Consider the following 115343-nt stretch of genomic DNA (forward strand, 5'->3'; position numbering starts at 1 on the left):
GCCGAGACCGCTTGCCAGGCCATCGACGGCCTGCTGCACTTCGGCAGCATCACGGGCATCGCGAGCCTGGCGTTCCAGGCGCTCGCGCTCCGACAGTGAACGGTTGGCGTCGGCCTCGTCTTCGAGGCGGGCACGCTCGACCGCATTGGAACGGAAGACGGCGACTGCGGCGGCCATCGAGCCGATCTGGTCGCGGCGATCTTCGCCGGGGATTTCGACGTTGAGATTGCCGGCGGCAAGCTTCTCCATCGCGCCGGTCATGTCGGTGACGGGGCGGATGACAAGGCGGTTGAGGAAGGTTGCGAGGAAGACGAGCATGACGCCGACGGCGAGAATGGTCGCGACGGTTGCGGCAATGCGGAACTGGTCGATCGCGGAATAGGCGACATCGGCGTCGATGACGAAGCCGACATACCATTCGACCGAGGGCAGGCCCTGAACCGGTACGAAGCTGACGATCATCGGCTTGCCATCGAGTTCGGTGTTCATGATGCCGGAGCTGATCGTCGGGGTGTCGATCGGGAAGGCGTCGGCAAGCGTCTTGGTGACGAGCTTGGAATCCGGGTGAACGAGGATCTGGCCGTCCTTGCTGGCGAGGAAGGCGAAGCCTTCGCCGCCGACGTCGATGCCCTTGACCATCGAGACCAGCGTTTCCAGTGAGAAGTCGCTGCCGGTGACGCCGTAAAGCTTGCCGTCGCGCTTGACCGGAACGGCAGCGCTGATGATGAGGTCGCCGGTCGAGGCGTCGACATAGGGCTCGGTGAGAACACGCGCGTCGGCTTTGACGGCCTGCTGATACCACGGGCGCTGGCGCGGATCGTAGCCCGCCGGCATCGGATTGTCCGGCCAGGTGATGAACTTGCCGCTCTCGTTGCCGACATAGGTCGAGATGAACTCGTTGGTCAGCACGTCGTTCTTGAGGATCGGCTGGACGCCGTTGTCATCGGTCGTCCGACCGGCGGCGTCGGCCACCATCGCCGTCAACGTGACGCGACCGTTGAGCCACTTGGCGACGCTCTGTGCGGCCTGGACGCCGGAGGACGAGATGTTTTCTTCGACCGCCTTGGTGGTTGTGTCGTACTGAAGCGTGTCGATATAGACGGAAAAGCCGGCAAAGGCGGTAACAACGACACCGGACGCGGCGACGAGAATGCGCGTCATGAGGTTCGATCGCTTGGACAAGATGGGCTCCTAACAGGGGCCGGCGTGCTTCGCCGGACATGAGCTCTCGATGATTTTCACGCGCAGCATCGCTCAGCCGCCGGAGTGGCGGTTGGTCAAGCCTCGGGAAAACGTTGAACATGCCAAAAAGGCGGGGCCAGCCATGCCTCATGCGGCCGGGGCCACCCTGGTGAGGGTAGGCCTATCGCGCCGCACGCTAGCGATCGCTATTTAAGAAGCGATTAAAATTGTCATATGCAAGTTCGGGATGCCGGCGGCAACGCGATCTTCACACAGGGACGGTTAAAGGACCGCCCCGACTTTGCTTGTCCGGCACCGAAAGGGATGCCGGGAAAACGTCCTAGCGACGCATGAAGGCCTCGAAAGCAGCCCTTGCCTCGGCGCTTTTCAGCTGCGCTGCGAAGTGCTTCGCCTCTTCGTCGATACGCGTGAGCACATCACTGCGGTCACCGCGGACGAGATCACGGGCGATGCGCAGCGCCTCCGGCGGCTTCTTGGCAAGGCGGGCGGCGAGCGAAAGCGTCTCTTCCTCGACGGCATCCTGGCCGACGATCTTCCAGATCAGTCCGGCTTCGAGCGCGTCGCGCGCTTCCAAGGGTTCGCCGGCGGCAAGCAGAGCGAAGGCACGCTGATGCCCCATGATGCGCGGCGCAATCAGGCTCGACGCCGCTTCCGGCACCAGGGCCAGATCGACGAAGGGCGTCTTAAACACCGAGCGGGCGGAAGTGATGGTCAGATCACAATGCAGGTGGATCGTCGTGCCAATGCCGATGGCAAGCCCGTCGACACCGGAGACGACCGGCTTGGCCGCACCCGCGAGCGCCTTCAGAAAATCGATGACCTCGGTGCCCATGCTGCCGCCCATGGCAAACGCCAGAAAGTCGGCCATGTCGTTGCCGGCGGAAAAGCAGCCTTCGGTGCCGAGGAACGCGGTCACGCGAACGGCCGGATCGCTGCCGGCAACCGTCAGCGCATTGGTCATCTTCGCGTACATGTCGCGCGTGATGGCGTTCTTCTTTTCCGGCCGGTTGAAGCGGATGACCTGCACGCCCGGATAGGCTTCCGGACGTTCGACAAGCACCTGGTCGGTCATGATATTTCCCCTCAACCCAAGACGGCGCGCGCGGCAGCAAGGCTGTCGGCACCGGTAACGACACGATCCTTCAAGGCGGAGGTTTCCGCCAGCATGTTTTCCGCGGCGAACCGACTGAGCGCGATGCGTTGCTCGTCCTTACCGTCAGACGCTTCGGCCAGACCGCCCTTGGCGAGGTAGGCGCCGGTCAAGGCGAGACCGAACAGGCGCTGACAGGCCGTGGCTCCTGCCAGTGCCTCGGAGAGTTTACCGGCCGAAACAGCAGCAATCAGCCATTCCGTCGCCTCGGAGAGATCGTCGAGCGCAGCATCTAGTCGCGCCGCAGTTTCGCCGAATCCCTCACGGTTGGAGGCGCGGACCGCGCCACCTATCTCGCGCAATTCGGCAATGAAGCCACGGACGTGTTCGCCGCCCGAAAGCGGCAGTTTGCGCGTGACGAGATCGATCGCCTGAATGCCGTTGGTGCCCTCGTAAATCGGGGCGATGCGGGCATCGCGCAGGTAACGAGCGGCACCGGTCTCCTCGATGAAGCCCATGCCGCCATGAACCTGGATGCCAAGCGAGGCAACGTCGACGCCGGCATCGGTCGCAAACGACTTGGCGATCGGCGTCAGCAGGCTGGAGCGCTCCTGCCAGAACTTCGCCTTGTCGCCGTCTGCCGCATGGCCCATGTCCACCGCATGCGCACAGGCATAGGCGATGGCGCGCGACCCTTGTGTCAGGGCCTTCATCGTCAGCAGCATGCGGGCAACATCCGGGTGCTCGATGATCGGGCTCATGCCCTGGCCGGACCAGCCGGGCGCCTTGCCCTGCGTGCGTTCCTTGGCAAAGGCGATTGCCTTCTGGGTGGCGGCGTCGGCAATCGCGACGCCCTGCATGCCGACGGCAAGACGGGCGTTGTTCATCATCGTGAACATGCAGGCAAGGCCGCGGTTTTCTTCGCCGATGAGGTAGCCGATCGCGCCTTTCTCTGCGCCGAACTTGCCGTCGCCATAGATCATCGTGCAGGTCGGCGAACCGTGGATACCGAGCTTGTGCTCGAGCGAATGGCAGAACAGATCGTTGCGCTCGCCGAGCGAACCGTCGGCGTTCACCAGGAACTTCGGCACGAGGAACAGCGAAATGCCCTTGGTGCCTGCAGGCGCATCCGGCAGCCGCGCCAGGACGAGGTGGACGATGTTGTCGGTGAAATCGTGTTCGCCCCAGGTGATGAAGATCTTCTGGCCGAAAATGCGATAGGTGCCGTCGTCGCGACGTTCGGCCCGGGTCTTGAGAACGCCAAGATCGGAGCCGGCATGCGGCTCCGTCAGGTTCATGGTGCCGGTCCATTCGCCGGATACCATCTTCGGCAGGTAGGTTGCCTTCAGAGCCTCGGAGCCATGCTTCTCCAGCGCGTCGACGGCGCCCATGGTAAGCGTGGGCCCGAGCGCAAATGCCATCGAACCGGCGTTCCACATTTCCATGGCCGCGACATGCAGCATATGCGGCAGGTTCTGGCCGCCGAATTCTTCCGGAGCCGTCAACCCGTTCCAGCCGCCGCCGATCCAGCTGTGATAGAGATCGCGCCAACCGTCAGGCGTCTGAACCTTGCCATCGACGAGACGGGAACCCTGCTTGTCGCCGACGTCGCCGAGCGGCGCCACTTCCTCGGTCGCGAAACGTCCTGCCTCCGACAGGATCGCATCCACGAGATCCTCGCCGAGGTCGCCGAGAGCGCCGCTTTCCAGCGCCCCGGCCATTCCGGCCACGTGCTTCAGCGTGAATGCAATCTCGTCAACGGGTGCCTTGTACATGATGATCCTCCCAGATACCGGGCGCTTTCGCAGCTGCCGGCGCATCTTCGTTTGGCCGAACACTATTGATTTTTACGTAAACGTCAACGTCAATTCAGCCCGCGTTGTGATGGTTGCCGGTGCGGACGGCATCGTAACAAAACTGTCATCAACGGCGCATAGAAGCCAGTAACGATGGCCCTCGCCAAGGCGTTCAAATGAACCTGATTTCCCCCGAGATACCCGGCCTGGTCTGGGCCTACCGCTTCCTGCCTGGCGAAAGCCGATGCCAGCGCATCGCCAACGATGCCTCGATCGACGGTCTCATCAAGGGCGACGGCTGGGTCTGGCTGCATCTGGCGCTTTCGGACGCGCGAACGCCGGCGCTCATCGAGCGGATCGGCAACCTGCCGCCGGCAGCCGTAACGACGCTGACCAGCCACGACACCCAGGCGGCCATCACTGTCTCCGACGATATCGTGCACGGAACGCTGGTCGATTTCGAGCGCACTTTCGATGCGGTGACGAAGACGATCGGCTGGCTGCATTTTGCCGTCAGCGACAGGGTGATCATCACGACGCGGCTGCACCCGCTGCGCAGCATCGACCGGGTAAAGGCCGCAGTCGAAAAGAGCACCAAATGCGCGCGGCCGATCGACCTCTTCGAGATGCTGGTGGTCGAATTCCAGCGCACGCTGATCTCGCTGGTGCTCGAACTGACCGAAGAGCTGAATGTCATCGAAGATCACGTCTATGGCGAAGCCGGTCACCGGCAGCAGCCGGGCCTGGCGCCATTGCGCCGCACCGTGGTTCGCCTTCACCGGCACCTGCGCACGATCCTTGCTCTCCTTCGCCGCGCCGGCGCGTCGGACGAAGACGAGGTGCCGCCCGGTTTCATCGACGTCACCGAGCGCCTCTACGATCGGCTCGAGGCCGTGGATCGCGACGTCTTCGCACTCCAGGAGCGCGCCCGATTGCTGCACGAAGAGATCGACAGCAAGATTTCCTCCGAAACCAACCGGCACCTCTATATTCTGTCGCTGATGACAGCCTTCCTATTGCCGCCGACGCTGGTCACCGGTTTCTTCGGCATGAACACCGGCGCCCTTCCCTTCGCCGATGGCAGCGGCACGCTGTATGCCGCGCTGTTCATCGCGCTTTCCATGGGCCTTGCGTGGTGGATCCTCAGGCGGATCGGCATTCTCTGACCTTGCCGGCATCAGAAAAGGCCGGACAATGCCCGGCCTTTTTGCTGTCTCTTCCTTGCCCTCTTAGCTATTGGGCGAGTAGCACTGCCGGCGCGCCGCGCCGTAGGGCTGGTAGGTGTTGTCGTAGGCCCGGTAGGAGCGGTAGCGGTCGTAGCACCATTGCACATGGCGGCTGCCATAGGCAGGCGCAGGCCGCGTGTAGCGCGGCGGCTGGGCAACGGCTCCGCCGATGATCACGCCGGCGCCGAAGGCCGCCATCGGGTACCACCAGCCATTATAATAACGATAGCCCGGACGGCGATAGTTATAGCCGCGATAGCCATTGTAATAATAATATCCGCCGCGCCGTTCGTAGCCGGGGCGGTGATACTGGACCTCGGTGGCATCACTCTGCCGTTCAACACGCAGCGGAGCCGGCATGAAAGCCTGGGACGGCACAGCCGAAGTCATCAAGACCGCGGCAGCAATCGCTGCGGCGAACCACTTGCCTGTCATTGTTCTCATATAACTCTCCATACGAGCACTTGCGCCGCTTCCGACGCCAGCGAGCCACCTTCACAACCGCCAGTTTGCGCGATTTCAGCCGCGTGTCGATACGTATCCTGATTACGGTCCGATCGAAAACGGTCGCCGGCTAACGTCTAAGTGACGGGTTTTGTTCCATGTTCCGGCATACAAAGTTGACTCGCCTGTCGCCTCGACGGACGGCGAAAGAGACTGGCTTCACGCCTGTGACAGTACACATGGAGCTGCAGATATCGGACCGACAAGGGACAGCGACAGCAATAGAAGCACCCTCTGATATACAGCCATAAGTCTCTATACATTCGCCACCGTCTCAAGCACAGTCGGCTCGGGGACTGGGATTTACGATCAATTAACTGTAGAGTCGGCAATCTCACTGAATGGCAAAGCGGTATATCTCCACCTTACGGATGATTCTGCGCCTCGCGACCCTCCTGGGTCTGGCTTTCGCGGCGGTGAACGCACGCGCCGGCGAACTGGAGCCCTGGAAGTCGAAGTCCAACGCCATCATCGTCGACGCTTATGAAATGAACAGCATCGACTGGGAGACAATGCTTTCCGACAAGCGTATCTCCGGCTTCATCGCCAAGGCCTCCGACGGCCTGCCGGAAAGCTTCTCCTGCACCGGCGATCATGGCGGCGACACTGTCGCCCACTGCAAGACGATGTGGCGCAAATACGCCGTCAGCCGCGAGCTCTACCAGACACGGCGGATGATCGCCCGCTCCCATGGGCTGCTGTGGGGCGCCTATCATCTTGCCCGCCCCGGCAACCCGGTCGATCAGGCCAACCATTTTCTCGATTATGCGAGCCCGCGCGACGACGAGTTGATGGTGCTCGATCTCGAAGGCATCGACCCGGACAAATTCATGTCGCTCGAAGACGCGGCGATCTTTGCCGGACATATCAAGACCCGCACCGGCCGCTACCCGATGCTCTACACCAATCATGTCACGGCCAAATACATCGCGGCCAACCGCGCGAAGCACCGACTGCTGTCGCGACTACCCCTGTGGTATGCCCGCTACAAGCCGGATATCCGCAATGTGTTTCCGATCGGCAACTGGGACAGCTATGCGCTGTGGCAATTCTCGTCAGGGATCAATTGCGGCAAACGCCGCTGTCCCTATCGTGTGCCCGGTACACTTGACGACATCGACGTCAATGTCGCGGCTATGAGCAGCGCCACCTTGCGACCGATCTGGGCCGGCGGCGCCCTGTTGCCGGAAAAGGCACTGCCGCTCGTTCTCATTGCCAGAGCCGACGACGGGGTCGGCGCCGCCAGCGCTGCCCAGGCGACGGCGAAAATCGAAAGCCAGCCGTTGCTTATCAGCCGCGCCGAAGCTGCCAGCGCCGCCGGCGAAGGCGTCGACATGATGGCGACCGGGTCGATCGATTTCGGTCGGCACGACCGCGCCGTGCGGCTGGCGGCCGCGGCCAGCCGCTGACGGGTCGTCGCGGAAAGAACACGCTCCCCGCGACCATCAAGCATTGTCAGGCTTCGATCTGTACATCTCCAAGCGGCCGCGAGCAGCAGGCGAGGATGTAGCCCTCATCGATTTCGTCGTCGAGAATACCTCCGTTGTGGTTCATCTCGACCTCGCCGGCGACTTTCATCACCCGGCACGTACCGCAGATGCCGCCTTCACAGGCCGCACCGATCCTGACGCCGTTGGCCCGCGCCGCCTGCAGGATCGTCTGGCCGGGCTTGGCCTCGATCTCCTTGCCGCTCATGGTGAAGACCACCTTGGCGCCTTGCGCTTCGGCGTCGGCTGCCGCCCCTGCCCTGACTGCTATCTCCTCGGCTGCCGGTGCTGCCGCCGGCTGGAAGCTTTCCTCGTGATAGCGGCTCATGTCGAAACCGGCCGCCTTCAGCAACTCGCGCACGCCGCGCATGAACGGCTCCGGACCGCAGCAAAACACTGTGCGCTCCATGAAGTCGGGTGCAAGCAGCGGCAGCTTGGCGCCGTCGATGCGGCCGCGCAGCCCGTGCCATCCGTGCCTTGACTCATGCCCCTCGACCACGAAGCCGAGGTTTAGCCCGGACATCTGGCGCGCCAGCACTTCCAGTTCCGAGCGGAACAGAAGGTCGTCTGGCCGGCGGGCGCAGGAAATGAAGGTGACGTCGGTCTCGGGAACGCAGTCCGCCATCCAGCGCGTCATCGACATCATCGGCGTGACGCCGGAGCCTGCCGATATGAAGAGATATTTTTCGCCGGGATGGCGCACGAAGCTGAAATCGCCGAGCGGACCGAACGCCTTCAGCCGCATGCCGGGCTTCAGGTGATCGAACATCCAGCGCGTGCCGATGCTATCGGCTTGCGCCTTGACGGTGACGGCGATCGACAACGGCCGGGAGGGCGTCGACGACAGCGTGTAGGTGCGCATGACCGGCTCGTCGGCGACCGGCAGCTCGAGCGTGACGAACTGCCCAGGCAGATAGCGGAACCAGGCCGGCTTTTCCGCCCGGAAGGTAAAGGTCATCACATCGGCGGTCTCGATCACGGCCGATGTGCATTCGAGCATGTTCTGCCTGTCGATCCAGACATGAAGCTCGTCGAAATGATGGAACGAGGATGCCATCTGCATGTCAGGCGACCCGGGAAAGCGGAGCAGCCTCGCCCTGCAGGCGCTGTTCCATGAACTTGCAATACCACTCGACGAACTGCATCACGCCGCCTTCGTGTTCGGGCGAATAGGGGCCTGACTGGTAGGCCGGCGAGCGAATACCAAAGGCGTTCTCCTCGACGATCTGGCGGTCCTGATCGTTGGTCTCGGTCCAGACATGCGTCAGTTGCTCGAGATTGTAGTCGACGCCTTCAACCGCGTCCTTGTTGACCAGCCACTTGGTCGTCACCTGCGTCAGCTCCGGGCCGAGCGGCAGGACGCGGAAGGTGATGGCGTGGTCGGCCAGCACATGGTTCCAGGTCGAGGGATAATGGAAGAGCAGGAGCGTGCCGATATGCTTCTGGCTAACGTCTGCCGACAGTTGCCGCCGCACGGCGCGGGCGCCGGACATGGTGTAGCTCTCGGCGTCGTCGATCAACGGCATGCGCGCCGAGCGGAACTGGCCGGTCTCGGACATCCGGAACTCGCTCGGCAGTCCGGCTGCTTCGCATTTCGCCCAATGCGCGGCAATGACGGGATCATCCTTGGCGCCCTGCACACCGGTCGCCGTCGGCGCTTCGGGATAGGTGCGGCAAAGTTCGGGGTGGTTGGCGGCACAATGGTAGCACTCCCGGTTGTTTTCCCAGACGAGTTTCCAGTTGCCCTTTTCGATGATCGTGCTTTCGAAGGCGACCTTGGTTTCACCCAGGCGGTGCGGCGCAAGATAGGGCGCGACCATGTCGCGGAACGGGCCGAAATCCATCGGCTGCTCGGACAGGTTGATGAAGATGTAACCGCCGACGGTCTCGCAGTGGATCGGCTTCAGGCCGTGGGCCGCCTTGTCGAAATCCTCGCCCATCTGGCGGGCAAAGAGCAGCGCGCCGTCGAGCTCATAGGTCCATTGGTGATAGGGACAGACGAGCTTGGCCGAAGAGCCCTTGTGCTGCGCGCAGACGCGAGAACCGCGATGACGGCAGGAATTGTGCAGGGCGCGGATCGTGCCCTGTCGGTCGCGAACGATAATGACAGGATAATCGCCGACCTGGACGGTGAAATAGTTACCGGCACGCGGGATCTCGCAGTCGTGGCCGATGAACAACCAGTCCTTGTACCAGATGCTTTCGAGATCCTGCCTGTAGTAGTCGGGGTCGATGTAGAAGGCCCGGTCGAGGCTGTAGCCGTCGCGTCGACCCTTCAGCTTGCGGAGCATATCGCCCTTGATGTCCATGTCCTGTCCTCGTTCGCCTTGTTTCGGAGAGGCAGGACTGGAACCCGCACGGGCGCATTGCCTGTGCGATGACGGCTCCGATCCGGCTGCCCGCCGCAACCCGTTACGGTCTGTTCGCGTCAAGGCTGGTTTCCGGGCTCAGGAGCCGTCCGCAAGGACCAGCCCGGCGCCTTCCCGGACGGAACCGTCCAGTGGCTTTGTGCCGTGGCTTTCGCTCCACCACCGTTGCGGGGGCAGCGCCGGGTTTTGACCGGCTTCCCAATTCTCCGCCTTCCCTAAAAGACAGCACCTTGAGTAGGCATATCTAATCGCGGAAGCCATCGTCGTAGCTGCCGATTAACGACATCCGATTCCAGAAAGACGACACAGCACATCAAGCGCACCAAACGCCCTGTGATTGATCATTTTTCATTGTAAACAATAGGATAGCTCAAGGATTGAGCAATTGTCGCTTTTTCCGGCAAGGCTTGCGAGAAAGCGCGGATCCTTCGCCATTTTGCGACATGTCTTCCCGTGACGCGGGGCAAGGCCCACCGACGCGAGTGAAATCTTCCATTAACCATAATGCATTAGCGTCGCCTGACGGAGAAACCGGCCGAACCGGCAAACAGCGCATTGAAGTTCATGGCAAAGCTCAAATACTACGACGCCGCAGCCGAGAAGCTGCCAACGATCGCTCCGAAGACAGCGGTCCACACCGAGTTCCTGCGCACCGGCCGCATAGAAAGGCGTCAATGGTCGCAGCGCGAGCGGCGTTATCTGAGCTATGACGAGGTTGCCGAGCGCACCGCCCACAAGCTGACGACCGCCGGCGAAACGACGCACAAGCGGATGAACGGCTTCCATACCTCGATCCAGTTTCCCAAGATGATCTTCCACCGCACGCTCACCGGTCGGCCGCATCTCGGCTATTGCCATGTCACGGCGGCGAGAACACATCTCGCCCCGTCCAAGGACGTCACCTGGTCGTTCTATTTCGCCAACTTCTTCTGTGACCTCGGCGACGAGAAACACTTCTTCGAACGCATCCAGACCGGCTATTCCCGAATGTACTTCGCCGTTGCCATCGAGCCCGATGCGCCAGAGGGGCAGATGACCATCAATCGCAGCGTTCGCGACAACGGGCTGCTCTTTCGTACCGACGACCCGAAAGTCGCGCTCAAGAACGTGCTGATGCTCGGCGCGCGCGACGAGGCATTGAAGCGCATCATTCGCAGCCTCTGAAGCGCAGACCCGGTTGCCTGAAGAAAATCGTTCTGTTTTCACCGTGGCTCCTTTAAGGAAGCCTCGGAAAGGGAAACGGAAGCGACATGGCCGAAATCATCGATACACGGACCGAGCCGGAACGGGCGATCGAGCGTGCCTGTGCGGTGCTTGCCGAAGGCGAGCCCGTCGCGATTCCGACCGAGACGGTCTACGGCCTGGCAGCGGACGCCACCAATCCCGATGCGATCAGCCGTATTTATGAGATGAAGGGGCGTCCACGCTTCAACCCACTGATATCGCATGTGTCAGACATGGCGATGGCTGAAGCCCATGTGACATTCGATTCGTTGTCGCGGCGCCTGGCCGAAGCGTTCTGGCCCGGCCCGCTGACGTTGATCCTGCCCCAGCGCACAACAAGCACCGTGCACGCGCTTGCCTCGGCCGGCCTCGACACGCTCGGCATCCGCATGCCTGATGGCTTTTCACGTCGGGTGATTGCCCGCTTCGGCCGCCCGCTCGCCGCACCGAGCGCCAATACGTCGGGCAAGATCAGTCCCACAAGCGCTGCCCATGTGGAAGCCGATCTCGGGCCGCGCCTCAAGCTCATTCTCGACGCCGGCTCTGCGGAGATCGGGCTTGAATCGACGATCATCAAGGTCGAGGACGGCGCGCTGCGCCTGCTGCGTCCGGGCGGTCTCGACGTCTTCGAAATCGAAAGGCTGACCGGCCTTACCGTCTCGAGGCCGCAGAGCGCCGGAGCGACTATCGAGGCCCCGGGCATGCTCGCCTCGCACTACGCGCCGGGCGCAGCTGTCCGGCTCGACGCCGCCGACGTGCGTCCGGGAGAAGCGCTGATCCGGTTCGGCAATGCGTCGCTCCCCGGCGAAGAGCACGCCGCGATCGTACTCGACCTCAGCCCGGCAGGCAGCCTGCGCGAGGCAGCTGCCAATCTTTTCGACTATATGAAGAGGGCGGATGCCAGCGGCTCCGCAACCATCGCCTTCGGCCCCATCCCTTCGGAAGGGTTGGGAGAGGCGATCCTCGACCGGCTGCAGCGTGCTGCCGCCCCCAGAGACTGACCGACAGGCACTTTTACAGCGCCGTGCGTCAAATATGACGCGCAAAGGACGCTGTAACGCTCTAAACCCGCTGCATAATTTTGTCCTTAATTCGATTCCGATTTAAGGAATTATGCAGTAGCGCCGTCGGGCGCATTTGCGAAGGCAGGGCCATGACGACGACGCTCCCCTCTCCCGAACTGATCGCCTCCTTCATCGACATCGTCGGCAGCGCCAATGCCTTGACGAACCCGGCGGACCTCGCGCCCTACCTCATCGAATCCCGCGGGCTCTACAAGGGCACCACCCCGATGGTGCTTCGCCCCGGTTCGGTCGAGGAGGTGTCGCGCATCATGAAGCTTGCAAGCGCGACCCGAACGGCAATCGTTCCGCAAGGCGGTAACACCGGCCATGTGGCGGGTCAGATCCCGCGCGAGGGCAAGGCCGATATCGTCCTGTCGCTGCAGAGGCTGAACCGGATTCGCGACATCGACCCCGTCGGCAATGTCATCGTTGCCGACGCCGGCTGCATCCTTGCCGATATCCAGAAGGCGGCCGATGATAACGATCGACTGTTTCCGCTGTCGCTCGGGTCGGAAGGCTCGGCCCGCATCGGCGGCAACCTCTCGACCAATGCCGGCGGCACCGCAGTGTTAGCCTATGGCAACATGCGCCAGCTTTGCCTCGGCCTCGAAGTGGTTCTGCCGACCGGCGAGATCTGGGACGGGCTGCGCCGGCTGAAGAAAGACAATACCGGCTACGACCTGCGCGACCTGTTCATCGGCGCCGAAGGTACGCTCGGCGTGATCACCGGCGCGGTGCTCAGGATGTTTCCGAAGCCCCTTGGCCATCAGGTGGCCTTTGCCGGCGTCGGCAGCGTCGAACATGCGCTGGCCCTCTTCGACAAGGCCTCGAGCCTCTGCGGCACTGCGCTCACCGGCTTCGAACTGATGCCGCGCCTCGGCGTCGAGTTCACGACAAAGCATATTCCAGGCGTGCGCGACCCGATGGAAACCGTTCACCCGTGGTATGTACTCATCGACATTTCCACCTCCGATTCCGCCGAGAGTGCCGAACGCATGGTGCACGAACTGCTGGAGCAGGGCATCGTCGCCGACCTGGTCGAGAACGCAGTGATTGCGACCAGCGAAGAACAGCGCAAGGCGCTGTGGCACATGCGCGAAAGCATGTCGCCAGCGCAGAAGCCGGAAGGCGGCTCGATCAAGCACGACGTTTCCGTCCCCGTATCGAGCATCCCCGCCTTCATGAAGGAGGCCGATACGGCCGTCATGCAGGCGATGCCGGGCGCACGCATCTGCTCATTCGGCCATATGGGCGATGGCAACATTCACTACAACATCTCGCAGCCCCTCGGCGCCGACAAACAGGCATTCCTCGACCGTTGGCGGGAAATGAACGCCATCGTTCATGGCATCGTGCTGAAGTACAACGGCTCGATCTCGGCCGAACACGGCATCGGGCAGTTGAAGCGCGACGAGCTCGCCGAGGTCCGCCCCGAGATCGAAATCGAGTTGATGCGCCGCATCAAGCACGCGTTCGACCCGGCGGGCATCATGAACCCTGACAAGGTGTTGCGGGCAGACTGACGACGCTTTTTACCGGCCGCCGGCTCTCAGCTGTGCAAGCGAGAACAATGCGTCGGCACTGATGCCGCCGCCGCTGCCGCCCGTCAGGATGGCAAGCCCCGGATTGACGTCGGTGTTGTTCTCGACGTCATAAAGCGCGGTAAAACGCTTCAGCAGCTTTTCGAGTTCCTCGGGATCCTGAAGGTCCTTGATATCCATGAGGCGCTCGATGTAAGCGGCCTGCATCTCGATCTTGGCGCTCGCGAGGCCCTCGGGCATGCTGTAGGCGGTCCGAACAACCTGCATCAGTGCGTTGTCGGCGAGCAGGTCGTAGGGTGTGGTGATTTCCGGCGCCTTGCGCTTGAAATAAAGCGCCAGCCGAACACCGGCATTGTCCTCGCCCTCGCTCTCCTCAAGCGTCTGGTTGAGGTAGAGGTCGAACGTCATAGTGAGCCCACGCCGCGTCTGTATCTGCCCGGCTTCGCCTGTAACTATCTTTCCGTCCTTGTCGAAATTGAAGGCGGAAACGATCTCGCGATACTTCAAGCCGTTCGGATCGGTGTTGATGAAGCTCTTGCGATCGTTGAGGTCGGAGGTGAACATCTGCTTGAGGTAGTCGGTTTTGACACCCTCCGGGTCAATGCCGGCGCCGATCAGCACGATATCGACGAGGCGCTTGTCCTTGAGGAAATCGTCAAGCGTCTCGATCTTCTGAATCTGCGTCGTGTAGTACTTGCTTTCCCCTTCCGCCTTCGCCTTGGCGGTCTTCTTTTCGTCCTCCGTGCCGAAGCGCGATTTCTCGACGATGTAGGCCTTGGCAGTATTGACGATGTCGGCCTCGTTCTGCGCCAGCTTGGGTGAGCCAAGCGTACCGTCCGCGTTGAAATTAAACGCTTTCACCAGCTTGATATAGCGTTCATCACGCAAGGAGTTGGCGTAGCTCGTCGGATTGTTGAGATCACTGGTCAGAATCTGCTTCAGCTTGCGCGGTGTCAGGTCTTCGTTTTCGAGGCCAAAGGCGCTGAGTACGAAGGACCGCAATTCGCTGTTGCCAACGAGACTATCGACGTTGCTCATGGTCTTGATCAGCAGCTTGTAGCGGCTGATCTTGCCCTCGTCCTCTGCATCGTCCGCGTCGTTGTAGTGGACCATATAGCCGCTGGTGGTGGTATTGGTCTGTTCGGCGGTCTGTGCCTTGGCGCCTGCCGGCAGCGTCCCGTCGGGCTGGAAATTGAACGCGGCATGCAGGGCCTTGTAGGCCTTGTTGTATTCACCGCCAAACTTGTTGACGTAGCTGTTCGGGTCGTTGATGTCGCTGGTGAGAATGTTCTCGATCGTCGCGCTCACGGTGGTGGTGGGCAAGCCGAAAGCCGTTCTGACGTAGTCCGCGATGCGCGGGTCGGCCACAAGCTCCGCAACGGTCGTGATCGAACCGATCTTCTGCTCGAAATAATCCCGGTTAAGGATGGCTCCCGATGGCGTCAGCCGAGGGCTGCTGAAGATATAGGCCTCATTCAGCATCTTCTTCTTTTCGTCGGTGATCGCCTTGCTGCCCGCGGCCACGCTACCATCGGCTTCGAAGTTGAAGGCGCCGTTCAATTGCCTGTAGGCATCGAGCATGCTGATCTGCCTATTCAGCATGTTCACTTCGGTCGAAAGTTGATTCATCAATGCGGTCGACTCGTTACCGACCGGCGGCAGCTTGGTGTTGAGATCGGCGACGATGGCGTTCTTGGCGTCGATCTGCGCCTGGATCCCAGGCTTGTCCGCCGCTGGCGCCTCTGCAAGCTGTGCCGTCAGCGCCGCGATGTCCTTCATCGCAGTTGCCCGCGTGTCAAAGTCAGTCAGCGTCTTCGTGGCTTCGGTAAGCCGGGTCTGCGCCGTGGTCTGGGAATTGGCAAGATCCGCCGGCTCGGCGGTCAACGCGTATCTGACCTGATCATAGGAGTAGTTGCGCGCATCGATGCCAAAGATGCCGAAGGCATAGGAACGCAAACGTTCATTTCCGAGGAACTGATCGACGTTGGTGACGAGATCCATAGCTGCGTTGAAATAGGCGTTGTCTCCTTTGAGAACAGTGTCGAGATTGGCGACCCGTTCATTATAGAGACCGATCAGTGCATCCTGTTGCGCCGTCGTCTGTGCCGCGGCTGACGATGTGCTGAAGCTGAACGCTTCGGCAAAGTTGCGATAGCGTTCGTCCGTGAGGCGGTTGGCAAAACTGTCCGTATCCTTCAGATCGCTTTCAAGCACCTTGCGCATGAAGGCCTTGGCATAGGTCATGTCTTCGAGACCGTGTGCCTTCATGGCGTAGGAATAGAGCCGGTAATCGTCGAGGAAATCGTCGACCGTTTTCACGTTGCCGATATTTTCCTTGTAGTACTGCGCTTCGCGCGCGACCAGCGGCCGGTCGGCAACACGATCGAGGCTGGTCCTCAAGTCGCTCGTGATCCGGCTGTAATTGAGATAGGTCGAAACCATGCCTGCTGCCCCGTCGCTTAACCCAGGGGCGGGTCACACCAATCCCCCGAAACAGAATTCTGACACGGCATGATTGCACGACAGGCTTGTGTGTGGCTTTTCGCCGGCCGCGACCAGGCCATTGCCAAGAATGCGAGCCACCGCGTTGACGAAACGGAAACCTTGGCTGCTCGGCTTTTGCTAACCATCGAAAAACGCAAAGTTTTCTTAACCGCGATTTTTAAGTCGGCCGGAAGGGGAGCCGCCTATTCTCCAGCCCATAGAGGACGAAAAGTCCCGAAGAGAAGACCGGAAATCGGCTCTCAAGGAAAAACAAGGGCGATTGAAATGCGCAATACACTCTCTCAACCCGCATGGGTCGAAAACACGCTCCGGCTCGATCCGAAGCGCTTTCCTCAGCAGGCAAGCTACGTCCTGCGTGGCCACACAGGCAATGTCACGATCAGCCTGGACGAGCGTGGCGCGGTTCTGCGCAAGGTGCTACCATCAAGCGGCCTGCCGCTTTCGATCGCACTGCCGGCGCGGGCATTCAAAGGGGTCGCGGCACGCGCGATCGACCACGGCGACGGAGACGTTACAGTGACGCTTGAACTTCATCATGACGATCCGGACCTTTGTGTTCCGCTGCTCGTTGCACATGATCTTTCCGACATTGCTGCCGATTGGCGCGCCTGGGCCGAAGCCTATCGCATTCCGATGCTGATGGTCGAAGCCGATGGCGTCGCTCGCGCCCTCGAAGAGCATCTCGGCGAGGTTCGCACCGCACCGCTCAAGCCGCGGCGCCGCCACTCCTTCTTTGCCGACCGCAGGCCGCGCTTCCTCGTGCGCCGCTCCACCGGCCGGCTTGGCGTCAACATGAAGATCGACGGGCGCGAAATCATCGCCCGCAGCTAGGGCTTAACCGAATACCTCCAGTGCAAAAGCCGGCCGTTCCCTGCGGCCGGTTTTTGTATGCAGCAAGTCTGAAGTGCTACAGCGTCCTTAGCGCGTCATACTTGACGCGCGGCGCTGTAACGCCAAAACGTTCACAGCCAAATCGCGGGTGTCCTTCGGAAACAGCCGCCTCGCCTTCTTCGTGCCATATCCGACCCATAGCCAAGGTCACGAAAGAAGGAGATACCCGATGCGCAAGTCTCTTGCCGCCACCATTGACGCAATCGTTGCGATTTTCCGTGCGCGCACCGAGGCGAAGAAGCGCAAGGCTGCCAGCGCAATCAGCTGGGGCTGAGCGATCAGGCTCTCGCAGATCTCTCGGGAAAGTGCCGGCGGACGTGTATCAAACATTTCGGATAGACTGCAGGATCCTCCGCCAAAACGGAGGGTTTTTCATATCAGCCGAACGAAAAGGGCCGCGACCAGCCCGGCGAAAATGATCAATCCCACGACACCATTGAACTTGAACAATGCGAGGCATTGCGAAGGGTCGTGGATGTTCAGCACCAGGATCTGATAGATCAGCAACACGGCCGCGATCAGCAAACCGAGATAGGCAAACAGCCCGGCCCCTGCGGCGAGAAACGCCAGAAGCATCAGCGCGATGGCAAGTCCATAGAGCCCGATCAACCAAGGGCGTGGATTGTCGCCGAAGCGGCGAGCCGTCGACCGCACCCCGATAAGTTCGTCATCTTCCCTATCCTGGTAGGCGTAGATCGTGTCGTAGCCGATCGTCCAGGCGATCGCCGCGCCGTAGAGCAGCACGGGCGCAAACGAAAGCGTCCCGAACTCGGCCGACCAGCCCATGATCGCCCCCCAGGAAAACGCAAGGCCGAGGAAGAACTGCGGCCAGTCGGTAAACCGCTTGGCGAAGGGATAGATTGCGACAAGCCCCAGCGACAGGATACCGAGCCAAATGGTGACGGCATTGAATTGTAGCAGCACCACCAGCCCGACAAGTGCCTGCAGCACCATGAAGGCCTTTGCCTGAAAGCGGGAGACCCGGCCCGATGGCAAGGGGCGCGAGCGCGTTCGCGCCACTTCCATGTCGATGTCATGATCGACGATGTCGTTGAAGGTGCAGCCCGCGCCGCGCATGGCGATGGCGCCGGCGATGAAGAGGAAGCTATGAAAAACGAACCGGCCGAGCGAAAATTGCCCCGCTGCCGCCGCCGTGCCCGAGGCCAGAGCGACCGACCACAGACAGGGCCACATCAGCAATTGCCAGCCGATCGGGCGGTCCCAGCGAGCAAGTTGCGCATAGGGCCACAGCGCACGCGGCAGCACGCGGTAGACCCAGTTGTTCGACGGCGCGTCGTGGACGCGCCCGGAATCGGCGGAGGACGTGTTCATGCCTCCTGTTTGACGCTACGCGCCGGGGCGGTCAAGCGGTTCGATGCCGCACCGTCCCGCCGCTTGGCGCCACCGTTCAGGGAAGCGTGAAGTCGAAGCGATAGGTGGCCGACAGGCCAACGAGGAACTGGTTGCGGCTGCCGCGCTCGCGCACGAGGCTCGAGTCGGCCGCCGGGCCCATCAGGCGGCGATATTCGGCATAGGCACCGGTCTCAAGCTTTTCCGTTGCCTGCCAATTGATCGCCGCACCAACACCGACGGAATCAATGCCGCCATGCGGATTATAGGTGCTGAGGCCTGATGCTGCCGATTCGGCATCGTTCACGCCGTAATAGGCGCTGAAATAGTCGCTGGTGGCGGCCGTCATACGCGGACCGGCAGAAATGCGCACATTGCTGCTGATGTCGGTAAAGGCATCGGCGGTGACATCGGCGACGATACCGTGGTGGCTGCGAATGCCCTGTCGGACTTCCGCGCGCACGCGCAGCCAATCGGTCGGATAGACCTCGGCGAAGCCGCCGAGTTCTCCACCGAACTTGACGGGGGCGAGCCCCCTAAGGTCGCTGGAGGTATTCTCGTCGCGCTCGAAGATCAGCTTGCCGGCGACGCCGGCGCGGAACCCGCCCTGGTCCAGCAGCGCATAGGACATGTTGTCGTTGCGCGACGAGAAGCGAACGGTGCTGCCGGCCTTGCCGAGCGATATCAGCGGCGCGGCCTGGAACATGCGCTTGGAGGCGCCTTCGTATTTCGGGCCGAGAAAGCCGGTGGCGCCGACCTTCAAGTACCAGTCGCCCGACCAGAAATACTGGCCGTCAGCAGCCGAGGCGGTGCCTGCGGACAACAAAAGGGTTCCAGAAAGGAGAAGAAAAGAACGGATACGCAAGGAACAACTCCGGAAGAATCATTCGCCGGGGCGAAGTTTGAACGTGCCCTGCGCGCCGGCCATTGGCGCCATCTGAAAGGACACGGGGGCGACTTATTGCCCCTTGTTCCTACGATTCCGTTAACCAGGTCAATTCAACTCCCGTTTGCCATGCCGGCGACGATGCCTACCGGCCCTGGTACATTTTCAGGTAGTGACTGGGGGCGCTTCCAAGCATGCGGCGAAACATCGTGGTGAAGGCCGCAACGTTCTCGTAGCCGGCATCAAGCGCGACATTGGTGACGGATTCACCGTCCGCAAGGCGCGGCAACGATGCGAAGATGCAGGCCTGTTGGCGCCAGGTGACGAAACTGACCCCTGTCTCGTTGCGGAACATCCGCGTGAATGTCCGTCGGCTGAGACCCAGGCGATCGGCCCACTGGTCGATATTGGCGGTCGCCGACGGTGCCTCCAGGAACTGCCGGCAGAGAAGCGCCAGTTTCTGCTCACGCGGGAAAGGCAGGCCGAGCGGCCGCTCATGCAGAAGAGCGATCTCTTCGAGCAGGAGATCCATGATCAGCTGTTCCCGCCGTTCCGACATGGTCTCGCTCTCGACGCTGACAAGCGCATCGACCAGGCTGCCCGCAAGCGGGGTGATTTCCATTACCATCGGCCGTTCGGCGCGCAGCAGCGATGGGGTGAAATAGATCGAGTGCATGCGCACATCGCTGATCATCTCGGTCGAATGCTCGACCCCCGCGGGGATCAGTAAGGCGTGCCCCGGCGGGACGAGCCAACGTCCGTGGGCGGTACGCACAAGGACAACGCCTTGCCGCGCCCACCACAATTGCGTGCGGGTATGGCTGTGGAGTGGAACGGTCAGGCCCGCGCCATAATCGCGGCCGAGAGCGAGCACGGCGGAGTTTCCGGTCTCGATCCAGTCCAGGTTCCTGAAATGGTCGGCGTCGGGCAGTTCGGGCAAATTTATTCGATGGATCGGCATTGGCCCACTCGCGAAAGAACTCGACCACATCACAAAAGCAGGCCATGGGCAAGATCAGTAGAGATATCCGTCGCCGCACACAACCATCGAGACGGCAAGGAAACATCCATGGCAACGGTTACTTCAACGGGGAGCATAACCCCGGAAAAGACGGCATTCTCCGTCATCCTGGCAGTCAGCTTCTGCCACATGCTGAACGACATCATGCAGTCGCTGCTGACGGCGCTCTATCCCTTGCTCAAGGCGAACTATTCGCTCGATTTCGTGCAGATCGGGCTTCTGACCTTCACCTTCCAGTTGACAGCCTCGATGCTGCAGCCGGCCGTCGGCATCATCACCGACCGCTGGGCACTGCCCTATTCGCTGCCGGTAGCGATGCTTTCCACCTGCTCCGGCCTCATCCTGCTCGCCAACGCGCATGATTTCCCGATGCTGCTTCTGGCTGCAAGCATGATCGGCGTCGGCTCGGCGATCTTCCATCCGGAATCTTCGCGGATCGCTCGCCTCGCTTCGGGCGGGCGGCATGGCCTGGCGCAATCGCTGTTCCAGGTCGGCGGCAATGCCGGTAGCGCCATGGGGCCGCTGCTCGCAGCCTTCATCGTCATCCCCTTCGGCCAGGGCAGCCTCAGCTGGTTCTCGATCGTCGCGGTCATCGGATTCTTCGTGCTCACCTGGGTCAGCACCTGGTATGTGCGCCACCGTCGCTCATCGATGAGCAAGCCGGCGCCGAGCCGCGCCTTGCCGCTGCCGAAGAACCGCGTGATCTGGGCCGTCGCCGTGCTGGTGCTGCTGACCGCCACCAAGAACGTCTACATGGCCAGCATCTCCAGCTATTTCACCTTCTTCGTCATCGAGAAGTTCAGCGTTACCGTTCAGCAAGCACAGCTGATGCTGTTCCTGTTCCTGGGCGCTGCCGCCGCCGGCACTTTCCTCGGCGGTCCGATCGGCGACCGTTACGGCGCGCGCTTCGTCATCTGGTTCTCGATCCTCGGCGTCATCCCCTTCGCGCTGATGCTGCCCTATGCGAACCTCTTCTGGACGGGCGTGCTGTCGATCATCATCGGCTTCATCTTCTCCTCGGCGTTTTCGGCGATCGTCGTTTTCGCGCAGGAACTAGTGCCGGGACGCGTGGGGCTGATTGCCGGTGTCTTCTTTGGTTTCGCCTTCGGCTTCGGCGGCATGGGTGCGGCTCTTCTCGGCATTTTTGCTGACCGGCAGGGCATCGAGTTCGTCTACACGGTCTGCTCGTATCTACCGCTGCTCGGCATTCTGACGATCCTTCTGCCGAGGATGCCCGCGCGGCATTAGGCAGACATCCAGCAGCAGACTTTTCAACGGGCGCCGCCATGCGGCGCCCGTTCTGTTTTTCCGCCCGGCAACGCCTTGCTCCAACCATGCTATTTCCCGCAGCCCTGCGTAATCATTCATCAATTTTTGCGCGCTACGGTCGCTGGATGGGGCTTGGGCAGGGGTAGACAATGCGAGGGCGATCGGCGATTCCCGCCTTTTTGACGACGTTGCTCCTGGCAACGGCGGGGCAAGCCGAAACGCTCAACCTGCTGATCTGGGAATCCTATATCGATCAGGCGATCCTCGACCGCTGGACGGCAATAACCGGCGTAGGAATCCATCAGGTCTACTACGACAACGGCGATACCCGCGACGAGGTGTTGGCCGACCCGAACAGCATCGTCGATCTGGTGGTGACCGGCGAGAACGGCGCCGCGCTCTTTGGGCGCAGAGGCGTGCTCGAGGCTGTCGACGAGACCAATGTCGCCTCGCTCAGGGATTATGACGAAAGCTGGCGCAAGCGCTGCTCGAACCATGGCCTGCCCTATCTCTGGGGCACGATGGGCCTTCTCTACCGATCGGACATGCTGCCTGAAGCGCCCACGTCCTGGCGCGACCTGATGCAGCCGGCTCCGGCGCTGACCAAGCACGTCGCCATGTACGACGACCACAACGAGGCCTTTGTCGCCCCCCTCATGCTGCTCGGCGAGTCGATCAACACCAACGACCAGGCAACGCTCAAGACCGCCTTCAACCTGATGAAGCAACAGGCACCGGCGGTTCTGACCTATGAATACGTCATAAGCTCGATCCAGAACCAGGCCATCGGCAAGGACATCCATCTGGCGCTTGGCTATAGCGGCGATCAGCACGTCCTAAACGAAAAGGCCGGTACACCGGGCATCTGGCGCTATGTCGTGCCCAAGGAAGGCACGCTTTCCTGGCTCGATTGCATGTCGGTCGTCGCCAAGTCGCCGAACAAGGCACGGGCGCTCGCCTTCCTGGACTATATCGGCTCGCCCGGAAGTGCCGCCGCAAACGCACAGGCGCTCAATATGCCGACGCCGAGCAAAGCCGCCTTTGCGTTGTTGCCGGAGGCGATGCGCGCGGACCAGGCGATCTACCCGTCGCCAGACATTCTGGCCAAGAGTCAGTACCAGCAGGAACTGTCAACGACGTCGGTGCAGCTGCGCCGGCGCATCATCAGCACATTGGCGAATTTCCAGTGACCCTCGGCAAGCGCGCACTCATCCTGATCTTTCCCGTGGTGCTGGCCGGCTATCTGCTGGCGGCGATCTCGGTCCATGTCACCCAGAGCCGATCGATCCGGGCGCTGGAACATGCCAAGCTGTCCCAGCGGCTGGAACATGCCGCCGCCGTCTTCCAGAACGAGATCGGCCGCAGCAAGGGCTTTCTCAATGCGCTCCTGAACAGCAATTCGCTGCGCCAGTACATCTCTGAAACCGACAAGAACTACCGGGCCAATGCGCTCGGCGTCCGGCTGCAGGAAAGTGTCAAGTCGCTCTCCGACGACCCGACGGGCTACGTGTCCCTGTCGATCCTGACATCGAACCTGCAATCAGAATACTATTTCGAAAACAGCTGGGATCCCTTCGCCGAAATCGACGAGGCGCAGCTCAATCTGGCACGGCGACTGATACGCGAAGAAAAGCTTGTCGACTGGACCTACCTCTACGACGGCGGGCACAAGGCGCGGATCGTCTATTCCTACTTCCTCGATCCCGTTACCTTCACGCGACCGCTGCCGAGCAAGAAATCGGGCGCGCTGCTTATCCAGGTGGCGATCCAGCCGGATCGTTTCCTCGACATGCAGGAAACACTCAAGCAGGAATACGGCGCCGACGTCGTCCTTCAGCCGTGGCCGCTCGCGATTACCGACGACCTTTCGGCAAGCGTGCATCTCGGGCCATCGCTCTATGCGACGCTGACGGTTTCGAGCAATCATTTCGACCGGCTGATGGCCCAGCAGAAACTGCTGCTGGCATTTGGTGCCGTGGCGATGAGCCTGTTTTCGATCTGGCTGATCATCGTTCTCATCCGTCGGTTCATCACCGACCCGATCGCCAAGCTCGACGCCAACGTTATGGCCGTCATGGTCGGCGCCCATGACGAGATCCGCAACATGGAGGAGAAGGGCGAGATCGGGCGACTGACGGAAAACATCAGAGAGCTGCATCGCCAGTCCGAACAATCGCTCAAGCTGGTGCAGCGCAGCTCCTGGACCGACACGCTGACCGGCATCAGCAATCGCGGTCATTTCAACGCGGTTGCCGCCGGCATCGTGCGCGAGGCCATTGTCTCGGGTGAAAAATGCAGCCTGCTGTTCATCGACATCGACAACTTCAAATTCGTCAATGACAAGCATGGCCACGAGATCGGCGACGAACTCTTAAAGACCCTGGCAACGCGCATCGCCGAGAATGTCGAAGCGATCACCGAGCGACGCGGCCAGAAGCCGGCGATCCTGGCGCGGCTCTCAGGCGACGAATTCGCGGTGCTGGTCCGCTCCCGACCGGGCGACGGCACGGTCCGCGAAGTCGCTGCGGCCATCCTGGCGCTGTTCGAAGATGGCTTCGAAGTCTCCGGCAAGAGCTATCCGGTGACGGCCAGCATCGGCGCTGCCATCTGCCCGGATGACGCGACCAACCTTGCCGAGCTGATTTCAAATGCGGACGCGGCGATGTATCAGGCAAAGACTAGCGGCAAGAACCGCTCTTCCCGGTTCTCGCGCGCCCTGCACGACAAGCGCACCCGTCTGCGCCAGATCCAGGACGAGTTGCGCTCGCTCGATCCGGACGAGCAATTCCATCTGGTCTACATGCCGATCGTCGACACCGACGGTCGCGTGACCGGCTGCGAAGCGCTGCTGCGCTGGTATTCGCCGGTACTCGGTAACGTGACGCCGGACGAATTCGTGCCGATCGCCGAAAGCTCCGGCCTCTTCACCAAGATCGACTGGTGGGTGATCAACCAGGCCATGTCCGACTGCCGGCAGCTAAAGGCACTCTTCGGTCCCGATACGATCCTGGCGATCAACATTTCCTCGGCCGAACTGCATTCGAAGGCGATTGCCGACTATTTCTCCGATTGTATCAACCGCCATGGACTGCAGCCGCAATCGATCGAAATTGAGCTGACCGAGACTTTCGCGGTCAAGTTCAGCGACCAGCTCCGCCGCAACATCGACGAACTGCGCCAAAAGGGCTTCCGCCTGTCGATCGACGATTTCGGCGCCGGCTATACCTCTGTCCAGCAGATCATCGAATACACCGCCGATACGATCAAACTGGACCGGGCGCTCGTTTCTAACCTCACGGCATCGCAATCACTGCCGGTTCTGAGGGCGTTGATCGCGCTGTGCCACGCCAAGGACGTTGCCGTGGTCGGGGAAGGCGTCGACACGCCGGAGAAACTCTCGATGCTGACTGCTGCAGGGTGCGATCTCTTCCAGGGCTACCTTATCAGCAAGCCGCTACCACTTGAGGATCTCGGCATCTGGGCGCTGACGCGCACCGCCCGCTACGGCCAGGAGCAGGATGATCGCAAGAACCAGCAGGCAATCGCCTGAGCGCATGTCGGTCTACTCTCTCCCGTGACGCTCCGGACAAGGTGCACTCCGAGGCGGGAATCGTGCGCCATAGCCCCCTGCCCCCTTGACCTGACAGCCGCCTCGCCTTAACCGCAACGCAACAATTTCGGCATGTCGGGGGCAGGCAATGAAGGTTCTTCTGATCGGATCGGGTGGACGCGAACATGCGCTGGCATGGAAGATCGCGCAGTCGCCGAAATTGACCAAGCTCTATGCCGCGCCCGGCAATCCTGGCATTGCCGAGGAAGCAACGCTCGTTGCGCTCGACACCGACAATCATGCCGCCGTTGCGGACTTCTGCCTGAAAGAGGCGATCGATTTCGTCGTGGTCGGGCCGGAAGGCCCGCTCGTGGCCGGCCTTGCAGACGTGCTGCGCGCTGCCGGTGTCGCCGTCTTCGGCCCTTCCGCTTCCGCGGCCCAGCTTGAAGGTTCCAAGGGCTTCACCAAAGACCTCTGCGCCAGATACGATATCCCGACCGGCGCCTACGGTCGCTTCACCGACGCTGAATCCGCCAAGGCCTATGTGTGCGAGCAGGGCGCGCCGATCGTCATCAAGGCCGATGGACTCGCCGCCGGCAAGGGTGTGACCGTTGCCATGGAACTCGACGAAGCGCTCGCTGCTGTCGATGACTGCTTCGATGGCGCCTTCGGCGCGGCCGGCGCGGAAGTGGTGGTCGAAGCCTATCTCGACGGCGAGGAGGCAAGCTTCTTCTGCCTCAGCGACGGCAAGACCGCGCTCGCGCTTGCCTCGGCACAAGACCACAAGCGCGTCGGCGATGGCGACACCGGCCCGAATACCGGCGGCATGGGCGCCTATTCGCCAGCGCCTGTGATGACATCAGAAATGACCGAGCGCACGATGAAGGAGATCATCGAGCCGACCATGCGCGGCATGGCGGAGAGCGGACATCCCTTTTCCGGCGTGTTCTTCGCCGGGCTGATGATCACCGCCAAGGGGCCGGAGCTGATCGAGTACAATGTGCGTTTCGGCGACCCGGAATGCCAGGTGCTGATGATGCGCATGAAGAGCGACCTCTTGCCACTGCTTTATGCCGCGGCGACGGGCACGCTTGCGGGCATGGAAGCCGAATGGCGCGACGAAACGGCACTGACGGTGGTCATGGCGTCGAAGGGATATCCGGGCAGCTACGACAAGAACTCGCCCATTGCTGCGCTGCCCGAGGCCTCGCCTGAGACCAAGGTGTTTCACGCCGGCACAGCGATGAAGGACGGCAGCCTGGTTGCAACGGGCGGGCGGGTGCTGAACATCACGGCGATCGGCGAAAGCGCAAGCGCTGCCAAGGACCGCGCCTATTCGGCAGTCGACGGCGTTTCCTGGGACAACGGCTTCTATCGCCACGATATCGGCTGGCGCGCGGTTGCCCGCGAGAAGGCCTGACCGCCGCCGGTAAATGCGCCGGATCATTCAATTTTTACCAATTCTCCTGACGGGAAAGTAAGAGAGAACGCATATTCTTGCCGACTGCATGGTTCCTTAAATCGTAGCCGATTTCAGGACAAAACATGCAGCAATTCAAAGTGCTACAGCGACCTTTGCGCGTCTGATAAGACGCGCGGCGCTGTAGAACAAACTCGGAGAGAAGACCGATGCGCCTGTTGCTGATCACCACCGCCGTTGCGCTCGCCGCCGGCAGCGCCTGGGCACAGTCGATCGAAGCTGTCGTTTCCGGGGAGGCCGTCAATTCCAGCGTGGCCTCTGTCTCCTGCGCACAATGCCCGCCGCTGCAGATCAAGAAGAAGGTCACCTATGTGGTGCCTGAGATCGAGAATGGCAGCGAGAAGGTCGAGCTCAAGCAAATCAACGGTGAGATGCGGCTTGTGCGCACCGAAGCCTGGCTCGGCGGCTCGCCGGTTGTTTTCGTCAGCAAGCCTTCTGAGGAGGCTGTCAAAGCAGCCGCGAACGGAGCCGAACAGGCGGATACGGCGACCGCTGCGGCCGATATCGATATCGCGAACCCGGGCAATCATGACTTGGCTGCGTCTGTGATCGACGAGACCGCCAAAACTGCCGCGGTTCAGACCCTTACACAGGCAGAGCCGGCAGTCGCGGCATCTGTGGCCGCCGAAAGCTCACGGCAATTTGATCCGACCGGCCTCGAACTTCGGCTAAACTGAGGGCCTAAACGGGAAAGTTCCCTGCCCCGGCCAGCCTCCCCTGCATTCAAGGGCTGACGGGCAATTCGCTGAAACAGCGAGAGATTGCGCCCCTGAGAGAAGCAGGGGCGCAATCTTTTTATCTGGGCTCGTGTTATCTGGGTTGGCGTGGGCCATCGATCCGCTCGACCAAGGCTTCAATCTCCCTGTCGGAATAAACCTCGATACCGTTCCTTGCGAGCAGCGCGGCCGTAACCCCCTGCCCCGCGTGGCGTGCGCCGGAAAACGTGCCGTCGTAGACGAAACCCGATCCGCAGGACGGGCTGCCGTCGATCAACAGCGCGAAACGACAGTCCGTTTCGCGCGCGAGCGCCAGCGCATTCTCGGCGGCGTCCAGAAACTCACCGGTGATATCGCGGCCGGTATTCTCGACGACGGTTGCCCCGCCGTCGAGCACGTTGGTGCCGGACATGCCGGACGCGATCTCGGCCGGCGGACGCGGCACCGGCATGCCGGCCGACATTTCGGGACAGATGGTGACGAGCCGGCCCTCTAGGCGCCAGCGGTCGATGGCCGGATGGACGAGCGGCTTCGACGCGCCATCGTAGCGCACGGCATGGCCCATGAGGCAGGCGCTGACGAGGATCTTCGCCGTCATGCACACCTCCCCCGTCATCCCGCGATCTTGGAGAAATCGGCAACCGTGCCGGTCGCCGAGCGGATGAGACCGAGCAGTGCCAGGCGGTTTGCCCGAATCGACACGTCATCGTCATTGACGAGAACGTCGTTGAAGAACTGGTCGACCGGTTCGCGCAGCTTCGACAGGGCCTGCATGGCGGAGCGGAAGTCCTCCTTGACGATCGCCTCGCGTGCCTCGCCCGAGCCCAGCTGAACCGCAGCGTGCAGCGCCTTTTCGGCGTCGAGACGGAAGAGATCAGCGTCGACGGCGTCGGCCACGGCCGTACCTTTTTTCTCTTCGGCTGCGAGGATCTGCGTCGCGCGCTTGGTGCCGGCGAGCAGGTTCTTGCCCTCTTCGTCGGTGATGAAGGCGGTCAGCGCCTCGACGCGACGGGCGATCATCAGCAGATCGTCCGCATCCGACGTCAGCACCGCATCGATCAGGTCGTGACGGGCGCCGAGATCGCGCAGATAGACCTTGAGGCGATCGTGGAAGAAGGAGAGCAGGTCCGCCGACACATCGCTCGTCAGCGCCGGCTTCTGCGCCCGCAGGGCGGTCAGCGCGATCTCGAGGAACGGCGTGAGCGGCAGGCGCGCCTTGCCTTCAAGGATGAGGCGGATAACGCCGAGCGCGGCGCGGCGCAGGGCGTATGGATCCTTGGAGCCGGTCGGCTTTTCGTCGATCGCCCAGAAACCGACGAGCGTGTCGAGCTTGTCGGCCAGCGCCACGGTCACGGCGACGGCATCGGTCGGCGCGCGGTCCGAGGGGCCATTCGGCTTCCAATGATCTTCGATTGCCGTTGCGACGGAAGCGTCTTCGCCCTGGAGCAGCGCATATTTGCGACCCATGATGCCCTGAAGTTCGGGGAACTCGCCGACGGCTTCGGTGCGCAGGTCAGCCTTTGCCAGCACCACGGCACGATCGACCAACTTGGCGTCGGCGCCGGTTACCTTGGCAAGCTCGGCGGCAAGCGCACGGATGCGGGCAACACGTTCGCCCTGTGTGCCGAGCTTGGCATGGAAGGTGACGTTCAGCGCATCGAGTTTCGCCATGCGCTGGTCGAGCGGCTTGTGGAGATCGAGGTCGAATTTTTCAGCCGACGGCTTCAATGTTTCCAGGTCCGGCAGGTTGCCCTGGTCGCGGTGCCAGAAGTGGGCGGCGTCCGACAGGCGGGCGCGCACGACCTTGCCGTTGCCGTGAACGATCTCCTTGCCGCCGTCCTTCGCCTCGATGTTGGAAACGAGGATGAACTTGTTGGAGAGCGTTTCCGCACCCGGCGCGCGGGTCACGAAACACTTCTGGTTGGTCTTGATCGTCAGGCGGATGATTTCCGAGGGGATTTCGAGATAGCTCTCTTCAAAGCTTCCCATCAGCACCTGCGGCCATTCGACGAGGCCGGAAACCTCCTCGAGCAGGCCTTCGTCCTCGACGAGTTCGAGGCCGTTGGCAAAGGCGATATTATGTGCGTCAGCCGAGATCATCTGCTTGCGGCGTTCGCCGTCGAGCACGACCTTCGCCCGCTCCAGCTTCTCGGCATAGTCGGCAAAGCGGCGCACGGTGATCGCTTCGGGCGCGTGAAAGCGGTGGCCGTAGGTGACGTTGGAGGCGACGATGCCGTCGACCTCGAAGGGGATCACATGGGTTTCGTCGGTTTCCGAGCCGAAGGTGCAGACGATCGACTGCAGCGGACGGACCCAGCGCAGAGCGCCCGGCTTGGCCGAGGCAGCCCCGGAGCGCATCGGCTTCGGCCAGGGAAAGTTGCGGATGATCTCGGGCATCGCCTCAGCGACGATCTCTTCGGCCGGACGGCCCGGCTTGACGATATGGGCGACGTAAAAATCACCCTTCTTCGGATCGCTATGGACATGGGCCTCGCTGATCGAAGAAAGGCCGGCACCGCGCAGAAAGCCCTCGATCGCCTTTTCGTTGGCGTCGGTACGCGGACCCTTGCGGTCTTCGCGCACATCGGCGGAACGGGCATTGAGGCCGCGGATATCGAGCGTCAGCCGGCGTGGCGTCCAGTATTCACGCGCACCCTCATAGGTCAAACCCGCTTCCACCAGCGCATCGGTCAGCAGCTTCTTGAGGTCGCCGGCCGCCTTGCGCTGCAAGCGGGCAGGAATTTCCTCGGAGCGGAGTTCGATAAGAAGATCGGGCATGGGAGATGACTTTTTCTGTTCCGGACGGTTGGCGCCGACTTAGCAAGCTCTGGCGAAAATGTCACCAAGCCCGACGATGAATTTGATTTAGAGGCAGGAGGGTCGCGGTACGATCACCAGCCGCCGCCGCCGCCACCGCCGCCACCGCCGCCGGAAAAACCGCCGCCCGTGGAAAAGCCCGACGACGAGGATTTCGGCGGGGGCGGCAAGGAGGAGGTCATGGTGTCGGCCATCGAGCCGGCAAAGCCGCCGATCCGATCCCCGAACGAACTCGATCCGAAGCCATCGCCATGGTACCAGGCAGGCTGGTAGGCGGCAGTGGCAGCTGGCCCGGCAGCGGCAGCCAGCAGCCAGTGATCGAAGGTTTGCGTCCACGGCTTTTCCACCCCAAGCGCAACGGCATAGGGCAACAGGGTCTCGAAATGCCGGGGCGACATTTCGGGCGCACCTTGCATATTCATCCGATCCTTCTCGGCAAGCGTCATGTATTGCCTGAGGCCGTCGATGCCATCCATCATCCGGGTACCGAGCGGCGTCGCGCGCCCATCAGGAAGAAGAACAGCACGTTGACAAGTACGATGCCGCCGATCGCAAACAGCAGCGGCAGCTCGTCGGTCTCGGAGGCGGAGTAGAAGACGACCGCAAGGATGCTTGAAAAGATGGTGAAGGCGACGAAGCCGATGAAGGCGATCACCACGATCGACATGATCCGGCTCATCAGGCTCTTTTCGCGCCGCAGGGATTTGCCGAAGGAAACGGCGAAGATGGAAACGAAAAAGGCGATGAAGACGGGGACGATCACCAGCGGGATGCTGTCCTCGCTCAAATCGCCGAACAGGAACACCGCGGCGATCGCAAGAACCGAAAGCAGCACCCCGGCAATGATGTAACCGGTGTTGGCCAGATAGTATTTGCCGCGGTGCTCGCGCTCCATGGCATTGCGGAAGTCGGCACCCGTCGCCTGCACCTTCGTGCCATTGGCCCTGTCGATCTTCAACTTGCCGCCGGCGGCATTGACGGCCTTCATCAGGCTCGCCTCGCCGGTCGGCAGCTTTTCGCTGCTGCCCTTGCCGGTCGCGGCAATGATGATGGCGCTCTTCAGATCTTCAAGGACGACATGGCCCTTCACCGCGAGGCTGAGCGCCGATGCCGACAGAGCCGTCCACCCCTCGCCGGAAAAGCCCCTGTTGTCGATATAGTTGACAAGCGCCGGCGAAATGCCCTCAGGCGCGTCCCAGCGCGGCACCATCACGCCGCGCGCCGGGTCCCGGCCCACCTTCAGCCAGGCGCGGCCATAGTAGAGCGCCACCACCACGAGACCTGCTCCAGCAATGACAAGCGCCATATGATCGCGCAGCCACCAGGTGTTTTCCTGGCTCGTGGTCGGCTGGTCGATGCTGCCCTTCGGCATCTTGACCGCGATCGTCAGACCCTCCTTCGCTCGAGCCGCCGGGTGGTTGCAAAGAAGATTTCGCTGCCTTCCTCCGACGCCAGCGCGTCCTTGCCGGTTGCGCCATAACCGCCGGTGAAAACGTCGAGTGCCTCGGGCCGCACCCCTTCCGGCAGATTGACGGTTGCGCTCGCCTCGTCGATCGGGAACGCCCATTCGGTGCCGGTCACGTTCCAGTAGAGTTCGTCATGATCGTCGAAGAAGCGGATCTGCCGGCTGGTCTCATAGGTGAACTGGAACGTATGCTCGCCGTGTGGCAGAAAGACCTCGGCAGAGCCGGTGTAGATGCGGATGCCGCCCGAGATCGATTCGGTGCGGTAGGGCTCCTCCTCGCCGTCGCGTTCGACCGAAAGCAGCTTGAAATCCACCTTGCTGCGGCGGCCCTTGGCATCGGTGAAGGTCAGCGGCAGGTCACGAAAGATGCCCCGCCGGATCTGGTTTCCCTCGACATTGGCGGTGATCGTCTCGGTGACCGTCAGCGTTCCGTTCTCGGCGACATCGATCACCGAATGATAGGACGAAAACACCTCGTCCGCCCGGCCGACACCCGCTGTCGCCAGCAGGAAGAAGAAGATGCCAAGCAGGGCGACGAAACGGGTCATGCGGTCTCAGACCTTTCGATCGATCTTGAGGAGCGGTTTCATGGTTTTTCGCGTCTCATGGCGGAAAACCGCTTCGCACTCTTCCTGGAAAAGCTTTGAGGCGCGAGATCAAGGACGATCACCGGTGAAGGTAACGCCAAGCGATGCAAGCGCATCCCAATAGGCAGGATAGGTCTTGGCGACGCAGCCGGGGTCCTCGATGGCAATGCCGTGGATCTTGAGCCCGGCAAGGGCGAAGCTCATGGCGATGCGATGGTCGGCAAAGGTGTCGATCGACGCCGGCAATGTCTGGCCGGCGAGCGCCGGATCGGAGGAGACGATGAGATCGTCGCCCTCTTCGTGGGCAAGCCCCGGACGGATCGCGGTCAGGCCGAGCGACAAGGCACGGACACGGTCGCATTCCTTCACGCGCAGATTGGTGAGCCCGACGAAGCGCACGGGCGTCTCGTTGAAGGCGGCAAGAACGGCGATCGTCGGTATCGCGTCCTGCATCTGCGATCCGTCGATGACGGCGGGAAGATGCGGGAAGCTGGAAATGACGGCGTGGGCGCGTGCGTCAGGCTGCGAGAACACCGAGGCAGGAACGCCGAGATCGATGGCCCCTCCGGTCAATACTTCCGCGGCCCAGAGATAGGTCGCGGCCGACGCGTCAGGCTCGATCACGAAGTCGGCGGCGCGATAGCCCGTCGGCGCGACCTGCCAGATGGATGGGCTCAACTGCTCGACCTCGGCGCCGAACGCACGCATCGCCGCAACCGTCAGATCGATGTAGCCGCGCGCGCCGATTTCGTCGCCGGCAAGCTCGATGCGGACAGGGCCCTTGGCGCCAGGGGCAGCCATCAGCAGAGCCGATACGTATTGGCTGGAAAGGCCAGCGTCGATTTCGATCCGTCCGGCGGGAAAGCCGCCCTTGCCATTGACGGTGACCGGCGGGCATCCGGTTTCGGACGTCACCTCGACGCCGAGCGTGCGAAGCGCGTCGACGAGCGGCTTGATCGGCCGCTTGCGCATGTGCTGGTCACCATCGACGACAACCGGGCCGTCGACCAGAGCGGCGGCGGCTGTCAGGAAGCGCGTCGCAGTTCCCGCATTGCCGAGGAACAGGGGCGCGGACGGCGACGCAAGCCGGCCGGTTCCGGTAACGACGAATGTCGTGTCGTCCGGTTCGCTGACCTCAACGCCCATCGCCCGCAAGGCATCGGCCATATAGCGCGTGTCGTCGCTCTTCAGCGCACCCGTCAGCCGGCTCGTGCCCTTGGCCAGACCCGCGAGAAGCAGCGCCCGATTGGTGATCGACTTCGAACCCGGCGGGCGAACGTGGCCGCGCAGGGGGTGGTCGGTCGGCAGGATGGTCAGCTTCTTCACGGTATCACTCATGCTCGGGTCTCTTTATGCAAGTAGCGCCGAGGCTGTCGGCCTCGGCAGGCGTGTCTCTTATCAGCAGGTGGCGTAATCGGGTAACGTCCCCGATCAGAATTTGACTTGCGGCACCGCGCGATCCGCCTCGTTGGCGATCTCGAAATAGCCGGCCTTCACGAAGCGGAAGGCGTTGGCGATGAGGTTCGACGGGAAGCTCTCGACCTTGACGTTCAAGTCGCGTGCCGCTCCGTTGTAGTAGCGGCGCGACATCTGGATCTCGCCCTCGATCGTCTCCAGCGAGCGCTGCAGTTCCGCGAAGTTCTCGTTGGCCTTGAGATCCGGATAGGCTTCGGCGAGGGCAAAGAGCTTGCCGAGCGCTTGCGACAGGGCGCCTTCAGCGGCTGCCCGCCCCTCGACATCACCTGCTGGAACGGCCTGAGCGCGATTGCGCATCGCGATCACCTCTTCGAGCGTCGACTTCTCGTGCGCTGCGTATCCTTTAACCGTCTCGATCAGGTTGGGGATGAGGTCGGCGCGTCGCTTGAGCTGCACGTCGATACCCGACCAGGCTTCCTCGGCGATCTGCCGTGCCTTGACGAGGCCGTTGTAGACGAAAACGAGATACAGGATCACGGCGACGCCGATGGCCAGACCAATCATGGGATACCTCCAAAAAACTCGGCAGAGATTAGCACCGGCTTTCCAGCTTCAAAGACCTTTCTGCAGCATTCGGGCGGAGAAACGCACTCCTCCCCAAATGCAAGCCGAAGGCGCTGAACACACTGTTCACCGCTACGGCCTATCCCCAGACCAAAACACCTCGATTCCTGTTCCATCGGGAACCGCAGGGATCCGGACGATGGGCGATAGTCGCGCCATCGAACAACCCCGGATACGAAGTGAAGACCATGAAAACGCTCGCAACCCTCATCAACGTGATCGCCTTTTCGGCGCTCTTCGTTGCCTATGCGAGCGTCGGTTCGGCCGAAAGACCGACTGGTGTCCGCCGGGCGCTGCAGACCTACTCCGGTCAGGTTTACACCGGCACCTACCCCACGCTGAAGCCCGTCTGGAAGATCAGCGTCGACGCCAGCGACACGATCTGAGATCTACAGCGTCGCGCGTCTTATTAGACGCGCGACGCTGCATCCTTAAATCGAATAGGATTTAAGGAAACATGCAGTAGCCTCGAGCTATCCGCGTCGCAATCGCGTCGGCAGCTTCATCTGCGCCGAGATTGGTGACGTCGAGCTCGATGAGCTGGTCGCATTTTCCTTTCAACAGAGCGTGCCGGCCTCTGAGATCGATCAGCACCTGCGGATCGGTCAGTTTGTGGACCTTGGAGCGGCCGGCGCGCGTCAGCCGCTTCAGGTTTTCCTCTATCGAACAGTCGAGAACGACCGCGACGAAACGGGCGCTGCGCTCGCTAGCCAGCGCCATATAGTCTTCGAACGCCCGGCTGTCGAATGCGTCATCCGACAGCGCATCGGTGAAGAGGAAGGATTGACCGGCATCGGCCTGGCGCACATGGTCGAGCACCGCCGTTCTGATCGTCGCCCGCAGCGACCAATAGAGCGGCGTGCCCCTGGTAAACAGTGCCTCGGCCGGATTGATCAGCGTATGGTTGTCGGCAAGCCTCGCGCCGAGATGATCGGCGAGATGGCGTGCGATGGTCAGCTTTCCGGTGCCCGGCCAGCCATTGATATGAACGATGAGGCTGGCTGGCTCGGCGATCAAGCGGCGTCCCGGTTGAGGTTCGCGCCGCCGGCATCGGTCAGCAGGAACGCCTCGCCACAGGCCTTTGCCAATGTGCGGACGCGCAGAATGTAGCTTTGCCGCTCGGTGACCGAAATCACCCCGCGCGCATCGAGCAGGTTGAAGACGTGGCTCGCCTTGATGCACTGGTCGTAGGCGGGGAAGACACACTTGTGCAGGTGGTTGTTTGTGCCGTTGCCCGGCGCGCCGGCCGCCAGCAGAGTCTGGCACTCTACCTCGGCATCGATGAAGTGCTGATGCAGCATGGCGGTGTTGGCGTATTCGAAGTTGTACCGCGAATATTCCTGCTCCGCCTGCAGGAACACGTCGCCATAGCTGATCTTCTCGTCGCCTTCGCGGCCGTTGAAGTTCAGATCATAGACGTTGTCGACGCCCTGGACATACATCGCCAGACGCTCGAGACCGTAGGTCAGTTCACCAGCAACCGGAGAGCATTCGATGCCGCAGACCTGCTGGAAATAGGTGAACTGCGACACTTCCATGCCGTCGCACCAGCATTCCCAGCCAAGGCCCCAGGCGCCCAGCGTCGGGCTTTCCCAGTCGTCCTCGACGAAGCGGATATCGTGCAGCAACGGGTCGAGGCCGATCGCCTCCAGCGAGCCAAGATAAAGCTCCTGCAGGTTGGACGGGTTCGGCTTCAGGATCACCTGATATTGATAATAGTGCTGAAGACGGTTCGGGTTCTCGCCATAGCGGCCGTCGGTCGGGCGACGGGACGGCTGGACATAGGCTGCGCGCCACGGACGGGGACCGAGCGCACGCAGCGTCGTTGCCGGATGAAACGTACCGGCACCGACTTCCATGTCGTAGGGCTGCAGCACCGCGCAACCCTTGTCGGCCCAATAGTTGTGCAGCGTCAGGATCAGAGCCTGGAACGAGCGCTTGGGGTTCATGTGGTCGGGCAGCGAGGCGGTGGTCATGGGGAACGTCCGAATTCTTCACGAAATGAGAGCCGGACAGGTGCCACGCCGGGCGACAGGGGTCAAGCGCTGAGGCGGCTCTCCGTGCACGCAAAGGTGCACGAAAAATCTCAGTCGTCTTCGCGCTTGAGCCGGTATTCGCCGGTCTCGGGATCCTTGACGAGGGTTCCGCTCGCGCCGGTCTGCTGCTCGCGGCGCGTCTGGTCGCGCTGACGCGTCAGCTTCTGGGCATCCGCAATGAACTTGCGGTAGCCGATCCATAGAACGAAGCCTGCGATCAGGAGCAGGATAAGCTGCGGCATCTTTCCTCCCTACTGCATATTTTTATCCTTAAATCGAAGTCGATTTAAGGATAAAAATATGCAGCCATTCAAAGTGCTACAGCGACATTTGCGCGTCTAATAAGACGCGCGGCGCTGTAGGCTCGTCGCACCGGTCGCGGCTCAAAGCCCGAAACGCGCCCACAATGCCCTTTCCTCTACTGCTTCGGCAAGACCCGCCATCGCAGAAGCCGCGATCGGTGCAGCGATATCGCCGGCAATCGATGCGCCGGTCTGGCGCCGCCCGAAAAGGCTGCGCGCCGGCTGGATCAGTTCGAGCCGCGCCTTCTCGCCATAGCGCTTCTTCACCTCGCCGCGCAGATCGCCGAGGCCGTCGATCAGACCCAGTTCCAATCCGCGCCGCCCAGTCCAGAAAAGCCCGGAAAAAACGTCGGGATGGTCGGCCAGCAGCTGTCCGCGGCGGGCCTTCACCATCTGGATGAAGGTGTCGTGGATATCGAGCTGCAGGCTCTTCAGGAACTCGATGTCGCGTTCTTTCTCTGGCTGGAACGGGTCGAGCATGACCTTGTTCTCGCCGGCGGTATAGACGCGCCGCTCGACACCGATCTTCTTCAACAGTTCCGGAAAGCCGAAGCCGCCGGAGACGACACCGATGGAACCGACGATCGACGTCGGATCGGCGATGATCTCGTCGCCGGCAAGCGCGATCATGTAACCGCCGGAAGCGGCCACGTCCTCGACGAAGACGAGCACGCGCTTCTTCTTTTCCTGGGCGAGATCGCGGATGCGCTGGTAGATCAGTCGCGACTGCACCGGCGAACCGCCGGGAGAGTTGATCGAAATCGCAACGGCCGGAGCCTCCTTCACCGCGAAGGCCTTCTCCAGCAGCGGCGCGACTGAGGCCAGATTGAGTGCCGGACGAAACTGGCCACCACCGGCCATGATTGCGCCGTGAAGCCGCACGACGGGGATGGCAATGCCATCCCGCCGAAAACGCCTCGGCATCAGCCTTTTGAAGAACCCGGCCATTTCAACTCCTGCAATACGAACACTTGTTCCTGCATGTATGCACTGGTCGTCCAAACGCAATGCCGGATACGGTAAATCAACGGCGCCGATAGGCAGCGCGTCCGTTGTTGAGATCGTCGACATCGCCGGCAAAGCGATGGGCGCCCTCCTCGTGCACCATCAGCGGCGCTCGCAGCACCAGCCGCTTGCGGCTCTGCTTGATCGCGGTCACGAGGATGCGCACGGCATTCTCGCCGGTGCGCGGATGCAGCGGCGTAATCTCGATACCGCCGAAGCGGCGGCCACAGGCGGCAATGATATCCGCGATCGATTCCGGCCGGGCGATCAGCGACAATTGTCCGCCCGGCTTCATGATCGCACCCGCCGTCTTGATCCAGATCTCGAACAGGCCGTCGCTCATCGCATGCGCCTCTGCCTTGAGGCTGTCCGGCGTGCGGCGGTCGGAAGCATCGTTGAAAGGGGGGTTCATGATCACGTGATCGAAGGCATCGTCGGGCAAGCCGGCGGCACGGCGCGCCCTGCCGGTAAGCGCAACGTCCGCCTCGATCACCGACACCCGCTCGGCGAAACGCCCGTTTTCGGGAAGCGCGAGGCTTCGGCGTGCAAACGCCGCCATGGTCGGCGAACGCTCCACCAGCACGACCTCGGCCAGATCGAGCCGCGAGGCGACCGCCATGCCGGCCGCACCCGCTCCGGCGCCAAGGTCGGCCACACGGCAGGCGCGGTCAGAAGCAACCAGCGAAGCGAGCAACATCGCATCCATGCCGGAGCGATGTCCCTGCCCCAGCGGCTGCACGACATGGAACCTGCCGCGGTGGAATGCATCGACCGTCTCAGACTCGACAAGCGTCATAGGTCCTTCGCTCATGGCCGATCGTCACACATAGGCGCCGACGAACCGCTGATCATGCCCGCAACTCCGCTTCCAACCCCGCTTCGACGAGGATGCGGCGCGCGGCATCGGCATCGTCGTCCGGCACGAGGAAACGGCGCGGCAGCAGGCCCAGCGATCCCTCCAGAATGCTCATGCCCTGATCGGCGATCAGGCTGTTGATACCGGCGTCCTTCATCAAGCTCTCGGCAAAAGAGAGCAGAACGACGTCGTTGGTGCGGATCAATTCCTTCATCCAGCGGTTTTTCCTGTCCTATTTCAGCAAGCGGGACAATTCGCCTCTTGCCGCACGTGCCCCCCCTTCCTATTGTCGAAAGCGACAATGAAAACAGGAGTCCCGGTGTTGGGCGTAGTGATACCGCTGGAAGACAGCAAAAACAAACTGGCGTCCGTGAAACCGCTCGTTGACTTGACGTCTCCCGACATGGAACGCGTCAACCAGCTCATCCTGTCGAGGGCCGGGTCCGACGTCCAGATGATTCCTGAGGTCGCCAACCACCTGATTTCCTCCGGTGGAAAGCGCCTGCGACCGATGCTGACGCTCGCCTCCGCCGCGATGTTCGGTTACGAGGGCGACGCTCACGTCAAGCTCGCCACCAGCGTCGAGTTCATGCATACGGCAACGCTGCTGCATGACGATGTCGTGGACGAAAGCGACCTGCGCCGCGGCAAATCCACCGCTCGGACGATCTGGGGCAACCAGGCAAGCGTGCTCGTCGGCGACTTCCTGCTCGGCCAGGCCTTCCGCATGATGGTCGATGTCGGCTCGCTCGATGCGCTCGACGTGCTGTCGACCGCTGCGTCGGTGATCGCCGAGGGCGAGGTGCTGCAGCTTTCCGTCGCCAAGAACATGGAGACGACCGAGGACGACTATCTCCAGGTCATCCGCGCCAAGACCGCAGCGCTGTTCGCCGCGGCCGCAGAAGTCGGGCCGATCGTCGCCCAGACCAGCAAATCCGACCGCAATGCGCTCAAATCCTACGGCATGAATCTCGGCCTCGCCTTCCAGCTCGTCGACGACGTGCTCGACTATGGCGGTTCTGCCAGCGATCTCGGCAAGAATGTCGGCGACGATTTCCGCGAAGGCAAGATCACCCTTCCGGTGATCCTGTCCTATCGTCGCGGCACACCGGAGGACCGCGCCTTCTGGCGTCAGGCGATCGAAGGCGGCGACAGCAGCGATGCCAACCTTGAAAAGGCGCTCGGCCTGATCAAGCGATATGGGGGCTTAAGCGATACCATCGCCCGTGCCCAGCACTATGGCACGATCGCGCGCGATGCCTTGGCACCGCTCCCGGTTTCGCCGTGGAAATCGGCGCTGGTCGAGGTCATCGACTTCTGCATCGACCGGGTCAGCTGACGCGCGCGCCCGGCCGAACCTGGACATCCAAGAGGAATTTCTTGCCGCGTTGCGCCAAAAAAGCCATTCTGTTCCTCAAGAGTTGTGCCAGGCAACACGTGGCTGATTCCAAAACAACCCTCAGTCGTGCGCAAGGCCGAGAGATCGGCAATGAAAGGTTTGACATGCGGCAAAAGACGATCCTCCGCCTTCTCAGCGGCGCTGCACTGATGGCTCTTGCCTCGGTCAGCGGCAGCTACCAGGCTTTCGCCGAGGAAAAGGCCGCCGTCGAAGAGACCGAGCCTTTCGACATCACGTCCGTCAACACCTTTGCAGGTGCGTTCCTGGCTGCCCGCACGGCCGACACGGACCGTGACTTTGCCGCAGCCAACGAGCTTTACCGCATCGCCCTGCAGTTCGAGCCGAACAACAACGAAGTCAAGCAGCGGCTGATGATCACCCTGCTGATGGCCGGCAAGTTCGACGATGGCGCCAAGATCGCCGAGCAGTTGAAATCCGATCCCGCTGTCGAGCGCATCACCACCGTCATCCGTGCGATCGAGGCGATCCGCAAGCGCGAATACCGCAACGCGCAGAAGCTCTTGAACTATGAGGGCCCGAACGACCTCGACCGGCTGATGAACGGCCTGCTTTCGGCCTGGGCCAAATTCGGCCAGGGCAAGCCCAAAGAGGCGCTGGCGCAGGTCAACGGTCTCGAAGGACCGGACTGGTTCCGCGTATTCAAGAATTATCATGCCGGCGCGATCGCCATCGCTTCCGGTGACAAGGCCACCGCTCGCGCCAAGCTCAACGACGCGATCCTCGATCGCGAAGGCGGCAGTGCTGCGCCTGACACGTTCATGCGGGCGGTCGAGGCATTGGCGCGCTTCGAGGCGCGCGAAGGCAACAAACAGAAGGCGCTCGACACGGTCGCCGTCGGCGAGAACATGGTCAACAACTACACCCCGCTCGAGGCACTTCGGAAAAACATCGAGACCGGCCTACCCCAGGAGCAGCAGGTTAAGAACGCATCGCAGGGTGCGGCAGCCGTGCTGTTTTCCATCGGCGGCGCGCTCAACCGTGAAGGCGCCGAAGACATCGTCTCGCTCTATCTGCAGACGGCGCGTCGTCTCGACCCTGACAGCGCCGACATTCTCGTGATGCTTGCCGGCATCGCCGAGAACCTGAAAAAGCCGAAGGAAGCGATCGAGCTTTACCAGAGCGTGCCCGAGGCTTCGCCGATGCGCCGCCTGTCCGAGCTGCAGCTTGGCCTCAGCCTTGCCAGCATCGGCAAGGTGGATGAAGCCAAGAAGCACTTGAAGGCGCTGATCGACGTCGACCCGAAGAATATCCGCAACTATCTCGCCTATGGCAGCGTGCTTTCCGATGCCAAGGACTACAAGGAGATGGGCGAGCTTTACGACCGCGCCGTCGACGCGATCGGCCCTGTGCCGAAGCGCAGCGACTGGACCGTGTTCTTCCAGCGCGGCATCGCCTATGAGCGCCAGAAACTCTGGGACAAGGCCGAGCCGAGCTTCCGCAAGGCCCTGGAACTCAACCCGGATCAGCCGCAGGTGCTGAATTATCTCGGCTATTCCTGGGTCGACATGAACATCAATCTGGAACAAGGGCTCGACATGATCCGCAAGGCGGTCGAGTTGAAGCCGGACGACGGCTACATCGTCGATTCGCTCGGCTGGGCCTATTTCCGCATGAACCGCTTCGACGATGCGGTGGTCGAGCTTGAAAAGGCAGCCGAGCTGATGGCCGGCGACCCGACCATCAACGACCATCTCGGCGATGCCTATTGGCGCGTCGGCCGCAAGCTGGAAGCCGTGTTCCAATGGACCCAGACGCTTGAGCTGAAGCCCGAAGAGGAAGAGATCCCGAAGATCAAGGCCAAGATCGAAAACGGCCTGCCGGCGCTTAAGGAAGTGGTTCCGGCCTCTGCCGACGCCAAGGAAACAGCGCCGAAGAAGGTCACCCCGGAGGCGCCTGCGCCGGACAAGAAGTCCTGATCACAGCATGCTTCAAGGCGAGATTGCGGGCTTCGCGCTGACACGGGCGGCGCCCGCCAAGATCAACCTGGCACTGCATGTCGTCGGCCAACGGGCCGACGGCCACCATCTTCTCGAAAGTCTCGTCACCTTTGCCGATCGCGGCGACCGGATCGGCCTGACTCCGTCGGAGCAGGACCGTTTCACTCTGTCCGGGCCATTCGCCGCCGAATTGTCGACGACGGGTGACGACCAGGATGGCAATCTCGTGCTCAAGGCGCGGGACCTGCTGCGCCAGGCTCTGGCATCGCAGGGCGTCGACACCGGCCCGGTCCACATTCATCTCGAAAAGAACCTGCCCATCGCCTCGGGCATCGGCGGCGGGTCCGCCGATGCGGCCGCAACGCTTCGCGGCCTTCTCGACCTCTGGAAGACCGGCATCGAACCGGCGTTGCTCGCCGCCTTGGCGCTGAAACTCGGCGCCGACGTGCCAATGTGCCTAGACGGCAGGTCGCTTATTGCCAGTGGCATCGGCGAAGAGATCACCCCTGCCATTGAGCTTCCCTCCTTCCCGATCGTGCTGGTCAATCCTCTGGTCGCGGTCTCGACGCCGGTGATCTTCCGGACGCTGGAAAAGAAGAACAACCCACCGCTTGTGATCCCGGATGGCCTCGGCTCCCCTGCGGCCTGGCTTTCGGCCATGGCGGCGATGCGCAACGACCTGGAGCCGCCGGCGCGCCGGCTGCAGCCGGTAATCGCCGACGTCTCCGGCGCGCTGGCAACAACCGGAGCCGCGCTGGTGCGGATGTCCGGTTCAGGCGCCACCTGCTTCGGCCTGTTCGACAGCGACGAAAGCGCGCAGCGCGCCGCCTACACTCTTTCTGCCGCCCATCCTGAATGGTACGTTCTCGCCGGCAGAACCGTGGGCAGAGGGAAATAGAATGGCCGGGATCAATGACAATCGCCCTTTCGTCCCCGTCGGCATCGCCATACTGACAGTGTCCGACACGCGCACGCTGGCCGACGACAAATCCGGCGACACGCTTGAGGCGCGGGTGCGCGACGCCGGTCATCGTCTGGAGGCACGCGCAATCGTGCCGGACGATCGGCAAAGGATCCGCGATCAGGTGGAGGCCTGGACGCTCGACGAGACAATCGACGTGGTGATCACCACCGGCGGAACAGGCTTCACCGGCCGCGACGTCACGCCGGAGGCGCTCGAACCGCTGTTCGAGAAACGCATGGATGGCTTCTCCGAAGTTTTTCACCGGATTTCCTACGAGAAGATCGGCACCTCGACGATTCAGTCGCGCGCGACAGGCGGTGTCGCCAACGCCACCTTCATCTTCGTCCTGCCGGGGTCCCCCGGGGCCTGCAAGGATGCCTGGGACGGCATTCTCAAGCAACAACTCGACTACCGGCACATGCCGTGCAACTTCGTCGAGATCATGCCGCGGCTCGACGAGCATCTGAAACGGGGCTGACGCCTCAATCGGCGACCCAATTGTGCCGCGAGACAAGCCTGTTCCCTGGGGAACTGCGAAACCCGCAACCGCCTGCTACAGCTTCCAACGTCAGCTCGCATTGAGGGATCGCAACGAGATCCGAGCAAATCCTTCGACCGGAGCAAAGACGGCCCATCGCCGATGTCCCCCCAAGCGATGGGAACAAAAACATACGACGCGCGGCTCGCCCGGTCGCTCGGACAAGACTTTGCTAGCAAGGAAATTTGGTAGCCGCTTGGAGGTGCCGTCCGCAGGACAGGCACCTTTTTTGTTGGAGCGAATTTACTCTAGGCGCTCTGCCTGCTGTCAACGGCGACCCAGGCGGGGACAAGCTCCGTCGCAAGCTTTCGAACGGCGCGGATATTCGTCATTTCGCCCAGCGGCATCTTCCCGCGCGCGATCGCCAAGGCGTCGCGCTTGTGCACGAGGAAGCCCGCCTCCAGCGGCTTTACGCGCCGCGCGAGACGATGCAGCAACGGCTTGCGGTGCATTCGCGATGGCGAGAAACGGGCCGGCCCCTTGTGAAGCGACACATACTCGACGAGCTCATCCACCCAGCGCCCTATCGGCCGAGCACCGGGCTCAAGCAGCATCAGCCACTCGCCGCGCGCGGAGCGCACGATTTCGCCCAGATCCCAATCGACGCAGAAACGGCAGCCGGCGGCATCTGCCACGCGCACCGACCCGTCCTTCGAGCCATGATCGAGGATGATGACATCGCTGACCAAACCTTCGACGGCGCCTGCCACGAGCACGGACAGCGTCTGTGCCAGTTCCGCCTCGTTGTCACGTGTTTCCATGATGATCGTCAGCATAGCTGTTCCTACCGCATTGCAGCGTAAAATGCTACATCCGCGTGGCATGACCGCGCCCGCGATTTGTCCGATCGCCAAGTCATGCCGGTCGCTCTCGTTTCAGCACGCGCGATTTTTGTTCTTGAATTGTTCTTGTTTTCGCGATAGGAAAATAATCAGAACAAAACGGGATCAAACGGGTGATCCCTCGGAGATTCCGATGAAAGAGCTGTCTCAGATCAGGCAGGGTGCGCTTGCACCCGCCAACACGGCAGAGGTTGCCGAAGCATTGATGAGCGGGACCGGTCTCAGGATCGAGAATGACCGTCGCCGCGGGCGGGGTGCCGGACTGAACATGTCGGGCCGCTTTGAGCCGCAGGCGCGCGAGGTCTTCGACGACGGTTGGGAGAGCCTTGAGGACCTGCCTCCCTTCAAGACCGAGGTGCAGGTGGAAAAGCCGCGCTCGGTGATCAGCCGCAACGATTCTCCCGACATTTCCTTCGATCGCTCGATCAACCCTTATCGCGGCTGCGAGCATGGATGCATTTATTGTTTTGCCCGTCCGACACATGCCTATATGGGGCTTTCGGCCGCCTCGATTTCGAGGCGAAGCTCTTTGCCAAGCCCGACGCCCCACGCCTGCTGGAGCGCGAGCTCGCCCGCACGGACTACAAGGTGAGGCCGATTGCGATCGGCACCAACACCGATCCCTACCAGCCGATTGAGAAGGAATGGCGGATCATGCGCCAGATCCTCGAAGTGCTGCAGGCCGCCAACCATCCTGTCATGATCGTGACGAAGTCGGCGATGGTGACGCGCGACATCGATCTGCTTGCACCGATGGCAGAAAAGGGACTTGCACGGGTCGGCATTTCGGTGACGACGCTCGACCGAAAGCTGGCGCGTACGATGGAGCCACGTGCTTCGACCCCTTCCAAACGACTGGAAGCGATGCGCGCCCTCACCGAAGCCGGCATTCCGACCGGCGTGCTGGTGTCGCCGATCATCCCGGCCCTCAACGATCATGAGATCGAACGGGTTTTGGAAGCCTCCCGATCGGCAGGAGCGCTGGAAGCGACCTATGTGCTGCTGCGCCTGCCGCTGGAGGTCAGCCCGCTCTTTCGCGACTGGCTGCTGCGGAACTATCCGGACCGCTATCGGCACGTCATGTCGCTTATCCGCTCGATGCGTGGCGGCAAGGATTATGACGCCGAGTTCGGCAAGCGCATGAAGGGCGCCGGTCCCTATGCCTGGCAGATCGGCCGCCGGTTTGAACTTGCGGCCAAACGCCTCGGTCTCAACCTCAATCGTCGACAGTTGCGCGACGACATTTTCGTGCCGCCACTCGGAACCGGCGTCCAGCTATCGCTGCTCTAGAGCATTTCCAGGAAAAGTGCGAAGCGGTTTTCCGTCAGGAAATGCGTAAAAACAAGGAGATAGAGCGTTCCGCGATTCCGTCTAAATCGGAACGCCCTAGCGGCAATCGGTATTGCGTATGTCGCTGGAGAAGTGGAGTTTTCGACCGCTCAGGTCAGGAATGCGAGGTGTGGCCTGAAGGCAAAATAACCTCAATGGTTGGCCGGAATGGGCAGGCATCGGTCTTGAGACGCCCGGTTCCCTGGATCGGCTGCGATTTGGGAAGCAGGTCACGGCGCAAGTTCATGCGAGCAGCGTCCCTCGCGCGTCATATCTGGCGCGCGGCGACAGAATTGAATTCCGGCGTCTCCTCCGTGCCTCATCAGGATGACGCTGGCATACCCCCCGGCTGCCGCCGCACTCAGATCGGGGGACTTGAAGAGAATCGGTCGATCATGCGAGTTTCGCCGCATGTCACATCGCAGATCGACCGATTCTCCCCTTTTCCCGGATATTATCCTTGCGCCCGATTTCAGCTTTGAACTGGCTGCCAGAAGGGACGGCGCCTGGCCGGTCGCTGGCGCCGACGAGGCCGGCCGAGGGCCGCTTGCCGGACCCGTCGTTGCCGCCGCGGTCATCCTCGACCCGGATGCCATCCCCGAAGGCCTGAACGACAGCAAAAAATTGAGCGCCGCTGAGCGCGAACGGCTGTTCGATGAGATCCTGGCAACCGCCACCGTTTCCATCGCCTCTTCCTCGGCCACCACGATCGATACCATCGATATCCGCAAGGCAAGCCTCGAGGCGATGCGACGGGCCGTCGACGGCCTGTCCCTGACCGCGCGTTTCGTGCTGGTCGATGGCCGCGATGTTCCGCCCGGTCTTGGCTGTCACGCCAAGGCGGTGGTCAAGGGCGACGCCCGCTCGCTCTCGATCGCCGCGGCATCGATCGTCGCCAAGGTGACGCGCGACCGGATGATGGAACGGGCCGATGTCGCTCACCCCGGCTACGGCTTTGCGGCTCATGCCGGCTACGCGACAGTGGTGCATCGCAAGGCAATCGATGCCAAGGGCCCCTGCCCGCTGCATCGCATGAGCTTCCGTCCGCTGCGCAAGGATTGACGTTCGGCATCGTTGAAACCTCGCCGTCTGGATCGACACAAACCGATGCCGATGGCGGCCCCCCCGGAAGGTGCGCTTGACGGCGCAGCGCGTCATAGACGGAGACAGACGAGCGGTGACGCGGCAGGCTTTGCTGTAGCCATGTCTCCGCCCCCTGCCGAGCCGCTCCGGTCACCGCATCTGCGGTAATCCGCCGCCCGCCCCTGACCATCGGCCGGCGTTCCGCGGGGTTTCCCCCCTTATCGAGCCCAAACAGGTTCCGGACGTCACGGAAGACATCCCGAACTGGCGCTCGCACGCATCACCCAAGGCTATCCCAAAAACAAAAAGCCCCGCACGTGGCGGGGCCTTTAAATCGTATCTTGCAGCCGAGGCTTAGTTCAGGCGCGACTTGACTTCGCCAAGTGCCTTCTTGAACAGCTCGCTCTGGGCGCCGGCGTCAGCCTTGGCAGCAACAATCTTTTCGGCAGCGCTGATGGCCAGATCGACGGCAGCCGAACGAACGGCGTTGATCGCGTCGCTTTCGGCCTGCTTGATCTTCTGTTCCGACAGCGCGGTCCGGCGGGTGACGAATTCTTCCGTCTTCTGCTTGGCTTCGGCGGTCAGCATTTCTGCTTCGCGCTGGGCAGCGGCAACGATACCGGCAGCTTCCGCTTCGGCATCCTTGCGCTTGCGCTGGTATTCGGCAACGAGGGCCTGGGCTTCTTCGCGCAGGCGCTTGGCTTCCGCCAGTTCGTTGCCGATCTTGTCGGCGCGTCCGTCGAGCGCCTTGCCGATCATGCCCGGAACCTTGAGGTAGGCAATCAGGACGAAGAACAGGATCAAGCCGACGAGGGCATAGAAGGTCGCATCAAGATGCATGGTTCAGTGCTCCTCAGTTAACGGCCGATGCCTTGACGGCAGCGACGATCTCAGCCTTGGTGACGGTGCCACCAATGAGCTGCTTGACGACGGCCGTTGCAGTTTCCTCGGCGATAGCGCCGACGTCTGCGAGTGCCTTGGCCTTGATGTCGGCGATGCGGTCTTCCGCAGCGGCGATCTTCTTGGAAAGATCGGCTTCGACAGCGTTGCGGTCGGCGACAGCCTTGGACTTGGCAGCTTCGCGCGCGCCGTCTGCAATCTGATGACCCTTGGCCTTGGCAGTTGCCAAATCCTGCTCATAGGATGCGATGGCAGCGTCAGCTTCGCCCTTCAGGCGCGACGCTTCGTCGAGATCCTGAGCGATGCGGTCGTGACGGGTTTCAAGAATTCCGCCGATGCGCGGAATGATGACCTTCGACATCAAGAGATAGAAGAGGCCAAACGTGATCGCGAGCCAGAGCAGCTGCGATGCGAAATGGGTCGAATCAAAGGGCGGGAACACGCCGGAGCCAGCCTCGCCTTCGTGGGCCACACCCGTTTCGGTGTGCACCTCACCGGCCGCAGCGGCATCGTGTGCTTCGGCGCCTTCAGTGGTGGTTGACTGCTGGGCATAGGCCGCGGTCACAAACATGCTCACCTCCAGGTGCACTCAAGAATATGCGCGGCCGCGACCCTTTGACAGGTCGCGGCCGAAACTCCAGCCGTTATTAGACGGCGAAGAGGAGGAGCAGGGCTACGAGCAGCGAGAAGATGCCCAGAGCTTCCGTAACGGCGAAGCCGAATACGAGGCGGCCGAACTGGCCGTCAGCAGCCGACGGGTTGCGCAGCGCGCCAGAGAGGTAGCTGCCGAAGATGTTGCCGAGGCCGAGAGCCGTGCCGGCCATACCGAGGCAAGCCAGACCTGCGCCGATGTACTTTGCTGCTTCCGCTTCCATGATTGAACTCCTTCGAATGGTGTTGCGGCTTAGGATTGCGCTTCCGACGGAGGACCGGCCGGAAGCAAGCGACTGTATTCCTTAGTGGCTTCCGGGATGGACAGCGTCGTTGAGGTACATGCAGGTCAGTACCGCGAAGACATAGGCCTGGAGGAAGCAGACGAGGAATTCAAGACCGGTGATAGCGACGGTCATGATGAGCGGCAGGATCGCACCACCGATGCCGAGCGCGCCAAGGGCGCTCAGGGAGGTGACGAAGCCAGCGAAAACCTTCAGCGTGATGTGGCCGGCCAACATGTTGGCGAAGAGACGGACCGAAAGGCTGATGGGACGGGAAAGGAACGAGATGATTTCGATCGACACGACCAGCGGCAACAGGATGCCCGGCACGCCGTGAGGCACGAAGAGCTTCAGGAAGCCGAAGCCATGCTTGTAGAAACCATAAAACAGCACCGTGCCGATGACGAACAGCGCCAAGGCGAAGGTGACGATGATCTGGCTGGTGATGGTGAAGAAGTAAGGGAACATGCCGAGCAGGTTCGCCGTCAGGATGAACATGAACAGCGAGAAAACCATCGGGAAGAACTTCATGCCGCCGCTGCCAGCGCCTTCGCGCAGCATCGAAGCGATGAATTCATAGGACATTTCCGAAACCGACTGCATGCGCGTCGGGATCAGCCCGCGCTGCGATGTGGTCAGATAGAGGAAACCGGCAGCGGCACCCACGGTCGCAACCATGAACAGCGACGCATTGGTGAAGGAAAAGTCAATTCCGCCAATTTCGATCGGGACAATCTTGTTGACCAGGAACTGGTGGGTCGGATCGTTTGACACCGCGCTTCTCTTTCGTTCTGCCCGCCTTTAGAGCGGATACCGTGTTTTCCGGGCGACGCCTCAGGCGTCATCTCCGTCCGTCTTGTCATTCCCAGAACTGCGCTTGACCGAGTCGAGTGTCGCCACCATCCCCGCCGAACGCAGTACATTCAACACACCGGCGCAAAAGCCAAGGAGCAGGAAAATGATCATGCCCCACGGCCCTGTACCCGCAAAGTGGTCCAAAAGATAGCCCAGAAACGCCCCAACCACGATGCCAGCGATGAACTCGCTGGAGAGCTTCATTGCCGCCGCATAGCCTTTGCGGCTTTCAGCGGCTCGGGCTTCAGCACCATCCGGCTCACTGGGTCGCTTGGACTCAATCTTTTCGCCGAGCTGCTTCAGCCTTGCTTCCAGACTTTCTTCGGGTTTCTCCGTCACGTGGCTCTCCCCTTGTTGTCCCACACGGTCACGACCATGATTTCGGCCACACAAAAGGCTGCTGTTCAAGCCACGTTTCAGCCCCATTTGAAGTCGCGCGCAACATAGTTTTAGGCTTCCGCATAGTCAAGGCGTGCAAAGCGCTTCGGCGTGGACAATATTTTTCAATGATTTCATCCACTTGATAGCATTCGACGCCATCATACTGACAGACAAGGCCGGGAATCGGCAGATCGCGAGCCAGAATCTCCGGCCCGCGATCGGTGCTTGTGCGCAAGGGGTCGGCAGCTGAACTGGTCAGCTCCAGCCGCCGCCGTAGGTCCGGTAGAAGACGTGCAGGCCGATCTTGCCGACACGCTTCATCGTCTTTGCCCAGGCCGGGTTTACATAGGTTGCGTGATAATGTGTTGCTGAGCCGACTTCGGGCAGCCAGATCTTGCCGGCGGTGACCGCCATGGCAACTTCCTTTGCTTCCTTCCAGTGCGAGCGGGAATAGATCAAATCGCGGATCATGTCGCAGGCGAATGAGAACTGGCAGCGATTGCGCCATGCCTTGTTCTGATAGACGACGCCGCAGATCGTCTTCGGATAGGTCGGATTGCGCACCCGGTTGAGAATCACCTGTGCGACGGCCGCCTGGCCTTTCAGCGGTTCGCTGCGCGCTTCGAAGTAGATGCCTTCGGCGAGGCATGTCTGCTCTTCCTTGCTGAAGACGCCCGCCGGTAGCGGGGTCGCGGCCCAGGCGTGGTCCTCGGGAGAGATATCGGGAATGAAACGTCCGGCATTCTTGTCCTCGCGCAGGATCGAATCGAAGGGCGATTCACGCGCATAGTCCGGCTCGGGCCGGACATAGGCAGTCGCAAGAATGTCGGGCTTGTCGTTGGTGACAAGCTTGGCCAGCATCGGCGAGACGCCGGGATCCGTCTTCGGCGGCTTCTTCTTGTAGAAGGCCGTGGCGATCTCGATCTCCTTGCCTTTGATCTTCGGATTGGCGAAGACCATTTTTTCGGCGCCCTCGAAGCCGGGCTCCATCAGCGAACTCGTGCGCTGCAGGATCGAACCGGCGGTAAAATCCTTGGGTGGGGTGACAGGGGTGACGGCGACGATACGGCCCTTCTTGCCCTTGCGGTTGACGCGGTCTTCATCCGGCGTGCCGGCGTGCTTGCTTTCTGCGGTCAGAGCGACGCGGCTGCCATCGGGAAGATCGATACCGGCGCCGCCATCGAGCGCGCCCGTCGTGATCGGATCGGCAAAGACCATCTCGACTTCGTGGATCGATCCCGCTGGCGACGGCGTCATGTACATCCGCCAGCGCTCACCGCCACGATTGATACCGGACAGGAAGGTCGCAAGGTCGGAATAGGCCGCGACCGTGGGGAAACCGATATACACCGCAAGGCCAATGAGTGCCGGAGCCAGCCAGGCGGAGAAGTTAACACGAGATTCGCGACGCAGTTTGCTACTCTTACGCACCAACCGACTCCACGCAACGCTGATCGAAGGCACGGCTCTGCCCTCGCCGGCGATGAGCCAGCGGACAGGTTCCGCGCAGGACGCTAGGACAATGAAGCCGCCGGACGCTGTGCCGACGATGCTTCGTTCGAGCCTTGAAAATGAAGCATTAACCTTGATGTTTGGTTAATGCGTCTTCACTGAAAGGCCGGAAGAGCGGGCCTTGCGGCCCGCCGGCCGTCTTTGCAGCCGGTATCGTCAGATGATGACGTGCGAGCCGAGTTCGACGACGCGGTTGGTCGGCAGGCGGAAGTAGTCGGAAGGGTCGATCGCGGCATTGGCGAGCGCGATGAACAGGCGGTCCTGCCAATGCGGCATGCCGGACTGGGCGTCCGGTACCAGCTTGCGCCGTCCGAGATAGAACGACGTCGACATGATGTCGAACTTCAGCCCCGACTTGCGGAAGAGCCCCAGCGCCTGCGAGACGTTTTGCGTCTCCATGAAACCGAAGCGCATTTCGAGCAGGGTGAAGCGTTCGGAAAGCGGCTGCACGCTGACGCGTTCGGCCTTTGGCACTTTCGGCGTATTGGCGGTGCGGATTGTCAGGATGAAATTCTGCTGATGCAGCACGTGATTGTGCTTGATGTTGTGCAGCAGGGCCGCGGGCGTCGATTCCGGGTCGCTCGTCAGGAACACCGCTGTGCCGGGCACCGAAACCGGCGCATGTTCGCTCTTGCGCTCGATCGACTTGACGAAGCTTGCCAGCGGAATGTCGATATGGCGGGTCTTGGCATGGAGAATTTCCGTGCCGCGTTTCCAGGTCCACATGATCACGATGAAGGTCGCGGCGATCAGCACCGGCACGTAGCCGCCGTCATGGATCTTCAGCATGTTGGCGCCGAGGAAGACGAATTCCAGCGCGAACAGCGGCAGCAGCACGGCGCCGGCCCAGAGCGCCGACCAGTTCCAGCGCGCACGCAGGAACTCGAAGGAGAGAACTGTCGTGACCACCATCGCGCCGGTGACCGAGATGCCATAGGCGGTGGCGAGCGATTCCGACGAGCCGAAGACGAAGACCAGCGCCATGACGCCGAACATCAGCAGCGTGTTGACGTTGGGCAGATAGATCTGCCCCGTGTGTGTCTCCGACGTGTGGAAGATCGCCATGCGCGGCAGGAAGCCGAGGTGGATCGCCTGCCGCGTCAATGAGAATGCGCCCGTTATCACCGCCTGGCTGGCAATGATCGTCGCGAACGTCGCCAGGATGACCACCGGCAGCAGCGCCCATTTCGGGAACATCAGGAAGAACGGGTCCGACATCGCCTCGGGGTTCTTCAGGATGAACGCGCCCTGGCCGAGATAGTTGAGCGTCAGCGCCGGAAAGACGACCAGGAACCATGCCCACTGGATGGGCCGGCGGCCGAAATGGCCAAGGTCCGCATAGAGCGCCTCTGCGCCGGTCACCGTCAGGAACACGGCGCCGAGCACGATGATGCCGACATAGCCCTCATTGAACATGAAGCTGACGGCATAATAAGGATTGAAAGCCTTGAAGATCGACAGGTCGTCGGAAATGTGGACAAGGCCGATGCCACCCATGACCAGGAACCAGACGAGCGTGATCGGGCCGAAGAAGTTGGAGACCGCGGCCGTGCCCTTGGACTGCACGGCAAACATCAAGAGCAGGATGACCACGGCAATGGGAACGACATAGTCCGACAGCGCCGGGGTCACGAGTTTCAAGCCCTCGACGGCCGAAAGCACTGACAGAGCCGGCGTGATCATCGCATCGCCGATGAACAGCGCGGCACCGGCAATGCCCATGAAGAACAGGATGGCCGTGTGGCCATTCCCCGTTTTCATCAGCAGCGCCAGCAGCGAGAGCGTGCCGCCCTCCCCCTGGTTGTCGGCGCGCAGCAGAAACAGCACATATTTGATCGTGACGATGATCGTCAGCGTCCAGATCATCAGCGAGATCAGGCCGATGATTTCGACATCGGTGACGCCGTCGTGGGACACCGGGCGCAGCGCTTCGCGAAACGCGTAGAGCGGGCTGGTGCCGATATCGCCATAGACGACGCCGATGGAGCCGAGGCCGAGGACGAGCAGCCGGCGCAGGTCTTTCGACCCTTGTGTGGAAGGGGCATGCGATTGGGTCATGCGTGTCCTACAGGCTGTTACAGCCAGCCTTTCCAGCGAAAGAAGAAAAACGGTATCACGGCGGATATCACCATGGCAGCCAGCGCCCAGGGATAGCCGAGCGGCCATTCGAGTTCCGGCATGACGCGAAAGTTCATGCCGTAGACGGAAGCGACCAGCGTCGGCGGCAACAATACCACCGAAGCGATCGAGAAAATCTTGATGATGGCATTCTGCTCGACATTGATGAGGCCGAGAGAGGCGTCGAGCAGGAAGGTGATGTTGCCGGAGATGAACGACGCATGTTCCGACAATGTCTGGATGTCGCGCGAGATCGAGCGGCAAAGTTCGCGGCTGTCCTTGTCCGCCTGGACCTCGGGAACGGTGTAGACGAAGGTCAACAGGCGCGAGAGCGACGCGAGGCTATCGCGGGTCTTGGCGACCAGCCGGTGATGGCCGGCGACATCGCGCAGGCGCGCTTCCAGAAAATGCGGCGGACGACGTTTGACGACTGCCTTGTCGCCAAAGACCTGCAGCGACAGATCGTCGATCTTGCCCACGGCCTGCTCGAGAATTTCGGCAGTGCGGTCGGCAATCGTTTCGAGCAACCGGGTCAGCATCACCACACCGTTCGGACAGCCGCCCGGAATCCGATGCATTGCCGCCTTGAAGAGGGCGAAGGCACGCGGTTCGGCGTAGCGAATGGTCACAAGACGCCCGCCATGCAGGATGAAGGCAACGTCGGTGAGATCGGGAATATCGGTTTCCGAACGATAGACCAGCGACGCCGTCATGAACACGGCATCGGCCTCGGTATAGAGCCGGCTCGACGGCTCGATGTCCTTCAGGTCGTCGCGTGTCGGGATCGAGATGCCCAGAAGCTTCTCCATCATCAGATCCTCGGCCTTGCTCGGCTCGACGAGGTCGACCCAAACGATATCTGGCCGCAGGGCAACGAGCTCATCCGCCACCGACAGGGTGACAGTCTCACCGTTGGAGCAATAGCCCGTGATCATTCAGGCGCCCTTCCCGCAGCTGCGGCCCTGGGCAGAGGTGCGAACCCGAGCGAAAGTGAGCAACCGCATCGGCGCCACAGTATTCCCACAATCGAATTCCATCGGATGAAGCGTTCCGCCAGTCAGGACAAAATCCTCAACTCGGTCGTCGCGGGAGGACAAGATCTCCAGCGAGAGGGCGCTAAGTTGGGCACCTTCGCAAGTGCGGCACGGCATATGGCGCAATACAGACGCAAAATCAATGCCCCCTCGATACATGACACAGGCGCCGTCTACTGTTCCGGCGTCACCCTACTGCATGTTTCGCCGAATCGAAATCGGGGCGCGGACAAAATTGTGCCGCTATTCCAGGGGGCTGCAGCAGGCGACCGCCAAGTCGGGCTGCCACCGCAACGATGGCGTCCGACGAAGCTGGATGAAGGCCTATTCGAAGACGATGCTCGGCATTGCACGGCTCTTGTCGTCGCGGGCAGCCAAAACCTCAGCCCAGACCTTGGTCGCGATGTCGCGATAGATGCGGGCGATCTCGCCGTCTGCATCGGAAACGACCAGAGGCGTGCCCGCATCGGATGTTTCGCGGATGCCCATGGTCAACGGCACTTCGCCGAGGAAGGGTACGCCGATGCGCTCGGCCTCCTTGCGCGCGCCGCCATGGCCGAAAATGTCGTAGCGCTTGCCGGTGTCCGGCGCGACGAAATAGCTCATGTTCTCGATGATGCCGAGCACCGGCACTTCAACCTTGCGGAACATCGCCAGCCCTTTTCGGGCATCGATGAGCGCCAGGTCCTGCGGCGTCGAGACGATCACCGCGCCGGCGAGTGGAACTTGCTGTGCCATGGTCAATTGCGCGTCGCCGGTGCCTGGCGGCATATCGACAACCAGCACATCGAGATCACCCCAGGCGACTTCGCGCAGCATCTGCAACAGCGCCGACTGGATCATCGGGCCGCGCCAGATCATCGCCACTTCCTCGTCAACGAGGAAGCCCATGGACATGACCTTGAGGCCGTAGTTTTCCATCGGGCGGATCATCCGGCCCTCGATCTGCTGCGGCCGGCCGGAAATCTTCAGGAGGCGCGGCATCGACGGGCCATAGATGTCGGCGTCGAGCAGGCCGACTTTCAGGCCGTTGGCCTTCAGCGCCAGCGCCAGATTGACCGATGTGGTGGATTTGCCGACGCCGCCCTTGCCGGAGGCGACGGCGATGATTGCGCCAACGCCGGGAATGCCTGCCTTGGCGGGCGCGCCGCCGGCCGGACGCTGGCCATGGGCATGACCGGCATGGGCGCCGGCCGGTTGCGGACGCTGTACCGGGGCTGCCGCTGGTGCTGCCTTGCGGTCGGCCGTCAGAGCGACCATCGCCGCGCTGATTCCCGGGATTTCCCGCACCACGCGCTCTGCGGCTGCGCGCATCGGCTCCAGTTCCTTGGCCCGATCGGCCGGAACGGTGATCGAGAAATAGGCCTTGCCATCCGAAATGAAGACATCCGACACGAGCCCAAGCTCGACGATGTTGCCTTCCATGTCCGGTCCGCGGACCGTTCGCAGCTTATCAAGAACCACGTCTCTGGTGACTTCCGGCATCGCGCCCTCTCATTCTCTGCTATCTCTTGGATAACGTTTGTTATCCCTTAGATAATCGAGGCAGGGCGCTTCGCCAATGCGACATAACGGAAAAAGCAGGGCCGCCACTCACCCTGGTGTCCGTACATCCGGAATCACAAGCGTGATCCAGGGATCACACGGGGTTGGGTGGCGGCCCTTTTTGTCGCGACCTTCTTGGGCGCTGTCTTGTTTTTAGTCCCCTCTGGACATGCATCTAGCAATGCAGGATGCGTGCCAGATTCGAGGAAGAACAAAAAAGCGAATATTTTCAGTGGATTAGATGCGGCGTTGGTTGCCCGAGACCCCGAGAGCATCTGCCCAGTTTATGGGCAATGGTCTCAAATCCGCACAGGATCGGTGCATCTTTCAGCTGTGACCCACGCGGAAGACGGGGCGAAAGGCTTCGGGCCCGTCGCGCCGAACGACGGCTAGCTGATGTAGCCCTTCTTCATCGCCTTGACGACGGCCTGCGTCCGGTTCACCGCGTCGAGCTTCTTGGTGACGTGGTTGAGGTAGTGGTTCACCGTGTGCTCGGAGAGGCCGAGAATGCCGGCAATCTCGGCGCTGGTCTTTCCCGCCGCCGTCCAGCTCAGGCACTGGATCTCGCGCTCGGACAGCGACGCACTGCTGTTCTTCCACACGGAACCGATCTCGGCCAACCGGTTGTAGACATGGATCGCGATCATCTGCAGTTCCATGATCACCGTCATCGGCAGTTCGGCTTCCGGCCCCATCAGGATGACGGCGCCACGGCCGCCTTCGGCGTCATGCACCGGGAAGTAGCTGGCCTGGAAGATGGCGTTCTCGCGCAGCATCGCAATGTATTCCCGGGCTGAATCGGGCTTGCCGCCCTCGCCTTCCCAGGCATCGAGCGTCACCTGGAACGGCGTCGTCGTTTCCCGCAGCCGCTTGACGCCGGTGCTGAAGCGCAGCATCGACAGGCTGTCATATTTGTTGAGCAGCTCTGCCGGCATATTGGAAATGACCGTGGTTGCCGCCAGGCGCTCGACATCAATGGAAGGGATCGAACAGATGAGAAAGGTTTTGAAGCCGAACATCTGCGTGATCCGCCGCATATAGCGGATGATGTCGAACTGGGTCTCCAGTTTTGCGATCTCGGACGCGAAATCACCGCCCCGGGGCAGATCTGCGTCAGTCGTCCCGGTGGTCATCGTATCCTGCATTCGCGCGTTCCATGGCATTCATCAACTATCAAATAGACCGACCTGCAGGCCAATGCCAACAGATGATCGAGATTCCCTGCCCTACGCGCCCAAAAGCCTGTGTATTTCCCTACAAGCGACCTGCGCCATGCCGCAGCATCCAGCTTTGATGTGCAGGATGTGCCAATTCTCAGTTGATCAAACCGGCACGCATGGCCTTGACGACCGTTTGCACGCGATTGACCGAATCCAGCTTTCGCGTCGCCCGGTTGAGATAGTGGTTCACCGTATACTCCGATAGCGCCAGGATGCGCGCCATCTCGCTCGTGGTCTTGCCGGCGGCGGCCCAGCGCAGGCATTCGACCTCGCGGCGCGACAGGCTTCCCGAGCCGCGTCGCCCGCGCTCACGCACCTCGGCCAGCTTGCTGAACAGAATACCGGCCCACAGATTGAGTTCCTGCATCTCGTCGTTCGACACCACAGGGCGGTCGCCGCCAAAGGCAATCGCAGCCCGGTGGCCGCCAGCGTCGTGCACCGGCAGATAGATGCCGCGCGGCATGCCCGCCTGCTCAAAGACGCAGATGGCCGCGTCGCCCTTGCCATCGGCGCGGCGGCGCGCCAGTTGATGGGCATCATAGGTAAACGGTATGGTGCTGCGGCGCAGACGCTGGATCACAGGGCTGCCATTGATCAGGCCAGCGCTGTCGTAGCCTTTCAGGAACTCGACCGGATAGGTCGTCATGATGGCGTTGTCCTCAAGGCTGTTACAGCCGGTATCCGGAACGGCGAGCACAAGGAAACCACGGAAGCCGTAGGCCTCCGCAACCTGGCCGATCACCCGTCTGATATCGTCCTCGCAACAAATCGGCCCCCTCACGGACCGTCCGTCAGGAAGCATCAATGACGCCATATTCGCGCTGAAATCGATCATCTTCCGCCCTTCTCCACATCCAGCTCCGGGGAGGAGCACGGCCGCTGACGCCGCATGAAGATCACGTCAAAATTTCTATCAATGTCATAATCAACTCTGTCCGCGGGAACCGCGAAGCGAGTCTGATATATTAACGTTATCGAGCTTGGAACACTACGTCCAGTCGAAGTTTCTAATTTACCGTAAAGTGAACTCAAGGTCCACCGCGGCCCGGACCGAGGCGAATCGCGGCCTCCTCCCCGATCGCCGCCGCCGCCGTCCGTACCGCCCCCGACCAGGCGGCCAGTTGCTCCATGCTCACCCGATAGGCCGGTCCCGTAACCGAGATTCCAGCCGTCAGATCGCTACCCGAAACACGGATCGGCGCAGCCACGCAACGGATCTCTATCTCATGTTCTTCCCGATCGAAAGCGTGTCCGTCGCGGCGAATGTCCGCAATCTCCGCCAGCAACGTTTCGGCCGAGCGATGCGTATGCGGGGTGAACGCGTGGAACGCCATTTTTGCAACAAGCCGCTCCAGTTCCGGTTGCGGCAACAGCGACAGCGCCGCCTTGCCGATGCCGGTGCAATAGACGGGAGAGGCCTTGCCGATCTGCGAACTCATGCGCACCGTCTGCCGGCTTTCGACCTTGTCGACATAGACGATCTCGGTTTCCCTGAGGATGCCGAGATGCACAGTCTCACCCGTCAACTCGTGCAGGCTGCGAAGATGCGGTTCAGCAACGTCGCGGAAGCGATTGCTGGACCAGGAGCGATAGGCAAGTGTGAGCAGGCGCAGGCCCGGCTCGTAGCAGAGATCGCGCCGCTGCACGAGCAGCCCTTCCTCGACGAGATGGCTGAGCAGCCGATGCAAGGTTCCGCGCGGCTGGCCGGATCGGGCAAGGATGTCGGTGAAACGCTGCGGCCCATCCGCCATCACAACGGCCTCAAGAACGGCCATGGCCTTGCCGAGCGTGCCGGTACCCGCCACCTCACCATCCGCAAACACTGCCAGGTCTTCGCTCATGTCGCTCGCATCATTCCGGTCCCATCAAGGTCCAAGGTCCGCCATCCTATCTTGACAAGATAACCGCCGTCGCCCGATAATTCCATATAATAAAATCACGTTCCACATATTGGAACAAAGAAACCTGCAAGCGTGCCGGGACGGCGCGAATGGGGAGTGCCCGACCGATGCCGTTGCCTGCGGCCCAATTTCACGACCTGAGGGATCGCTGTATCCTTGTCACCGGCGGTGGCGCCGGCATCGGTGCGGCACTCGTCGAAGGTTTCGTTCGTCAAGGGGCGCACGTCGCCTTCGTCGACATCGACGAGGCGGCAAGCCGGGAGCTCGCCGACAGGCTTTCTGTCGAGGCCGGATATAGGCCGCTCTTCATTCATGCCGACCTGCGCGATATCGAGGCATTGAGGACAGCCGCCGAAACGGCCGCGGCGACACTTGGCGCGATCCACGTGCTCGTCAACAATGCCGCACGCGACGACCGGCAGCCGCTCGAAAGCGTCACCGAAGAGAGCTGGGACGAAAGCCAGGCCGTCAATCTCAGGCACCTGTTCTTCATGAGCCAGGCGATAGCGCCGCATATGCGCCGGGCCGGCGGCGGATCGATCGTCAACTTCTCGTCGATCGCCTTCCTGCTCAACATGGCGGAAATCCCCGCCTATGCGACGGCCAAGGCGGGCATCATCGGATTGACGAAGTCGCTTGCCGGCAAGCTTGGCCCCGACAATATCCGCGTCAATGCGATCCTACCCGGCATGATCGTTACCGAGCGCCAAAAGAAACTCTGGCTCGACGAAACGGCGATTGCAGCGATGCTGGAGAAACAATGCCTGAAGCGAAGCCTGACCGCCGAGGACCTCGTCGGCCCATGCCTTTACCTGGCGTCCAACAGTTCCATGGGCATGACGGCCCAAACGATGATCATTGACGGAGGCGCACTTTGATGACCGCAGCCTATTATGCCGCAGTCGACTGGGGAACCACGAGCTTTCGGCTCTGGATCATTGCCGAAGACGGCGCGGTGCTTGCAGAGCGGCGCAGCGGCGAAGGCATGACCACGGCCGCCAAGACCGGCTTTTCAACCGTGCTGGAAGCACATCTGGCGGCGGTGGCCGCACCGACGCACCTGCCCGTCATCATCTGCGGCATGGCGGGCGCCAAGCAGGGCTGGCTGGAGGCCGGCTACCTCGATACGCCCGCCGTCCTCTCGAGAATTGCGGCAAGCGCCGTCGCGGTGCCCGATGTCGGCCGCGACATCCGCATTCTGCCGGGTCTTGCCCAGCGCGATCAGCAGCATCCCGACGTCATGCGTGGCGAAGAGACCCAGCTGCTCGGCGCTGCAGCCAGGCTTGGCGACGGCCGGCACCTCGTCTGCATGCCCGGAACCCACAGCAAATGGGTGCGGCTCGACGGCGGCAAGGTCACCGGTTTCTCGACCTTCATGACCGGCGAATTGTTCGACGTGATCGCCAGGCATTCCATTCTCAGCCATTCGGTCGCGGATGCGCAGGTTTTTTCCCGCGACATCCCGCGTTCCTCGCCGCCGTCGCGGCGGCCTACGCCGACCCGGCGCTCGCCACCAACCTGCCGTTCGGCGTGCGGGCCGGGCAATTGCTGCACGGCACGACGGCGACGGACGCCAAGGCGACGCTGTCGGGTACGCTGATCGGGCTTGAGATCGCCGGCGCCCTGGCAGCGGCCGGAACCGTCGATAGCGTCTGCCTCGTCGCCTCCGGCTCTCTCGGTGCGCTCTATCGCGAAGCACTTGCAAGCCTCAATCTTAGCCCCCGGATCGTCGACGCCGACGAGGCCGTGCGCGCCGGCCTTTCGACTGCCGCACAGGCAATCTGGCCCCTCTGACCGAAAGACTGCTGATATGAACCGTATCCCCTTTCCGCCGATGAAATACCCGCTGGTCGCCATCCTGCGCGGCCTCAAGCCCGAGGAAACCGAAGGCGTCGTCGGCACGCTGATCGAGGCGGGCTTCACCGCGATCGAGATCCCGCTCAATTCGCCGGACCCGTTCCGGTCGATCGAAACCGCGGTAAAGATGGCGCCGCAGGGCTGCCTGATCGGCGCCGGCACGGTGCTGACGACCGCGCAGGTCGAACAGCTTGCCGATGTCGGCGGACGGCTGATGGTCAGCCCCAATGTCGAGCCGGCAGTGATCCGGCTGGCGGCGCAAAAGGGCATGGTGACCATGCCCGGCGTCTTCACCCCGACGGAGGCGCTCGCGGCCGCTGCGGCAGGCGCAACCGGCCTCAAATTCTTCCCGGCAAGCGTGCTCGGCCCTTCCGGGATCGCCGCGATCCGCACCGTGCTGCCGACCGATGTCGAAGTGGCAGCCGTCGGCGGCGTGTCGGAGGAGAATTTCGCCGACTATGCCAAGATCGGCATCAGAAGCTTCGGGCTCGGATCGAGCCTCTACAAGCCCGGAATGAGTGCCTCCGACGTCGGCAAGCGCGCCGTCGCGACAGTCAAGGCCTACGACGCCGTCTACGGAGCACGATGATGAGCGATAGTATTCCTTTTGCCGGCAGCATCCTTTGCGGAGCGACCTCGATCCTCGGGGAAGGCCCAACCTACGACCCCGGCAGCGGCACCGCCTGGTGGTTCAACATCAAGGGCCAGGAACTGCACGAACTGCACCTCGAAACCGGCCGCAAGGCCGTGCATGCGCTTCCGTTCCTCGGCAGCGTCCTTGCCGTCATCGATCCGCTCCGGCAACTGATCGTTTCCGACCAGGGGCTGTTCCTGAGAGATACGCAGACGGGCGCGTTCAGCCTCGTGACGACGCTGGAGGACAAGCCCGGCAACCGCTCGAACGACGGCCGCGTTCATGCGTCCGGTTCGCTGTGGATCGGCACCATGGGGCGCAGCGCCGAAAAGGGAGCGGGCGCGATCTATCACGTCGCCGGCACGCAGGTGACTAGGCTCTATGACCGGATCACCATTCCCAACAGCATCTGCTTTTCGCCTGACGGAACCGTTGCCTATTTCGTCGACACCGATGTCAACCACCTGATGCGCGTCGACATCGATGCCGAGACGGGATTGCCAACGGGCGAGCCCAGCCTGCTCGTCGACAGCAGCGGCGAGGCCGGCGGCATCGATGGCTCGGTCTGCGACGCCGACGGCTTGATCTGGAATGCCCGCTGGGGCAGCGGCACGGTCGACGTCTATAGGCCCGACGGCGTGCGTCTCACGCGCTATGCGATGCCGACGACGCAGCCGAGCTGCACGGCCTTCATCGGGGCGAAGGCCGACCGCATGCTGGTGACGTCGGCCTGGCAGGATCTGGACGAAGCGGCGCGCGCAGCTGATCCGCATGCCGGCAAGACCTTCGAACTCGGCGTCAGCGTCAACGGCCGGTTCGAGCCGTCCTTCCGCCTCTGATCGGAAACCCTACAGCACCGCGCGTCTTATTAGACGCGCAAAGGTCGCTGTAGCACTTTGAAGTGCTGCATGTTTTTTCCTTAAATCGAATGGGATTTTAAAGAAACATGCAGTAGCGAAGCGCCAATAAAAAGTCATACAATTCATCCACGCGATCAATCGCATGGTGAGGAGGAAGCTTGAATGAGCGACAAGAAGAAAGAACTGCGCAGTCGGCACTGGTATGGCGGCACCCACAAGGATGGTTTCATCCATCGCTCCTGGATGAAGAACCAGGGATTTCCGGACCATGTCTTCGACGGGCGCCCGATCATCGGCATCTGCAACACCTGGTCGGAACTGACCCCATGCAACAGCCACCTGCGCATTCTGGCTGAGGGCGTCAAGCGCGGCGTCTGGGAGGCCGGCGGCTTTCCGGTCGAGTTTCCGGTGTCCTCGCTTGGCGAAACGCAGATGCGGCCGACGGCGATGTTGTTTCGCAACCTGCTCGCCATGGACGTCGAGGAGGCAATCCGCGCCTATGGCATCGACGGCGTCGTGCTGCTTGGCGGCTGCGACAAGACGACACCCGGCCAGCTGATGGGCGCGGCTTCGGTGGACCTGCCGACGATCGTCGTTTCCTCCGGGCCGATGCTGAACGGCAAATGGAAGGGCAAGGACATCGGCTCCGGCACCGACGTCTGGAAATTTTCAGAAGCGGTGCGCGCCGGCGAGATGAGCGTTCAGGAGTTCATGGCGGCCGAGAGCGGCATGTCGCGTTCGCCCGGCGTCTGCATGACCATGGGCACGGCCACCACCATGGCGTCGATCGTCGAGGCGATGGGCCTGTCGCTGCCGATGAATGCCGCACTCCCCGCCGTCGATGCGCGCCGAATGGCGCTGTCGCACATGACGGGCAAGCGCATCGTCGAGATGGTGCATGAGGATCTGCGCCTGTCGAAGATCCTGACCAAGAAGAATTTCGAAAACGGGATCATTGCCAACGCCGCCGTCGGCGGATCGACCAATGCGGTCGTGCATATGCTGGCGATCGCCGGCCGTGCCGGCGTCGATCTCTGTCTCGAGGACTTCGACCGCGTCGGCGGTCAGGTGCCGTGCATCGTCAACTGCATGCCTTCAGGCAAGTATCTGATCGAGGATCTCGCCTATGCCGGCGGCCTGCCAGCCGTCATGAACCGCATCCAGCATCTGCTGCATGCGGATGCGCCAACGGTCTTCGGCATGCCGATCAGCCGATATTGGGAAGACGCCGAGGTCTTCAACGACGACGTCATCCGCCCACTCGACAATCCGCTGCGTGCGGCAGCCGGCATTCGCGTGCTCAAAGGCAACCTTGCGCCGAACGGCGCGGTCATCAAGCCGTCTGCCGCCAGCGAACATCTGCTGGCGCATGAGGGCCCGGCCTATGTCTTCGAGACGATCGAGGACCTGAAGGCCAAGATCGACGATCCGGATCTGCCGGTGACCGAAGACACCATCCTGGTGCTCAAGGGCTGCGGTCCCAAGGGGTATCCCGGCATGGCGGAAGTCGGCAACATGCCGATCCCGCGCCGGCTGGTCGAAAAGGGCGTGCGCGACATGGTGCGCGTTTCGGACGCCCGCATGTCGGGTACGGCGTTTGGAACCGTCGTGCTGCATGTCAGCCCGGAATCGAACGCCGGCGGGCCGTTGGCGATCGTCAGAACCGGTGACCGCATCCGGCTCGACGCGATGAAGGGCGAACTCAACCTGATGATCAGCGAGGAAGAGTTTGCAGCCCGCATGGCCGCCTGGCAGCCGCCGGAGCAGAAATGGACACGCGGCTACTACAAGCTCTATCAGGATACGGTGCTGCAGGCGGACAAGGGCGCCGACCTGGATTTCCTCGTTGGCGGAAGCGGCAGCGAGGTTCTGCGCGAAAGCCATTGAGGATAGCTGTTGCGCCAAGCGACACGGCAGTGGAACCCCGCCCCTTCGGCGGGGTTTTCGTTTATCCGGCCGTCGATCGGCGACCGACCAGCAACTCGGTGGCCGGCGCCAACGAGCGCAGCCGCGACCAGGTCTCATAGCCATAGATGGCGAGACCAACCGCAATGAAGAGTTCCTTGTATTCGGTCGGATCCCAGATGCGCACGAGTTCCTGCGCCTGCAGCACGAACAGTTCCTGGATCGCGACGATCAGGATCGCGCCGGCGGTGAGCACTGTGAATTCCCGCCATAAGCCGCCCCGCAGTGCGAGATCGGCGATCACCAGCAGGATGATTATCGTCATCATCACCATCATCTGGGTCGCAGCATGCTCCAGTTGTCGCTGTTGAACGCCGCCATCGGTGCGCTTGCCGCCAACACCAAAACGCTCGGCGTGAATGCTTCGAACCGCCCGAGCGCGAAACCCTTGCGAAGGTAGAGCCAGACAAAGGGCGCTAACGTCAAAAGCACGAAGCTGCCGGTATAATAGAGCAGCTCGGTGAAACCGGTTGAGATGTTGTGCAGGTTCAGTTCCTGCTGCTTGTTGAGGCCCAGCAACGCGTCGGGCGTGGAAATGCCGAACACGCGTTGCATCCAGGATATCTCTTCCATGCCGACGATGAACAGAACAAGGCTGAAGGATGCCGCGGCACCGGCCGCCAGCCATGCGACGCGATCGGCCTCACCCCGCGCCGCGCGCAATTGACCCATGGCCGCCAGCGCGAAGAACACGCTTGAGGCAAAGATCAACAGGGCGGAAAGCCACTCGAAGATGTTGTCCTCGCGGGCCAGGGCGCTGAAGATCGCGGCATCGACGCTGAAAAGAAGGGCCGCCGCGGCTGCAAAGACCGGCATTGCGATGCAGATCCACAGTTCGCGGCGTGAGGCCATCCGAAGCGCGGGTGCGCCGAGCCAGGACGCATCGCGCGTGAACCCCTGAATAGCCGCAAGCGACAGACTGAGCGACACCCATGCATGCCAAAGATTGTAGGGTTCGATCTCAGGCATCCGCTCCGAAAAATAGCGCACGCCGAACAGGCTGCGCTCGATCCCGACAAGGCCGACCATCACCAAAACGGAAAGCAGGGAAACGGAGAGAAATCGCCGTGGCAGAAACATGGGGAACCGTCCAGATCAACAGGATGGAATATCCACGAAGAATGCTCCATCCCGTCTTCAGCAAGTATAGGCAAGAACACTCAATATTGTATGAATGTAAAGCAGAACTCAATAGACCACTAAAATACATAGCCGGAGTGATGACGCTCCGATATCTGCCGAAAGGTGAGCGACGACCACCGGCGATATTGATCTGCGACCATAGAAGTTTGGCGCATGACTGCCAGAATTCCGGCGCGATCAGTCGAATTTTTCTGGAACCGTTTCTGCCGCCAGGCGTTGCTTTGGTATCACCGGTGCGGTGGAAACCTGGCGACGATCAGGACCGCGCCTTGATCGACAACGTCAAGGAAAGGCAGTTTGAGATGACCAAGAAACTTGTATCTTCCGTTGCGGCCGGTGCGCTTATCGCGAGTGTTGCGTTCGCGCCGATGACCTTCGCTCAGGACGCCACCCAGCCTAAGCCGGCCGAGCCGCAGACGATGGAAATTCAGCCGGCTCCGGGTGCCGAAGCACCTGCAGACCAGGCGCAGACGACACCGCCGGCAACCACCGAAGCACCTGCTGTCACGGCCCAGTCTGACGGAACGTACCTGACCGAACAGGCCAGTGACCAGATCGCGACCAGCACCTATGTCGGCCAGACCGTCTATAATGCCGGCGACGAAAATGTCGGTGAGATTAACGACCTGATCATCAAGAAGGATGGCGGCGTTGTAGCTGCTGTGATCGGTGTCGGCGGCTTCCTGGGCCTCGGTGAGAAGAACGTTGCGGTCCCGTTCGATCGCATTCAGATCTCCGAACAGGCCAATACGGATGCCTTGAAGCTGACGACGACGGAAACCGCCGAAACCTTGAAGGCGGCTCCCGAGTTCAAGACCAAGGCGCAGCAGGTCGCCGAACAGCTCGCCAACCAGCCGGTTGACACGTCGACGACCTCCTCGACCACCGGAACGGCACCGGCTACCCCGATGCAGCCGGCACCGGCTGAGGGTACCCAGCAGTAAGCTGGATCGTTAGACGACCAGAAGATGGAGCGGCGGTGCTTTCACCGCCGCTCGTTTTGTTCAGAAAAGCACGCCGTAGCGCAGCGCATCATAGATGCCGGCATGGATGTTGCGGCTGGCGACGGCATCGCCGATGCGGAACATGTCGAAGCCGGCGCCCGGGTTGCGCAGTGGGATCGGGTTTTCGCCGCGAAGCAGCGCCTTGTAGTCGACGGCGCCCAGATTGCGAGAAATCGGCTTCAATTCGCGGTAGAGATCGTCCATCGGCACGGTGCCGTGCTCGACCACCACCTGCGCCACCCGGCGTTCGCTCGATGCCGTGTCAGAAAAATCGGAACCGAGCGTCGCCACCAGCCCATTGCCTTCCCGCCGAACCGACCGGAGGCGGGTGTTGATCGTCACACGCACATTGTGATCTGCAAACGCCCTGGCGTAAGGCACATGGTTCATGCCGCCGACTTCGGGCGCGAACATGCGCTCGGGCGAGATGATCTCGAGCTCGACGCCAGCGCGCGCAATCAATTCGGCCGCAGTCATGCCGCTATGGGCGCCGTTGTCGTCATAGAGCAGCACGGGTCCCTCCGTCTTCACCGCACCGGCGATGATATCCCAGCTTGAGACAACCAGTTCGTCCCCCGCCTCCAGAGCCGGGTTTTGGGCGATGCCGCCGGTAGCAACGACGACAAGATCGGGCGACCGCTCCAGAACATCGTCGACGCCGGCAAAGACGTTGTAGTGGATCGGCACGCCAAGCCTCTCCAGCTCCGACAGCCGCCAGTCGACGATGCCGATCAGTTCCTTGCGCCGCGGATTGCGCTGGGCAAGCAGAATCTGCCCGCCCGCCTCGCCGGTAGCCTCGATGATCTCGACCACATGGCCGCGCTCGGCAAGCACACGCGCCGCCTCAAGGCCGGCCGGACCGGCACCGACGACGACGGCCTTTCGCTTCGGCCCTTCGCTTCTGGAGATGACGTGTGGCACGATCGCCTCGCGCCCAGTCGCCGCATTGTGAATGCAGAGTGCGCCGCCACCCTCGTAGATACGATCGAGACAGTAGGTCGCGCCGACGCAGGGGCGTATCTGGGCTTCCCGGCCCTCTTCGATTTTCCGGACGATATGCGGGTCGGCGATATGGGCACGGGTCATGCCGACCATGTCGAGTTTGCCCTCGGCTATCGCGTGGCGTGCGGTGGCGACATCGGCGATGCGGGCCGCATGGAAAACCGGAAATTTGGTCGCCGCCCTGATTTCGCCGGCAAAATCGAGATGCGGCGAGGCGGCCATGCCCTGGATCGGGATGACCTTGGTCAACGGCGCATCATGGTCGATGTGTCCGCGGATGATGTTGAGGAAATCGACCTTGCCGGAGTTTGCCAGGCGGCGGGCGATCTCGATGCCTTCTTCCTTCGAAAGCCCCTTCTCCCAATCCTCGTCTGCCACCATGCGCATGCCGACGATGAAATCCGGCCCGACGGACTTGCGGATGGCGTCGAGCACCATGTGGGTAAAGCGCAGGCGGTTGTCGAGCGAGCCGCCGAAGTCGTCGTCGCGCTGGTTGGTGGCAGGCGACCAGAAGCCGTCCATCAGATGGCCGTAGGCCTCAAGCTCTATACCATCAAGGCCGGCGGCCTGCATGCGGGCGGCGGCTGTCGCATAGTCGCCGACGATGCGCTCGATATCCCAGTCTTCGATCTCCTTTGGAAACGACCGATGCGCGGCCTCGCGCACCGGCGAGGCTGAGAGAACCGGCAGCCAGTCGCCCTTGTTCCAGCCGGTGCGGCGGCCGAGATGGGTGAGCTGGATCATCACCGCGGTGTCGTGCTCATGACAGTCGTCGGCGATCTTCTTCAGCCAGGGCACGATCTCGTCGGAATAGGCGTGGAGATTGCCGAAGGCAGGCGGAGAATCCTCCGAAACGATGGCGGAACCCGCCGTCATGGTCAGCGCCATGCCGCCCTTGGCCTTCTCAAGATGATAGAGGCGGTAGCGATCCTTCGGCATGCCGTCTTCGGAATAGGCCGGCTCATGGGACGTCGACATGATCCGGTTCTTGAGCGTCAGATGCTTGAGGCGGTAAGGCTGGAGCAGTGGGTCTTTCGGCAGCGTCATTTCTGTTCCCTTGAGCACCGCCTGTCCGCTGAGCTGGACCGGTGGCACGGCATCATTCTTGTTATGCGCATTCTCAAAGAAGGCTCGGCGTCGGCTCAGTACCAGGCGTCCGCCATGCCGTTCTTGCGGCGAGAAACATAGTCCGTCAAAGCGTCGTCGATCACCACGTCCAGCGGCGGCGCTTCGTATTCGGCCAGCGTCTTCTTCCAACTCCTGTTGGCGCGCGCCGCCATGTCGGTTCCGCCCTCCTCTGTCCATTTTTCAAAAGGCTCGTTGTCGGACAGGGCCGAATCCCAGAAGGCGGTCTGGTAATTGCGCATGGTGTGATCGCATCCGAGGAAATGGCTGCCTGGCCCAACCTGCAGAAAGGCGTCCATGGCCAGCGTGTTGTCATCGACGACAACGCCGGCGAGGTAGGAATGCAGCGCGCCGCAGAAATCCGTGTCCATGACGAACTTTTCGTAGGACATCGCGAGCAGCCCATCGACGAAGCCGGCCGAGTGCAGGATGAAATTGGCGCCGCAATGCACCGCCGACAGCATCGACATGACGCCCTCCTGCATCGCTTGCGCGTCTGGCAGCTTGGAATTGGAAAAATTGCCGGCGCAGCGCAGCGGCAGGCCGAGGCGCCGTGCCAGTTGGCCGATCACCATGCTGCCGATCGCCGGCTCCGGCGTGCCGAAGGTCGGCGACCCCGAACGCAGCGACATGGACGACAGGAAGTTGCCGAAGATAACAGGCGCGCCCTTGCGCTCCAGCTGGGTCAAGGCGCAGCCGGCCAGCGTCTCGGCATAGGATTGCGCGATCGCTCCGGCATTGGTGACCGGACCCATGGCGCCGCCGAGAATGAAGGGCACGATGACAGCCGCCTGGTTTGCCCGCGCATAGGCGCGCAATGACTTCGTCATCGTTCCGTCCCAGACGAGCGGTGAATTGACGTTGACGTTGCCAAGAATGACGCAGTTGGCGTCGACGAAATCGTGCCCGAAGACAATGCGCGCCATCTCGATCGAGTCTTCGGCGCGATCCTCGGCGGTGATCGAGCCCATGAAGGCTCGGTCGGAATATTTGATGTGGCAATAGACCATGTCGAGATGGCGCTTGTTCACCGGAACATCGACCGGCTCACAGATGGTGCCGCCGGAATGGTGCAGCCAGGGGCTCGACTGCGCCAGCTTTATCAGATTGCGGAAGTCTTCGATCGTGCCGTAACGCCGGCCGTTGTCGAGATCGGTGACGAAAGGAGAGCCGTAGGCTGGCGAGAACACGACATTGTTGCCGCCGATTTCGACGCTGCGGACGGGGTTGCGGGCATGCTGGGTAAACTGGCGCGGCGCCGAGCGCACGATCTCCTTCAGCATGCCGGGCTCGAACGTCACCCGCACGCCGTCCAGCTTGGCGCCAGCGCGTTTCCAATGATCAAGGGATGCCGGGTCATCGCGAAACTCGATGCCGACTTCGGCAAGAATACGGTCGGCGACCTTCTCGATTCGGAGCAGGTTTTCTTCGCTCAGGATATCGTAGGTCGGAATATTGCGGACGATGTAGGGGACGCCAAGGCTCTTGGCGCTGACACCGCCGCGTTGCGGCCTTGATCCTCGTGTCCGTCTCGGTGCTTCGCCCGCTTCCACAGCCACCATTTCCATCGCCGTCCTCCCATCATTTGAGGTGATGGTATTGACGAAAAATCACGTTGTAACGCTGGAAAAAATTGAGCCATGCGATAAGCCTAAGTTATGGAAAATCTACGCCGCCTGCTCCCGTCTGCAACCAGCCTCATCGTGTTCGAGGCTGCCGGCCGTCATCAGAATTTCACCCGAGCCGCCAACGAGCTCGGCATGACGCAGGCGGCCGTCTCCTACGCCATTCGCGGGCTGGAAGAGCAGCTGGGTGTACCGCTCTTCCACCGCGTGCATCGCGCCGTCGAATTGACGGAGGCTGGTGAGAAATTCCACGCCGACGTATCCGTCGGTCTGTCACGGATCCAGAAGTCGGCGGAAGACATTCGCTCCAAGGGGCGCGAGACTAATGTGACGCTTGCGGCATCGACCGCTTTTGCCTCGATGTGGATGCTGCCGCGCCTCAACCGCATGCGCGAGGATCTGCCGGAGATCGATCTGAGGATCCAGACGAGCGTGCGCGATCTCGACCTCGACGAGGAGCCGATCCCGCTCGGCATCCGCGGCGGCGATCCGAGCCATTGGCCGCGCTACCATGCAGCACTTCTGGCCGAGGAAGTCGTCAATGCGGTGGCGACGCCCGCCTATATCGAGCAGCATGGACTGCCAAGCAAACCTGCCGATTTGCTGCGCCACAACCTCATTCATCTGGAAGAACCGGTCCGGCGCGCCTGCGACTGGACCGAATGGTTCGCCAGCGCCGGCCTTCCCTACCCGCCTCAGGCGCGTCGTCTCGCCATCAACGACTATGTCCTGGTGATCCAGGCGGTGCTATCAGGCGAAGGGGTGGCGCTTGGCTGGGAGCACCTGACCGATCCGCAGGTTCGCTCCGGTGCACTGGTGCCGGTCTGCGGTCACGTGCTGAAGACCGGACTGGCGTTTTACGTCGTCTGGCCGCGCTCACGCGAGCTGAACAGTCAGGCGCGACGGGTCAGGGATTGGCTGCTGGCGGAAGGTACGCGAAACCGGGCCGAGAGCGCCAAGGACTGAAACCCACTATTGCGGCAGGGTCTAAAGCTGAGCTGCAACGCCGCGATAGCGGTCCGAGAGGTAGCGCATCGTCGCGACAGCGTCGGCCGGCTTGCCGTAGAAGTAGCCCTGGCCCATGCCGCAGCCGAGCGCCTTCAGCTTCAACGCTTCGGAAAAATCCTCGATGCCTTCGGCGACGACCTCAAGTTCCAGGCCTTCGCACATCGACACGATCGCCTTGATGATATGCTCGGAGGCCCGGTCGGCGGAAATCCGCGACACGAAGGCACGGTCGATCTTGACCTTGTCGAAGGAGAAGTCGCGAAGGCGCCCAAGGCTCGACTGACCCGTGCCGAAATCGTCGAGCGAGACGCGCACGCCGGCTGCCCGAAGCTCAGTCACGATCTTCTGGGCAGTCTCCGCGTCAGCCATGACGGCCGTCTCGGTGATCTCCAGTTCCAACCGTCGCGGGTCGAGACCGATCTGGTTGATGATCGTCAGGAGACGCGTGCTGGTCGCCGGGTCCATCAACTGTGCCGACGACAGGTTGAACGACAGGAACAGCTCCTTCGGCCAGGCGAGTGCCGCATGGGCGGCCTTGCGCAACAGCGTCTCGGCCAGCGATTCGATGAAGCCGCGCTCTTCTGCCAAAGGTACGAACACGGCTGGAGAGACATAGCCGAGGTCGGCGTCGCACCATCTGGCCAGGGCTTCGAAACCGACGACCGCGTCGTTGCGCAGATCGACGATCGGCTGGAAGTGCACGTCGACCTCGTTGGCGATGATCGCGTTGCGCAGCGCCTGTTCGAGCTGCGTCGCGCGCTTCATCTCTTGGGCGATTTCCTGGGAATAGACGGTGATCTGGCCGCGGCCGCGGCGCTTGGAACGATAAAGCGCCGTATCGGCGCTCTTCAGCAGGTCTTCAAAGACCTCGCCGGCAAAAGGATAGACGGCAAAGCCGAACGAAGCGGAAAGGCGGACGTTGCGATCGCCGAGATCGAAGGGCGCCGACAGCACCTCTTTCAACATCTGCCCGACTTTCTCCGCACCCTTGCGCTCGAAGACGAGCGGCAGGACGAAAGCGAATTCGTCGTTCTCGGAGCGAATGATTGTCGCGCCTTCAGGTGCACAGGCTTGCAGCCGATGGGCAACCTGGCAGAGGATCTCGTCGCCGGCTCGCGGGCCGAACAGATCGTTGATCGGTTTGAACCCATCGATATTGGCAAGACCGATGGTAAAGGGAGCGGGATCGCTGGCGCGCTCTTCAGCCAGATCGCAAACGGTCTTGCGGAGTTGGCGCGCGTTGCCGAGCCCGGTCAACAGATCGACCGAGCCGCCGATAGCCGGAGCCTCCCTGCCGATGCGATGATAGGGAGTTTCGCCCGACATCATCGGCCAAGCCCCTGGATCTCAAAAGAACCCGCCCGTCCGTGCCGGTCGGCCGACAAGGCAAGCCGGTCCGCGAAGCGGCGGTGCGCTTCCGGCGAAGTTCCGACGTTGACGGCTGTGGGGCTGCGATGCATTCCGGAGGGGCTCTACACTTTTTGGCAATACGGTGCAGAAGATCGCAATCGGGGGTTAACAATCCGATATCGCCTCGCTCCAAGATCTGCCATCGACATCCCCAATTCTAGCGAGTTGACACGAATTCCGTTCAACCTGCCGTTCGCATGGCCATTACCGGCATGAATTTTCGCAGCACGGCCTCGATCATGTCGGGGCTAACCGGCTTCATGATGTGATCATCCATGCCCGACCTCTTGCACTGCTCCAGATCGATATCGAGGGCCTGAGCGGTCACGGCGATGATTGGCGTTCTGTCGTTTCTCGCCTTTTCCGCTGTTCGAATGGCAACGGTCGCATCGAAGCCGTTCATGACAGGCATGGACACATCCATGAGGACCAGTGCCGGCTGAAGCTCATGCCAGAGTTCGACGGCCTCGCGACCGTTGGCAGCAATGCGATGGGAGACGCCGAGCCCTTCCAGGATCTGCGTGAAGACGAACTGGTTGATCTGGTTGTCTTCGGCAACGAGGACGTCGACCTGTGAAACCGGCACGGACGCTGTGCCCTCGTCCTCAAACGAGATCGACCAGTCCGATTGTAGGAGCGGCGAGGCCTGCGGGCGCTCGGCACAAACACGGAAAACCTCGGTCAGAACAGCGGCAGCATCCTGATCGGATTCGACGGTAACGACCGGGCAATTGCGCCAGGCCCCCGGAATATGCTGCCCATCCGGAAAAGCACCATCCAGCAGCAGAATGTCGAGCTTCACGCCGGCGCTTTCGGCGGCCATGCCGAAGGCGGTCAACTCATCGAGGTTGCGCACCGCACAGGCTTCAAGGCCCGAGCCGCGCAGACGCGCAACCAGCCGATCTTCCGTCAGCCGATCGGCAGAGGCAAGCAGAACGCGCAAACCGCGCGCCGGAAGGGTCTCGATCATCGAGCCCGCCTCGACCAGTTGCTGTACGTTCAGCGCGCGGAACGGATCGTAGAAATTCTGGGCCGGCGCAAAAATGCTGTAGTCGTTGATCTGGAGACCGCCGGAGGGAGCGGAACCATCCTCGGAGCCATTGTACCAGCCGGCGATATCCGTCACGTCGCTCATGCAGGTCACGACGAAATGGCGGCCTGGCATGCCAACGCGATACTTGCGGGTGAGAACCCAGAGGTCGCTGCCATCAGCGCGGACAATATGTTCCGCTTCCGAATGCGGCTTGCCGGTTTCAAGCACGCGCCGATCGGAGTGCTCGAAACGTTCGGCAAGTTCGCTGTCGACCAGATCCCAGGCCGAACGACCGAGGATCGCGTCCTGCGAGAGATCGTGAATTAGGCAGAACGCCTTGTTGACCGCGATGTAGTTGAGGTTGCGATCCTTGACGCAGATCGGATTGGGCTGGACATCCAGGATCTCTTCGGTCAGTTCGACCCGCTCGAGGTCCGTCTGCAACTGCTCGTCACGCTTCCTCTGGTCGGAGACATCGGTGATCGAAAGGATGCCGATACCGTTGGAAAGACGACGCTTGCGCATGGAAACCCAGCGCGTGCGGCCGGCGCGCTCGACATTCTCGTAGCGCTCGCGCCAGTGCAGCGCCATATGCTCGGCAATCCAGTCTTCGCGGTTCGTCCGACGACGGCTGTTTTCGGGAACTGTGCCGGGGCGAACTCCGGTGTCGTAGACGGCGCCGAGGAAATCGCGCAATCGCGTTCCCGGCAACAGCATCTCGGAGGGAACGGGGAAGTACTGCAGCATGGTGCGGCTGGCAAAGAGGATGGTGTCGTCCCGGCCGCAGACAACCATCGCTGAGCCGAGCGCATCGCAGCTCGACTCAAGAATGATCCTGTTGATGTCCGCGCCGTTCGGCGCCCCATCGTTCATTGCGCTGTCCTCACTCGCCCCCTGCGGCGGTTTCATTTCGGGACATGCTGGGATGGCCTTGGAAGGCGTCTCTTCGAGCGGGGGTGACACGACGTCCAGCAACGCCGCGGTGCTCCAAAGACAAAACCCGTGATCATTCAGGTTGTTGTGGAAAATCGCAGCAGAATATTAAGGGGCAATTAAATCTCCGTCTCATTTTTTGGTGCACCAATGGGTTGCACAACCAAAGCCCAATAATAGAAGGCACGAGGCGGGGACAGAGCTGTATTTCCACTTCCGTTCCGTCGCCGAATCCGGGAAAATAGAGCATGGCCATCAAGCAGCTCTCCGAGACCCTCATCAATCAGATCGCCGCCGGCGAAGTCATCGAACGCCCGGCCAGTGCCGCCAAGGAACTGATCGAAAACGCGCTCGATGCCGGTGCGACCCGGATCGAAATCGCCACCGCCGGTGGCGGCAAGACGTTGCTGCGCGTCACCGACAACGGCGCGGGCATGCAGCCGGCCGATCTGGAGCTGGCGGTCAGGCGGCACTGCACGTCGAAGCTCGACGACAACCTGTTCGATATCCGCACACTCGGCTTTCGCGGCGAGGCTCTGCCGTCGATCGGATCGGTCTCCCGGCTTTCGATCACCACTCGAACGGCAGGCGCTAGCGAGGGTGCCGTCATTTCCATTGCCGGCGGCAGGACGGACCCCGTCCGCCCGTCGCCCGCCAATACCGGCACGGTCGTCGAAGTCCGCGACCTGTTCTTTGCGACCCCCGCCCGGCTCAAATTCATGAAGTCGGAAAAGGCCGAGGCCTCGGCGATCTCGGATGTGGTGCGTCGCATGGCGATCGCCTTTCCGAAGGTGCGTTTCGTGCTGTCGGGATCTGACCGGACGACGCTGGAGTTTCCGGCGACGGGCGACGACCGGCTCGCCCGCATGGCGCAGGTGCTCGGCAAGGATTTCCGCGACAACGCCATCGAGATCGATGCCGAGCGCGAGGACATTCAGCTGACCGGCTTTGCCGGGGTGCCGACCTACAACCGCGGCAACTCGCTGCAGCAATATGTTTTCGTCAACGGCCGTCCGGTTCAGGACAAGCAACTGCTTTCCGCCATTCGGGCAGCCTATTCCGAAACGATCCCGCATGGCCGCTATCCCGTGGCGGTGCTGTCGATCGCGCTCGACCCGGCACTCGTCGACGTCAACGTGCATCCGGCGAAATCGGATGTTCGCTTCCGCGATCCGGGCCTCATCCGCGGGTTGATCATCGGTGCCATCCGCGAGGCCCTGGCCCGCGAGGGTGACCGGGCATCGACGACCGGAGCGAGCGGAATGATGCAGGCGTTCCGCGCCGAGCAGTTCCGGCCGCGTCAGCCCTGGAGCGCGGAAACCTCGCCCTACCGGCCGACGCATTTCGAGACCATCGTGCGCGGCCTGTCCGAGACGCCGCAGGCAAGCTTTTCTGCCTTCTCCGCACCCTCGGCCCGCACGGCGTCGCCTTTGGCAGAGCCTGACCGGACCGTTGCGGACGCGCTGGCGCCGCAATCGTTTCCACTCGGCGCCGTGCGCGCCCAGCTTCACGAAAACTATATCGTCGCGCAGACGCAGGACGGCCTTGTCATCGTCGACCAGCACGCCGCCCACGAACGTCTCGTCTTCGAAACCATGCGAACGGCGCTGCATTCGAAGCCTGTCGCCGCCCAGGCGCTGCTGATCCCGGAAATCGTCGATCTTTCCGAAGACGATTGCGACCGGCTGATGACGCATGCGGAAGAACTGGGTCGCCTCGGCCTCGGCATCGAGCGCTTCGGACCTGGCGCCATCGCAGTGCGGGAAACGCCGGCCATGCTGGGCGAGATGGATGCCGCCGGCCTCGTGCGCCAGCTCGCCGACGAGATTGCCGAATGGGACACGGCCAACGGGCTCGCCAGCCGGCTTGAATATCTCGCCGCGACCATGGCCTGCCATGGATCCGTCCGCTCCGGCCGCCGCATGCGGACTGAGGAAATGAACGCACTGTTGCGCCAGATGGAAGCAACGCCGGGCTCTGGCCAATGCAATCACGGCCGGCCGACCTATATCGAGCTGAAGCTCTCCGACATCGAGCGACTGTTCGGCAGGAGCTGATGCCGGGAGCGGTCCGGCGCGGCGAAATGCACTGGCATTTTACCGGGCGTCGGGCTAGATCAGACAGCAGACCACGAAGACGGAACAGGCCCAGAAAATGATGAACCGGTTTGAAGGAAGCGCCTCGCGCGAAGCGAAGGTCCGTTATCTCGACGGCGACTTTCAGATCGTCCTTGCTGGCTCGCATGTCATCTGCGCGATGACGGGCAAGACCATTCCCGTGGACGAACTGCGCTACTGGAGCGTTGCCCGTCAGCAGCCCTATGTCGACGCGGAAGCCTCGCTCGAAGCGGAAAAGCGCGCAGGCGCCCTGCCGAACCAGCGCCGCTAACGTTTTCCGTCAGGAGGGCCTTCCCATGGCTCCGCTGGCGACAAAAACGCTCTAACGGCCAAATCCAGCCTTACTTCTGTTCCGCTTCCCGCAGCTTGCGGGTGCGCGCGGCCGACAGCGCGGTTGTCACGATCTTTGCCGGTGCCGACGGATCGTCGAAGTGCACGTCGATTTCGATCACCCGGCTTGCCCGAGCCAGTTCCGCTGCCCGGCCGTGGCCGGGCTCCAGGCGAACCATGTCCTTGGCCGTGGTCACGAGCGTGCAGCCGAGTGCTGCGGCCCGGTCGAGAAGGTCCGATATCTCGTCCTCTGAGAAATGATGATGGTCGGGGAAGCTGCGGGTTTCCTCGATGACGGCGCCGGTTTCCCGTACGGTGCGATAGAATTTTTCCGGGTCGGCGATACCGGCCCAGGCCAACACTCTCACGCCGTTCAGCGAGCCGTCGTCGAGCCGCACGACCTCCGCCTGGTAGACCTGCTTGCCGGCCCGGGCGGCGCGACGGATCAAGGCATCCGCCTCGGCGCCGTTGCCGATCTTCAACAGCGCGGTCGCATGGCGCAACTGATTGGAAATCGGCGCGCGCACCGGGCCTGACGGCACGAGGTAACCGTTGCCGATGCCGCGGCGGGAATCGATGACGAGCAGCGCAAAATCGAAGGCCAGCCGCGCGCTCTGGAAACCATCGTCCATGATGATGATATCGACGCCTTCGGCCACCAGCCGGCGGGCACCATCGACGCGGCGACGGCACACAACCGTCAGCGCCTCGCGCGCCAGCAACAACGGCTCGTCGCCAACATCGCGTGCCCTGTGGTGTTCAGGCTCGACGATCGTCGTCACATCAAGCGAACCGCCATAGCCGCGGCTGAGGAAACCCGGCTTCAGGCCTTTGGCCCTGACGGCGCGCGCAAGCGCGATCGCCGTCGGCGTCTTGCCGGCGCCGCCGACCGTGAAATTGCCGATGCAGATGATCGGGACCGGAACGGACGCTCGGCGAGCGCGGTCCATGCGCAGGCCGGCGATACGTCCATAGATCCAGGAAAACGGCCACAAAGCCCGCGCACGCCAATCCGCCTTTGTCCACCAGAACGGCGGCGCTTCCGATACCATCTTTGTTTCCGTGGCCCCGTCTGGTCCTTCCGGGAAGGACGATGCACATCTTGGCTGCCGCTGGCCAAAACCGGCGACGGCGTAACTGCCGACAAAAAACGTCAGAACGCGGAAAAAGGCAAGCGGCACAAGACAATGCCTGTTGCGTCAGACTTGTCGTCTAGCTGAGGTCCCGGCTTTCCACAGCAAGGCCGGCTGCTTTCCAATCCGGGAACCCGCTCTCAAGCCGGCGGACGGTAAAGCCGTTGCCTTGCAGAACCCTCACCGCGTCAAACGACAAGGCGCAGTAAGGCCCGCGGCAATAGGCGACGATCTCGCCTCCTTCAGGCAGTTCGGCAAGGCGTCGTTCGAGTTCCGCAATCGGAATATTGATCGCACCGGGAAGATGACCCGACAAAAATTCGTCCTGCGGCCGCACATCCAGCAGCGTGACGTCCCCTCCCCGCATCCGCAGCAGCAACTCTTCGCGCGAAATCGCCTCGAGGCGGTCCGGTCGGTCGAGGCGATCGGCGACGAGTTCGCGGATCTGAGCGCGATTGTGCTCGGCATATTGACGCAGGGCCGAGAGCAGGCCGATCACCGGGCCGGCACCCAGCCGATAAAGCACGCGCTTGCCATCCCGCCGGGTCTCGACAAAACCGGCGCGGCGCAACTGCTGCAGATGCTGCGACGCGTTGGCGATGCTCAGGCCGGCGAGCTCAGCAAGACGCTCCACCGAGCGCTCGCCCTGGGCGATATGCTCGAGCAGGAGCAGGCGCTGGGGGCTCGCAAGCGTGTGGGCAAGCTCGGCAAATTCCTCGAAGATATGGAGTTGAAGGTCGGTCATTGACAGAAGCCTAGCATTTCTCCATGACTCATTCAATTACTCAATTGAATGATGCTTTGACTTGTCAGATGACAGATCGAACGCCCGCATGTGCGCGATCTGTCGATGCAGCGGCCATGAAGATGATGTGAGAGGATACGAATATGGAAAAGGATCTGGTGTTGCAGGCCATCCTGATCGGGATCGGTGCGACTGCGGTCATGGATCTCTGGGCGGTGGCGGTGAAACGTTTGCTCGGCATACCTTCCCTGGACTACGGCATGGTGGGCCGCTGGATCGGACATTTTCCGCAGGGCCGCTTCCTGCACCAGCGTATCGCAGCAGCGGCACCCGTCCGTAGCGAGCGGCTGATCGGCTGGACTGCACATTATGCGATCGGCGTAGTCTTCGCCGGACTTCTGTTGCTGATCTGGGGGACTGACTGGGCGGAGCGGCCGACGCTTGTCCCGGCACTCATTGTCGGCCTCGCGACCGTGGTCGCACCGTTCTTCCTGATGCAGCCGGGTATGGGCGCGGGCATCGCGGCCTCGAAAACGCCGAGCCCCAACATTGCCCGCCTGCGCAGCCTGCTCGCACATGCGGCATTCGGCTTCGGGCTCTATCTCTCGGCGTTGGCTTTATCGGTCCTCTGGCGATCATAGGACCATGCTTGAAACTCGTGAGAGCGGCAACGAAGGAAATACAGCTCGGCAAAACCTAGAGAACGGCTTCAAGCTCGGTGATATCAGCCAGGCAATGGTCAGAGGCATCGGCGAGCGATTGGCGCGAGCCGGTGCCCGTCAGCACTGCGACGGTCATGCCGACGCCGGCGTTGCGGCCCATGTGCATGTCGTGATTGTTGTCGCCGACGACCACGACCTGCTGCGGATCAAGCCCCGTCGCGGCACAGAAGCCGAGCACCATGCCGGGCTCGGGCTTGACACCGTAGCCGCTGTCGTAGCCGGCGACGTAATGCAGATAGCCGTCGAAACCAAAGCGTCTGGCGGTTTCGCGGATCGAGCGCTCGTTGTCGCTGGATGCGACACCCAGGCGATAGCCCTTGGCATGCAGACCGGCGAAGAACGACCCGAGGTCGGTGACCGGTACCGCGTACTCGGCAGAACGGGCAAACAACCCGTCAAGCAGCGTCGTCAACGCTTCCACGGTAAACGGCGCACCGGCGGTGACGAACCCGGTCGAGATCTCGACGGTGTTGCCGGCGGCAAGCAGGCTGTCGGGCAACACATGGCCGGTGTCCGGATCCATGCCGCCGGCCTTGAGCAGGGTGCGGGCCAGGCCCTCGTCGCCCTTGGCTGCGATCTTCGCCAGTTCGTAGTTCACCGGCACCCAGCTCTTGGCGTAGTCGAGCAGCGTTCCGTCCTTGTCGAACAGGATACCGGCGATGGCTGTCGGTGCGCTCATGGTGATCTTGCGTCTCCCGGTGTGGTCAGATGTCGTTGCGCGGTTCGAGCCGCGCCTTGACGACGAGCGGATTGATATAGGGCTCGAGCCCCTTCATCGTCGCCGACAGCGCTCCGCGCATCTCTTGCACGGTTTCGAGGCCGGCATCGATCATCGAACGACGCATGTCGTCGTTGGCGAGCAGGTAGTTGACGCCCTTTGCCAGCATCTCGGTATCGCGGACGATCTTGGCGCTGCCGTTCTTGGCGAGCATCTGGTAGGTCTCGCGGAAATTCTGGACGTTGCCACCCGAAAGAACGGCGCAGCCGAGCATTGCCGGCTCCAGCGGATTCTGCCCGCCTTCGGCAAACAGCGAGCGTCCGACAAAGGCCACCTCGGTCAGGCGCAGATAGAGCCCCATCTCGCCGATCGTGTCGCCAAGGAAAATATCGACGTCTGATGTCAGCGGATCGCGACGGGTGCGACGCGCAACTTTCAGCCCCTTGGCCGTTAGCGCCGCCTCGATCGCATCGCTGCGCTCGGGGTGCCGCGGCAGACGATGGTCAACAGACCGGTGCGCTCCTTGAGGGCACGATGCACGACGCCGGCAGCATTTTCCTCGCCGTCGAAGGTCGAGATCGCCGCCCAGGTTTTGCGCGTGCCGATCTGCTGGCGATATTCCTTCAACGCCTGCGGGTCGTGCGGCGGCGCGTCGGTATCGACCTTCAGGTTACCCGATACCATTACCGGCAGAGCACCGAGCGTGCGAAACCGCTCGGCATCGACATCCGATTGGGCGATGACGAGCGCGAGGTTCTCAAACAGTGCATCGGCGAGCGCCGGCCGTTTCTTCCAGCGGGCGAATGTGCGGTCGGACAGGCGGCCGTTGACCAGAACCTGCGGGATATGGCGTCGCCCAAGTTCCAGGATGGTCATCGGCCAGATCTCGGATTCGGCGATGATGGCCAGATCCGGCTGCCAGTATTCGAGGAAACGATTGACCGCCGGCTTGAAATCGAGCGGCACGTATTGGTGAATGACCGCCTCGCCCAGACGCCCAGCCGCGACCCGCGCCGACGTCTTCGTGCCGGTCGTCAGCACGACATTGATACCGCGGCGATGGATTTCCTTGATCAGCGGGATGACCGCATTGGTCTCTCCGACGCTTGCAGCGTGGAACCAGACGAGCGGACCTTGCGGACGCGGCACGCTGGCATGGCCGTAACGCTCGCGGCGGCGCGCCGGGTCCTCCTTGCCCTTCGCAGCGCGCAGGGCAAGATAGGACCACACGAACGGATAGATCGCCGAACCAATCCAGCGATAGCTGGAGAGCGCCAGCCGGGCGCGAAAGCTGCTCATGGCCTCAATCCCCAGCCCAATGGAAAGCTCGGGCGAAGGTCAGACGCAGCGCGCGCGCGGGAACGCGCCACGCATGCCCAAGGCATCGGCATCAATCGTTTTCCGGATCGAGCAGGCGATGCATGTGAACGATGAAATAACGCATATGGGCGTTGTCGACGGTCATATGGGCCTTCGACTTCCAGGCAATGTGGGCGCTTTCGTAGTCAGGATAAATGCCGACGATATCGAGCTTGTCCAGGTCACGGAAATGAACATCGGTGAGTGTGGTCAGTTCACCACCAAAGACCAAATGCAGACGTTGTTTCTTCTCGGAGTCGTGAGCCATTGGAGTTCCATTTTTTTTAGGGTATGGGCGTTGGTTTGCGGCATTCGGCCAGAAAGGTCAATGGCCCTCAAGGGTCCTTGAGGCAGCAAGCAATCCCGGCAACGTCGCCTTCGACGCCGCGCAAAGAAGCCCATGAACGACATTGGGGCGATTGTAGGACAGGGCCCGAGATTCAAGCGTATTGAGCGCCCCGCCCGCCCTTTCGAGGATGAGGTCGGCGGCGGCGAGATCCCAGTCATGTGAGTTCTTCTTGACCACCGTGCCGTCGATCCGCCCGTCCGCAACCATTGCCAGCCTGTAGGCGAGCGAAGGCACATGCGGTACCCGCACGATGCCGTTGCGATAGGACGGTGCTAGGGCCGAGACGACGTCTTCGGCGACCGCCACATGCAGCGCTTCGCCATCGTGGACGTCGCGCACGCGAATGCCCGCACCGTTCTTCAGCGCCGGACCATCCACGGTTGCCTGAAACAGCTCGTCGAGCGCCGGCGCATAGAGCACACCGGCAACCGGCAGGCCACGGTGGACGACAGCGACGCTGACGCACCAGAGATCCTTGCCGGCGATGAAGGCGCGGGTACCGTCGATCGGGTCGATGACGAAGACCGTTTCGCGGGTGAGACGGCTCTCATCGTCGTCCGTCTCTTCCGACAGCCAGCCGTAGTGCGGCCGGGCGCCCAGCAGGCGGTCCCTAAGGATGTCGTTGGCGGCGATATCGGCCTCGCTGACCGGCGAACGCCCCTCGTTTTTCCAGCGCACATCGGGCTCGTTCCGAAAGTAAGTCAAAGCCGTTTCGCCGGCGGCGATCGCGGCGGAAAGGATCAGATCCAGATCCTCCTTCCACGTCGCGATCGATGGTGCTTTGTCTGACATTCAAATCCTTATGCGTCGGCATACGGCCGAACGTTTTTGTCATGGCATCGACGTCAGCAGCTCAGAGGCCGGCGAGCGTCATGCCTTCGATGGCGAGTGTCGGTGCGGCAACGCCGAACTTCCTGTCGATGTCGTCGGCCGGCGTGATCGCCATGAACATCTGCTTGAGGTTGGACGCGATCGTGACCTCGGACACGGCAAAAGTCAGCTCACCGTTCTCGATCCAGAAGCCTGAGGCGCCGCGGCTATATTCGCCGGTCACCATATTGACGCCCTGGCCGATCAGCTCGGTCACGTAGAAGCCGGTTCCGACACTGCGGATCAGGTCTTCGCGTGAAACCGAACCCGGTTCGAGCGCCAGGTTGGTGGAAGCCGGATTGACCGTCGGGCCGCCGCGCACGCCGCGGCCGTTGGTCTCAAGACCGAGTTCGCGCGCCGCGGAGGTCGACAGAAACCAATGGTTCAGCACGCCATCCTCGACCATCGTCAGCTTGGAGCCGCTGACGCCTTCGCCGTCGAACGGACGCGAAGAGGAGCCACGGACGATCAAGGGGTCGTCCGTCACCGACAGGCCGGCCTTCATGACCTGCTTGCCCATCATATCGCGCAGGAAACTGGTCTTGCGCGCGACGGATGCGCCGTTGATGGCGCCGGCGATATGCCCGACGAAGCCGCGCGCCATGCGCGGATCGAAAACAACAGTGACATTCCTGGCAGTCGGCACCTGGCGGGGGTTGATCCGCGCGACGGCACGCTCGCCCGCAAGCCGGCCGATTTCTTCGGCAGCACGCAATTCGTCGAAGTAGATGCGGCTGTCGTAGTCGTAGTCGCGCTCCATCTTCGTGCCTTCGCCGGCAATCGCGCTCACCGAACGGCCGAAGCGGGTCGCCATGTAGGAGCCGGAGAAACCATGCGAGGTCACGAGCACGAGCCCGCCCATGCCGGCGGAGGCACCTGCGCCGCTGGAGTTGGTGACACCAGACACCGCAAGGGCAGCCTCTTCCGCGGCGAGTGCCGCCTCGGTCAGGGCGTCCGTCGAAACTTCGCGATCGTCGAAAAGCTCGAGATCCGGGTAGCATTTCGCCAGCCGGTCCGGATCGGCAAGCGAAGCGAAGGGATCTTCGGGCGATGCCTTGGCCATCGCCACGGCCCGCTCGGCGAGCACCTTCAGGTCGAACCCGGGATTGGCCGAAACGCTGGCGACGCGGTTGCCGACAAAGACGCGCAGCGAGAAGTCGTCGCTTTCGGATGCTTCGGTTGCTTCGACCTTGCCGAGGCGAACCGAGACGGAACGGGAGCGCCCGCGAACGACGACGGCGTCAGCGGCGTCGGCACCTGCCTTGCGGGCAAGATCCACCAGTTCGGCGGCGCGTTTTTCGAGGGAGGCGGAATCGATCGTTTCTGACATGATGTGGCCTTTCATTCCTGCCCCATTTATTGTGCACTGAAGCATGCATCAAGGGCATTGGCATGATTCCCGCCCATACACTGCCCCATACACTGCAATGACACTCCCGCCGAAACCTCTGCCTGCCTGGGCAGGACGAGGCCATATCGAAAGCAATCAGCATGACGACGACCCCGATCATCTACTCCCAGGCGTTGATATTGCTCGGGGGCGCAGTCATCGCGGCGCCACTGTTCAAGCGTCTCGGGCTTGGCACGATCCTCGGCTATCTCGCGGCCGGGATCCTGATCGGCCCGGTTGCCCAGAGCATCACCGATGGCGAAGAGATCCTGCACGGTTCCGAACTCGGCGTCGTCTTCCTGCTCTTCATCATCGGGCTGGAACTGAAGCCGTCGCGGCTTTGGCAGCTGCGGCGCGACATCTTCGGTCTCGGCACGGCGCAAGTCCTCATCACCGGTGTGGTCCTGTCCTACGGGATCGCCCTGACCGGACTGCTCGATCATGCCGGAAGCATCGTCGCCGGCTTCGGCTTAGCGCTGTCGTCCACGGCCTTTGCCATGCAGATTCTCGATGAGGGCAACGACCGCAATACGCGCTTCGGCCAACGCGCCTTCTCGATCCTTCTGCTGCAGGATCTGGCGATTGTCCCGCTGCTTGCGCTGATCCCGCTTCTGGCGGCGCAAGCGCCGGAGGATACGACGCCGCCACTCGAAGACTTTGCCATCGCCATCACAGCGGTTGCGGTCCTTGTGGCCGCAGGCCGCTATCTACTCAACCCACTGTTCCAGATCATCGCCCGAACCGGCGCGCGCGACGTGATGATTGCCGCCGCCCTGCTGGTGGTCATGGGAGCGGCAACGCTGATGCAGATGGCCGGCCTTTCCATGGCCATGGGCGCCTTCCTTGCCGGCGTGCTCCTGGCAGAATCCTCCTATCGCCATGAACTTGAGGCCGATATCGAGCCCTTTCGCGGCATCCTGCAAGCCCTGTTCTTCATGGCCGTGGGCCTGTCGCTGCAACTTGACGTGATCATCGACAATTACCTGGTGATCATTGTTGCCGTACCTCTGCTGATGCTGGTGAAGAGCTTCATCCTCTACTGGCTCTGCCGCCTGGCCGCCTCGCATCACAACGATGCGGTGCGCGTCAGCTTGCTCTTGCCGCAAGGCGGCGAATTCGGCTTCGTCCTGTTTACTGCTGGAGCGGTCGCTGGCGTCTTCTCGCCGGGCAGCGCATCGCTGCTCGTCGCCATCGTTACGCTTTCGATGGCGCTGACCCCGATCGCCTCCATGCTCGCCCCGCGCCTCATGCGCGAACAGGACGAGATGGCCGACGAAATGGAGGAGGACTTCGAAGGTGCTGATGCCGACGTGCTGATGATCGGCTTTTCGCGTTTCGGCCAGATCGCCGCGCAGATCCTGCTTGCCGGCGGTCGCGACGTGACGATCATCGACCACTCGGCCGCGCGTGTTCGCCAGGCGGCGACCTTCGGCTTCCGGATCTACTTCGGCGACGGCAACCGGCTCGACGTGCTGCGTGCCGCCGGCATCGAGCGGGCGAAGCTCATCGCCATCTGCACGCAAAAGAAGGAAACGACCGACCGGATCGTCGATCTGGTTCAGGCCGAATATCCGGACGCCCGTATCTTCGCGCGATCCTACGACCGGCTGCATACGCTCGAACTGAGGGCGAAGGGCGTCGACTACGAGCTGCGCGAAACCTTCGAGTCCGGCCTGCTCTTCGGTCGAAAGACGCTGGAGGCGCTGGGCGTCGGCAACGAAGAGGCGCTCGCCATCATGGACGATATCCGCAAGCGCGACGAGGCCCGCCTGGTGCTGCAGGAGGCAGAGGGCATCACCGCCGGGCGCGACATGCTGCATTCGCAGCCCGTGCGTCCCGAGCCGCTGGTCAAGCCCAAGCGCGACGTCGATCATTCCTCGGAAACGGGCGAGAGCATCCTGCCGGGATTGCCGGCTGACGAGCGGGAAAGCGCCTAGAACATTTCCAGGAAAAGGCGAAGCGGTTTTCCGTCAGGCAATGTGTTAAAATAGGGAGATAGAGCGTTTCTGCGGCTCTGTCGCTCTAACAGAAACGGCGACCGGCCGACAGCCTTATCCGGAGACGCCGGCCACCTTCATTCGCTCCTCAAGCGTCCGCTTGAACTGATCCTTGATGCCGGCGGTCGCCGCCAGGACTTCCTTTGCGCGCAGAAAATCCATCACCCGATAGCGGCCGACATCCGGCCGCAGCAGGATATCCGGCGCACCTTCCTTCAGTTTCATGGCGATGATCGACTGCATCATCAGCTGGCTGGCGCCGAACAGGCTGTCGATGCGGCTGGGGATCGTCTCGCCATCACCGTCCGGGCCGCCGACGACATCGACGCCGACGACGATCTCAGCAAGGCCGCGAAGATGATCGAAGGGGATGGGATTGTAGATGCCGCCATCGATCATCACCCGGCCGTCGATCTTGACCGGCATGAAGACCGCAGGCAGGGCTGCGGACGCCGCCAGCGCCTTCTGCAGGTCGCCTGTCGCGCAGATGTGCTCGGTCTGGCCATAGTAGTCGGTAACGACAACTTTGAGCGGAATATCCAGTTCTGAAAACGTCGCGGGGATGGCTTCGGGCAGGAACGCCTTCAAGACGCGCTCGATGTTGAACTGACCGAAACGAAAGCCGTTGGTCATCGCTTCCGACCAGCTAGCCGGTCGCAACTGCCACAGGCGATTGACGACCTCGCGGCGGTGGCCAACCGTCGCAAGCGTGTGTTCCCGGATTTCCTTGCCGCTGAGGCCCGCCGCCATACCGGCGCCCATGATGGCGCCGATCGACGAGCCGGCGATGACAACAGGGCGAATGCCCAACTCGTCGAAAGCCTCGATGACATGGATATGGGCGAGCCCGCGGGCACCGCCGCCGCCAAGCGCCAGCGCGACCGACGGTTCGCTCGCGCTGACCGGCGAAATATCCGCGGTGGAAACGTCCTGCTTCATCGACCTGCACCTCAGTTCAGCCGGCAGTCTAACTTTGCAAGCGAATCAAAAGTGTGACGTCAGACGCCACGGAAGCGGTAGAAATGCATGCGTGTATCGCCGAACACCCTGACGTCCAGCCGCTCGAAAACGGCTGTTGGCGCAGGCTGAACGTCGGCACGCTCCTCCAGCACGACAAGGGCATTCGGAACCAGCCAATTGCCGAGAGCCGCCGACGCCAACGCCTTCTCTCCCAATCCCATCGCGTAGGGTGGATCTGCAAAGACCAGGTGGAACGGCTCCATCGTGCCGACGGAACCGAGGCTGGTCGCATCCCTGCGGAAGACCTTGGCGCGACCTTGCAGGCCGAACGCCTCGATATTGTTCTGCAGGAGACCCCTGCCCTCGACGCCCTGTTCGACGAAGAGTGCCTGACGGCACCCCCGCGACAGGGCCTCGAGGCCCACGGCTCCGGTGCCGGCAAAAAGATCCAGCACCCGGGTGCCATCGAGAGCCTCCGGATACGAATGGCTCAGGATGTTGAACAGGCTTTCGCGCGTCCGGTCGGTGGTCGGACGGATATCATTCGACTTGGGCGTAGCCAGACTGCGGCCACGGAACTCTCCGCCGACAATGCGCACGACCGCTTAGTTTCCTCTGCCGCGCGGCTTGCCGCCGGCCGGGCGCCCACCGCCACCGGGACGGCCGCCACCACCGGGCCTGCCGCCGCCGCCAGCCGGTTTTCCGCCACCGGGCTTGCCGCCACGCGGACCACCCGAGCGTTCACCAAAGGATTTGCCGCCGGATGGCTTGCCACCGAAGGACTTACCGCGAGGCTTATCGCCGAACGGGCGGTCACCGCCTTCGCGGCGTGGCGGACGATCGCCCTCGGCGCGCGGGGTTCTCGGCTTGTCGGAATAGCTGCGCGGACCACCTTCGGCGCGGGCAGGCCGATCGCCACGTGGGCGTCGCCATCTTCGCGACGTGCAGGCCGGTCGCCTTCAGCGCGCGGGAACCGCGGCTTGTCGGAGAAGCTGCGCGGTCCTCCTTCTGAACGGGCCGGCCGATCGCCGCCTTCGCGACGCGGGGGACGATCACCGTGATCGCGCGACCTGCGGTCTCCGGCATCGCCCGACTTGCGCCGGCCGAAGCCGCCATCACGGCCTTCATCCTTGCCGCGGCGTGCGGGTTCGCTGGCGCTGATCCATTCGCCCTCTTCATCCCGGCGCTTGACCGGTGCGGCGGAAGCCGGACGGTCGAAGTCCCTGGGCGCACCGCCCTTGCGGTCGGGATCGAACTTGCCGGATGACTTCGTCGCAAATCCATCCTTCGTGCGGCCGTAGCGTTTGGTCTTCGGAGCGCCATCCGGGCGCTCGCGACGGGCCGGCGTTGCCGAGGCATCGCCTTCAGCGGACTTCGGCTTCTTCTCGGCCAGCGGACGCGCACCGGGCGCCATCCACACATTGGCCGTGCGGGCGCGTTGCGCCGGCGTGCGCTTCGGCCGATCCTCGAACTTGGCGTCGCCGCGCTCTTCGCGGGGGCCACCCTTGCCGCGGGGACCTTCCTTACCACGCGGCCCATCCTTGCCACGGCCACCGTCGCGGCGGTCGTCACGACGGGTATCAAGACGGGAAAGCGCGCGCTCGCGCTTGTCTTCCGGCTTTTCCCAGCGGTTGGCACGCTCGGGCTTGCGGGTGTCGGAGGCTTCGCCTTCCGGCGCTTCGCCAGGAAGGGTTGCCGACTGATCGTTGTAGAGCGGCGCGTCGAAGTTCGCCTTGGCGTCTTCGATCAGGCGCGGGCCGAGCTGGTCGCGCAGCGTCCGGCCACGGATTTCCTGCACATGGCCTTCCGGCAATTCGCCGAGCTGGAACGGGCCGTAGGAGATACGGATAAGGCGGTTGACGTCGAGCCCGAGCGCGCCGAGCACGTTCTTGATCTCACGGTTCTTGCCTTCGCGCAGACCCATCGTGATCCAGACGTTCGAACCCTGCACACGGTCGAGCGTCGCTTCGATGCCGCCGTAAAGCACGCCGTCGACGGCAATGCCGTCCTTCAGCTTGTCCAGTTCGTCCTGGTCGATTTCGCCATGGGCGCGCACGCGATAGCGGCGCAGCCAGCCGGTCGACGGAAGTTCGAGCACGCGGGCAAGCCCGCCGTCGTTGGTCAAAAGCAGCAGGCCTTCGGTGTTGATGTCGAGGCGGCCGATCGATAGAACGCGCGGCAGCTCGTCCGGCAGGTTGTCAAAGACCGTCGGGCGGCCCTCCGGGTCGGCATTGGTGGTCACCAGTCCGGCCGGCTTGTGGTAGAGCCACAGACGGGTGCGCTCGATGCCGCGGATCGGATTTCCGTCGACTTCGATGCTGTCGGCCAGTGTCGCGTTGACAACAGGCGTGTCGAGAATGACGCCGTTGAGCTTCACCCGACCTTCCATGATCATGCGTTCGATATCGCGGCGCGAGGCAACGCCGGCGCGCGCCAGGATTTTGGAGATGCGCTGCGGCTCGTCGCTGCTTGCGGCGGCGGGCTTCGGGCCTGCCTTGGGCGGCCGCGAGGCACCGGCTTCAGGCGCTGCCGCCTTCTTGCCAGCGAATTGAGGTTTCTTGTCCCGGCCAGCGGGCTTGCCGCCAGGCCGCGTGGGCTTGTCTTTGGATGTCATTTGTGTTGCCTGCCTTTTGCGGCTGTCCTATCAGGTCGGAGCCCGTGGGTTAAGAGAAATTATTGTTTGAGCGATGGCTGATACGACACGCTTCATGGATGCGGCCCTCGAAGAGGCCAAAAAGGCGGGCCAACGTGGCGAGGTGCCGATCGGCGCCGTCGTCGTTTTCAACGGCGAGATCATCGCGCGCGCCGGAAACCGAACCCGCGAACTCAACGATATCACCGCCCATGCCGAGGTCGTTGCGATCCGCGAAGCGTCCATGGTGCTCAACGACGAACGGCTGACGGGCGCCGACCTCTATGTCACCCTGGAGCCCTGCACCATGTGCGCGGCAGCGATTTCCTTTGCCCGCATCCGTCGCCTCTACTACGGCGCCGAAGACCCCAAGGGTGGCGCGGTCGATAGCGGCGTGCGCTTTTACGGCTCGCCGACATGCCACCACGTGCCCGATGTCTATTCCGGGCTTGCCGAGCGCGAAGCCGCTGACATTCTCAGGGATTTTTTTGCCGGGAAACGCTAAGTGAGCGAACTCTCAGCCGGCTGCGAAAGACTCTAGCGCCGCACCCGCAAGCCGGTAGCGCGTCCACTCCGACATCGGTTCGGCGCCGACGGCTTCGTAAACGCGGATTGCCGGCTCGTTCCAATCGAGCACGCTCCATTCGAAACGACCACAGCCTTCCTCGACGGCGATCTTGGCGAGATGCTTCAACAGCATCTTGCCCGCGCCGGAGCCGCGGCAATCCGGCGTTACGTAGAGGTCTTCGAGATAAAGCCCCTTGCGCGCCTGCCAGGTGGAGTAGTTGTAGAACCACATGGCAAAGCCAGCCGGCTTTCCGTCCTTCTCGCAGATCACCGCACGGGTGAGCGCATCCGGGCCAAAGAGCGAGGCCTGCAACTGCTCGACCGTCGCCTCGACTTCGTCGGGCGCCTTCTCGTAGGTGGCCAGTTCTGTGATGAAGCGCAGGATGGTTTCCGCGTCTTCCGGTCGCGCGTCGCGAATGCTGATCGTCATGGTTTAAAAGGGCCAGTACCACTTGCTGCCGGAATTCTTGATCTGCGCTTCCTTCTTGCGGCGGCGCTCCTTGAGCTTTTCCGGCTCACCAAGGTCGGCTTCCGAAGCTTCCGGAAGGCGGCGGTATTCGAGCGGCGGATCGCTCAGGAAGCGGCGCTTGTCGGCGTAGGCACCCATCTCGATCTTGCGCGCGTCGCGATAGGCTTGCTGCTGCTCCTTGGCCGAAAGGCGGCGGCCATTGGCGCTGGCCTTTGCGAGTGGCGAGACGTAGTTTGGGTTGTCCTTGTTGGCGTCGGCTTCTTCGCGCAGACGGTTGCGCGCCTCTTCCGGAGATTCGACCCACTCCGGATTGGCTTCGCGACTGGCGAGCGACTTCTGCGGCTCCACGAGGGCGGTCTGCTGGCCGGTAGGCGGCAGCACCAGGCCGGGGCGCGGCTGGTACTTGACCGGATCACGCTTCGTCGGGGTAAAGCTCACAGCGCTTCCGAGATCGTCGATCAACTGCTCGCCAGCCGATTTGTCGGTGCCGTAGGTCGGACCGCCGATGCAGCCGGAAAGTACCAGGCCGCTCGTCATAATGGCGGCAACGCTAGCAAACAGTCGCAACTCTCGCGTCATTTCCATGAAATTCCTTCTAGCCGGCCACCGTCACGTGCGCGGCCACTCAGCGCCATGGCGGATAAATCCGCCAAATTTCGGGCAGGTTTTACCGGATGAATGCGGTAAGCGCAATTCATCCGGTAAATGATCCCTTAAGCCTTGAAGCCAAGTTCCCGCAGGGCGGCGGCATCGCGGGCAGACACCTCAGGGTAGAGTGCATCCGAACCGACATCGGTCGTGATCCGCCAGGAGCGGGCGCACTTGCGGCCAACGGCGGCCTCCGGAACGACGCCAACCTTGGCGACCTCAGGCAGACGGAAGGCGTCGGCAGGGCCCTCGCCCGCCTCGACGGTGATCGCCGACGTGATGCAGATCTCGGCGAAGTCTTCGCCTTCGAGCGCCTTCAACAGCTCCGGATCGGCGATGTAGACGACGGGAGCCGCCTCCAGCGACGAGCCGATACGCTTCTCGCGACGCTCGATTTCAAGCGCCCCGGTCACGACCGTGCGCCCGCGCGGATCTTTTCCCACTTCGCCTCGAGGGCGTCGTTCTTCCATTCCGCCGGGATCGCCGGGAACTGCTCGAGATGGACCGAGACAGCGTCAGGCTTGCGCGACAGCCATGCTTCTTCGCAGGTGAAGGGCAGCATCGGCGCGAGCCACAGCACCAGGCAATCGAACAGCTTGCGGATCACCGCAAGCGCCGACCGGCGACGAAGGCTCGACGGTGCGTCGCAATAGAGCGCATCCTTGCGCACGTCGAAATAGAACGCGGAGAGTTCGACGTTCGAGAAATCGATCAGAGCGCGGGCGATCCTCTTGAAGTCGAACGCGTCATAACCTTCACGAACGACCTGGTCGAGTTCGGCCAGGCGATGCAGCATCAGTTTTTCCAGCTCGGGCAGCTCGGCGTGGGCGACTTCCTCGCCCTTGTCGTGCGCCAGCGTGCCCAGCATCCAGCGGATGGTATTGCGCAGCTTGCGATAGGCGTCGATGTTGGTCTGGATGATCGTCTTGCCGAGGCGCTGATCTTCCCAATAGTCCGTCGTCATCACCCAGAGGCGCAGGATGTCGGCGCCGGCATCCTTCATCACTTCCTGCGGCGTGACGGTGTTGCCCTTCGACTTCGACATCTTCTCGCCCTTCTCATCCATGGTGAAACCATGAGTGACAACGGCGTTGTAGGGCGCACGGCCGCGCGTTGCGCAGGATTCGAGCAGCGACGAATGGAACCAGCCGCGGTGCTGGTCGGAGCCTTCGAGATAGACGTCAGCCGGCCACTTCAGATCCGGACGATCTTCGAGCGTGAAGGTATGCGTCGAGCCTGAATCGAACCAGACGTCGAGAATGTCCATGACCTGGTGCCACTTCTCGTGGTCGTGGTCATTACCGAGGAAGCGATCCTTGGCACCTTCGGCGAACCAGGCATCGGCGCCTTCCTGCTCGAAGGCTTCGAGAATGCGGGCGTTGACGGCCTCATCGACAAGGATCTCGCCCTGCTCGTCGGCAAAGATCGCGATCGGAACGCCCCAGGCACGCTGGCGCGAGAGCACCCAGTCCGGACGTCCCTCGATCATCGCACGCAGGCGGTTCTGGCCGGCGCCGGGGACGAAGCGGGTATCGTCGATGGCCGACAGGGCGCGCGAGCGCAGCGTCGTGCCGTCGCCGAAGCCCTTGTCCATGTAGACGAACCACTGCGGCGTGTTGCGGAAGATCACCGGCTTCTTGGAACGCCAGGAATGCGGATAGGAATGCTTCAGACGGCCGCGGGCAAACAGCGCGTGACGGGCGATCAGCGCCTTGATGACGCGATCATTGGCATCGCCCTTCTTGCCCTTGTCGTCGAGCACGCGGCGGCGCCACCTTCGGCGTCCGGGCCGAAGCCATGGGCGTCGGCGGTGAAATAACCGGCGTCGTCGACGGTGAACGGAATTGCCGAGGAGATGCCGCGGGCTTCAAGCGCGCGGGCATTGTCCATCCAGGCGTCAAAGTCCTCGCGGCCGTGGCTCGGCGCCGTGTGCACGAAGCCGGTGCCGGCGTCGTCGGTGACATGGTCGCCATCGAGCAACGGCACCTTGAACGCGTAACCGCCACCCAGCCCATGCAGCGGATGGGCGCAGGTGACGGCGGCCAGTTCAGCGCCCTCGATGTCGCGGACGAAATTGAAGGTGAGCTTCGCCTTGGCGGCGGACTCGTCTGCCAGACGTTTGGCGAAGATCAGCTTTTCGCCGGGCTGCGGACCGAAATCGTTCTCTGCAGTCGCAACCTCGTAGAGACCATAGGCGTAACGCGAGGAGAAGGCGATGGCGCGGTTGCCGGGGATCGTCCAGGGTGTGGTCGTCCAGATCACGACGAAGGTGCCTGCAAGATCTGCCGAGCCTTCGGTGACCGGGAACTTCACCCAGATCATGTCGCTTTCGACGTCGGCATATTCGACTTCGGCTTCGGCCAGCGCCGTGCGCTCGACGACCGACCACATCACCGGCTTGGAGCCGCGATAGAGCTGCCCCATCTTGGCGATTTTCATCAGTTCGCCGGCGATGCGGGCTTCGGCGTGGAAGTTCATCGTCGTATAGGGGTTGTCGAAGTCGCCCTCAATGCCGAGGCGCTTGAACTCTTCCGCCTGGATCTGGATCCAGCCCGCAGCGAAGTCGCGGCATTCCTTGCGGAACTCGTTAACCGGGACCTCGTCCTTGTTCTGGCCCTTCTCGCGATACTTCTCCTCGATCTTCCATTCGATCGGCAGGCCGTGGCAATCCCAGCCCGGCACGTAGTTGGCGTCGAAGCCGCGCATCTGGAACGAGCGGTTGATGACGTCCTTGAGGATCTTGTTCAGCGCATGGCCGATATGGATGTTGCCGTTGGCGTAGGGAGGGCCGTCATGCAGCACGAATTTCTCGCGACCGGCGGCCGAGGCACGCAGCTTCTTGTAGAGACCCATCTTCTGCCAGCGGGAAACCGTTTCGGGCTCCTTCTGCGGCAGGCCGGCACGCATCGGAAACTCCGTCTGCGGCAGATAGAGGGTGGAGGAATAGTCGATCTTCTCAGCGGTATCTGTCATGGTCTTTGCAATCGTCTTTTCCGCGCGGATCATCGCGCATGCGAAAGGGTTCGGTATCCGGCGCATAACCCTGAAATCGGGATCGATTTTCGGAAAAGGATCATGCGCAGCTTCAAAGTGTTCGAGCTACCTTAGCGTGTCCAAGAGACGCGCGGCGCTCCAGAGATGACTGAGGCGTTGGAAACGCCGAAATCCCGGACCTTCCGGCGGCCTAGTGCGCGCGGAAAGCCGGGCCAATAATTCGCTGATCGATGGTCAGTCGACGGTGCCGGGTCATGGTGGCCGGTTGTTTAAGGCGTTTTCGGCCTTTTGAAAAGGTCCGCCGCTTCGGCGCGACGGATTTCTTTAGGCGAAGTTGATCCGGCGATCGATATCGCTCAAGGGCGTGACGCCGGAGAGCAACGCCCTCGCCTCGTCTTCGTCCTTTCGGATCTGCGCCACCAGCGGGTCGAGCCCGTCGAACTTCAGCTCGTCGCGCAGGTGGCCGAAGAACGAAACCGAACAGACCTCGCCGTAGAGATCGCCGGAAAAATCGAAGACGAAGGTTTCAAGCAACGCCTCGCCGTCGCTGTCGACGGTCGGACGCCGGCCAAAGCTGGCAACGCCATCATAGAGCGAGCCGTCAGCCCGGCGGAAGCGCACGGCATAGATGCCGGTTCTAAGTTCGACCTCGGGCGGTAGACGCATGTTGGCCGTGGGATAGCCGAGGGTCCGCCCGAGTTTTTTGCCGTCGATTACTTCGGCCTCGACCGTGTAGCGATAGCCGAGCAAGCCGGCCGCGTGAGAAACGTCGCCCTGGCCGAGCAGCGAGCGAATGAAGCTCGAGGAGATCACCGAGGCATTCTCATCGCGGAAGGCGTCGACCAGGGTGACGCCGAAGCCGTTTTCGCCGCCCGCCGCCATCAGAAAGGCGGGACCGCCTTCGCGCCCCTTGCCGAAATGGAAATCGAACCCGGTGACCACATGCGAGGCATGCAGCCACTCCAGGAGCACCCGATGGATGAAATCGGACGCGGAAAGTTCGGAGAAGGTGCGATCGAACGGGTATTCGATGACGGCGCCAAACCCCATGCCTTCGAGGATACGGGCTTTCAGCGGTGCGGGCGTCAGCCGGAAGACCGGCGTGTCTGGCCGAAAGACCGTGCGCGGATGCGGCTCGAAGGTCAACACCAGTGCGGGAACGCCGCGTGCCGCGGCTTCTTCCAGCGCTCGCTCCAGCACGGATTGGTGGCCGCGGTGAACACCGTCGAAATTGCCGATGGCGACAACGCCGCCACGCAGACGCTCGGGCAGCGGGTCGCGGGTTTCGTTGCGATGAAAAACCGTCATCTCGATCTTCCCGTCAGGCGAGCCTGGGCATCCACCACTTCGGCGAAGCACCTTCCTTCCTCAGGAAGGCAGTAAGCTTCGCCTCGTCGGTGCGGCTTTCGTTCATGTATTCTTGCGCGTGAATACCGGCACTGATGTAAAGCAGATCGAAGCCGGCATCCTGGGCGCCCTTGACATCGGTCGGCATACCGTCGCCGACGGCGATGACACGCGACAGATCGAGTGGACCGCGAACGGCCTTGGCTTCCGTCAGCGCGGCACGGTAGATGGAGATATAGGGCTTTCCGGCGATCCGGGCTTCGCCGCCGAGCTCCTCGTAAAGCTTGGCGATGGCGCCGGCACAGGGGATCAGCCGGTGGCCGCGCTCGACCACCAGGTCCGGATTGGCGCAGATGAACGGGATCTTGCGCTTGGCAAGTCCGGTCAGCGTCGCGCGATAGTGCTCCGGCGTTTCGGTTTCATCGTCGTAGAAGCCGGCGCAGACGACGGTCTCTGCATCTTCCGACGAGACGATCTCGGTGCCGAGCCCTTCGAGCAACGGCAGATCGCGTTCGGCGCCGATGAAGAAAATCTTCTTGTCGGCTGCGGCGATCAAGGTGCGGGTCACATCGCCCGACGTGACGATGCGATCATAGGCTTCATCGGGAACGCCCAGCCCGCGGATCTGTACCTTGACGCTGGGGCTTGGCCGGGGAGAATTGGTGATGAGGACAACCGTAAGCCCTGCTGCACGCGCTTCCGCCAGGGCCTCGCAGGCCGACGCAAACGCCTGAACGCCGTTGTGGAGAACACCCCAGACGTCACAGAGCACGACGTCATAGCGCCCTGCGATTTCCCGAAAACTGTTGATCCTTGCGGCCATGCGGGCTTCCTGCAAACTCGGTTTCCGGCTTGCATGGCAAGGAAGGGCCGAGAATACAAGCCTCGCGCCTAGAAAATCGCCGCCATTCCCAAGGATTCGGCGCCCGCCCCTCCCTCATGCCGAGGAGACGGTCCACGGGACATCAGCGTCAGGGCCTGCCGACCCCGAGGCTCATGATAACAACCGGATCGGGCAGCGAGACCAGGCAAATCCTCGATATCGGATCTGCCCAAATTCCGACCGCTTCATGCAATAGGCAGGCAAACGTTCCGGCCCGGCCGCCGTTCGTTGCCTGTCATCAGCCGCCGATAATCATGTCGCCTGAAATTTTTTGAACGGCCAATCCTTGACTCGTCCCGGACCCAGCCTTATCTCGGCCTCGCTAGCACTCGACAAAAGAGAGTGCTAACACCCATCCATCGGGTCGTTGAGCGATCCGTAGTGTCATTTGATCGAGGGATTAGACTAATGGCAAGCACCAATTTTCGCCCGCTGCACGACCGCGTTGTCGTCCGCCGCGTCGAGTCTGAGGAAAAGACCAAGGGCGGCATCATCATTCCGGACACCGCTAAGGAAAAGCCGCAGGAAGGCGAAATCGTCGCTGTTGGCTCGGGCGCCCGTGACGAAAGCGGCAAGGTTGTTGCTCTCGACGTCAAGGCTGGCGACCGCGTTCTGTTCGGCAAGTGGTCGGGCACCGAAGTCAAGATCAACGGCGAAGACCTTCTCATCATGAAGGAAGCCGACATCATGGGCATCATCGGCTGATCTGCCGTCGTCCACACCTTTTCATGACAACCAATGGGCAATGAGCCCGGGAGTTTTCTCAAATGGCTGCAAAAGAAATCAAATTCGGCCGCACCGCGCGCGAAAAGATGCTGCGTGGCGTCGATATCCTCGCTGACGCCGTAAAGGTCACGCTCGGCCCGAAGGGCCGTAACGTCATCATCGACAAGTCCTTCGGCGCTCCGCGCATCACCAAGGACGGCGTATCAGTTGCCAAGGAAATCGAACTTGAAGACAAGTTCGAAAACATGGGCGCCCAGATGGTCCGCGAAGTTGCTTCGAAGACCAACGACATCGCCGGCGACGGCACCACGACTGCAACCGTTCTGGCCCAGGCGATCGTTCGCGAAGGCGCCAAGGCTGTTGCTGCCGGCATGAACCCGATGGACCTGAAGCGCGGCATCGACCTCGCTGTCACCGAAGTCGTCAAGGATCTCCAGGCCAAGGCCAAGAAGATCAACACTTCGGAAGAAGTCGCACAGGTCGGCACGATCTCGGCAAACGGCGAGCGTCAGATCGGCCTCGACATCGCAGAAGCGATGCAGAAGGTCGGCAACGAAGGCGTCATCACGGTTGAAGAAGCCAAGACCGCCGAAACCGAACTCGAAGTCGTCGAAGGCATGCAGTTCGACCGTGGCTACCTCAGCCCCTACTTCGTCACCAACCCGGAAAAGATGGTCGCTGACCTCGACGACGTCTTCGTTCTCCTCCACGAGAAGAAGCTCTCGAACCTCCAGGCCATGCTCCCGGTTCTCGAAGCTGTCGTTCAGACCGGCAAGCCGCTCCTCATCATCGCTGAAGACGTCGAAGGCGAAGCTCTTGCTACGCTCGTCGTCAACAAGCTGCGTGGCGGCCTGAAGATCGCTGCCGTCAAGGCTCCGGGCTTCGGCGATCGCCGCAAGGCCATGCTCGAAGACATCGCCATCCTGACCGGTGGTACCGTGATCTCCGAAGACCTCGGCATCAAGCTCGAAAACGTCACGCTCGACATGCTCGGCCGTGCGAAGAAGGTTTCGATCTCCAAGGAAAACACCACGATCGTCGACGGTGCTGGCCAGAAGAGCGACATCGAAGGCCGCGTTTCGCAGATCAAGGCTCAGATCGAAGAAACCACTTCTGACTACGACCGCGAAAAGCTGCAGGAACGTCTTGCCAAGCTCGCTGGCGGCGTTGCCGTAATCCGCGTTGGCGGCTCGACGGAAGTTGAAGTGAAGGAAAAGAAGGACCGCATCGACGACGCTCTCAACGCGACGCGCGCTGCTGTTCAGGAAGGCATCGTACCGGGCGGCGGCGTTGCCCTGCTGCGTTCTTCCGTCAAGATCACCGTCAAGGGTGTGAACGACGACCAGGAAGCCGGCATCAACATCGTTCGTCGCGCTCTGCAGGCTCCGGCCCGCCAGATCGCTGAGAACGCTGGTGACGAAGCTTCGATCGTTGTCGGCAAGATCCTCGACAAGGACCAGGACAACTTCGGCTACAACGCCCAGACCGGCGAATATGGCGACATGATTGCCATGGGCATCATCGACCCGGTCAAGGTTGTTCGCACCGCCCTTCAGGACGCGGCTTCGGTTGCTGGCCTTCTCGTTACGACGGAAGCCATGATCGCCGAACTGCCGAAGAAGGACTCGCCGGCGATGCCGGGCGGCATGGGCGCATGGGCGGCATGGACATGATGTGATAGGGCGCCAGCCCAATCGCAGCATTGTCCATAAAGCTTTGCCCATGCACTAAGAGCGGTTCAGCGCGTCAAGCGCGCTGAACGGGCGGCATGGACATGATGTGATAGGGCGCCAGCCTTATCGCGGACCTGTTCAAGCAGATCCACGATGATCCATTCGGATCGGAAAGGGCGACCCTCGGGTCGCCCTTTCTCGTTTTTGCGATAATCCTGCGGTTGCATCTAACGTGCACGTCAAAGCTGTCCGCAGGAAAAATTACCCGGTAGCTGCGGCGGCACTAAAAAAGCGTTGAAGTCGAGAAAAAACGAACTATAACACCGCCCCAAGTGGACAGAGATTCACGAGAGACTGGATGGTGGGCCTAAAGCGAGCGAAAAATCGCTCAAACTTTTCATATTAACTGTGTGTCCAAGCTCTCTTTGAGAACATCACGCAAAGCATATAAGTATTTCATCGCAAATTAAGCCGGCCTTTCCTGCGAAATCATTTCGCTTGGCGAGCTACGTCACAGTTTCGTGACCTTTCCGTACAGAAAGACGCAAACGACTATCGTGCGTGTTCTTCCTGCTATGGGTCGATGGCTGGCGAGGGTTGTATATTGGGGATGGGCCTGCCTGGTGGGAAGACGACATTCGCCAGGGGTCGTGCTGGGGTAGACCGTGTTTAAGATCACGAGAACAAATTCAGTTCCCCTCGGTGTTCCGGGACAGATGCATTCCGGTCTCCCGCATCAGGAATTCCTGGAACAGTTCTGCGTTTCCGAAGGTTGGTCGGGCGACCTGTCGACGGGCCTGTTCCGGCTTGGCGAGAAGGCGTCCGCGATCCACGGTCTCAACGAGAGCGAATGCGGGCTGCTCAATTTCGTGCGCTGCTACGACCTCGCCGACCGCAACCACGTGCTCGAGCTTTTTGAGCAGGCGGCAACCACGTGTTCGTCCTTCTGCTTCTCGACGACGATCAGCCTCGAATCCGGCCACAAGCAGCCGGTGTTCTGCATCGGCGAATCCTCGGGCCTCGAAGAACGCTATTCCGGTACGATCCACGGCATCTTCTTCTTCCCGCGCTTCCTTGTCGAAGGTGCGGGAAAGATGCTTCTGCGCCAGTAGGTGCATTCCCGCCTACAGAGCGCTTCCGCGCTTAAACAGAGTCCCAAAAGCGTTCCAGCTCGTTGTCTTTACGCGTTTCCTGGTGGAAAATCGCATCGCACTTTTCCTGGAAATAGCCTCAATGATGTTTGCCGGGCCGCCGTGTCGTGCAGGCGGCGGCGACCGTCAGGCGGCCGCCACTTTCACCTTGCCCATGGCGAGACTTGAGATCGGTGCTGGTCTGCCGAGCAGGTAACCCTGCGCTTCGTCACAGCCTTCCGCCTGCAGGATATCGAGCTGCGTCTGCGTCTCGACGCCTTCGGCGAGAACAGGAACCGAGAGGCTCTGCCCGAGTGCGAGGATGGCGCGCACGATCGCCTTTGCCTGCGGACTTGCTTCCACCTCCCACATGAAGCTCTTGTCGAGCTTGATCTTGTCGAACGGGAAGGACCGCAGCGTCTCGAGCGACGAATAGCCGGTGCCGAAGTCGTCGATCGCGATGGTGACCCCAAGCTCCTTGATCTGGCGAAGGGTCAGGAGCGCGCGCTCCTTGTCGTCGATGATCGTCGATTCCGTGATTTCGAGTTCCAGCCGCTTCGGGTCGAGCCCGGTCTCGGAAATCACGTCCTCGACCAGGCTGACGATGTCACCATTGGCAAGCTGCACCGGCGAAAGATTGACGGCGATCTTGTGGGTGCTCTGCCAGCCCGCGGCTTCGCGGCAGGCCTCGCGCAGAACCCATTCGCCGATCGGCAGGATCGCGCCGCATTCTTCCGCCAGCGGAATGAACTCGTTCGGAGGCACCATACCGCGCTCGGGATGGTGCCAGCGCAGAAGCACCTCATAACCGATGACGTCACCTGACATCACCGACTTCTGGACCTGGTAGTGCAACGCCAACTGATTCTTCTCGATCGCATCCCACAGATCGTTGGCAAGGCTGCGGCGCTGGCGTGCAGCCTCATCCATCGACACTTCGTAGAAGCAGACGCTCTGGTTCAGCGCGGCCTTGGCGCGGTACATCGCAAGGTCGGCATTGTTGATCAGCGTGTCGGCCGTCTCGGCGTCCTGCGGATAGATCGCGACACCCATGCTGCCACCGGACTTCAACTCGAAGTCGCCGAAGCGCATTTCTTCATGCAGGCTTTTCTCGATGCGGCGGAGGAAGTCGTTGAGTTCGGACAATTCCTCGAAGCGCTTGACGGCCGCGAACTCGTCGCCGCCGAAGCGGGCCACGAACTCGCCCTCCTGCAACAGCGACTTCATCCGCTGGGCAATCGTCACCAACACGAAATCGCCGGCAGCATGGCCATGCAGGTCGTTGACTTCCTTGAACTTATTGAGGTCGAGACCGATCACCGCGACCTTGCGCGAGAACCAGGCGGCCGCATCGAGTTCCTCCTCTAGATAGCTGCTGAACTGCAGCCGGTTCGGGAGGCCCGTCAGGCTGTCATGGCGAGCGAGGAACGAAATCTGCTCCTCGCTGTCCAGGCGCTCGGTGATGTCCTCGTAGGTGCTGACCCAGCCGCCATCCGCGAGGGTGCGGTGCTTGGTCAGGATCGAGCGACCGTTCGGCAGCTTTTCGACGATGTCGCCACCGCCCTTGCCGACCATGTCGACGCGGTGCCTCTGATAGAGTTCTTCCGATTTCGCCCGGGCGATGACCGGATCGGAATAGGTTCGGGCAAAAACCTCGTCGAGGATCTGGCGGAACGTCAGGCCCTTTCCGGCCAGCGTCTCCGAGAAGCCGAAGATCTCGCGGCAGCGCCGGTTGGATAGCAGCAGGCGGTCGCCGCTGTCGAAGAGGCAGATGCCCTGCGACATGTTCTCAAGCGCAATGTCGAGATTCTTGCTCACTTCGGCGATGCGGTCGGCGTCGACCTTTTCCTTGGTGATGTCCTTGACGATCTTGATGAAGCCCGCATGCGTGCCATCCTCATGCAGGAACGGGTCGATCACGACATGCGCCCAGAAGCGCGTGCCATCCCTGCGATAGCGCCAGCCTACACACTCGAACTTGCCGTTGGCATAGGCTTCGTCGAGCGCCTGTTGCGGTACGCCTGCCCGCTGATCCTCGGGAGAATAGAAGCATCCGAAACTCTTGCCGACGATTTCGTCGGCAGTATAGCCCTTGTTGGCTTCGGCTCCGGCATTCCAGCTCGCGACGCGGCCTTTTGCGTCGAGCATGTAGATGGCGTAGTCCTTGACGCTTTTCACGAAGCGGGCGAATTCGCGCTCGGAGGCGGCGGCGGAAAGCTCGGCATGGTGCGCAAAGCCTGCGGCAAGCAAGACCATGGTTAGCAGGAAGAAAGCGGTTCCGGCGATGACGAAAGCAAGAAAATGCGGCTGTATCATCCCCTCGGGCGACGGCAGCAGCAAATCGGCTTCGATCGTCACCGCACCCATCGCCGTGAAGTGCAAGGCGACGATACCGAGCGTCATGAACAGCGTCGCCAGAATTTTGGCTTTCAACGGCCGATCGATGTGTGTGATGGCCCGCAAGGCGCCGATATCGAACAGGGAGCCGGCAAAGACGGAGGCGACGACGAGCGTCCAGTCCCAGCGGATGGTACCTGGAACATCGAGCGCCGCCATGCCGAGGAAGTGCATGCAGGCGACGCCGAAACCGAGGACGATGCCGCCGGCGATCCAGGCGACAGGTCCCTGCGCATAGGTCGCAATCAGCAGTGCCATCGTCGTCAGAACGACCGCGACGGCAAGCGACAGGGCCGTCAGATCGATCTGATAGCCGAGCACGACGCCTGGGTCGTAGGCAAGCATGGCGATGAAGTGGGTCGCCCAGATGCCGAAGCCACTGGCGATGCCGGCAGCCACGGCCCATATCGCCCGCGCCTTGCCTGCGGATGCGCGTCCTCGCTGAAGCAAGGTCACGGCACCGTAGCTCGACAGGAAGCAGATGAGGGCGGCGAGCACGACCAGCTTTGGGTCATGCTCGACCACGAGGCATGTAAGAACCTTGAACATCGCCAAACGCCTAAATGAAATTTCTGGTCCGGAAATGGAACGCCCACTTCCGGTTCATCGCTTCTGTTGGCGTCGTGCCGTTTAAGGAATTGTGAAAAGTCAGGTCGCAACGTCCGTTTCGAAACAGGACGTTGCTTTCGTCCTTAACGAAGGCTGAAATGCCAACGCCTTGTAGTTAAAGATTTCGAAGCGGCCCAATGACGCTGTGACGGTCACACCGCTAAAGCGCATCGGGGTCTCTACTGCATGTTTCCTTAAATCGTCTTCGATATAAGGATAAAAACATGCAGCAATTCAAAGTGCTACAGCGACCTTTGCGCGTCTAATAAGACGCGCGGCGCTGTAGAATTCGCTTGGTGCGCTTCAAGCCCCTGTTTTCGCCTGTCGATGTCGCAAATCCGCTACGCACTTTTGCGCGACAGGCTCTAAGCCTGGGCCAGAAGCGCCTTCAGATCCGATTGCGGATCGGCAATGACGGCCCTGTCCGGATGAATACCCGTCTCCAGCAGCTTCTTGCCGGTGACATAGGCCTTGGCGTCGTTGATCGCGTCGACGGCCAGAAGCTTGCCCTCGCGGAAATACCAGACCGAAACGCTGCCCTCGCGCTGGCCGGGGCGAACGATGGTTTCGTCGTGGCCGAGGCCAAAGCCGGCGATCTGCAACTTCACATCGTACTGGTCCGACCAGAACCAGGGCTTGGGCGCATAAGGCTCGACACCGCCGGCAATGACGGCGGCAACAGCCTCGGCCTGATCCACGGCGTTCTGAACCGATTCGAGGCGGATGCGCATGTTGCCCCAGGGCTGAACGGCGCAATCGCCCATCGCGAAAATCGCCGGGTCGGAGGTGCGGCCGTGGCTGTCGACGACGATGCCGCCGGCGGTTTCAAGACCGGCGTCGTGCGCCAGGTGGTCGTTGGCGGTCACGCCGATACCGACGATGACGAGGTCGACCGGAAGCACCGACCCGTCGGAAAGCTCGACGCCGGTAACGCGGCCATTCTCGCCAACCAGCCGGTTGAGCCCTGTTCCCTCGCGAATATCGACACCGCGCGATCGATGGATTTCTCGAACGATGCCTGACGTCGCCGCGGAGGCGACGCGTTGCAGGATGCGGTCGGCCATCTCGATGACCGTCACCTCAAGCCCGAGCGTTCGTGCAACGGCCGCGGCCTCAAGGCCGATATAGCCGCCGCCGACGACGAGCGCCCGCCTGCCCGGCTTCATCTCTTCAGCCAGCAGATCGGCATCCCTGAAGTCGCGGACGGTGAAAACGCCGTCGAGATCGCCGCCGACCGAGGCTGGCAACCGACGGGGGGTGGCGCCGGTTGCAAACGCGAGCGTCTCATAGTCGAGCGACGTGCCGTCGCTCAGCATCACGCGGCTGGCATCTCGGTCGAGATCCGTCACCGTGGTCGACAGCCTGATGTCGACATCATGCTCGCCGTACCAGGCTTCCGCCCGATAAAGCAGTCGATCAAGGCTCATCTCGCGAAGCAGGTATTTCTTGGAAAGTGGCGGACGCTGATAGGGCAGGCTTGCCTCGGACGCGACGATGGTGATCGGTCTTTCGTCCTTCAACGCCCGCAGTTTGGCGACCAACGCAAAGGCGGCCTGACCGCCACCGATAACAACAAGCTTTCCGGACACGCTCTCACCCGTCATTTATTCGTTTGTACAACAAGGCGTAGCCTTTCCGCCCGAGCCTCGTCAACTCGAACGACGGCCACGCCGGCCGATCGTCAGCCCTTGGCCGGGATCTCCATGCCCTTTTGCGCTGCCGGACGCGCCAGTCCTCGGTCGACCCAGGCCATCACATTCGGGAAGCTCTTGTAGTCGAGCACATCGGCGCCGCCATAGAATTTGCGCGCACCTTCGACCCAGGGATAGGTGGCGATGTCGGCGATCGTATACTCATCGCCCATCAGCCATTACCGCCCCTGGAGCCGCCCCTCCAGCACGCCCAGCAGCCGTTTCGATTCGTCGCGGTAGCGCTCCACCGGATAGATGTTGTTGGCGACCTTGTCGGCAGCGAATTTGAAGAAGTGACCGAACTGGCCGAGCATCGGGCCGACGCCGCCCATCTGGAACATCACCCAGCAGATCGCTTCATAACGCGCGGCCGCATCCGAAGGCAGAAGTTTCCCTGTCTTTTCCGCGAGATAGAGAAGGATCGCCCCAGACTCGAACAACCCGATCGCCTTGCCGCCAGGGCCGTGCGGATCGATGATCGCCGGAATGCGGCCATTGGGGTTGAGCGACAGGAATTCCGCCGATTTCTGGTCGTTGGTGTCGAACGAGATCCGGTGCGCCTCGTAGGGCAATCCCAGTTCTTCGAGCACAATGGAGATCTTCACGCCGTTCGGCGTCGGCAAGGAATAGAGCTGGGACGATGTCCGGGTTCTTCGCAGGCCAGCGCTTGGTGATCGGAAAGGCGGAAAGGTCGGCCATGGAATGCTCCTCGAAACGAATGGCGCGAACGGCACCCGCCGCTTGCGCCGCGCAGATACCAACCTGCGCTGCGCCCGGCAGAGCGCCTGAGCGGCGGTTCTTAAGTTTCAAAGCGCGTCGCGCACCGCCGAGAGAATGCGACCGACGATCGGGTCGCCGTCATGCGCCGGCTTGCGTGCACGCACCAGGCAGGCCTCCGACCGCAGTATGACGCCGTCGGCAAGGGTCTTCAGGTGGTTGGCATGCAGGGTCGAACCGGTCGAGGTGATGTCGACGATGATGTCGGCAGAGCCGGAGGCCGGCGCACCCTCGGTCGCTCCGAGGCTTTCGACGATGTGGTAGAGCTGGATGCCGTGGCTGCCGGAAAAGTGGTTCTGCGTCAGCCGCCAGTATTTGGTGGCAATCGCCAGCCGCCGCCCGTGGCGGGCGCGGAAGTCGGCGGCGACGTCGCCGAGGTCGGCCATGGTGTCGACGTCGTACCAGATCTCCGGAACGGCGACGACGACATCGGCATGGCCGAAGCCGAGGCGGGCGCAGAACTCGACGCGAGCGTCGGCATTGGCAAGCCCCTCGCGCACAAGGTCTTCTCCGGTGACGCCGAAATCGATCGAGCCGTTGCCGAGCTCGCGCGAAATCTCCGAGGCCGACAGGAAGGCGATCTCGACATCGTCCCAGCCTTCGACACGGCCGCGATAGGAGCGGTCATTGCCGACGGCGACGATCTTCATGCCGGCGCGCTCGAAGATCGCCGAGGCGTCGTCCTTCATCCGCCCCTTGGACGGCAATGCGATGGTGATGGTCATGCGGCACCTCCGCTGGCGGCGATCGCCGCTTCGATCCGGTCGAGCCAGAGCGAGAAGCCGACGGCGGGAATATGTTCGCGCGCGCCAAGCAGGGTTAGGAGCCGGTCGAAGCGCCCGCCACCGGCAAGCACCGCCGGTGTCCCCTCGACTTCGACTTCGAAGACGAGGCCGGTATAATAGTCGAGCGGGCGGCCGAAGGCGGCACGATAGCGAATGACATCGACATCGGCGCCGATGCCGGCAAGCGCCGCCACGCGCGCGTCAAAACGCGCCAGCGCTCCATCGAGCGTCAATCCGGTCTTCTCGGCAAAGCGGAAGAGTGCGGCAGGCGCTTCGGCAAGCGGCATGTCGAGCGCCAGGAATTCACGCACGAGATCCAGCGTTTCCGGATCGAGCCGGGTATTCGCCAGTTCCATCTTTTCCTTCAGGCGGCGGGCGATGTCCTGCGGCGAGCGGCTGGCATTGGTGGAGTAGCCCGTCGCTCCATGGTTTCGCCGATATGGGCGACAAGCCGCACCTCGTCATCGAGCATGCCGGCGATCGCCAGCCGCTCGACCTCGGGGCCAAAGACGCCGGCAGCCTTTGGATCGGCAAGCTCGGCAAGCAGCTTCTGCAGGTGCTTCTGGTCGCCGAAGGCATGGATCAGCCGCTTCTGCCAGCCGCCCGGCAGGCCACAGGCACCGACGACCGCTTCGAAGACCGACTGGTCGCCGAGCGTGACCGCCAGGCGCCGGCCAGGAAGACGATTGGCAACCACCCGCATGGCATTGCCGACCGCACGCGCGTCGGAGGCGGCGATATCGGTATCACCGAGATCTTCGATGCCGGCCTGATAGAATTCGTTGCCGCCTTCGCGGCGCTGACGAAACACTTCGCCGAGATAGGCATAACGCTTGGGCGTGCCGGTTGCCGTTTCGATGTGGCGAAGGCAGACGGGGATGGTGAATTCCGGCCGCAGACAGAGGCTCTCTCCGGTCTCACTCTCGGTCATGAAGATGCGGCGGCGAAGATCCTCGCCAGCCATGGCGAGAAACGGCTCCGCCGGTTGGATCACCGGTGTGTCGACCCGAAGCGTGCCGAGACTTTCGAACTCGGCAAGCAGATCTGCGGAGAAGGCGGGAAGGTTGATCAGAGGCATCGCCGTCAGCCTGCCCTTGCCCGGTCCTCGGCCTGTGCCGCGAGCATTTCACGCACCTTTTCGACAAGGTCGCCTGCGGGCACGGAGACCTGCGCCACCCGCGCCTCGCGCCATGCCGCATTGTCCTCGATTTCGCCCGACAAGCGCTTGCCCTCGATCAGATCCTTGATCTGCACCAGACCGGCGGCGCGCTCGTCGCCGCCCTGAATGATCGCGAGCGGCGCACCGCGACGGTCGGCGTATTTCAGCTGGTCGCCGAAGTTCTTCTTGTTGCCCTGGTACATCTCGGCGCGAATGCCGGCATGGCGGAGCTGCTGCACGAAGCGCTGGTAGTGGCCCATGCTGTCGATGTCACGGTCCATAACGCAGACGACGACCGGTGCCACGACGTCCGACGTGCCGAGCTTGCCAAGGTTCTTGAGCGCGGTCATCAGGCGCGAAACACCGATCGAGAAACCGGTGGCCGGCACCGGCTGGCCCATGAAGCGCGAGACGAGACCATCGTAACGTCCGCCGCCGCCGACCGAACCGAAGACGACCTTTTCGCCCTTCTCATTGGTGACGGCAAACTGCAACTCGGCCTCGAAAACCGGGCCGGTGTAATATTCGAGACCGCGAACGACCGAAGGGTCGATCTTGATGCGATCGGCCTCGTAGCCCGCGCTCACGACCAGGCTGCGGATGGTGTTGAGTTCCTCGACGCCCTCGCCGCCCTTGGCTGTGCCGGCAACGAGCGCTGCGAGTTCGGCGGCACTTTCGGCGTAGTCCTGGATGCCAACGAAGAACAGGACCTTGTCGATCTGCTCGCCGTTCAGACCGGCGCCCTTGGTGAAGTCGCCGCTCTCGTCCTTGCGGCCTTCGCCGAGCAGCAGGCGCACGCCTTCGGGACCGAACTTGTCGAGCTTGTCGATGGCGCGCAGCACCGTCAGGCGGGCATTCGCCTTGTCGTCGCCGCCGAGGCCAATCGCCTCCATGACGCCATCAAGAACCTTGCGGTTGTTGACCCGGATCACGTAGTCGCCGCGCTTGATGCCGAGCGCTTCCATCGTGTCGGCCATCATCATGCACATTTCGGCATCCGCCTGGACGCCGGCGGCACCGACCGTATCGGCATCGAACTGCATGAACTGGCGGAAGCGACCCGGGCCCGGCTTTTCGTTGCGGAAAACGTAGCCGGCGCGATAGGTGCGGAAGGGAAGCTGGATCTCGTTGAAGTTCTCGGCGACGTGACGGGCAAGCGGCGCCGTCAGGTCGTAGCGCAGCGACATCCACTGGTCGTCGTCATCCGTCAGCGAAAACACGCCCTCGTTCGGGCGGTCGCTGTCGGGCAGGAATTTTCCAAGCGCATCGGTGTATTCGAACAGCGGCGTTTCGACCGGATCGAAACCATAACGCTCATAGACTTCGCGGATCTTGACGATCATGTCGTCGGTGGCGCGAATATCGGCGGCCGAACGGTCGACAAAGCCACGCGGAAGGCGTGCCTTGAGCTTCTGCGGTTTCTTTTGTTTCTCGGTCATGGGGAGCATTCCGGACTGTCAGCGGGTTTCGAGCTTTCCCTATCGGATAGAGGCATGGGCGGCAAGGGTTAGCACGGCGCAAAGCGGCTCCAGGCGTGCGCGAAGGCAACGATCGGACCGGCAGCGTGCCGATCACGTCTTCTCTTTGCCACGGGCCATCCTAAGTAAAGGGCATGCGTTTTGCCGCCGTCATACTCCTGTTCGTTGCAGCCCTGTTCTCAGGCGCGCCTTCGGCGATGCTGCAGGCCCAGGACCTGGCGGCCGGTGCCGCACAAACCGCCGCCCATGACTCGTCGCAAAAGCAAGCCGTTCACGCTGGCCATGCGATCTCCTGCGAAGATATCCGGGCATGCAAGGACCACTCGAAAAAACAGGCGCATCCTTCGTCCTGTTCGGCCTGCATCGCGATCGAGCCAATTGCCTTGATGTTCGATCCGGCGACCACGACATCGTCGCGTCTGGCGGCAGCGACATATCCCGCATTGCACGCGATCACGATCGGGCCGCGCTCGCCACCACCCAAGTCGTTCCTGCTTGTGTGACCGTCATCGTGGCTCACCTTCGGGTGTATCGGCTGCGCTGACGAAACGAAATTCCATATGACCGGCCGCAACAACCGGCCGACATTTCGGCGATTGCACGGCGCTGCCTCAGTCGCGCGAGATGATAATGAGATGAAGAAGGAAACCATCATGTCTTTGAAAACGATCATAGCAGCCTCAGTCCTGATCGCGTCACTTTATGCTCCCGCTATGGCCCAGGACCACGGCAGCAGCATGCATCACGGATCGGCTGAGGCGGCGGCGCCGGCCGGCGACACCTCCGCCTCCAGCAAGGCTTTCGCCGAGGTCAACGCCCGCATGCACAAGGGCATGGACATCGCCTTTACCGGCAACGCCGATGTCGACTTCGTGCGGGGCATGATCGCCCATCATCAGGGCGCGATCGGCATGGCCAGGGTCGAACTCGAATACGGCAAGGACGAACAACTGCGCAAACTGGCGGAAGACATCATCAAGGCCCAGGAGGGCGAGATCCAGATGATGAAGGATTGGCTTGCCAAGAACGGTGGCTGAAGCCGTTCCTGGAAAGATGCAAATTCAGGGTTGCGGGCGCGTCAGCGCCCGCCGCATGTCCTCGACCGTCGCGCGGCAATGGCAGCCTTCGATGTGGTCGTTGACAAGCCCCATGGCCTGCATGAAGGCATAGATCGTCGTCGGGCCGACGAAGGTCCAGCCGCGCTTTTTCAGATCCTTGGAGATCAGCGTCGAGGTCGGAGTCGTCGGATTGGCGGCGATCGCTTCATAGCTGACAAATGCCGGCCGCTCGTCCGGGCCGGGTTCGTGCGACCAGAAATAGGCAGCAAGCGAACCAAACTCGGCTTTAAGCTCCTGGGCGCGCTTGGCGTTGTTGATGGTCGAGACGATTTTGCCGCGATGGCGCACGATGCCGGTATTGCCAAGGCAGCGCTCGATGTCAGCATCGCCGAAGGCGGCAACCGCATCGACGTCGAAGCCGGCGAAGGCGGCGCGAAAGGCCTCGCGCTTGCGCAGGATCGTCAGCCAGGAGAGGCCGGATTGAAACCCCTCCAGACAGATCTTCTCGAAGAGGCGCCGGTCATCGGTAACCGGCCGCCCCCATTCCTCGTCGTGATACCGTCTGTAGTCATCGAGATTGCTCTGCCAGGCGCAACGCCCAAGGCCGTCTTCGCCAATCATTATGCCCTTGGTCGTCATTACCAGCCCCGTTTCATCGTGCTCTTCCGCATTTACCATTCACAAACCAGATTCCTAAAGCGACGGATAACCCTACCCAAAGCTTTATCGGCGCTTCCTCCCTTTCGCGGGCTGCCGTTTACCATTCCGTGGCGCCGCGATGACACGATCGCCCCATTGCCAAGGCGCATGCCGTCCGTCCTGGAGACCCGTTCTCCGGCTGGCCGCGCCCCATTTTGATACGTTTCGGCGAAAGGTAGCGAGTCCGTCCGATGTTGAAAAAATCCCTTGTTGTAGCCGCATCCATCCTCACCCTCGTCGCCGGCCAGGCGCAGGCCCAGGACCGGTACAAGAACCGGCCGCCGGTGATCGTCAGCCCAGACCTGACCGCCCCGTGGGTGATGCAGCTCGGCGGCCAGCCGCAACAGGCGCGCCGGGTCATCTACCGCCAGCAGATACCGACCACCACCCGAAAACAGTATTATCAGGGCCTGACCGTGAAGCCGCAGGCAAAACGCCGCGTCGGCGCCCCGCTGGTACAACCGGTCAACGCCACCCGCGCCCAGCGTCCCGTCAAGTCTAAGTTCGACCCGCAGTATCTGCCGCAGACAGTTGCCTACGACGGCAAGGAAAAGGCAGGCACGATCGTCATCGATACCAACAATCGTTTCCTCTACCTTGTCGCCGGTAATGGTCAGGCACGGCGCTACGGTGTCGGCGTCGGCAAGCCGGGGTTCGAATGGGCCGGCGCTCATAAGGTCACCCGCAAGGCGGAATGGCCGAGCTGGACGCCGCCGACGGAAATGATCTCGCGCGAAGCCGCCAAGGGGCACTACCTGCCGGCCCGCATGGACGGCGGCCCGGAAAATCCGCTTGGCGCACGCGCCATGTATCTCGGCTCGACGCTTTACCGCATCCACGGCACCAATGCGCCCTGGACGATCGGTTACGCGGTCTCCTCAGGCTGCATCCGCATGCGCAACGAGGACGTCGTCGATCTCTATGAACGGGTGAATGTCGGCACCAAGGTTATCGTCATATAATTGGCGCCGGACATAGAATATTTCCCTCTCCCCATACGTTTTGCTGTTGCCTGGTCGTGATCTTCAGGCAACAGACGGGCTTAAAGATACAAAATCCGTGACCATGTTCGGTCTATCGGATGTATCCCGGGCTTGAACTTCGGGCCAATTTGCATAGCCTTGATGTAACGAGGGCTTAGAGGGAATCGTATATGAAACGTCATGCCAGCAAATTGGTCGCGATCGCCATCGCGACCAGCGCTATTCTTGCCGCCGCCAATGCCCAGGCTTTCACGCCCGCGCCGACATCCGGAACCACTCCCAAGAGCAGTGATATCGTCCTTGTCGCGACGCAGAAAAAGCCGCCGAAGCAATTCTGGCGCACCAAGGTTCGCTTCAGCACCGACGAAGCCCCCGGCACGATCATTGTCGATACCAACAACAAGTTTCTCTACTACATCGACGGTCCGAACCGCGCGACCCGATACGGTATCGGCGTCGGTCGTGAAGGCTTCGGCTGGTCAGGCGTGGTGAAGGTGGGCCGCAAGGCTGAATGGCCGACCTGGACGCCGCCGGAAGAAATGCGCCGCCGCGAAGCCGCCAAGGGCCGCATCCTGCCGATCACGCAGGAAGGCGGCATCGACAACCCGCTCGGCGCGCGTGCCATGTATCTCTATAAGGGCGGCCGCGACACGATCTTCCGCATCCACGGCACCAACCAGCCGTGGACGATCGGCCAGAATATGTCTTCGGGCTGCATCCGCATGATGAATAACGACATCGAGCACCTCTACGACCGGGCCGACGTCGGCACCAAGGTGATCGTCATCGGACCCGGCAGCAAGACCGGCGATACCTACTTCAACGATCGCGGCGTCGATATCTTCCGCCAGATCTTTGGCGGCTGATACGCTCGCCAGAAATAGCCCAGAAAAACCAATGCCGGCGCCATCGCGCCGGCATTTTTCGTTTCACAATCCAGCCGGTTTCGCGCCGCCATAGGCCCAGTCGAGCAGTTCGACCGTGTGGACGATCGGGATCGCCGTGCCGGTCGCGATCTGGGTGATGCAGCCGATATTGCCGGTGGCGATCACGTCGGGCTTCGTCGCCGCGAGGTTCTTGACCTTGCGGTCCTTGAGCTTCTGCGAGATCTCCGGCTGCAGGATGTTGTAGGTGCCGGCCGAGCCGCAACAGAGATGGCCTTCTGCGGGATCGCGCACGACGAACCCCGCCTGTTTTAACAGTTGCTTCGGCGCCATGGTGATCTTCTGGCCGTGCTGCATGGAGCAGGCGGAATGATAGGTCACGGTCATGCCGCGCGGATCCTGCACTGGAAGATCCAGAGTCGACAGGTATTCGGTGATGTCCTTCGCCATGGCCGAGACCCTTGCTGCCTTTTCCGCATAGGCGGGGTCGAGGCGCAGCATGTGGCCATAATCCTTGATCGTCGTGCCGCAGCCGGATGCGGTGATGATGATCGCATCGAGACTACCTTCGTCTGCCACGCTCAGCCAGGCATCGACATTGCGCCGGGCCGCGTCGAGCGCCTGGCCCTCCCGCCCCATGTGATGCACCAGCGCGCCGCAACAGCCCTCGCCTGCCGAGACGACCACCTCTATGCCGAGACGGGTAAGGAGGCGGATGGTTGCCTCGTTGATCTCCGGCTTCAGTACCGGTTGCGCGCAACCGTTCAGCAGCGCAACGCGGCCGACGCGCTTGCCGCTGGCGGCATGGGTGCCCGTGATCGCGGTCGCCGAGGGCTCCGGCACCGCCTTCGGCGCCAGATCGAGCATCACTCCGAAGGTCTTGAGCGCCGCCACCTTTTTCAGAACCCTGGCAAAGGGCCTTCCGAAAGCGGCCGCCTTCAAGGCAAGGCGAAAACGCGAGGGATAGGGCAGGACTTGCGCCAGCACGGCGCGGGCCAGCCTATCCTTCAATGGCCGCTTGTAGGTCTTCTCTATATGAACACGGGCATGATCAACGAGATGCATGTAGTCGACGCCTGACGGACACGTGGTGGTGCAGGCGAGACAGGACAGACAGCGGTCGATATGCGTCACGGTTTCGGTGTCGCCGGCCGACTGTTCTCCAGCATATCCTTGATGAGATAGATGCGGCCACGCGGGCTATCGAGCTCGTCGCCAAGCGTCACATAGGTGGGACAGGTGGCGGTGCAAAAACCGCAATGCACGCATTTGCGCAGGATGGCCTCGGATTCGGCCACATGCGGATCGGCAAGCTGCGCGGGCGTAAAGTTCGTTTGCAAGCGGCTACTCCAGTATCGGGGCTCTGCCCCTCACGCGCGTTGCGATCTCTGATCGCTTACCGCATTTCAAGCTCTTGTTTTCCCATGTCGCTGTCGCAAAACCGCTACACACTTTTGCGCCACACGGTTTAGATCATCCAGCTTTCCGGATTGCTGATCGGCTCCTCGCGAGCGGCGCGTTGCAGGCCGACGACACAGCGCACGACGATCCAGACCGCGGTGGCGATAAACCCTAAAAACCCGATCAGCAACACCATCAGCAGCGCCGAGATGAGACCGAACAACAGCGCAATCCAGAAGGTGCGGATCGCCCAAGTATAGTGTGTCTGGACCCAGGGCGCACCCTTGCCGCGGTTGAGATAAGCAAGCACGACGCCGATGACAGACGTGATCCCCACGGCGAAAGCGACGAGATAGAGCACATAAATGACCTGGACGTTGACCTTCCCGGGCTCCAGCCAGCGATCGGTCTCTCTGGGAGGCGGAGCCTGCGGACCATTGTCACTCATCGATACCTCCCTCTCTCGTCATTTCCCCGTGCCTCAGGAGACGGCCTGCATCCGGCCCGGATTGAAGATCCGCTGTGGATCGAACTTTTCCCGGACGCGCTCGCTCAACAGCGCCACCGGCGCGGGTTGCGGCTCGAACGATGGAATGGTCGCGCGAAAGCCGTCAGCTGCGCGAACGAGGCTCGCATGGCCGCCGCCAAGCGCCTTGATATAGCGGCGCACCAGCGCCGCCTCCGGATCGGCCTCCATGCGCAGCCACACAAGTCCGCCCTGCCAGTCATAAAAGGCATCGACACCCGTTTGCAGGCGCAACGCGGCAACCAGTTGGTGGCCGGCCGAAGGCGCAACCGAGACACGCCAGAGCGGGCGATCCGTGCCATCTGCATAGGGCTTCACATCGCGGATCTCCAACCAGAGCGCCGCCGTCTGCTCCGCATCGAGCCGCGATACCGGACCGAACTTTTCGAGCGCCTTCGACAGTTTTTCCGCGCGGATCGAGACCGAGGCCTGCAAGCCTTCCAGCCGAAGAACGGTTGCTGCGCCATCGGGCAGGCCGCCGGCGATGAACCGGCCGCGGACGCTCTCGGCCAGATGCGCCGCACCTGATACCTCGACCGTTTGCGCCATGGCTTCTGCCATCACGGCCGCCGCCTCGGCATCGTTCAAGCCCGAGACCACGACGGTTTCGCAGGCTGGCGGCTTCGGCAGCACGCGGAATGTCACCTCGGTCAGAATTCCAAGCGTTCCGTGCGAGCCCGCCAAAAGTTTTACCAGATCGAGGCCGGTGACGTTCTTCATCACCCGGCCGCCAGCCTTGATCGC

At 62.1% G+C, this 115343-nt stretch carries 92 protein-coding genes, 10 pseudogenes and 1 riboswitch (1 of these 103 running past the window's edge); of the genes and pseudogenes, 37 read left to right on the forward strand and 65 right to left on the reverse strand.

The window, feature by feature from the left end:
* The 3 genes from BKP54_RS11405 to BKP54_RS11415 form a co-directional block, all read right to left on the reverse strand.
* Window positions 1–1161, reverse strand: a 1161-nt coding sequence (locus BKP54_RS11405) for a cache domain-containing protein (RefSeq protein ID WP_245317827.1), incomplete at its 3' end; no start/stop codon positions are given.
* 361 nt (window positions 1162–1522) lie between these two features.
* The gene (locus BKP54_RS11410) at window positions 1523–2275 is read right to left on the reverse strand and encodes a crotonase/enoyl-CoA hydratase family protein (protein WP_025426141.1); all 753 of its coding nucleotides are present in this window, start codon (window positions 2273–2275) and stop codon (window positions 1523–1525) included.
* An 11-nt stretch (window positions 2276–2286) separates the two neighbouring features.
* Complete coding sequence (locus BKP54_RS11415; RefSeq protein ID WP_025426140.1) at window positions 2287–4068, reverse strand: acyl-CoA dehydrogenase; 1782 nt, start codon at window positions 4066–4068, stop codon at window positions 2287–2289.
* A gap of 197 nt (window positions 4069–4265) precedes the next feature.
* Here BKP54_RS11415 and BKP54_RS11420 point away from each other — a divergent pair, with 197 nt between their 5' ends.
* Complete coding sequence (locus BKP54_RS11420; protein WP_025426139.1) at window positions 4266–5255, forward strand: transporter; 990 nt, start codon at window positions 4266–4268, stop codon at window positions 5253–5255.
* A gap of 63 nt (window positions 5256–5318) precedes the next feature.
* Here BKP54_RS11420 and BKP54_RS11425 read toward each other — a convergent pair whose 3' ends face one another.
* A complete protein-coding gene (locus BKP54_RS11425; RefSeq protein ID WP_025426138.1) occupies window positions 5319–5750 on the reverse strand; it encodes a BA14K family protein in 432 nt (143 codons plus the stop codon).
* A 410-nt stretch (window positions 5751–6160) separates the two neighbouring features.
* Between BKP54_RS11425 and BKP54_RS11430 the strand changes: the two genes are divergently transcribed.
* Window positions 6161–7228 carry a GH25 family lysozyme gene (locus BKP54_RS11430; RefSeq protein ID WP_057211590.1) on the forward strand — a complete coding sequence of 356 codons (1068 nt, stop codon included), beginning with the start codon at window positions 6161–6163 and terminating at the stop codon, window positions 7226–7228.
* Window positions 7229–7274: 46 nt separating this feature from the next.
* Here BKP54_RS11430 and BKP54_RS11435 read toward each other — a convergent pair whose 3' ends face one another.
* Together BKP54_RS11435 and BKP54_RS11440 are read right to left on the reverse strand one after the other, a co-directional pair.
* Window positions 7275–8369, reverse strand: coding sequence for a hybrid-cluster NAD(P)-dependent oxidoreductase (locus BKP54_RS11435; protein ID WP_057212461.1), 1095 nt, complete (start codon window positions 8367–8369; stop codon window positions 7275–7277).
* A gap of 1 nt (window position 8370) precedes the next feature.
* Entirely contained in the window at window positions 8371–9615 is a 1245-nt protein-coding gene (locus tag BKP54_RS11440; RefSeq protein WP_025426135.1) for an aromatic ring-hydroxylating dioxygenase subunit alpha, read from the reverse strand.
* Window positions 9616–9720: 105 nt separating this feature from the next.
* Window positions 9721–9923, reverse strand: a riboswitch (cobalamin riboswitch).
* Between the two features lie 316 nt (window positions 9924–10239).
* Here BKP54_RS11440 and BKP54_RS11445 point away from each other — a divergent pair.
* From BKP54_RS11445 to BKP54_RS11455, 3 genes are all read left to right on the forward strand, one after another.
* Entirely contained in the window at window positions 10240–10839 is a 600-nt protein-coding gene (locus BKP54_RS11445; RefSeq protein ID WP_025426134.1) for a DUF6656 family protein, read from the forward strand.
* 86 nt (window positions 10840–10925) lie between these two features.
* Entirely contained in the window at window positions 10926–11900 is a 975-nt protein-coding gene (locus tag BKP54_RS11450; protein ID WP_025426133.1) for an L-threonylcarbamoyladenylate synthase, read from the forward strand.
* A gap of 152 nt (window positions 11901–12052) precedes the next feature.
* Complete coding sequence (locus BKP54_RS11455) at window positions 12053–13486, forward strand: FAD-binding oxidoreductase (protein ID WP_025426132.1); 1434 nt, start codon at window positions 12053–12055, stop codon at window positions 13484–13486.
* Between the two features lie 9 nt (window positions 13487–13495).
* On the opposite strand, the gene BKP54_RS11460 is transcribed toward BKP54_RS11455, so the two are convergent.
* On the reverse strand, window positions 13496–15946 hold the full coding sequence (locus BKP54_RS11460; protein WP_084814465.1) for a DUF1217 domain-containing protein: 2451 nt from the start codon (window positions 15944–15946) through the stop codon (window positions 13496–13498).
* A gap of 327 nt (window positions 15947–16273) precedes the next feature.
* On the opposite strand from BKP54_RS11460, the gene BKP54_RS11465 reads away from it, so the two are divergent.
* Window positions 16274–16840 carry a DUF6101 family protein gene (locus BKP54_RS11465; RefSeq protein WP_025426130.1) on the forward strand — a complete coding sequence of 189 codons (567 nt, stop codon included), beginning with the start codon at window positions 16274–16276 and terminating at the stop codon, window positions 16838–16840.
* A 432-nt stretch (window positions 16841–17272) separates the two neighbouring features.
* Here BKP54_RS11465 and ubiA read toward each other — a convergent pair whose 3' ends face one another.
* From ubiA to BKP54_RS11480, 3 genes are all read right to left on the reverse strand, one after another.
* Window positions 17273–18232 (reverse strand): 4-hydroxybenzoate octaprenyltransferase, encoded by a 960-nt coding sequence (ubiA, locus tag BKP54_RS11470; RefSeq protein ID WP_025426129.1) that lies wholly within the window; start codon window positions 18230–18232, stop codon window positions 17273–17275.
* A gap of 76 nt (window positions 18233–18308) precedes the next feature.
* Window positions 18309–19076, reverse strand: coding sequence for a MipA/OmpV family protein (locus tag BKP54_RS11475; RefSeq protein WP_225906245.1), 768 nt, complete (start codon window positions 19074–19076; stop codon window positions 18309–18311).
* A gap of 205 nt (window positions 19077–19281) precedes the next feature.
* Window positions 19282–20097, reverse strand: coding sequence for a helix-turn-helix transcriptional regulator (locus tag BKP54_RS11480; RefSeq protein WP_025426127.1), 816 nt, complete (start codon window positions 20095–20097; stop codon window positions 19282–19284).
* A gap of 108 nt (window positions 20098–20205) precedes the next feature.
* Between BKP54_RS11480 and BKP54_RS11485 the strand changes: the two genes are divergently transcribed.
* The 5 genes from BKP54_RS11485 (at window position 20206) to BKP54_RS11505 (ending at window position 27133) form a co-directional block, all read left to right on the forward strand.
* A complete protein-coding gene (locus BKP54_RS11485) occupies window positions 20206–21405 on the forward strand; it encodes an MFS transporter (protein ID WP_057211584.1) in 1200 nt (399 codons plus the stop codon).
* Between the two features lie 170 nt (window positions 21406–21575).
* On the forward strand, window positions 21576–22616 hold the full coding sequence (locus BKP54_RS11490) for a spermidine/putrescine ABC transporter substrate-binding protein (RefSeq protein WP_057211582.1): 1041 nt from the start codon (window positions 21576–21578) through the stop codon (window positions 22614–22616).
* Window positions 22613–24976, forward strand: coding sequence for a bifunctional diguanylate cyclase/phosphodiesterase (locus BKP54_RS11495; RefSeq protein ID WP_025426124.1), 2364 nt, complete (start codon window positions 22613–22615; stop codon window positions 24974–24976). Before BKP54_RS11490 ends, BKP54_RS11495 begins: the two co-directional genes overlap by 4 nt.
* 148 nt (window positions 24977–25124) lie before the next feature.
* Window positions 25125–26396 carry a phosphoribosylamine--glycine ligase gene (gene purD, locus BKP54_RS11500; protein ID WP_025426123.1) on the forward strand — a complete coding sequence of 424 codons (1272 nt, stop codon included), beginning with the start codon at window positions 25125–25127 and terminating at the stop codon, window positions 26394–26396.
* A gap of 209 nt (window positions 26397–26605) precedes the next feature.
* Window positions 26606–27133 carry a plant virulence effector HPE1-like domain-containing protein gene (locus BKP54_RS11505; RefSeq protein WP_025426122.1) on the forward strand — a complete coding sequence of 176 codons (528 nt, stop codon included), beginning with the start codon at window positions 26606–26608 and terminating at the stop codon, window positions 27131–27133.
* 133 nt (window positions 27134–27266) lie between these two features.
* On the opposite strand, the gene BKP54_RS11510 is transcribed toward BKP54_RS11505, so the two are convergent.
* The 5 genes and pseudogenes from BKP54_RS11510 to BKP54_RS11530 all read right to left on the reverse strand — a co-directional run bounded on the left by BKP54_RS11510 (window position 27267) and on the right by BKP54_RS11530 (window position 34021).
* Entirely contained in the window at window positions 27267–27770 is a 504-nt protein-coding gene (locus BKP54_RS11510) for a DUF523 domain-containing protein (RefSeq protein WP_025426121.1), read from the reverse strand.
* A gap of 14 nt (window positions 27771–27784) precedes the next feature.
* On the reverse strand, window positions 27785–29950 hold the full coding sequence (gene glyS / locus BKP54_RS11515) for a glycine--tRNA ligase subunit beta (protein ID WP_025426120.1): 2166 nt from the start codon (window positions 29948–29950) through the stop codon (window positions 27785–27787).
* Window positions 29951–30063: 113 nt separating this feature from the next.
* A pseudogene (locus BKP54_RS11520) lies at window positions 30064–32002 on the reverse strand (DUF2207 domain-containing protein).
* 108 nt (window positions 32003–32110) lie between these two features.
* A complete protein-coding gene (gene aroA, locus BKP54_RS11525) occupies window positions 32111–33379 on the reverse strand; it encodes a 3-phosphoshikimate 1-carboxyvinyltransferase (protein WP_025426118.1) in 1269 nt (422 codons plus the stop codon).
* A 93-nt stretch (window positions 33380–33472) separates the two neighbouring features.
* Entirely contained in the window at window positions 33473–34021 is a 549-nt protein-coding gene (locus tag BKP54_RS11530) for a LemA family protein (RefSeq protein ID WP_025426117.1), read from the reverse strand.
* A gap of 248 nt (window positions 34022–34269) precedes the next feature.
* Here BKP54_RS11530 and BKP54_RS11535 point away from each other — a divergent pair, with 248 nt between their 5' ends.
* Complete coding sequence (locus tag BKP54_RS11535; protein ID WP_025426116.1) at window positions 34270–34467, forward strand: hypothetical protein; 198 nt, start codon at window positions 34270–34272, stop codon at window positions 34465–34467.
* A gap of 61 nt (window positions 34468–34528) precedes the next feature.
* On the opposite strand, the gene BKP54_RS11540 is transcribed toward BKP54_RS11535, so the two are convergent.
* The 6 genes from BKP54_RS11540 to BKP54_RS11565 all read right to left on the reverse strand — a co-directional run bounded on the left by BKP54_RS11540 (window position 34529) and on the right by BKP54_RS11565 (window position 38494).
* Window positions 34529–35098, reverse strand: coding sequence for an AAA family ATPase (locus tag BKP54_RS11540; protein WP_084814466.1), 570 nt, complete (start codon window positions 35096–35098; stop codon window positions 34529–34531).
* Entirely contained in the window at window positions 35095–36057 is a 963-nt protein-coding gene (locus tag BKP54_RS11545) for a glycine--tRNA ligase subunit alpha (protein ID WP_084814467.1), read from the reverse strand. Before BKP54_RS11545 ends, BKP54_RS11540 begins: the two co-directional genes overlap by 4 nt.
* Before the next feature lie 110 nt (window positions 36058–36167).
* A complete protein-coding gene (locus tag BKP54_RS11550; protein ID WP_025426113.1) occupies window positions 36168–36359 on the reverse strand; it encodes a membrane protein in 192 nt (63 codons plus the stop codon).
* A gap of 141 nt (window positions 36360–36500) precedes the next feature.
* On the reverse strand, window positions 36501–37367 hold the full coding sequence (locus BKP54_RS11555; protein ID WP_025426112.1) for a S49 family peptidase: 867 nt from the start codon (window positions 37365–37367) through the stop codon (window positions 36501–36503).
* Window positions 37368–37443: 76 nt separating this feature from the next.
* On the reverse strand, window positions 37444–38220 hold the full coding sequence (locus BKP54_RS11560) for a methyltransferase (RefSeq protein WP_025426111.1): 777 nt from the start codon (window positions 38218–38220) through the stop codon (window positions 37444–37446).
* A gap of 52 nt (window positions 38221–38272) precedes the next feature.
* Complete coding sequence (locus BKP54_RS11565; RefSeq protein WP_025426110.1) at window positions 38273–38494, reverse strand: DUF2007 domain-containing protein; 222 nt, start codon at window positions 38492–38494, stop codon at window positions 38273–38275.
* Between the two features lie 108 nt (window positions 38495–38602).
* On the opposite strand from BKP54_RS11565, the gene BKP54_RS11570 reads away from it, so the two are divergent.
* From BKP54_RS11570 to moaB, 4 genes are all read left to right on the forward strand, one after another.
* Window positions 38603–39619 carry a polyprenyl synthetase family protein gene (locus BKP54_RS11570; RefSeq protein WP_025426109.1) on the forward strand — a complete coding sequence of 339 codons (1017 nt, stop codon included), beginning with the start codon at window positions 38603–38605 and terminating at the stop codon, window positions 39617–39619.
* 164 nt (window positions 39620–39783) lie between these two features.
* A complete protein-coding gene (locus BKP54_RS11575) occupies window positions 39784–41616 on the forward strand; it encodes a tetratricopeptide repeat protein (protein WP_025426108.1) in 1833 nt (610 codons plus the stop codon).
* Window positions 41617–41623: 7 nt separating this feature from the next.
* Window positions 41624–42535, forward strand: a complete 912-nt coding sequence (locus BKP54_RS11580) for a 4-(cytidine 5'-diphospho)-2-C-methyl-D-erythritol kinase (RefSeq protein ID WP_025426107.1) — start codon at window positions 41624–41626, stop codon at window positions 42533–42535.
* Window position 42536: 1 nt separating this feature from the next.
* A complete protein-coding gene (gene moaB, locus BKP54_RS11585) occupies window positions 42537–43079 on the forward strand; it encodes a molybdenum cofactor biosynthesis protein B (RefSeq protein WP_025426106.1) in 543 nt (180 codons plus the stop codon).
* Window positions 43080–43387: 308 nt separating this feature from the next.
* On the opposite strand, the gene BKP54_RS11590 is transcribed toward moaB, so the two are convergent.
* Window positions 43388–43915: a glycosyl transferase gene (locus tag BKP54_RS11590; RefSeq protein ID WP_025426105.1), complete on the reverse strand. Its 528-nt coding sequence runs from the start codon at window positions 43913–43915 to the stop codon at window positions 43388–43390.
* A 199-nt stretch (window positions 43916–44114) separates the two neighbouring features.
* Here BKP54_RS11590 and BKP54_RS11595 point away from each other — a divergent pair.
* Together BKP54_RS11595 and BKP54_RS11600 are read left to right on the forward strand one after the other, a co-directional pair.
* Window positions 44115–45271: pseudogene (locus BKP54_RS11595) on the forward strand (PA0069 family radical SAM protein).
* Between the two features lie 450 nt (window positions 45272–45721).
* Window positions 45722–46372: a ribonuclease HII gene (locus BKP54_RS11600; RefSeq protein WP_025426103.1), complete on the forward strand. Its 651-nt coding sequence runs from the start codon at window positions 45722–45724 to the stop codon at window positions 46370–46372.
* Between the two features lie 375 nt (window positions 46373–46747).
* Here the strand turns inward: BKP54_RS11600 and BKP54_RS11605 are convergent, their stop codons facing one another.
* From BKP54_RS11605 to BKP54_RS11665, 12 genes are all read right to left on the reverse strand, one after another.
* Window positions 46748–47233, reverse strand: a complete 486-nt coding sequence (locus tag BKP54_RS11605) for a F0F1 ATP synthase subunit B (RefSeq protein WP_025426102.1) — start codon at window positions 47231–47233, stop codon at window positions 46748–46750.
* 13 nt (window positions 47234–47246) lie between these two features.
* Window positions 47247–47864 (reverse strand): F0F1 ATP synthase subunit B, encoded by a 618-nt coding sequence (locus BKP54_RS11610; protein ID WP_025426101.1) that lies wholly within the window; start codon window positions 47862–47864, stop codon window positions 47247–47249.
* A 76-nt stretch (window positions 47865–47940) separates the two neighbouring features.
* Window positions 47941–48168, reverse strand: coding sequence for a F0F1 ATP synthase subunit C (locus BKP54_RS11615; RefSeq protein ID WP_025426100.1), 228 nt, complete (start codon window positions 48166–48168; stop codon window positions 47941–47943).
* A gap of 81 nt (window positions 48169–48249) precedes the next feature.
* Entirely contained in the window at window positions 48250–49002 is a 753-nt protein-coding gene (locus tag BKP54_RS11620) for a F0F1 ATP synthase subunit A (protein WP_025426099.1), read from the reverse strand.
* Between the two features lie 60 nt (window positions 49003–49062).
* The gene (locus tag BKP54_RS11625) at window positions 49063–49422 is read right to left on the reverse strand and encodes an AtpZ/AtpI family protein (protein ID WP_025426098.1); all 360 of its coding nucleotides are present in this window, start codon (window positions 49420–49422) and stop codon (window positions 49063–49065) included.
* A 297-nt stretch (window positions 49423–49719) separates the two neighbouring features.
* A complete protein-coding gene (locus BKP54_RS11630) occupies window positions 49720–50895 on the reverse strand; it encodes a cell wall hydrolase (RefSeq protein WP_025426097.1) in 1176 nt (391 codons plus the stop codon).
* A 237-nt stretch (window positions 50896–51132) separates the two neighbouring features.
* Window positions 51133–53034 carry a potassium transporter Kup gene (locus BKP54_RS11635; RefSeq protein ID WP_025426096.1) on the reverse strand — a complete coding sequence of 634 codons (1902 nt, stop codon included), beginning with the start codon at window positions 53032–53034 and terminating at the stop codon, window positions 51133–51135.
* Between the two features lie 17 nt (window positions 53035–53051).
* Entirely contained in the window at window positions 53052–54029 is a 978-nt protein-coding gene (locus BKP54_RS11640; RefSeq protein WP_025426095.1) for a magnesium transporter CorA family protein, read from the reverse strand.
* A gap of 423 nt (window positions 54030–54452) precedes the next feature.
* Window positions 54453–55613 carry an iron-sulfur cluster carrier protein ApbC gene (apbC, locus tag BKP54_RS11650; protein WP_025426093.1) on the reverse strand — a complete coding sequence of 387 codons (1161 nt, stop codon included), beginning with the start codon at window positions 55611–55613 and terminating at the stop codon, window positions 54453–54455.
* A 449-nt stretch (window positions 55614–56062) separates the two neighbouring features.
* The gene (locus tag BKP54_RS11655; RefSeq protein ID WP_025426092.1) at window positions 56063–56818 is read right to left on the reverse strand and encodes a LuxR family transcriptional regulator; all 756 of its coding nucleotides are present in this window, start codon (window positions 56816–56818) and stop codon (window positions 56063–56065) included.
* 169 nt (window positions 56819–56987) lie between these two features.
* Complete coding sequence (locus tag BKP54_RS11660) at window positions 56988–57728, reverse strand: autoinducer binding domain-containing protein (protein ID WP_025426091.1); 741 nt, start codon at window positions 57726–57728, stop codon at window positions 56988–56990.
* Window positions 57729–57921: 193 nt separating this feature from the next.
* Complete coding sequence (locus tag BKP54_RS11665) at window positions 57922–58734, reverse strand: IclR family transcriptional regulator (protein WP_025426090.1); 813 nt, start codon at window positions 58732–58734, stop codon at window positions 57922–57924.
* Window positions 58735–58901: 167 nt separating this feature from the next.
* On the opposite strand from BKP54_RS11665, the gene BKP54_RS11670 reads away from it, so the two are divergent.
* The 5 genes and pseudogenes from BKP54_RS11670 (at window position 58902) to BKP54_RS11690 (ending at window position 64032) form a co-directional block, all read left to right on the forward strand.
* The gene (locus BKP54_RS11670; RefSeq protein ID WP_057211578.1) at window positions 58902–59672 is read left to right on the forward strand and encodes an SDR family oxidoreductase; all 771 of its coding nucleotides are present in this window, start codon (window positions 58902–58904) and stop codon (window positions 59670–59672) included.
* Window positions 59669–60588, forward strand: a pseudogene (locus tag BKP54_RS11675) (2-dehydro-3-deoxygalactonokinase). Before BKP54_RS11670 ends, BKP54_RS11675 begins: the two are co-directional and overlap by 4 nt.
* A 16-nt stretch (window positions 60589–60604) precedes the next feature.
* On the forward strand, window positions 60605–61240 hold the full coding sequence (locus tag BKP54_RS11680) for a 2-dehydro-3-deoxy-6-phosphogalactonate aldolase (protein WP_025426087.1): 636 nt from the start codon (window positions 60605–60607) through the stop codon (window positions 61238–61240).
* On the forward strand, window positions 61240–62124 hold the full coding sequence (locus BKP54_RS11685) for an SMP-30/gluconolactonase/LRE family protein (RefSeq protein WP_025426086.1): 885 nt from the start codon (window positions 61240–61242) through the stop codon (window positions 62122–62124). Before BKP54_RS11680 ends, BKP54_RS11685 begins: the two co-directional genes overlap by 1 nt.
* 183 nt (window positions 62125–62307) lie before the next feature.
* Window positions 62308–64032, forward strand: coding sequence for an IlvD/Edd family dehydratase (locus tag BKP54_RS11690; RefSeq protein WP_025426085.1), 1725 nt, complete (start codon window positions 62308–62310; stop codon window positions 64030–64032).
* Window positions 64033–64093: 61 nt separating this feature from the next.
* Here BKP54_RS11690 and BKP54_RS11695 read toward each other — a convergent pair whose 3' ends face one another.
* Together BKP54_RS11695 and BKP54_RS11700 are read right to left on the reverse strand one after the other, a co-directional pair.
* Window positions 64094–64375, reverse strand: coding sequence for a hypothetical protein (locus tag BKP54_RS11695; protein ID WP_128090402.1), 282 nt, complete (start codon window positions 64373–64375; stop codon window positions 64094–64096).
* 8 nt (window positions 64376–64383) lie between these two features.
* Window positions 64384–65190 (reverse strand): hypothetical protein, encoded by an 807-nt coding sequence (locus tag BKP54_RS11700; RefSeq protein ID WP_084814469.1) that lies wholly within the window; start codon window positions 65188–65190, stop codon window positions 64384–64386.
* A gap of 365 nt (window positions 65191–65555) precedes the next feature.
* Between BKP54_RS11700 and BKP54_RS11705 the strand changes: the two genes are divergently transcribed.
* Window positions 65556–66197, forward strand: coding sequence for a PRC-barrel domain-containing protein (locus BKP54_RS11705; RefSeq protein ID WP_025426083.1), 642 nt, complete (start codon window positions 65556–65558; stop codon window positions 66195–66197).
* A gap of 60 nt (window positions 66198–66257) precedes the next feature.
* Here BKP54_RS11705 and BKP54_RS11710 read toward each other — a convergent pair whose 3' ends face one another.
* Together BKP54_RS11710 and BKP54_RS11715 are read right to left on the reverse strand one after the other, a co-directional pair.
* Window positions 66258–68306 carry an NADH:flavin oxidoreductase gene (locus BKP54_RS11710; RefSeq protein ID WP_084814470.1) on the reverse strand — a complete coding sequence of 683 codons (2049 nt, stop codon included), beginning with the start codon at window positions 68304–68306 and terminating at the stop codon, window positions 66258–66260.
* Between the two features lie 95 nt (window positions 68307–68401).
* Entirely contained in the window at window positions 68402–69952 is a 1551-nt protein-coding gene (locus tag BKP54_RS11715; protein ID WP_025426081.1) for a trimethylamine methyltransferase family protein, read from the reverse strand.
* Window positions 69953–70042: 90 nt separating this feature from the next.
* Between BKP54_RS11715 and BKP54_RS11720 the strand changes: the two genes are divergently transcribed.
* Window positions 70043–70975, forward strand: a complete 933-nt coding sequence (locus BKP54_RS11720) for a LysR substrate-binding domain-containing protein (RefSeq protein ID WP_025426080.1) — start codon at window positions 70043–70045, stop codon at window positions 70973–70975.
* A 21-nt stretch (window positions 70976–70996) separates the two neighbouring features.
* Here the strand turns inward: BKP54_RS11720 and BKP54_RS11725 are convergent, their stop codons facing one another.
* On the reverse strand, window positions 70997–72343 hold the full coding sequence (locus tag BKP54_RS11725) for an EAL domain-containing protein (protein WP_225906253.1): 1347 nt from the start codon (window positions 72341–72343) through the stop codon (window positions 70997–70999).
* Window positions 72344–72608: 265 nt separating this feature from the next.
* Complete coding sequence (locus tag BKP54_RS11730; protein ID WP_025426078.1) at window positions 72609–74333, reverse strand: response regulator; 1725 nt, start codon at window positions 74331–74333, stop codon at window positions 72609–72611.
* A gap of 308 nt (window positions 74334–74641) precedes the next feature.
* Between BKP54_RS11730 and mutL the strand changes: the two genes are divergently transcribed.
* Window positions 74642–76450, forward strand: a complete 1809-nt coding sequence (gene mutL / locus BKP54_RS11735; RefSeq protein WP_025426077.1) for a DNA mismatch repair endonuclease MutL — start codon at window positions 74642–74644, stop codon at window positions 76448–76450.
* 97 nt (window positions 76451–76547) lie between these two features.
* The gene (locus BKP54_RS11740) at window positions 76548–76781 is read left to right on the forward strand and encodes a DUF2093 domain-containing protein (RefSeq protein WP_025426076.1); all 234 of its coding nucleotides are present in this window, start codon (window positions 76548–76550) and stop codon (window positions 76779–76781) included.
* A 70-nt stretch (window positions 76782–76851) separates the two neighbouring features.
* Here BKP54_RS11740 and lpxK read toward each other — a convergent pair whose 3' ends face one another.
* Window positions 76852–77892 (reverse strand): tetraacyldisaccharide 4'-kinase, encoded by a 1041-nt coding sequence (gene lpxK / locus BKP54_RS11745; RefSeq protein ID WP_025426075.1) that lies wholly within the window; start codon window positions 77890–77892, stop codon window positions 76852–76854.
* 160 nt (window positions 77893–78052) lie between these two features.
* A complete protein-coding gene (locus tag BKP54_RS11750; RefSeq protein WP_084814471.1) occupies window positions 78053–78718 on the reverse strand; it encodes a metalloregulator ArsR/SmtB family transcription factor in 666 nt (221 codons plus the stop codon).
* Between the two features lie 143 nt (window positions 78719–78861).
* On the opposite strand from BKP54_RS11750, the gene BKP54_RS11755 reads away from it, so the two are divergent.
* Window positions 78862–79359, forward strand: coding sequence for a DUF2938 domain-containing protein (locus BKP54_RS11755; protein WP_025426073.1), 498 nt, complete (start codon window positions 78862–78864; stop codon window positions 79357–79359).
* Window positions 79360–79414: 55 nt separating this feature from the next.
* Here BKP54_RS11755 and BKP54_RS11760 read toward each other — a convergent pair whose 3' ends face one another.
* The 5 genes and pseudogenes from BKP54_RS11760 to BKP54_RS11780 form a co-directional block, all read right to left on the reverse strand.
* Window positions 79415–80119 carry an HAD family hydrolase gene (locus BKP54_RS11760; protein ID WP_025426072.1) on the reverse strand — a complete coding sequence of 235 codons (705 nt, stop codon included), beginning with the start codon at window positions 80117–80119 and terminating at the stop codon, window positions 79415–79417.
* Window positions 80120–80144: 25 nt separating this feature from the next.
* Window positions 80145–81457 (reverse strand): annotated as a pseudogene (waaA, locus tag BKP54_RS11765) (lipid IV(A) 3-deoxy-D-manno-octulosonic acid transferase).
* Window positions 81458–81548: 91 nt separating this feature from the next.
* Entirely contained in the window at window positions 81549–81785 is a 237-nt protein-coding gene (locus BKP54_RS11770; protein WP_025426070.1) for a DUF4170 domain-containing protein, read from the reverse strand.
* A gap of 57 nt (window positions 81786–81842) precedes the next feature.
* A complete protein-coding gene (locus BKP54_RS11775; RefSeq protein ID WP_025426069.1) occupies window positions 81843–82658 on the reverse strand; it encodes a 3'(2'),5'-bisphosphate nucleotidase CysQ in 816 nt (271 codons plus the stop codon).
* 61 nt (window positions 82659–82719) lie between these two features.
* Entirely contained in the window at window positions 82720–84066 is a 1347-nt protein-coding gene (locus tag BKP54_RS11780; protein ID WP_025426068.1) for a TldD/PmbA family protein, read from the reverse strand.
* Between the two features lie 161 nt (window positions 84067–84227).
* Here BKP54_RS11780 and BKP54_RS11785 point away from each other — a divergent pair, with 161 nt between their 5' ends.
* A complete protein-coding gene (locus BKP54_RS11785; RefSeq protein WP_025426067.1) occupies window positions 84228–86063 on the forward strand; it encodes a monovalent cation:proton antiporter-2 (CPA2) family protein in 1836 nt (611 codons plus the stop codon).
* A 114-nt stretch (window positions 86064–86177) separates the two neighbouring features.
* On the opposite strand, the gene BKP54_RS11790 is transcribed toward BKP54_RS11785, so the two are convergent.
* The 3 genes and pseudogenes from BKP54_RS11790 to BKP54_RS11800 form a co-directional block, all read right to left on the reverse strand.
* Window positions 86178–87062, reverse strand: a complete 885-nt coding sequence (locus BKP54_RS11790) for a patatin-like phospholipase family protein (RefSeq protein ID WP_025426066.1) — start codon at window positions 87060–87062, stop codon at window positions 86178–86180.
* 59 nt (window positions 87063–87121) lie between these two features.
* Window positions 87122–87682 carry a 16S rRNA (guanine(966)-N(2))-methyltransferase RsmD gene (rsmD, locus tag BKP54_RS11795; protein WP_025426065.1) on the reverse strand — a complete coding sequence of 187 codons (561 nt, stop codon included), beginning with the start codon at window positions 87680–87682 and terminating at the stop codon, window positions 87122–87124.
* Between the two features lie 6 nt (window positions 87683–87688).
* Window positions 87689–89697: pseudogene (locus tag BKP54_RS11800) on the reverse strand (pseudouridine synthase).
* A 73-nt stretch (window positions 89698–89770) separates the two neighbouring features.
* Here BKP54_RS11800 and BKP54_RS11805 point away from each other — a divergent pair.
* The gene (locus BKP54_RS11805) at window positions 89771–90220 is read left to right on the forward strand and encodes a nucleoside deaminase (protein WP_025426063.1); all 450 of its coding nucleotides are present in this window, start codon (window positions 89771–89773) and stop codon (window positions 90218–90220) included.
* 12 nt (window positions 90221–90232) lie between these two features.
* On the opposite strand, the gene BKP54_RS11810 is transcribed toward BKP54_RS11805, so the two are convergent.
* The 5 genes and pseudogenes from BKP54_RS11810 to BKP54_RS11830 form a co-directional block, all read right to left on the reverse strand.
* Window positions 90233–90712, reverse strand: a complete 480-nt coding sequence (locus tag BKP54_RS11810) for a GNAT family N-acetyltransferase (RefSeq protein ID WP_025426062.1) — start codon at window positions 90710–90712, stop codon at window positions 90233–90235.
* Between the two features lie 3 nt (window positions 90713–90715).
* Window positions 90716–91336, reverse strand: a complete 621-nt coding sequence (locus tag BKP54_RS11815) for a hypothetical protein (protein ID WP_025426061.1) — start codon at window positions 91334–91336, stop codon at window positions 90716–90718.
* A 128-nt stretch (window positions 91337–91464) separates the two neighbouring features.
* Window positions 91465–94372 (reverse strand): annotated as a pseudogene (gene ileS, locus BKP54_RS11820) (isoleucine--tRNA ligase).
* A 345-nt stretch (window positions 94373–94717) separates the two neighbouring features.
* A complete protein-coding gene (locus BKP54_RS11825) occupies window positions 94718–95701 on the reverse strand; it encodes a bifunctional riboflavin kinase/FAD synthetase (RefSeq protein ID WP_025426059.1) in 984 nt (327 codons plus the stop codon).
* 13 nt (window positions 95702–95714) lie between these two features.
* Window positions 95715–96563: a TIGR01459 family HAD-type hydrolase gene (locus BKP54_RS11830; RefSeq protein ID WP_025426058.1), complete on the reverse strand. Its 849-nt coding sequence runs from the start codon at window positions 96561–96563 to the stop codon at window positions 95715–95717.
* A gap of 468 nt (window positions 96564–97031) precedes the next feature.
* Here BKP54_RS11830 and groES point away from each other — a divergent pair, with 468 nt between their 5' ends.
* From groES to BKP54_RS11845, 3 genes and pseudogenes are all read left to right on the forward strand, one after another.
* Entirely contained in the window at window positions 97032–97328 is a 297-nt protein-coding gene (gene groES, locus BKP54_RS11835) for a co-chaperone GroES (RefSeq protein ID WP_004675403.1), read from the forward strand.
* A 62-nt stretch (window positions 97329–97390) separates the two neighbouring features.
* Window positions 97391–99027, forward strand: a pseudogene (gene groL / locus BKP54_RS11840) (chaperonin GroEL).
* 660 nt (window positions 99028–99687) lie between these two features.
* A complete protein-coding gene (locus tag BKP54_RS11845) occupies window positions 99688–100134 on the forward strand; it encodes a hypothetical protein (RefSeq protein WP_025426056.1) in 447 nt (148 codons plus the stop codon).
* 165 nt (window positions 100135–100299) lie between these two features.
* On the opposite strand, the gene BKP54_RS11850 is transcribed toward BKP54_RS11845, so the two are convergent.
* The 6 genes and pseudogenes from BKP54_RS11850 to hisS all read right to left on the reverse strand — a co-directional run bounded on the left by BKP54_RS11850 (window position 100300) and on the right by hisS (window position 109009).
* The gene (locus tag BKP54_RS11850; protein WP_025426055.1) at window positions 100300–103098 is read right to left on the reverse strand and encodes an EAL domain-containing protein; all 2799 of its coding nucleotides are present in this window, start codon (window positions 103096–103098) and stop codon (window positions 100300–100302) included.
* A 425-nt stretch (window positions 103099–103523) separates the two neighbouring features.
* Window positions 103524–104762: an FAD-dependent oxidoreductase gene (locus tag BKP54_RS11860; RefSeq protein ID WP_038575919.1), complete on the reverse strand. Its 1239-nt coding sequence runs from the start codon at window positions 104760–104762 to the stop codon at window positions 103524–103526.
* Between the two features lie 77 nt (window positions 104763–104839).
* Window positions 104840–105548: pseudogene (locus BKP54_RS11865) on the reverse strand (glutathione binding-like protein).
* A 107-nt stretch (window positions 105549–105655) separates the two neighbouring features.
* On the reverse strand, window positions 105656–106351 hold the full coding sequence (gene hisG, locus BKP54_RS11870; RefSeq protein WP_025426053.1) for an ATP phosphoribosyltransferase: 696 nt from the start codon (window positions 106349–106351) through the stop codon (window positions 105656–105658).
* Window positions 106348–107489 (reverse strand): annotated as a pseudogene (locus BKP54_RS11875) (ATP phosphoribosyltransferase regulatory subunit). Before BKP54_RS11875 ends, hisG begins: the two are co-directional and overlap by 4 nt.
* A 5-nt stretch (window positions 107490–107494) precedes the next feature.
* Window positions 107495–109009, reverse strand: a complete 1515-nt coding sequence (hisS, locus tag BKP54_RS11880; protein ID WP_025426051.1) for a histidine--tRNA ligase — start codon at window positions 109007–109009, stop codon at window positions 107495–107497.
* 173 nt (window positions 109010–109182) lie between these two features.
* Here hisS and BKP54_RS11885 point away from each other — a divergent pair, with 173 nt between their 5' ends.
* On the forward strand, window positions 109183–109551 hold the full coding sequence (locus tag BKP54_RS11885) for a hypothetical protein (protein WP_025426050.1): 369 nt from the start codon (window positions 109183–109185) through the stop codon (window positions 109549–109551).
* 150 nt (window positions 109552–109701) lie between these two features.
* Window positions 109702–110085 (forward strand): DUF305 domain-containing protein, encoded by a 384-nt coding sequence (locus tag BKP54_RS11890; protein ID WP_025426049.1) that lies wholly within the window; start codon window positions 109702–109704, stop codon window positions 110083–110085.
* 24 nt (window positions 110086–110109) lie between these two features.
* On the opposite strand, the gene BKP54_RS11895 is transcribed toward BKP54_RS11890, so the two are convergent.
* Entirely contained in the window at window positions 110110–110745 is a 636-nt protein-coding gene (locus BKP54_RS11895; protein ID WP_025426048.1) for a DNA-3-methyladenine glycosylase I, read from the reverse strand.
* 251 nt (window positions 110746–110996) lie between these two features.
* Here BKP54_RS11895 and BKP54_RS11900 point away from each other — a divergent pair, with 251 nt between their 5' ends.
* Entirely contained in the window at window positions 110997–111767 is a 771-nt protein-coding gene (locus tag BKP54_RS11900) for a L,D-transpeptidase (RefSeq protein ID WP_084814473.1), read from the forward strand.
* A gap of 191 nt (window positions 111768–111958) precedes the next feature.
* On the forward strand, window positions 111959–112654 hold the full coding sequence (locus BKP54_RS11905) for a L,D-transpeptidase (RefSeq protein WP_025426046.1): 696 nt from the start codon (window positions 111959–111961) through the stop codon (window positions 112652–112654).
* 63 nt (window positions 112655–112717) lie between these two features.
* Here the strand turns inward: BKP54_RS11905 and glcF are convergent.
* The 3 genes and pseudogenes from glcF to glcE form a co-directional block, all read right to left on the reverse strand.
* Window positions 112718–114012: pseudogene (gene glcF / locus BKP54_RS11910) on the reverse strand (glycolate oxidase subunit GlcF).
* 128 nt (window positions 114013–114140) lie between these two features.
* Window positions 114141–114521 carry a DUF4870 domain-containing protein gene (locus BKP54_RS11915; protein WP_025426044.1) on the reverse strand — a complete coding sequence of 127 codons (381 nt, stop codon included), beginning with the start codon at window positions 114519–114521 and terminating at the stop codon, window positions 114141–114143.
* 33 nt (window positions 114522–114554) lie between these two features.
* Window positions 114555–115343 carry the 3' portion of a glycolate oxidase subunit GlcE gene (gene glcE / locus BKP54_RS11920; RefSeq protein ID WP_057211572.1) on the reverse strand. Its footprint extends 423 nt past the window's final position, so only the last 789 of its 1212 coding nucleotides appear in the window; its start codon lies beyond the right edge, outside the window; it ends in the stop codon at window positions 114555–114557.

Origin of the sequence: Ensifer sp. 1H6 (assembly GCF_001976035.1) — a bacterium.
Lineage (GTDB): Bacteria > Pseudomonadota > Alphaproteobacteria > Rhizobiales > Rhizobiaceae > Ensifer > Ensifer canadensis.

Bases quoted from the DNA above. Each gene is read 5' to 3' on its own strand.
- BKP54_RS11725 (WP_225906253.1), bottom strand. From the start codon at position 72,343: ATGTCGGGCGAAACTCCCTATCATCGCATCGGCAGGGAGGCTCCGGCT.
- BKP54_RS11600 (WP_025426103.1), top strand. From the start codon at position 45,722: ATGTCACATCGCAGATCGACCGATTCTCCCCTTTTCCCGGATATTATC.
- purD (WP_025426123.1), top strand. From the start codon at position 25,125: ATGAAGGTTCTTCTGATCGGATCGGGTGGACGCGAACATGCGCTGGCA.
- BKP54_RS11915 (WP_025426044.1), bottom strand. From the start codon at position 114,521: ATGAGTGACAATGGTCCGCAGGCTCCGCCTCCCAGAGAGACCGATCGC.
- glyS (WP_025426120.1), bottom strand. From the start codon at position 29,950: ATGCCCGATCTTCTTATCGAACTCCGCTCCGAGGAAATTCCTGCCCGC.
- BKP54_RS11480 (WP_025426127.1), bottom strand. From the start codon at position 20,097: ATGCCGATCCATCGAATAAATTTGCCCGAACTGCCCGACGCCGACCAT.
- BKP54_RS11615 (WP_025426100.1), bottom strand. From the start codon at position 48,168: ATGGAAGCGGAAGCAGCAAAGTACATCGGCGCAGGTCTGGCTTGCCTC.
- BKP54_RS11720 (WP_025426080.1), top strand. From the start codon at position 70,043: ATGGAAAATCTACGCCGCCTGCTCCCGTCTGCAACCAGCCTCATCGTG.
- BKP54_RS11580 (WP_025426107.1), top strand. From the start codon at position 41,624: ATGCTTCAAGGCGAGATTGCGGGCTTCGCGCTGACACGGGCGGCGCCC.
- BKP54_RS11605 (WP_025426102.1), bottom strand. From the start codon at position 47,233: ATGCATCTTGATGCGACCTTCTATGCCCTCGTCGGCTTGATCCTGTTC.
- BKP54_RS11810 (WP_025426062.1), bottom strand. From the start codon at position 90,712: ATGACGATCAGCATTCGCGACGCGCGACCGGAAGACGCGGAAACCATC.
- BKP54_RS11890 (WP_025426049.1), top strand. From the start codon at position 109,702: ATGTCTTTGAAAACGATCATAGCAGCCTCAGTCCTGATCGCGTCACTT.
- BKP54_RS11705 (WP_025426083.1), top strand. From the start codon at position 65,556: ATGACCAAGAAACTTGTATCTTCCGTTGCGGCCGGTGCGCTTATCGCG.
- lpxK (WP_025426075.1), bottom strand. From the start codon at position 77,892: ATGGTATCGGAAGCGCCGCCGTTCTGGTGGACAAAGGCGGATTGGCGT.
- moaB (WP_025426106.1), top strand. From the start codon at position 42,537: ATGGCCGGGATCAATGACAATCGCCCTTTCGTCCCCGTCGGCATCGCC.
- BKP54_RS11755 (WP_025426073.1), top strand. From the start codon at position 78,862: ATGGAAAAGGATCTGGTGTTGCAGGCCATCCTGATCGGGATCGGTGCG.
- BKP54_RS11710 (WP_084814470.1), bottom strand. From the start codon at position 68,306: ATGACGCTGCCGAAAGACCCACTGCTCCAGCCTTACCGCCTCAAGCAT.
- BKP54_RS11530 (WP_025426117.1), bottom strand. From the start codon at position 34,021: ATGATTGGTCTGGCCATCGGCGTCGCCGTGATCCTGTATCTCGTTTTC.
- BKP54_RS11785 (WP_025426067.1), top strand. From the start codon at position 84,228: ATGACGACGACCCCGATCATCTACTCCCAGGCGTTGATATTGCTCGGG.
- aroA (WP_025426118.1), bottom strand. From the start codon at position 33,379: ATGAGTGATACCGTGAAGAAGCTGACCATCCTGCCGACCGACCACCCC.
- BKP54_RS11655 (WP_025426092.1), bottom strand. From the start codon at position 56,818: ATGCAGGATACGATGACCACCGGGACGACTGACGCAGATCTGCCCCGG.
- BKP54_RS11565 (WP_025426110.1), bottom strand. From the start codon at position 38,494: ATGAAGGAATTGATCCGCACCAACGACGTCGTTCTGCTCTCTTTTGCC.
- BKP54_RS11825 (WP_025426059.1), bottom strand. From the start codon at position 95,701: ATGACGGTTTTTCATCGCAACGAAACCCGCGACCCGCTGCCCGAGCGT.
- BKP54_RS11690 (WP_025426085.1), top strand. From the start codon at position 62,308: ATGAGCGACAAGAAGAAAGAACTGCGCAGTCGGCACTGGTATGGCGGC.
- hisG (WP_025426053.1), bottom strand. From the start codon at position 106,351: ATGACCATCACCATCGCATTGCCGTCCAAGGGGCGGATGAAGGACGAC.
- hisS (WP_025426051.1), bottom strand. From the start codon at position 109,009: ATGACCGAGAAACAAAAGAAACCGCAGAAGCTCAAGGCACGCCTTCCG.
- mutL (WP_025426077.1), top strand. From the start codon at position 74,642: ATGGCCATCAAGCAGCTCTCCGAGACCCTCATCAATCAGATCGCCGCC.
- BKP54_RS11700 (WP_084814469.1), bottom strand. From the start codon at position 65,190: ATGTTTCTGCCACGGCGATTTCTCTCCGTTTCCCTGCTTTCCGTTTTG.
- BKP54_RS11695 (WP_128090402.1), bottom strand. From the start codon at position 64,375: ATGACGATAATCATCCTGCTGGTGATCGCCGATCTCGCACTGCGGGGC.
- BKP54_RS11900 (WP_084814473.1), top strand. From the start codon at position 110,997: ATGTTGAAAAAATCCCTTGTTGTAGCCGCATCCATCCTCACCCTCGTC.
- BKP54_RS11665 (WP_025426090.1), bottom strand. From the start codon at position 58,734: ATGAGCGAAGACCTGGCAGTGTTTGCGGATGGTGAGGTGGCGGGTACC.
- BKP54_RS11555 (WP_025426112.1), bottom strand. From the start codon at position 37,367: ATGGCCGGGTTCTTCAAAAGGCTGATGCCGAGGCGTTTTCGGCGGGAT.
- BKP54_RS11680 (WP_025426087.1), top strand. From the start codon at position 60,605: ATGAACCGTATCCCCTTTCCGCCGATGAAATACCCGCTGGTCGCCATC.
- apbC (WP_025426093.1), bottom strand. From the start codon at position 55,613: ATGCCGGAAGTCACCAGAGACGTGGTTCTTGATAAGCTGCGAACGGTC.
- BKP54_RS11415 (WP_025426140.1), bottom strand. From the start codon at position 4,068: ATGTACAAGGCACCCGTTGACGAGATTGCATTCACGCTGAAGCACGTG.
- BKP54_RS11550 (WP_025426113.1), bottom strand. From the start codon at position 36,359: ATGCCGCAGCTTATCCTGCTCCTGATCGCAGGCTTCGTTCTATGGATC.
- BKP54_RS11425 (WP_025426138.1), bottom strand. From the start codon at position 5,750: ATGACAGGCAAGTGGTTCGCCGCAGCGATTGCTGCCGCGGTCTTGATG.
- BKP54_RS11575 (WP_025426108.1), top strand. From the start codon at position 39,784: ATGCGGCAAAAGACGATCCTCCGCCTTCTCAGCGGCGCTGCACTGATG.
- BKP54_RS11670 (WP_057211578.1), top strand. From the start codon at position 58,902: ATGCCGTTGCCTGCGGCCCAATTTCACGACCTGAGGGATCGCTGTATC.
- BKP54_RS11635 (WP_025426096.1), bottom strand. From the start codon at position 53,034: ATGACCCAATCGCATGCCCCTTCCACACAAGGGTCGAAAGACCTGCGC.
- BKP54_RS11440 (WP_025426135.1), bottom strand. From the start codon at position 9,615: ATGGACATCAAGGGCGATATGCTCCGCAAGCTGAAGGGTCGACGCGAC.
- groES (WP_004675403.1), top strand. From the start codon at position 97,032: ATGGCAAGCACCAATTTTCGCCCGCTGCACGACCGCGTTGTCGTCCGC.
- BKP54_RS11445 (WP_025426134.1), top strand. From the start codon at position 10,240: ATGGCAAAGCTCAAATACTACGACGCCGCAGCCGAGAAGCTGCCAACG.
- BKP54_RS11895 (WP_025426048.1), bottom strand. From the start codon at position 110,745: ATGACGACCAAGGGCATAATGATTGGCGAAGACGGCCTTGGGCGTTGC.
- BKP54_RS11560 (WP_025426111.1), bottom strand. From the start codon at position 38,220: ATGACGCTTGTCGAGTCTGAGACGGTCGATGCATTCCACCGCGGCAGG.
- BKP54_RS11760 (WP_025426072.1), bottom strand. From the start codon at position 80,119: ATGAGCGCACCGACAGCCATCGCCGGTATCCTGTTCGACAAGGACGGA.
- BKP54_RS11815 (WP_025426061.1), bottom strand. From the start codon at position 91,336: ATGGAAATGACGCGAGAGTTGCGACTGTTTGCTAGCGTTGCCGCCATT.
- BKP54_RS11590 (WP_025426105.1), bottom strand. From the start codon at position 43,915: ATGCTGACGATCATCATGGAAACACGTGACAACGAGGCGGAACTGGCA.
- BKP54_RS11485 (WP_057211584.1), top strand. From the start codon at position 20,206: ATGGCAACGGTTACTTCAACGGGGAGCATAACCCCGGAAAAGACGGCA.
- BKP54_RS11640 (WP_025426095.1), bottom strand. From the start codon at position 54,029: ATGATCACGGGCTATTGCTCCAACGGTGAGACTGTCACCCTGTCGGTG.
- BKP54_RS11805 (WP_025426063.1), top strand. From the start codon at position 89,771: ATGGCTGATACGACACGCTTCATGGATGCGGCCCTCGAAGAGGCCAAA.
- BKP54_RS11535 (WP_025426116.1), top strand. From the start codon at position 34,270: ATGAAAACGCTCGCAACCCTCATCAACGTGATCGCCTTTTCGGCGCTC.
- BKP54_RS11780 (WP_025426068.1), bottom strand. From the start codon at position 84,066: ATGTCAGAAACGATCGATTCCGCCTCCCTCGAAAAACGCGCCGCCGAA.
- BKP54_RS11610 (WP_025426101.1), bottom strand. From the start codon at position 47,864: ATGTTTGTGACCGCGGCCTATGCCCAGCAGTCAACCACCACTGAAGGC.
- BKP54_RS11740 (WP_025426076.1), top strand. From the start codon at position 76,548: ATGATGAACCGGTTTGAAGGAAGCGCCTCGCGCGAAGCGAAGGTCCGT.
- BKP54_RS11830 (WP_025426058.1), bottom strand. From the start codon at position 96,563: ATGGCCGCAAGGATCAACAGTTTTCGGGAAATCGCAGGGCGCTATGAC.
- BKP54_RS11770 (WP_025426070.1), bottom strand. From the start codon at position 81,785: ATGGCTCACGACTCCGAGAAGAAACAACGTCTGCATTTGGTCTTTGGT.
- BKP54_RS11790 (WP_025426066.1), bottom strand. From the start codon at position 87,062: ATGAAGCAGGACGTTTCCACCGCGGATATTTCGCCGGTCAGCGCGAGC.
- BKP54_RS11685 (WP_025426086.1), top strand. From the start codon at position 61,240: ATGAGCGATAGTATTCCTTTTGCCGGCAGCATCCTTTGCGGAGCGACC.
- BKP54_RS11450 (WP_025426133.1), top strand. From the start codon at position 10,926: ATGGCCGAAATCATCGATACACGGACCGAGCCGGAACGGGCGATCGAG.
- BKP54_RS11430 (WP_057211590.1), top strand. From the start codon at position 6,161: ATGGCAAAGCGGTATATCTCCACCTTACGGATGATTCTGCGCCTCGCG.
- BKP54_RS11490 (WP_057211582.1), top strand. From the start codon at position 21,576: ATGCGAGGGCGATCGGCGATTCCCGCCTTTTTGACGACGTTGCTCCTG.
- BKP54_RS11730 (WP_025426078.1), bottom strand. From the start codon at position 74,333: ATGAACGATGGGGCGCCGAACGGCGCGGACATCAACAGGATCATTCTT.
- BKP54_RS11420 (WP_025426139.1), top strand. From the start codon at position 4,266: ATGAACCTGATTTCCCCCGAGATACCCGGCCTGGTCTGGGCCTACCGC.
- BKP54_RS11465 (WP_025426130.1), top strand. From the start codon at position 16,274: ATGCGCAATACACTCTCTCAACCCGCATGGGTCGAAAACACGCTCCGG.
- BKP54_RS11860 (WP_038575919.1), bottom strand. From the start codon at position 104,762: ATGACGGGTGAGAGCGTGTCCGGAAAGCTTGTTGTTATCGGTGGCGGT.
- BKP54_RS11660 (WP_025426091.1), bottom strand. From the start codon at position 57,728: ATGATCGATTTCAGCGCGAATATGGCGTCATTGATGCTTCCTGACGGA.
- BKP54_RS11715 (WP_025426081.1), bottom strand. From the start codon at position 69,952: ATGGAAATGGTGGCTGTGGAAGCGGGCGAAGCACCGAGACGGACACGA.
- BKP54_RS11510 (WP_025426121.1), bottom strand. From the start codon at position 27,770: ATGACGGCGAAGATCCTCGTCAGCGCCTGCCTCATGGGCCATGCCGTG.
- BKP54_RS11435 (WP_057212461.1), bottom strand. From the start codon at position 8,369: ATGCAGATGGCATCCTCGTTCCATCATTTCGACGAGCTTCATGTCTGG.
- BKP54_RS11545 (WP_084814467.1), bottom strand. From the start codon at position 36,057: ATGACCACCGCCTCGCTGCCCGACCACATGAACCCCAAGCGCTCGTTC.
- BKP54_RS11905 (WP_025426046.1), top strand. From the start codon at position 111,959: ATGAAACGTCATGCCAGCAAATTGGTCGCGATCGCCATCGCGACCAGC.
- BKP54_RS11750 (WP_084814471.1), bottom strand. From the start codon at position 78,718: ATGACCGACCTTCAACTCCATATCTTCGAGGAATTTGCCGAGCTTGCC.
- BKP54_RS11885 (WP_025426050.1), top strand. From the start codon at position 109,183: ATGCGTTTTGCCGCCGTCATACTCCTGTTCGTTGCAGCCCTGTTCTCA.
- BKP54_RS11850 (WP_025426055.1), bottom strand. From the start codon at position 103,098: ATGTTCAAGGTTCTTACATGCCTCGTGGTCGAGCATGACCCAAAGCTG.
- BKP54_RS11775 (WP_025426069.1), bottom strand. From the start codon at position 82,658: ATGTCAGACAAAGCACCATCGATCGCGACGTGGAAGGAGGATCTGGAT.
- ubiA (WP_025426129.1), bottom strand. From the start codon at position 18,232: ATGAACACGTCCTCCGCCGATTCCGGGCGCGTCCACGACGCGCCGTCG.
- BKP54_RS11460 (WP_084814465.1), bottom strand. From the start codon at position 15,946: ATGGTTTCGACCTATCTCAATTACAGCCGGATCACGAGCGACTTGAGG.
- BKP54_RS11410 (WP_025426141.1), bottom strand. From the start codon at position 2,275: ATGACCGACCAGGTGCTTGTCGAACGTCCGGAAGCCTATCCGGGCGTG.
- BKP54_RS11505 (WP_025426122.1), top strand. From the start codon at position 26,606: ATGCGCCTGTTGCTGATCACCACCGCCGTTGCGCTCGCCGCCGGCAGC.
- BKP54_RS11455 (WP_025426132.1), top strand. From the start codon at position 12,053: ATGACGACGACGCTCCCCTCTCCCGAACTGATCGCCTCCTTCATCGAC.